Here is a 115,343-nt window from a genome sequence, read left to right as displayed (position 1 = left end):
CAAGCCTACAGCACCACGTACCTGCATATCATCTTCTAACGCCTTAACCATGCGCTGAGGCATAGAACGCTTGATAGCTTGTTGTAAGGTAATTTCTGCACCTTTCAATGCAACAGCCCACAGTTCCATTGGCACCTGTTGCACCAGAAGGTCCATGGTTTCTTCTTTCTGACGCCCCAGCACCATGAAGTCGAACATATTTTGCTCAATCTCTCGAACAACTTCTTCATCATGAAGCTTCAGCATTTCCATCAACGAAGCACGATCTCCTTCGAAGCGGTTTATGATATCGGCAACCTGCTTCACACCCGACATTGGCGCGCTCTGACTGGTCGATACCTGCTCGATACAGCGCTCGATAAGGTCATTAAGATCGGCCGCTACCTGATGGTCGATATCCTGTAATCGAGCAATGCGAAAGAGCAGCTCATCATGATAATCTTCCGGTAGATGTTTCAACACTGCAGAAGAACTGTCTGCGGGTAAGTAAGCAAGAAAAATAGCCTGCATCTGCGGGTGTTCATTAGCAATAAAACGGGCTAAAACTTCTGCATCTACCCATTGCAAACGTTGCATGTTGTTTCGAATCTCATCGCCATACAGGTTATTCAGCAGCCCTTTCGCTAAGTCATTACCAAGTGCTTTACGCAACGTGTTCGAAAGATATTCTTTAGAAGCACCACGAATACCACTATGCTCGCGAAAATCTTCAAAGAAATGCTGGATAATTCCGTGTGCAGAATCACTCTTAATGCCGCTTAACCGAGCCATTGCTCTGGTCACTCGTTGGGTTTCATCACGACTGAAGTGCTGCAATACTTTAGCTGCAGCGTCCTCACCCATACCTAACAAGACAAGAGCCGTCTGCTCTACATGACTAAGCGTCTGCTTTTGCTTCGACTGTGCTGTGTTCATTCACGTTTACCCATTGTTTTAGTACTTCCGCTACACGTTCTGGCTCTTCATTTGCGATGAGCTGTAGATGTTTCAATTGAATTTCAAGCGGCGAACCCGGAGGCGGTAACATATCGCTGTTTACGTCTAAGCCAGACGACACCGCGATACCTTTTTCTGACAAACGTCGGTTGAGTGTTTCTTCACGTTCACGCTCTTCTCGAGTTTGAACATTGTCATAAACCGGCTCTTCTTGTGGCTCCGCAAAATCAAGCTCTTGATCTCTTCTATCGACACCCGTTAGATGCATAATCAGAGGACGCAGCACGAAGAAAATCATCGCCATACCCAGCATGCCACCAATAACATAGCGGATCGGCTGCTGGACTGTCGGATCTTGCCACCACGGTAGTGCCAATGGCGCATCAATATCGATTGGGGTAAAGTTAAAGCTCATTAGGCTTAAGCTGTCCCCTCTATTTTCTGTAATACCGACAGCGTCCATAACCATGGTCGTGATTTGTGCTTTCTCTGCGTCCGACCAAGCAGTGCCATTTGGAGCTGCTTGAGAGTTTAGAAGAACAGAGACACTCAATTTCTCAATTTGACCTTGTTGGTACTGAGTACGACGCACGCTACTGCCCACCGCGTATTGGCGGTTGATCTCGGAGCGAGCATTGGTATTTTGGCTATCTTCTGTATTTGGCTTATCACCTGTCACTGGAGGTTGGTTACTCAGAGACCCAGGAACACCTAGCGCAATCTGATCAATGGAATTATTTTGAATCGTATGTTCATTGCGTACAACTGGCGTGCTATCCAATATCTCTTGAGTTTCCTCTACCTGGCTGAAATTCATATCAGCGGCAACTTGAACTCGGAAGTTACTTGGCCCGACTATCGGTGTAAGCATGTCAGACGCTCGTTGAATGATTTGCTTCTCGACGTTCTTTTGGTATTCCAAGTACTTTGCATTAACTTTACCCGCCTCTAGCGAAGCTACATCAGCACTTAGTAATCGTCCGTATTGGTCAATAACAGAAACAAACTCAGGCTTCATCGCCGTCACACTACCCACGATCAAGTTGATAATGGCTTCAACTTGCTCAGGTTTTAAATCCTCACCTGGTTTCAGTTCTAACATCACGGATGCTGACGGATTCTCAGTATTCTGACGTACAAATAGTGTCTGACGAGGAATAGCCAAATGCACACGAGCATTTGATACTGCATTCAGTGACATGATAGTGCGTACTAACTCACCCTCTAATCCATGTCGGTAGCGCGCCGTTTCCATGAACTGGCTAGTGCCTAAAGAACTGTCTTCTTTTAGAGAGTCCAAACCTGTCGGAAGTTTAGCTTTTACTCCTTTTGCCGCAAGCAACATTCGGATGCGAGCAACATCACCTTCAGGTACGAGTACTTGCCCATTTTGTTCTTGCATACGGTAGCTGATCCCTTCCGTTTCCAGAACAGAAATAATCTCACCGATATCAAAACGCTCTTGCTGGCTGTAAAGAGGCCTAAAGCTCTGTGAAGAACTCCAGAGTGCAACAACAATAATGGCAGCCACGATTGCGGCCAATACCGCAGAAAGCACCAAATTACGTTGGCTACTAGACCATAGTTTTTTGAGCTTAAAAGAGATGTCATCCATCCCTTTTAAAGTGCTAGTTTGAGAGGTTGTACTCACAGAAGGTTGAATGGTGGCGTTGCCTGCCACTTGAGTCGATAGTTCAGACATTCTCTACACCGGCATCTTCATAATATCTTCAAATGACATAACTACTTTGTTACGTACTTGCATTAACGCATTGAACGACAGACTGGCTTTTTGACTTGCAATCATCGCCCCAGTCAAATCATCACTTTGCCCTGTTTCAACTGCTGTCATTTTCTGACTCGCAACGGACTGATGTTGATTCACCGTATCGAGAACACTCGTCATTGCTTGAGAAAAAGACATAGGTGCATTCAATTCTTTAACGTCAAGTGGATTCGCGCTGACAACAAATTCAGGTGACTGAACTTGAGTACGCATAACTTCCATCTTGGAGAGCATGAGTTGCTCCGCTGATACCGCATTGTTTAGTGGTTGACTAGCCATCATCTCTCTCCTTTAGGCTGCTGAGCCAAGTGCCGACTGTAAATCGATTCCGTGCTCACGCATTGCCGCAAGCTTGTACCTTAATGCACGAGTCGAAACTCCTAACGCATCTGCTGTTTTTGTTCGATTGCCGCCGAACTGACGTAACTTATCTAGGATGAATTGGAACTCTGCTTGCTTCTTCGCCTCAACATGGCCAAAGCTAGATGTCGGTTCCACAGGCTGGGCTGAAGTCACTAACTCAATCGGTAACATTAGATCCTGAGCCGTAATGTAGTCACCGTGGCGCATAACCAACGCTCGTTGAATGACATTTTCTAGTTCACGAATATTTCCTGGCCAGTGATATTGGCTTAAGGCAGTCACAGCATCGTGAGACAAATAGCATTGGCTTTTATCTTGATATTTTTCGATGAAAAAGTGACTGATAGGCAAGATATCTTCTTTGCGCTCTCTCAGCGGTGGCCAATGAAGTGGGAGGACATCTAATCGATAGTAAAGGTCTTCACGGAAAGTACCTTTTTGCACTTCTTCTCGCAGGTCTTTGTTCGTTGCAGCGATGACGCGGATATCTAGCTGAATCGCTTTATGACTACCAACTCTCTCGACCTCACGCTCTTGAAGCACGCGCAATAGCTTCGCTTGTACAGCAGGAGACATTTCTCCTATCTCATCAAGAAGGATAGTACCGCCATTGGCCTCTTCAAATTTACCACTCTGTGAAGCACTCGCTCCGGTAAACGCTCCCTTCACATGACCAAAAAGCACTGCTTCCAACATAGATTCAGGGATTGCTGCGCAGTTCACTGCGACAAAAGGCCCATCAGCACATGAACTGTGCTCATGAACATAACGGGCAAGCACTTCTTTACCAGTTCCCGATTCACCAGTAATCAATACACTTGCTGTTGTACACGCCGCACGGTGAGCCAACTGAAGTACCTGCTTACTGCGCCAAGACTCGGCAACAATGTTCGCAAGTGGCTTTTCAAGAGCCTCAACACGAGTAAGTAAACTCAAAAGTTGGTTACTTTCAAACGGGCGCAGCAAATAATCTGTCGCCCCTGCTTTCATTGTCTCTGCTGCAAGAATGCCTTGCTCTTGATCGACAATCGCAATAACAACGCCAGAATTACGCTGCTTTTGATGGCAAGCGACAAATTCACGGACACACATATCCGGAAGATTTGAGCTCACTAAGGTAATTTTTGCTCTTTCTTCCAATAATGCACTTCGTCCTGTACGAGCATGACGAATGAGATACCCCGCCTTCTGCAAGACATGCAAAACTGGTTGAGCAATAACATCATTCGGCTCAACCAACAGAACTTCCATTTTCGCCATCATTGCACTATTACCTTATTCTTGTTGATCTCAGTGTTACGTGAATTACGTGGAACAATTTCTTCGTTATCGCGAACCAATCGCAATGTAACGCGGCGATTCCTATCTCGACCATCAGCAGTACTGTTGCTAGCGACTGGATAGCGGGCCCCGTGTGCTCTTACTTCAATCAGGCCTTTATCAATACCTAGCTGCGTCAGCATATCTGCGACTTTTTCCGCTCTCTTTCGTGATACAGATAGGTTGGCAACCGAGGAACCAACATTGTCGGTATAGCCGTCGACTAATATTTTGGTTATGCGATCATCTCTAATGATGTAACTTTTCAAAGCTCTAAGTTTGTGAGATTGAGAGGCTGATAGTGATAGTTGCCCAAAAGCAAACGGCAATACAACATCTCTAGCCTGAGCAAAGGTCATTTTTGGTAACTCAGACCTACATGCGTCAAGAGAATCTAAAGATGTATTCATCTGTATTGTCGGAATCGTTAGCTTTAAGGAATCATTACTTCCGCTTAGTGACAGCGTAACCCATCGACCTTGGTGAACATTATCTAAAAGCTCTGATATTCCCTGTTGAAAGACTAAGCGCTTCTGGTTATTCACTACTTCAAGAGTATCAATAACAAAGGGTTCACGCCCCTTTTGCCATGGAGCTCGAACACTCTGAAGTGAAGCTCTACTCCAACTTTTGTCATTACTACTTAATTCGGCAACAAAAGAAACATTATCATTTGGTAACAAGCGGAAATAAAACTTCCCCTGCGGAACCTTTGAATGAACCAATTTGCATTCAAATTTTCCTCCTTTAAATGACCAACTGGATAAATCCATTGGCACATTAATATATTCCGAGGCATTAAGGTGAGGCACAGAAAATAGACCGAGAGCCAAAAACGTAGATAAACAGCGACGAAAACGTTTTACATCACTATATTTTTGACATTTCCATGACTGAAGAAAACTAATTAGATATGCCGTACCATTAAAATTATGGGCATACAAAACCATATAAAAGTCCTACTTTGAAACAACATCACTCGCTTTAAGTTGTGTGTTATTTAAGCAACCAAGCCTGCCGTTCAATGATTTAAAACTAACAAAACAATAAGTTAGAAATGTAAACCACATAACTTCCTGACTAATTCTCTATTGGTAATAGAGAGTATAAAAAACGAGCTTTGCTCGTTAAATTTTAATATTTTTTATTATTAACTTATTTATAAATCAAAGTACCCGTTTTCTGATTTTATTTGAAGATGACTTTGTCAACTCCATGTCAACATATGAACCGAAGTCACATTATTAAAATGCCATGCTAATAAATAATAAATAACCCTGTGTAGACTGTCGCTGCGATTGTGGATTAAAGACAATTGTTAACGCAAGGTAAAATATATAAAGAAGCAGAGTTTAAATGGCTAATTCAGACGTGCAGATTTTAAATGTAGAATTGTTAGGAAAGCCTATTCATATCATACGTGAAAAGTTGTTTACCCTAATTTCGGAGTCTTGTAATGGCTTAACTAATGAGCTGCAGAACTGGCTTAAAACCAACAAAGTCGAAGCGAAGATACATTCTGTCGAGCTACATTCGTTTTCACCATCTGAAATGGAAGCGAACACGACATCGACACTAAGGCACCAAAGTGGTGGCCTTATATACATACATACTGAGACAGAAACTCTGATTAAACTTGCAGATCGATTTTATGGTGCAACGGTTGAACGTTCTACAACGTCTTTAACCAGTAGTGATATCCGAATTCAAGAAAAAATCAGTAAACTGATGGGAAACTGGTTAGCACCCTCAGAAATGTGGAAGGCCGAACGCTTTGAACCTACCAGCGGCGTTGGCCTGCATGTGCAGTTAACCATTAAGTTCAAGGATCATGTTGGCACCATCCACATGAAGTTGGACGGTCAACTAGTACAAACCCTAATTGACGAGCTGGAGCTTCAATCAAAGTCCGATCTGAACGAACCGTTTAAGCAGGCGTTAACCTCAGCCCCTGTTCGTTTGAATGCTGTACTAGCTAAAAAGACGATGTCGTTAAGTGATGTTGTGCAGCTTCAACCGGAAGATATTCTTCCAATAGAGTTGTTTGCCAATGTCCCACTAAGCATTGGTAACCAAACACTTTTCTCAGGTCGCGTGGCAGAAAACGACGGCCAACTCGTATTGATTTTTAACCAAAATAAGGAATCGCACTAATGAGCGAATCTTTTGAAAACACTGCTTTCGACAGTGACGACATTAACTTTGATGACTTCCAACTTGAAGACTTGGACAACGAAGTATCTACAGACACTCCAGCTTTCGCTGAGAGAGATCTGAGTTTCTTTAAGAACATTCCTGTTACTGTAACTCTAGAGGTTGCAAGTAAAGAAATTGCCCTAGGAGATTTGATGAAAGCGGGGGAAGGTACGGTATTAGAGTTAGATAAACTCAATGGCGAACCGCTAGACGTGAAAGTCAATGGCGCATTAATGGGTCATGCTGAAGTTGTTGTTATTAATGAAAAATACGGTTTAAGACTTATCGACGTTCTTGATTCTGCTTTATCTGGTGTTGGTCGATAAACAGTGGTACCTAAAAGCATGCGCATTTTTAAAAAGCCTTCACTCCTAGCTGCATTTATCGCACTGTGCACGTTGGGGATGATGTCATTCCCAACATTTGCAACAGAGAGTGGCCTCACATTTTTGTCAGTGACAGATGGTCAAACACAGCAAGAATACAGCGTTAAGCTCCAAATCCTGTTGTTAATGACGGCATTGAGCTTTTTGCCTGCTTTTATTTTAATGGCAACCAGTTTTACTCGTATCATCGTTGTTTTGGCGATACTAAGACAAGCATTAGGCCTACAACAAAGCCCTCCTAACCGCGTTCTTGTCGGTATCGCACTCTCGCTGACTATTTTGATAATGCGACCAGTATGGTCTGACATCTACGACAATGCTTTTCAGCCATACGATAATGGTGAAATAACCTTGATTCAGGCATTCTCTGTCGCGGAAAAGCCCGTTAGGAACTTCATGCTAGCTCAGACCCATCAAAGTGCTTTGGAGCAAATGCTGCGAATCGCTAATGAGCCTATCGATCAAAATATCGAGGAGATTTCCTTCGCAGTTGTACTCCCAGCCTTTGTGATAAGTGAGCTAAAAACGGCATTTCAAATTGGCTTTATGCTATTTATTCCATTTCTCATTATTGACTTGGTCGTTGCCAGTGTTTTGATGGCTATGGGCATGATGATGCTATCACCGCTGATCGTTTCTTTACCATTCAAGTTAATGGTCTTCGTTTTGGTTGATGGCTGGGCCATGACGGTAGGCACCTTGTCTGCAAGCTTTGGGTAACAGGGAGAAATAAATCATGACTCCTGAAATGACGGTCACTTTGTTTTCTGACGCGGTATGGCTCATTATCTTAATGGTGGCCGTTTTAGTCGTACCAGGACTTGTGGTCGGTCTCGGAATAGCAGTATTTCAAGCAGCAACTCAGATCAATGAGCAAACCTTAAGTTTTCTTCCCAAACTATTGGTCACTCTACTTATGGTCATTTTTGCTGGCCATTGGATGCTGCGTAAAATCATGGAACTGTTTGATTATCTGTTCCATAACATTCCGGGAATGATTGGCTAATGGCCATTACGTTTGCCGAGCTTTCCGTCATACTTGGTCAACTTTGGTGGCCATTTTTTCGTATTGGCGCCGTTTTCATTTCCATGCCGTTTTTCGGGGATGCACTTATCCCTGTTTGGGTCAGGAGCCTACTCGCACTTTCAATTGTCGTCATCACGGCACCATTGATGCCCGTAATGCCTGAAGTTGAGCTATTTTCTCTCACCTCACTGTTCCTTGCATTCGAACAGGCAATTTGGGGGATAATGTTTAGCTTAATTCTACATATGCTTTTTACCATTTTTACAATGCTGGGTCAGATCGTCTCATTGCAAATGGGTCTTGGTATGGCGATGATGAATGATCCTGTCAATGGCCTCTCCGTTGCAATCTTAGGTCGTGTCTTCTTACTGTTTTCAACCTTATTGTTTTTGGCTTTAGAAGGGCACTTACTCATCATTGATATTTTGATTCAGAGCTTTGTAATATGGCCTGTAGGATCGGGGATCTCCTTGCTCTCAATACACGGGGTCCTAAATGTATTTGGCTGGATGTTTACATCTGCTCTCGCTCTCGCCCTACCCGCGATCGTTTCTATGCTGCTCGCCAACATCAGTTTTGGTGTAATGAACCGAGCCGCGCCTTCACTGAACGTATACGCACTCGGTTTTCCTATGACCATGATGCTTGGTCTATTTAGTGTTCTGCTTTCAATTTCAGGCGTGCCTAGCCGGTATACCGCTCTAGTACACGATACTTTGCGTTATTTAAACAGCTTCATGATGGGGGGCGCATGAACGATCAATCTTCACAAGACAAAACTGAAAAAGCCTCCCCGCAGAAAGTTAAGAAAGCGAGACAAGAGGGGCAGATCCCAAGAGCAAAAGAGTTTACGACCGCAGTTATTTTTTTGGCTGTCGCTCTCTATTTCTACTCTCAGCTCTCCAATATTTGGCAGAGTATGACGGGTGTCTTCCGTTACAATATGGCATTGACCAAAGACGATCTCGCATCACCGAATCAAATGGTGGAACAAATCGGGCAAAGCCTAGCGATGATCATCGAAATGCTAGTACCTATGTTTGCTGTCATCATCATCGTTACCGTCGCCAGTACACTTGTGCTAGGTGGTTGGATGTTTCGTCCAGCAAACATGTTGCCCAAGTTAAGCAAGCTGAATCCTCTTTCAGGTATAAAACGCATGTTTTCGACTCGATCTCTAGTCGAGTTAATTAAGTCAACGCTCAAAGTCACTGTAGTTTTTGCCGTCCTTTACGGCTATCTAGATAACCACCTTCAGCCATTGTTAGGGATGCAAAGCCTACCTCTTAATCAAGGGGTAACGATGATCATGTCTATCTTGTTTGAAGGGTTGCTCCTGATGGGCGTTGCACTTCTCATTTTTGGTGTCATCGATATTCCTTACCAACGATGGGAGCACTTAAAAGAGCTCAAAATGACAAAGCAAGAGCTTAAAGAAGAATTTAAAAATAACGAGGGACGACCTGAAGTTAAACAACGTATTCGCCAGATTCAACAACAGTTCGCCCGACGTAAAATTGATAAGATGGTGCCAACTGCGGACGTTGTGATCACCAACCCAACCCACTACGCGGTGGCGTTAAAGTACGATATGAGCCTCTCTGAAGCCCCATTTGTAGTAGCTAAAGGCGTCGATGAAACAGCAATGCACATTCAAAGAATCGCAAGAGAAAACCAAGTCGAAATTATCAATTCGCCACCTCTGACGCGTTCAATCTATTACACCACCGCTATTGAGCAAGCGATTCCAAGCCAGCTCTATATTGCAGTGGCGCATATTCTGACTTACGTATTGCAGCTGAAGGCTTTTCGTAAAGGCTCGGGCAAAAAGCCACACCCATTGCCTATTTTTTCTATTCCTAAACATTTGCAGCACTGATTAACCAGCGTTTACCCAAGGATACAAGAGCATGTTTAACCGGTTAAAACAGATCCAAACTTCGACAAAAGGCTACATCGGGATACCCGTTGTACTGTTGATGGTGTTAGCAATGGTCATTTTGCCATTGCCTCCACTACTATTGGATGCCCTATTCACCTTCAATATCGTACTTGCGATACTGGTTTTATTAGTAAGCACAACGGCGAAGAGACCACTCGATTTCTCTATCTTCCCGACAATTCTTCTGGTTGCGACTCTTCTACGCCTAACGCTAAACGTTGCCTCGACCCGTATTGTATTACTTGAAGGTCATAATGGTGGCGACGCTGCTGGTAAAGTTATTCAAGCTTTCGGTGAGGTCGTCATCGGCGGTAACTATGTCGTCGGTATGGTCGTATTCATCATTTTAATGATCATTAACTTTGTTGTGATCACCAAAGGTGGTGAACGTATTTCTGAAGTATCGGCACGATTTACCTTGGATGCCTTACCGGGTAAGCAAATGGCTATTGATGCCGACTTGAATGCCGGCTTGATTGATCAAGAAACTGCTAGACTAAGACGTAAAGAAGTTGCGAATGAAGCAGACTTTCACGGCTCAATGGATGGTGCATCTAAATTTGTTCGTGGTGACGCAGTAGCAGGTCTTTTGATTCTATTTATCAACATCATTGGTGGTATCAGCATTGGTGTGTTTGAACACGGCCTGCCTGCTTCGGAAGCATTCAAAACCTATGCATTGCTGACCATTGGTGATGGCCTAGTCGCGCAAATCCCATCCCTGCTGCTGGCAACCGCTGCCGCTATCATCGTCACTCGCATTAATGATACTGACAATGACATGTCAGAGACCATGCACAAACAGCTATTGGCGACCCCAGCAACCTTGTTTACGGTTGCTGGCATTATGGTCATCATTGGTATTGTTCCTGGCATGCCACATCTTGCTTTCTTTACGTTCGCGGCTGTACTTGGCTTTGCAGGGTGGCGCCAATTAAAAAAACCAGTTCAAGACCATCAACTCGATCAAGTAGAAGCAATTTCACAAGCGATGCAAGAGGAGGAAACCCCACTTACTTGGGATGATATTCCACATGTACATACTCTTGCATTGTCACTTGGTTATCGCTTAGTACACCTTGTAAACAGAGAGCAAGGAGCGCCATTGGCACAACGTATTCGTGGTGTAAGAAGAAACCTCTCTGAGCAAGTTGGCTTTCTGCTTCCTGAGGTACGCATACGTGACAACCTAGCTCTTAAGCCAAATCAATACACTATTTCACTCAATGGTGAAGTAATAGAAGAAGGTTTTATTGAACCAGACAGACTGATGGCTATTGCTGTTGGTGAAACATACGGAGAAGTCGATGGTATTTTGGGCAGTGACCCAGCATACCAGCTACCAGCCGTTTGGATTGAACACAGTGACAAAGCGAAAGCACTCAATATGGGCTACCAAGTTGTCGACGATTCAACCGTTATCGCAACTCATATCAGCAAAGTGATGAAAACCAATCTTGCCGATTTATTCAACCATGATGACGTTGAAGCAATGAACCAACGTTTGATGGCACAAGCTCCAAAACTAGCAGAAGCTCTGGGAGCCGCATTAACGACAGCCCAACAACTCAAGGTGTATCGTCAACTGCTGCTCGATCAGGTGCCACTTAAAGATATCCGTAGTATTGCAAACACTATGCTTGAATCGTCCGAAAATACTAAAGACCCAATTTTGTTGTCTTCCGATGTTCGCTGTACGTTACGAAGAACGTTAGTCAACTTAATCGCAGGGAAGAAAGTAGAGATTAGCGTCTACGCGTTGTCTGATGAACTTGAGCAAATGCTACTGACGTCACTACAGCAAGCACAAGCAAATGGTCCAGTAATGCTTGATAGCTTCCCTATTGAGCCCAACATATTGGGGCAGTTCCAGCAGAACTTGCCTTTGATTAGACAACAATTAAAGCAACAAGGGCTTGCACCGATCTTATTAGTGATGCCTCAATTGCGACCATTACTTTCTCGATACGCGCGCACCTTCACGCAAGGTCTTGCGGTGTTGTCGTATAATGAAATTCCAGAAAATAAACAAATTAATGTGGTAGGAAACCTTGGCTAATCTCACTTCAGCACAAGCAATATATTTACACTTGTGTAAGTTAATGAAGCAAAGCGTCGTCACGGATGACGACCAAATTGTTTATGACGCTTTTACCAAACAAGACATAAAGCACGCTTGCCAAGCTATTAGGCAAGTGCAATCTGGCGATATCGAGTTTCAGCATCTCACGCTGCGTTTTGGCCACTCCGGTGAGCAAAGTATTTATGATTTTGACTTATCTGAAACAATGATTCTGTGTCTAGACCTTTACAGTATCTATCTAGCCATCCGTCAAACTCAGTTTCAAATGGAAACCTTCCACCCGGATTTGATCAGTAACGTTGTTGTTCCAATTCGAATGAGTGCGCTGCTATGGGCAAACGGGAATCGCTATCTTAATCGAGTCATTGAACATCACGGTAAAGCCTTCAAACACATCATCCCGTCAATACAATTTGATGAACCATTTTGCTCCACAGAAGAAAGCTTTGAGCTGGTCGAAAAACTTCGTGAACATGCCTTTTCACTGTGGTTCGAGGTAACAACCTCGCATCTTGACCTTGATACAGTGCATTCATTTAAACCAGATATGATCAAAATGGTGGTCAACTTAGAAGACAAAGAACATAGAGAAGCTTTCTTACCAGTTGCTCGTTTTTTAAGGAAGTACCGCTATAAATGGGTAGCAAGTCGAGTTGCAAACCAAAGTGAACTTAATCGTTATCGCCTGCTTGGAGCAAGCTACTATTTTGGCTATTTCAGCGATTTACCTACCCCTATCTCTTTCAAAGCACCGACTTTGGAATAGACATCACTAAAACAGAGCAAAATACATTTAATTGAAAAATTTTTTATTTTTTTAATTAATCTTCACCAACAACCATCCGCCTCTAGTTAGTGAGCAAGGGAATTTCCCGAAGCCTGAAAAAGATATTGAGAAACCAAGGAGACTTAAGATGGCTTTATCTATGCATACTAACTACGCTTCACTTGTTACGCAAAACACGCTAAACAACACAAGTGGTCTTTTAAACACTGCAATGGAGCGTTTGAGCACAGGCTTCCGAGTTAATTCTGCTGCTGATGATGCTGCTGGCCTGCAAATCGCTAACCGTCTAGAAGCACAAACTCGTGGCATGAACGTTGCGATGCGTAACGCACAAGACGGCATCTCTATGATGCAAACAGCTGAAGGTGCGATGGACGAAATGACTAACATCGTTTACCGCATGAACGACCTAGCTACTCAATCATTGAACGGCTCTAACAGCGCTGCTGACCGTACAGCAATGGATACTGAGTTTAAGCAGCTAACTGCTGAGCTAACTAACATCATGGGCAACACGTCTTTCGGTGGTCAAAAACTACTAGCGACTGCAGGCGCATTCGAAGCTGGTGCAGTTAACTTCCAAATTGGTTCGTCTTCTGCTGAAACTCTAGCTGTTGACGCATCGGTAAGCGTTAAAAAAGTAGCAGCAACTCTAGCTGACGCAGCCATCACTGATGGTATCGGTGATGCAACGAAAGCAAAAGCAGCACTTGATAAAATCAGCGGTGCAGCTGGCCTTATTGAAGATATCGGCGCAAGCCGTGCCCAGTTTGGTGCAAACATCAACCGCCTAGAGCACACAATGACTAACCTAGGTAACATGGTTGAGAACACTACTGCTGCTAAAGGCCGTATCGTGGACGCTGACTTTGCCGTTGAATCTTCTAACATGACGAAGAACCAAATGTTGATGCAAGCTGGTACAACTGTACTATCTCAAACGAATCAACTTCCAGGCATGGCAATGTCTCTACTTCGCTAATTTAGCGAAAGTAACCTTCACCATTAAACCTCCCGCTGGGAGGTTTTTTTTTAGTCTGACTAGCGAAAGGTGATTAATTTTACCCGCCATTAGGTCGCCTATAAATAAGGAAGCGCTATACCTTGGCGCCTAGGAAAAGCGGAATGCCAACAGCGGAAATTCGGCTTCCGCCAGAATGTAAAAACAAATATAAACAACTGTTTTTATTAAAAATTAACTATCGGCACGCATCTTGCGATAACCCTTTATATCATTAGTAAATATTCACTTTACTGTTATCTCTAGATGGTACGAAAACGATGAGAGAGGGAATGACCTCATGAGTTCAATAGATCCAATTTCTATGGCCACTCAATTGGCAACTTACGATGTACAGCCATTTCAACAGCGCTACAAGCTGCAGTCTGACCGCTACCAAGCTCAGCTGACTGCACTAGGAAAAGTTGAAAGCGCGCTTCGTGAATTCCGCACAGCGGTTAATGGAATGAACAGCAGTACGAGCGGCATAGTAAAAAACTCAACGACACTCTCTCAGGAAGGTTTTTTTACCGCTGATGCAAACGCGAATGCACTATCTGGTAGCTATCAAGTTTTCGTAGAGCAAGTAGCAACTGCTCATCAGCTATCTACAGGGATGCCTGCTGACCTAGAAGCAACCACAGAGATCCCGACAACCGGGACTTTGGATTTTACGATAAACGGTAAAAGCATGAGCGTTGACCTCTCTACTGTCGATAATGACGGAGATGGAAAAACAACGATGTCTGAGCTGGTCACCGCGATCAATAACCATGATGACAACCCTGGTGTGAATGCCACTTTAGTTCGTTCCAATGGACAAACTCACTTTATGCTTTCAAGCACCGAAACGGGCGTTGCAAATACGATTAATGTCAGCTCAAGCGGTACAGGACAAGCATGGTTTGACGATGCTTTCACCAACACAAAAGAGATCACGGCACCGCAAGATGCGGTGATTTGGTTGGGCGCTCAAAATACGGGCCTAAAACTCACCAACTCAAGCAACAAATTCGAAGGTGTTATTGACGGTGTAGATCTAACCGTAAGTAAGGCACAAACAGCCGGCGAGGCACCAATCAGTTTAGCTGTCGGTCCTGATAGTGAAGGGACAAAAGAGCAAATCGATAAGTTTGTTGAAACATACAACAACTTGATCTCGACACTTGACGAGTACACTCAAGTCGGAGGAGAAAACAAAGAGCGTGGAGCTTTAGCCAACGACCCTACTCTTCGTTCAATTGAGAGCCAGTTAACCGCAATCACACGTGGCGAATTTAATGGAATGCGACTAAGTGAAATCGGGATCACGCCAGACCGTAATGGGAAACTAACAGTAGACAGTGAGAAATTCCAAGAAGCGCAAAAAACAAATAGCGCAGGTATTGAAGCCATGTTTAATGGTGACGGCGCCCTACTCGATACTCTAGATGAAATGGCTGAGCCGTTCCTGAAGTTCTCATCAGGCCTATTTAACTCTCGTAAAGAGGCTCTCCGTTCTAGTATCGATCGAATTGAAGACAAGCAAGCCACTCTAGAGCGTAAATACGATACCTCGTACAAGCGGTATCTAAAGCAATTTACGCAAATGAACACATTAATGACTCAAATGAACCAAACCATGTCAATGTTTGGTTAAAACGCTTTTAGGAGAAATACTTATGCTAATGGATTCAGGCTACGACTCATACCAGCAAGTCGATCTTGATGCACAAGCAGCCGCCGCTAACCCTCACCAATTAGTAGTGATGCTAATTGATGGTTTACTCGACGAGTTGGAGCGCGTTAGAGGTCATATGACCGCTGGCCGACTAGCTGAAAAAGGTATTGGCATTAATAAATGCATGAACATTCTAATTGGACTAACCAGTGCTTTAGATGAAGAGAACGGCGGCGAAGTTGCACAAAATCTTCAACAACTCTACGACTTTTGCCAGATGGAACTCTACACCGCGAGCGTGAAGAATGACACAGAACGCTTAATTAATGTAGAGCGTGTAATGGGAAACATTCGAGAAGGCTGGGTAAACTTTGGTAAGCAAGCATAAAGTTCCAGCAGGCTATCTAAATCAGTTTGCTCGAAAGATCGAAGCCTCAGCTAAAGCCTCTGATTGGGAGGCTTTGAAAGCTTATGACGCAAAATTAAGGCAGTTATTGTCGGCAAATCCAACACTAGTTAATGATCCATGCCTGCAAGATGAACTGGCACACCTAAAGTCTACCCACCTGAAGGCATTTGTGGCGCTAAAAAACGCAACCGACCAACTAAAAGCAAAAATGGAAATGGTTGATGCCCAGCAAGAGCGAGCAATGGCTTATGAGCTCGCAATGTCTATGGAGATTATGCCATGATCAATGTTCACTCTCTTTTGAGCTCGACCCCTTCTCAATCGTCAGGAGTAACTAAAATTGGCCAAAGTACGGTCAGTCAACCTATTACCGAGCAAAGTCTAGCCTTTGGCCAGTATGTGCAGGTTTCTAATGCCCAACCAAGCTTTAGCCAAACTGATTCGGAAGAGACAATTGAGCCGACTATAGAGCACCAACAAGAATCCTCAGAGGTGGTTGCCCATTCAATTGGCTTGTTCGGACTTCCAGAAGCGCAAGGCGACGGGCATGCGAATGTGCACCCTCTAAACGGGTTCGGCTCTTCACAACCCGAAACACAAAATATGACTGGGTTGACACCAACTTCTGAGGCTCTGCAAAAACTTGCAACTGAAAGAAATATCGATTCGAGTTCTTTACCTAAAGTGGGCACGCTAACACTTGAACCGAAAATGCTCACCCCTCACAATGTGACAGCGTCACATAAATCAGATCAAAACTCGTTAAAAAAAGAAATATTAAATAACAATCAACAAGCTCAAGTAAACAATTTGCAGACTCTATCACAAGCTAGTGCCAAACCAGTTTCGATAGAAAATCCAACTCAGATTGTATCCAACAACAATCCGCAGTCAGCACTTGTAGCTTCGACTTTGATTTCCAATGCTCAACCGGCCGAACTAAACCATGTTTCGAACGTCCCTACTCCTAAACTGCAATCTGGAGGCACTGAGTGGGCATCAATGCAAATTGATACCAAAGCTAGTAAATGGGGTGAACAAATGATGCAAGTTTTACATGACCGAGTGACCTTACAAGCACAACAGAATATGCAAGAAGCGAAGATCCGTCTCGACCCTCCTGAGTTAGGTAAATTAGATCTTTTGGTTCGCGTAGAAGGTGACAGACTTAACGTTCAAATCAATGCGAACGCAACCGCAACACGAGAAGCATTAGTTCAAATATCCGAACGCCTGAGAGCAGAACTTCAACAGCAAAACTTCGTTCATGTGGACGTCAACGTGGGCTCAGACCAAGGAAAAGGCCAACAAAACCAAAATGAATCTCAAGAGGAAGCCAAGGCTACAATTTTTTCTTCAAGAGAATCATCAAATGGCCAACAAACATTTACAGCAATGAGCTCAGAGCACTGGCTCAATACCCAAGCCTAATAAGTTATCGAGGATAAGGTTATGACCAAACCACAAATGATCACCATGATTTTCGCAATGATCATCACTAGTGCTCTAGTTTCTGCTGGCACGGTAGTTGGCGGGATCTGGTACTTAAAACATTCTGGAGAGGAGAAAAGCTTCGAAAACCTAATCGAAAATTCTCCACTTTCATTCTTAACTAAAGAAGAAGAAGTTGTAAAAGGGCCAAGCTTTCACCCTCTTGATAAGGTTGTATTGACAATCAAAGGTAAAAAGCAAACGCACTTTGTCATGCTAGAACTTGCGGTTGAAACCCGCAACCCAGAGCGAATTCAAGATATTGACAATTACATGCCAATGATTCAAAACTCGCTACTCAAACTGTTCAGCGATAAAACGTTTGATGAACTTCAGCAATCAGGTGCAATAGAAGCGCTGCAGAAAGAAGTCAAAGATACCTTATTACTCTCTTTTGCTGAAACAAGCATTGTTCGTGATATCGATGATGTACTGCTGACAAAATACGTCGTTCAATAGCGGAGTTCATTTATGCTAGATATGAACTTCCAAGACGATTATGCGACCGCTGAGCAGCTACAAACGCCAGCCCAAAAGATTGATGAAAACAAGTTACTCCAAAAACATCAAATCATGGTTAAGCGTATCGTGAATCAACTTCGTGTACATGCGACAACACATTGCAGCATAGAAGATATGCAGCAAATTGGTCTCATTGCCTTGATTGAAGCTGGCAGGCGATATGGGGATATTGAAGACCCTAACTTTCCAGCTTTTGCAGTGTGTCGAATACGTGGTTCAATCTTGGATGAACTTCGTCGTTTAGATTGGCGTTCGAGAAAAACCCGTCAAGAAGCTCATGAGCTCAACGATGTAACCAGAGACCTCACTAAGTCACTGGGAAGACCGCCGAGTGACGCGGAAATCATCAAAGCCCTTGGGACTAACGAGCAGGATTATTACGCTCGCCAAAATGCGGCTTTGGCAGGTGAAATGCAAAGTCTCGATCAACTACTCGAAGCAAACAGCCATGCTCAGTTTGGTGGTGATTACGACGGTATGGAGCACGAACACACTCGTCGAAGCCTTGAGTCTGCAGTTCAAAAGCTAACCAAGCGGGACCAACTTTTACTGACATTGTTCTACCAACATGAGCTCAACTTACATGAAATAGCCTTGGTATTGGACCTGACTCCTCCAAGGATATGTCAATTGCATAAACAAGCACTCAAACAACTCAATCATTACCTGGCTTCTTAGGAGTTCAATAATGCAAAAATTCCTCGGTGCACTCATTATCATTATGAGTGTTTTTGGTGGTTACATGTGGGCAGGTGGCAGCCTTCTTGCTATCTGGCAACCCGCTGAAATCTTAATTATTGGCGGTGCTGCCATTGGTGCAACCATTGTCGGCAACCCTCCTCAAGTATTAAAAGAAATGCGTCTTCAACTCCGCTCGGTCATGTCAGCACCTAAAGATGAACGTGAATACTACATGGAGCTGATGGCACTGCTGCAAGTGCTACTAGAGACGATTCGAAGCACAGGTTTCAAATCTCTGGATTCACATATTGAAAACCCAGAGCAAAGCTCAATTTTCGCTAAATACCCATTAGTAGCCCGTGACTTTAGACTTGTTTCTTTCATTACGGACAATTTGCGTTTAATGGCAATGGGACAAATGTCGCCTCATGAATTAGAGGGACTGTTAGAACAGGAAATCGAAGCAATACAGACCGACCTTTTGCTCCCTTCTCGTTCATTACAAAGAACAGCAGAAGCGCTACCAGGGTTCGGTATTTTAGCAGCCGTAGGTGGCATCATTATCACGATGCAAGCAATTGACGGTTCAATTGCCTTGATTGGTTATCACGTTGCAGCGGCCCTCGTTGGTACATTTATTGGTATTTTTGGTTGTTACTGTTTTTTAGATCCAACCAGTAATGCTATGGCACAGCGTGTAAAACGCGATATGTCTGCCTTTGAATGCGTTAGAGCGACGCTTGTTGCTTATATCGCGAAAAAGCCGACACTTCTTGCGATTGACGCTGGGCGTAAACACATTCAGCTCGATATAAAACCAACTTTCAATCAAATGGAAAAATGGTTGGCTGAACAGGAGGGTTAATGCAAAAACAAGAACATGTCGTCTTTAAGCGTTCTAAAAATCACGGCCATGATGAACACCACGGTGGTGCATGGAAGGTGGCGTTTGCTGATTTTATGATCGCGTTAATGGCTCTGTTTCTCGTTTTATGGGTAATGCAGGTTGTTGATAAAGAAGAGCGGAAAGCCATTGTTGCTCATCTACACAGTTCAAGTGTATTTGACCAAAGTTATGGTAACCCGTTTGACACATCACAGAGCATTTCACCTATCGACTTGGCGCAGGATTCATCTGTGCCAAGCAGACATAACTCAAACCATGTTGTGAGCTCATATTTTCAAGGCGATGGAGATGGACCAGAGATTGACTCTCTTATCCCGGGAAACTTTGATACACAAGAGCAGCTGGCTCTACTGGCGAAAGTCATTGAAGAGATGATGGCCCAGATAAGCGCCCAAGGAAACGTAAACGTCACGGTTACGCCACAAGGTCTTCGAGTTGTATTGCAAGATGATTACAAGCAGCACATGTTTAGTCGTGGCGGAGCAGAACTCACACCGTTTTTTGAGGATTTGCTATTGGCATTAGCCCCTATATTTGAGCGCGTTGGAAACCCTCTTATAATTAGTGGCCACACAGATGCTACGCCATTCAAACAGCGCGCGGGCAAGCAATCTAACTGGGCTCTATCTGCAACCCGTGCAGATATGGCGAGAAAGACCTTGGTCTCTGGGGGCATGCCGGATGCTCGAGTTATGCAAGTGACGGGGATGTCAGATCGAGCCTTACTAAATCCAGAAGAACCAGACTCAAGCGAGAACCGTCGCATAGAACTATTTGTTCTAACAACGCCTGCGGCACAAGTCTTAGAGACTTTTTTTGGAAATCAAGACGGCTCTGAACTGCAAAAAGCCAAAGAGAAGGCAGAATTCAACCAACCAGTCATTCGCCAGGAAGTTATTTCTTATTCGTCAGATGGGACTAAATCTAATACCGCCTTGCAAAAGCTATAAAAATGTAGGTCACTAATCCTAGGGTCTGTTCACCTTTTGAGCTTATTTAACCGCGAAAAGTTAACAGACCCTAGTAACCTATAGTTACCATTATTAACTCTCTTTCTGAGCTCCAATATGCATCAACAATCCAATCAGCTTGTAAAAAAGGATAGCCTTAAAAAAGCTTTTCTCTGGTTGATCGTATTTGACTATATTCTGCTAGGTTTCTTTCTCACCCAATTGTGGAGCTTATCTCTTAATAGCGGCACCATGATCAGCATGCTGCTGGTTATTTACAACGTATTGCTAACGTTTCTTTGCTTCCAGCGAACCAACAAGCAAGATTCTTATATCATCTACCCAATTATCTCGGCTACGCTACTCGCGTTCGTCTGCTTCTTATATTTCTTCTTTTTGGTTTGATGGCACACCAAGATCTGTTGATTTATAGAACTGATTATTTCGGCAGTTTGTAGCGGGTTTATACAAAGCGAAGGCTTTGGAATGTCATTCTCCTACCTTATAAACCAACCATGAAAGGCATAAAAAAGGAAGTATAATAAGCTTCCTTTTTGGGGGTAAAAATTAGGAATTGGATTACCGGATCATCAGATAAAAGATAACACCTGCCGTAAACCCCAATAAAGCTAATAAGGTTGAGCTTGGTTTACTTTGTTTCCCTTTCAACCCATTGTTCTTCGCCATGCTGACTCCTTGTCTTTGGCCTTCCATTCTGGCTAATTAACACCTTAACGAATATCTATCCGAGGACGTGCTCACTTATCATTTTATTGAACGATACTAAGTCGAAAGAACCTCTTATCTCAAAGCGCACTCGCCCAACTTCACTCAGGAATAACTCGATCTCGCAGTCCAAATCAAACGTACCCGATGTTTCAATCGAGAAAGCATTGATCTTACTGTAAGGCAGTGAAGTATAGTCGACTTTTGAGCCCGTGATCCCTTGTACATTCGCCGCTATCACACGCTTGTTGGTGAACACCACTTGGTCACGTACCGTTTTGAAGCCAGCGAAAATACTCTCACCCTCAATCAAAAACTTGTGGAAGTCTTCACGTACATTAGAAACTTCAATCGGTTTAAGTTTGAAAACCGACGAGCTGTCGAAATCGATCATGGCATTACCTCAGAACATGAATAAATAAAATCACCCACCAATTAATAGCAGAGCCTCTACCACGAGCCTACTGATTTTGGTGACTTTTCTAACTCCATCTCGTTTTTGGTCATCGCACCGATGCTATTTCCATCCTTGCCGCCATTGTTGTGTGTCTTTCAGATCATGCCAATCCAACTCGCGCTCTCGCTTAGTCATGACAGCTTCAATCACGCATCTCACGACATTGCCTTCCTCATCAAACTCCATTTCTGAAATGATGAAGTGCTTTTCTTTGTTTACCGGTTCTGTCGCTGTCCATTTGCTGCGAAGTAACTTTTTAGGGTGAACTCGATTCATGATGCACCGCCATTCATACAGTAAACAAACTTTATTACGTAGCAACTGACCAAAGTGGTCACCATAAAGCTAAGATACTAAAAAGCTGTATTTGCTATTGTCTCTATCTATTTTTGTTGATTATTAAGGTGCTTCTCAACAACAAAGGGGATAACACTATCCCCCTTTTTCATCGGTTTGATTCACTGAAAGCGATTACATCACGCATTCTTTCGCTGCTTGTGCTTTCTCAATGCCTTCTTCAATCAGAGATTTGGTTTCTTCGCTACCGATAGATGACATCACTTTGTCCATCACCTTATCCACTGTCGATTCAGAAGATGCTTCCACCAAACAAGCGTACGCATTAGCAATGTGTTCTTTCGCTTCAATAAGCGCTTCAGGGTCGCTGAAATCCACATTCATTGCTTCTTCAACCGATGCAGCAAGTTCTTCTGCAGATTCCGCAGCATCACCAAATTGGTCCAGGTTGAACGCTTCCTCTACTGAATCCATCTGCTCTTGAACCGTATCAATCGCTTTGTTTGCAGCTTCTTGTGCTTGGTCGATGGCTTTGCTTGCGTTATCACAGCCGACAAGTGCCATTGCTAAAGCCATTGTTGAGATTTTCTTTTTCATATTTGTTCTTCTAACAAGTAAATCGCTAATCATCACAATACGTGATTAACAAAGAGATTTTAATTCAAGAGTTGTAAGAAGAGGAAACAGAAACGCTTGAAAGCCCCAAAAAACAAAGCCGCTACAACGAGCGGCACTTGTCTTTATTTATGTAAAGTGACTTGTCTAGCTATACGTTAACCTGATTAAGCTATTCTACCGTGTTTAATCGCCATCATTTCATCATACGATCGCTGTAACGCATCAAACGTCCACTCGAAGTAGACGCGACGTTCCATTAACGGAGCAATTTGGTCTGCATCAAACGATTCAATAGTAAGATCCGAGTACTCAACTTGCAGGCTGTCGCCGTCCGTCCCCCAATCTTCATATTCACGGTTACCAATGAGATCGTAAAGGTTGTTGCTTAGGAAGCTGTATATCACTAAGAATGACTTTACTGCATCTTCAGAAACGTTCAGCATGCTTGCAATCTGCGCAACATCATACGACTTTTCTTTATCACCTTGGTTAATATCAAGCCTTACCAATTGGGTTTCCCACGTTGCTAATTCACCGTAAGAGTCCAAGACATGTTGATTCAGGGCTTCGAATACCTGAAAAAAGTCTTGGATCATAGGTAGGTAATTGTCAGACATAAAGTCCCTTATTGTATTTAGTGGAACGGGCGACCTTCACCGCTGTGTTCTGCTCACCCTAGCCAGTGATTGTTAAAAGTTAGACTATAAGTTGCGACTTCGCGTACTGTTCTCGTAATTTTACTGTCATTTTTGGGTAATCAATCAACTAATGCCGTTGGCTCATCGATGCCCATGTAATCACACAACTCACGTTTAATTCGGTGGAACTCTTGTACTGAGACAAAACACTCGGCGTAACCCGTCTTGCCTTCAATGCCAATATGAAGATTAGGTAAAGTATCAATCGATAATATAATTTCAATAGAGTCGCTCGCGAATAAGAACTTCACGACATGATCCATATTTAAATAGTGACCTGATTCAATTTTTAATGCTTTTGCCACGATAAGTTCTCGGTATCAATAAAGGTTTATGATCGAGCCACAATCGGAATGAGACTATCACAAGCTTCCGTATCTAGAATTTGAATTCCCCCTCACTTTTGTTGCGATTAACTTTCAAGTGCCATCGTTTACCCAAAACTGACTGTAAGTTCACATACAAAAGAAGAGCGGAGCCTATTTCACAGTTTCAAGGAACAAAAAGGCCACTGTGATAGCGGCCTTGGTAAGTCATTAATTGGCGTAAGCTTCACGCATTTATCTGGTACATCGCGAAATAGGTATCAGCTTGAATAACGTGTTTTTGGCTAAGCTGCTTCAAAGCCTCAACAGCGTTTGCGAATGGGTCGTCTCCTGCGAATGCCTCAACCAACTTGTTGTAACGCTTTGAAGAAGAAAACAGCACATGCGCCAGCTCTTCAGCGCTAACTTCTAGCTCCACGGTCTCTTTGTAAACCTTCATCGCTTGGAAAGCGTCACAATCATTGAAGTTGATAGCGTGGTCATAGTTGGATTCCGTCAGCTCCATCTCTATGCCTAATAGCTTGAGGGGCTTTTCGAGCAACACTTCAAAATCGTACACCACAACGTGCGCTGCAGATTGGCAAACGCGTTGAAGTTCAGTCACCAAAGCCGCAGACTTTGCATAAGAAAGTGAGCCTGCAAACGTCACGACATCCACACTGTTGTCTGGTAATGGCACATGCTCACCATCGCCGACATGATACTCAATACCTTCTGATGGTTTGGTTTGCTCAATCATTGACGTGCTTGGGTCCACACCATGCAGTTGCTGACAGTATTTAGCCAATGCCAGTGTTGATACGCCCGTTCCACAGCCAATATCTAATCCCAACTGGAACTGGGGTAACGCACCTAAATTAGCTTGTAGGATGACTTGATGCAGCGGCGGGCGATAAGCCGCGTAATGCTTAGAGATGGCTTGGTTGTATTCTTCGCTCACTGATGTTCTCCCAAAATCTGTCGATGTTATTTAACCGTATCCGTATAGTGTCGGATATTACTGCCACTCAAAAGCAAAAAGCCACTCATTTGAGTGGCTCTATCTCACAACTTTAAGTGCTTTCTGATTTGGTACGGCGCTCAGCCTCAAACCCGCTTATAGCTTAGGTTCGGCTTCGAATTGCTTGAGGTCATCAGTAATGTCATTCCAAGGCGCTTTGGATGCGACAAAAATATGGAAGCTTGGCTTATGGGAAGGCACATCATCAAGAATACCCAAGCGCACATTGACGATACCGTTGTTCTTTTTCGAATATAGGCTAGAGCCGCAATGACGGCAGAATGAGAGTTCGGTATTGGCGCTCTTCTGATAGGTTTGGATGTGTTCCGCACCCTCAATCACAATCAGTTTATCCAGTGCAACGCCACCTGCTGACGAGTAATCGGATCCGGTAAATTTGCGGCATTCAGAGCAATGACAATTGCCCATGTATTTGAATTCATCCGCGACTTCGAGTTTCACCTTGCCACACAGACATGAGCCTTTGAGTACTTCCATTGTTAAGTCCTTCTCTTTATTGGAATGTCAGTTACCGAATCACCATGCCAGTCCAACACGACGAAATAAAGACAAGTAAGTCAGGTTTGCAAAAATGGAACGAAGAAAACCACCGCACTCTTCCATAAGCGCAGTGGAAAACAACTAGGACAAGTCGTTGCTTTTTTTTAGAAGCGGAACTCTGCACTTAGTGCGTAGCTGTTCTCAACAACTTTTGCTTCGTACATGGTGTACTCAAGTGCAACGCGAGCTGGGCCCAATGTCACACCTGCACCTACGCCGTAGTAGATGTCGTTCGTGTCACCAAGGTTAGTTTGGAAGTGACCCATACCGACACGACCGTAAACGTCGAAAATAGTGATTGGTAGTGTTAGTTTCGCACTTGCTAGCCAAGCATCAGAGTAGATGTGCTCGAAGTCTTTGTGCGTATCGATGAAATCTGCATATCCACCTTCAATCGATAGTAGGTCATTAAACTGGTAACCGATGTAAAGGTTGTAACCGCTGTTTTGATCACTAAAGTCTGTGTTCTCGTTCTTTACTTGGTATTCAGAATATAGGTAGCTAGCACCAATGTATGGGTTAGCAGCAGCTTGTGTAGCAAAGAAGATAGCAGCGATTGGAAGAATAAATTTGTTCAGTTTCATTTCTTAATAACTCTCAATATAAAAGGTTGACTAACATTCCCTAATCCTTCAGTACGTGATGCTCATGCATCGATTTTTTATTTCCTTATTGCAAGTGACTCCAGGGAACGTTGCGCCTTTTCTCTTTTAAGAAGCTCGCCCCTCACTTGCGGTATGGGATGCATCATCCTGTGTTTTCGCCGCTGTGGCATAACGTAAAGCTCAGCAGTTAATAAAACTTCATCACTGGCATATAAACAAAATATAAAACCAATAAATACATAACCTTAAACATCAAAACAGAGGATAAAACAAACAAATTAATTGGAACTTTTCTTCCATTCAGTGTTGATTTCCTAGGTAAAAAGGAAAGCACTAGAGGTTGAGAGCGGAAATCCGCATTCCGATAACGAAATGTGTAGAAAATCACGTTACTCGCGCTTTAAATTGTCAGCAAAATCATTCAATTGAGACTACATTTACTCAATGAGATGAATAAAAAATAGAAGAGCGAGCATGAATGCCTGACAAAAACATCAGTTTTATCGTAGATGAGTGGCGTTTTGTGCCCAATGAGGGGCAAATACAGTTTGCTGACTCATGCATTACGATTGATAACCGTCTCTCAAAGTTGCTTGAGTTCTTGTGTCTGAACCCAGGACTGACTCACACGCGTGATGAACTTATCGAGCAAGTGTGGGGCGGCAGTGTATTGACCGATCAAGTGGTCACTCAAGCGGTATTTGAACTCAGAAAAGTACTGAAAAAGCACAGCCAACAGGAATGCAGCTACATCGTCACCGTACCAAAGCGTGGGTATCGATTTGATGGCGAAGTAAAACTGGAAAAAATCGCGATACAGAAACCTGAAGATCAGGTGATTGAAGAGGAAGAGTCGCAAACTGAAGCCTCGAAACCCGCGATAGAGGCCGTTGAGCACCGTCCTACAAAGAGCAAACAACCCATCTTAATTGGTGCACTTTCTTTGATTGTTCTTATTCAGGCGGCATTTTTAGTGTTTAGCGCAAACGACTCAAAACCGAACCCTGATTCTCACACCGGGCACTTAAGCCATTACGAATTTCGTTATGCAGTATTGAATGTCAGTGAGGATGTGAAAGCACGACCAGAATTGTACGGTATCGTCATTAAGTTCATGGAACACATTGGGTTTTACAGCAATATTCGCGTGGTCAAATCTAAAGAACACAGAAAACTCGCCGCCGTAGAGTTCAACATCTCCACCAGCAAGAGCAGCGATGGTAAAAAGTTGCGTTTGTTGTTCCAGTATCACAATCGCGTTTCAGGGCAGACTCATTTGAATCGTCGTTACTCGACCAACTTTGAACGGTTTCATCAAACTTTCCCATCCATGATCGATGACATGCTACGCGCGATGTACATTGAGGTGCCGGAAGAAGAGTTGGAACACAATGTGTCAATCTTCCCTAAAGATCCAGAAGCTGTAAAAGCCTTGATGTCTGGGACGGGCGCTTTGTACAACAACGCTGGCTATGAAAATGCGATGGCGTATTTTCGTCAAGCAAAAGCTCTAGCACCAGATAATGCCTACACCATTTCGGTAAGCTACATTGGTGAAGTCATGAGAGTATTTGCAAAAGATGAAGCGAATAAGAAGCAAGTAATTGAAACACTGAACAAAGAGTACTCTTCTTCTTTGTCCGAGGTATTGAAGCGAGGGAATAACCCAAGAGTGTGTGAAGCCAACGCAATCTTGGCGCTGTCGGAAGATAACCCAGATAAGGCATCACAAATACTGTTGTCGATTCCGTACAATCAGCAAACGTCCTTAACTTATCTATTACTAGCGAAAGCGGAAGAAGCTCGCGGTCATACAAGTGGGGCAAAAGAACTGTATTTGCAAGCGACACAAAACACGTCGTCGCCAATTGCACTGAAACTTGCGGGTCCATTGTTCTTTGACAGCAACTTGGACACCATGATTAAAGAATTGCAAAGCGTAAAAAGCGAAGCTAATCCATAGTGGTTAGCTTCGCATTAAAGTTTAGAAATATTGTCCTGCCATGCGTCGAGAAGAAGGTTGGCGGCTGATTAAGATATGGCATAGCTCAAGCAGCAAACCAAACGCGAGCGCACTGTAAACGTAGTGCTTATCGATATTCAGCCCCAACCCTTCAACAATCAGCAGCGCACCTAATACAATCAGGAATAGCAGCGCGAGCACTTTCAATCCGGGATGGCGAGTAATCACAGCCTGTACTTTATTCGCCATCAACATCAGAATCACACTCGAAGAGATGATCACACCAGCAAGAATGGTAATGTCCTGCGTAAGGCTTGCCGCGATAATCAATGAATCGAGAGAAAACACCGCGTCCACCGCAATAATCTGCAATATGACCGTGCCAACTTGCCCAGCAAAGAATTGATGTGGTGGCGTTTCAATAGGCACGACCCACGCCCAAAGCTCTTTGATGCCTTTAAACAACAGAAATGCACCACCGACAATAAAGATAAGATCATTACAAGAGAGGGATACCCCTTGGTATTCGACAAACGGTTCCTTCCAAGACAGCAACCAAGATACCGAAAATACCAGCGCAATGCGGTTTAACACCGCTAAACCGATACCGAGATTACGTACGCGTTGGCGCAAATGAGCAGGAAGACGCTCAGTCATGATGGTAATAAAAACGATGTTATCGACACCCAGAATGAGTTCTAACATGAGTAACGTGCCGAAGGCGATAAAGTAGTCGAGATTCATTATTTAAGTTCTCTGTGCAAAGTACGAAAGAATAGTTATTCAATATCCACTCTCTCCTAAGCAGGCACTACCTTGCGCTCAAATCCCCTCTCTAACATGGGGAAATCTGTATTCCGTTCTTAGGTGCTTTGGGTGAGTTGTTCCCTAATGACGCGATTATGAGTAGCGTCTTTTCATTGCTTTGTAGAACACGTAAAGCAATTTGATCGCGATAAGTGTCATCACTTTCTCCAAGGTTGTGGTTAATCAGAGGAAGGCTATTGTATTCACCCGTTTCATAACCACATCACAAAGCACTTAGAAAAAGATAAAGAAAATATAAAACAAATAAACACTTCAATTTCATTACTTTAAATAAACCAAAAACCACCAAAGGTGAGAAATTCGTACCAAAAGAAACGGTTTCTTTGGCTTATAAAATGACATGAGAGAGATATGATTTTTTGCTGAGAGAGACTTGACGCTTTTTCCGATGGTTGACCGTACACTCGCCCTATAAAGAGGAGAACGTAATGCTGTCATCGATTGAACAATTTCTACAAATCCTGAGTGACTACGACATACTGCTCGGTCTGATTTTCATTTTGGCTTATCAAATCTTCAGTAAGATCGCGACGAAAGCACTCACTACGTTAGCGCGGAATAAAAAAGTCAAACCACCAAGAATATTATTCATTACCAGAACGGTGAACATTTTGTTGTTCGTCTTCTTATTTGCCACATTCTTGCTCGTGAGTGGTATTGGCTACGGGAATTTTTCTATCTTCCTTTCTTCTGTGTTTACCGTGTTGGGCGTGAGCTTTATTGCTCAGTGGTCAATTCTGAGCAACATCACTGCTAGCTTTCTTATCTTCTTCGTTTTCCCTTACCGTGTAGGCGATAACATTCGTATTGATGATGGCGCAGGTATTGAAGGGATGATCATAGACATTCGTTTGTTTCACACCTTGATAAAGCATGAAGACGGCGACTTTTCGACTTACCCAAACAACCTCTTGCTACAGAAGAACGTCACCAAGAGAACCTATAAGAATGCCGTCGAGCCGACTCTACAAAAGGTCACCGACGTAGATATCGATGTTAGTGTCGGTGTTGATGACCTTCAGATACAAGAAAGCCGAGCATAGTGCTCGGCTTTCTCATTTTTGTTCGGTCAATTTAGAACACGCAGTGCTTAGCAAAGTCTGTCGCTTCGTTTGCCGTCCACTCACCTTTCGGCTTGTCTTTTAGGTTCTTACACCACTGCTCGCTACCGATGCCATCTTGCAGAACACAGTGCTTCGCGAAATCAACCGCGTTGTCTGTTGTCCATTCTGTCTTTGGCTTTTCGCGCATGTCTTTACACCAAGCTTCTGTACCCACTTCGTCAGAACATGCCGTTAGCGCTGTTGCCGCTAGCAGTAGCATTACCAGTTTTTTCATAAATTTAGGTTCCACTTTCAATTGATGAATGAACTATACCCAAAATATCAGCGCTCGTGTTAAGCCAACGACAATTTATCGACTCACGCTCCGTAAAAGAGACGAAATTCCTTTAAATCAGCCTAACTGCACCGAAGTTGCCATTCGACGTTTCATCATAAACGCTCGAACATGATCATAGATGTAATTGAAGACAAACGCATACAGGGTAATGAAAATCGTCACGCCCACGTCCATGATAAACGCTTCCCACATGCTGACTTCTAGCATCCACGCCATCGCCGGAATGGTGGCAAACAACAGACCCGCTTCAAACAACACCACGTGTACGATTCGAAGTCGGATTGTGCGTTTCTCTTTTGCTCCTGTCGCAAAGCGATCAAATATCCAATTGAAGATGAAATTCCAAATCATCGCGATGGTAGCAACGACTATCATGGTTCCTGATAATGCACTGACTTCATGATCCGTAAACAATGCCAAACCAATAATGGATAAGCTGATTGCCAATACTTCAAATAATACGGCGTGAAACACACGCTCTAACGCTCCCATAAAAACCTCACAACTTTGCATGGAACAAGTTAAGTTGCGGCGATTATGACAGCGTGATAACGAAGGGAAAGTTAACAACCATCACGAATAGTGATAGCTTACGACTATGCTTTCTGGATGAGTCTCATCCAAATTCTCTCTAGGTATTGAAATGTACAGCTTCGAACAACTCAAAATCTTTGTCACCGTGTGCGAAACAGGTTCTTTCTCCGCAGCCGCAAGAAAACTAAAGCGAGCGCAATCAGGTGTAAGCCAGTCTGTCGCTAACCTTGAGATCGCAATTAACCAAGAGTTGTTCAATCGAGAGAAAAACACACCGACACTGACAGATAGCGGTAAAGCCTTATTGCCTATCGCTCAGTCCATTCTGCATCAACAGAAATTCTTCGATCAAAAAGTCGAGTCCTTAGAGCAAGCCTACGAACACGAGCTAGTGATTGCGGTGGATGAATCTCTCATCAACCAATCGCTACTGGCGCAATTTGCCAGCTTGGCGGATCAATTCCCTATTACGCAGTTCGATATCATTACCGCACCAACATTCGATGTTGAAGAGTTGATTCGAAAAGGAAAAGCGCAAGTCGGTATCGTGTTAGCTGATGGCGAATTAAAAATGGACATGGATTTCTTTACCCTTGGGCACACTCGTTTTCTCACCGTGGCTTCGCCTTCTCACCCATTGGCACAACTATCGGTGGTTCATGATGCGGAGCTCAAAGCCCATCGCCAACTGGTACTGCGCAGCGCACAAAGGAAAGAACTTTGGTTCAGTTACGCCATCAGCACTCAGTTATGGTTTGCTAACTCGCATCAAACATTGACCGATTTAGCGTGTCAAAACGTTGGTTGGGGATTATTGCCAGAAAGAGTGGTCAGCAATGAGATTGAGAGCGGTAAGCTCGTTGCCCTGCCCGTTGCGCACGAATTTGATGGCTGGCTCACGACAGTTGGATGCTTAGTTTCTCGAACCCGAGGTATGGGCCCGGTTTTGCAAGCACTGGTAAAAACCTTGCAGAGCTATCGCTATCAGGACGAGTAGCCCAAAACTGTTTTGTAGGTTCAAGCTTTAGAATTTGTCCGAGACCTAGAAGATCTCTAGGTCTGATTGAAGCTAAAGACGACGAGCTTGGGTCAATGCTTGGAGATTGGCAGAACCTGTACCAAAGCACGCCAAACGTAACTCTAATGCCATTTGTTCAAAGTGGTCGACAACAGATTGCGTGCTGATCGTCGCGGCTTTTAATACCGCACCAGCTTGCCCAACAAGGCTAGCACCTAAATGAATCGCTTTTGCCGCTTCTAAGCCGTTATGCGTGCCACCAGAAGCAATTAAAGGTAAGTTAGGGTATTGAGCGTGGATTTGCTCTAAACACTTAGCCGTAGGAATGCCCCAGTCACGAAATAGCTCCGCAGCGCGCTGCATCTTGTTATCTGTCTGGCAGTAACCTTCAACCGCAGACCAACTCGTGCCACCAGCACCCGCCACATCAATCGCATCCACACCCGCTTCAACAAGTTGTTTGGCTACCGCGCCACTGATACCAAAGCCGACCTCTTTGATGATCATCGGGACATCAATGCGCTGTTTTAACTGTTCAATCGATTTAAGTACACCAATCCAATCATGGTCACCATTCTGCTGAAAGGCTTCTTGCATAGGGTTGAGATGTACAAATAAAGCGTCCGCTTGGATAAAGTCGACTGCACGTTGGGCGTTGTCGAGGCGTTGTTTGTCTCTCAGTTGAGCGGCCCCTAAGTTGGAATACAAAGGCACGCCTTTAGCGAGATCACGAATGGTTTTGCCCAAACCTGAATGTAGGCTGTCTTCTAGGCTCACGCGCTGCGAGCCAACTCCCATCGCAATGCCCATTTCACTGGCCGCTTCTGCCAAACGACAGTTGATGATCTCTGCATCTTTTGCGCCGCCCGTCATAGAACTGATCAAAAACGGCAGCGTCAATGAATGGCCAAGAAACTCGCTCGAAAGGTCGATGGCGTTAAAGTCACATTCAGGCAATGCGCAATGCTCAAATTCGACAGACTCAAAGCCCGCCGTTTTGCTTTTCATGTTCATGTCATGATGTAAAACAGCGTCTAAATGTAAGTCTTTTCGATTAGATTGCGGAGCCATAATGTCACCCTAAAGTAAAACAGTCGCGCAGTATTGCGATCCTTGTCATTGCCGTCAATGCGAAAATTCGGAAATTGAACAATTTATTTACCGAATCGAGCCTTGTGGGCTCTGATCTTATGACTAAGGAATCATATTAAGGGGCAGCGTTTAAAACACTGCGCCTCACTGCTCTATTAAGCTTGGGTAACGATTAACAATGTTGCCACTCCGATGTGCCAAGAGTGGCAGTTCTAGATGTCATTTAGGCTATTGCGTCTCGACGGATTGAATAAGCGCCACCACCGTGCTGGTTGTAGGTGGTGTGAATTGGTCCGGATCATCACAGAATTGAATTTTGCCTTTCTCTTCAACATGAAAAAGCGGAATCACCAAATTGTCTTTGTGGTGCTCAAGGTAATCTTGGTAGGTGAAGCTCTCACTCAACTTAGTGTGTTTGATTTCTGCACCTTGGCTCAGCAAACTCGCCATTTGGGTATAACTGACGTTGCCGCCCATCAATAATTTGCCGTGATACTCTTCTGCAACCGAGTGTTTTTCATTGCCGTTAGATTTGGTTTTCTGCAGGCAATGTACTTTATCTTCGCCGAACTCGCCGACAAATTGCATACAAGCCATAATGTTGAAGTGTTGGTCTGGCGTCAGTGCCACCACTTGCCCAATGCCAATTAGATTCAGGTTGTCATCAGCATGGCTAGAGATCGGGTTACCGTAGTAATGGTCTAGGCCCAGCATGCGAACTTGGCTAATGTAGTCCCAGTTTGAATCGGTGAGCAGAACTTTGCGATCGTATCTCGCCAGCGCTTTACCTATCTCTTGCGCTACTCGGTTTGCACCAATCAATAAAAAACCTCTTGGCGCCGGCTCAGCCACACCCAAAGCTTTAGCCATAGGACGCGCCGTGGCACTTTGTAGTACCACCGTACCGATGATCACCATGAAGGTCATTGGCACCAACAGCATGGCTTCTGAAATACCATATTCCGTCAGCTTGATAGCAAACAGGGATGAGATGGACGCCGCCACAATACCGCGCGGCGCAACCCACGAGAGGAACAGCTTATCTTTGAAGGTTAAGTTACTGCGAATGGTTGAAGCGAAAATCGAAAGTGGACGCGACACCAGCTGCATGAAAACAAACAGCAACACTGCACCGCTACCAAGCGCAGCGAAATCATCAAGACTGATGCGTGCCGCTAGGAAGATGAACAACCCAGTGATCAACAAGATGGTTAAGTGCTCTTTAAAATGCAGGATTTGCTGAATATTGATGCCCTTGGCGTTCGCCAGCCACATGCCCATCACAGTAACCGTCAGTAGACCTGCTTCCGATTCCATTTGGTTAGAAATCGAGAACACACCGAGCACGACCATCAATACCGCAAAGGGCTGAAGGTATTCCGGCAGCCAAGCTCTGCGCAAAACAGTAGACACCGCAGCGCCAGAAGCGACACCGAGGATCAAGCCCACCGCAATGATGGTGCCAAACACTTCAACGCTGTTAACGGCATTGTGCGAGACAATAAACTCGTACACCATCACCACAAACAGCGCGCCCAATGGGTCGATCAAGATACCTTCCCAGCGCAGAATATTGGCGAGTTTGGAACTTGGGCGCACGGTTCTCAGCAACGGCACAATCACCGTTGGACCAGTCACGACGGTTAAACTGGCGAACAAAATCGCAAGCTCCCAAGTAAAATCTAGGAAATAGTGCGTCGCCACACTGGTGGCTACCCAAGAGATGATCGCGCCAACAGACACAATGCTCCACACCGAACCGCTCACGCCACGAATCTCTTTAAAGTTAAGGGTTAAACTGCCCTCAAACAGAATCACCGCCACCGCGAGAGAGACTAAGGGGAAGAGTAAATCCCCGAGAATGTCGTCTGGACTAAGCCATTGCAGGATCGGCCCGACAATGATCCCCGCCAACAGTAAGAACAGAATGGCTGGTAAGCGCATTCGCCACGCTAACCACTGACAACCTAAACCTATTACTCCAACCGCCGACAGCACCAGCGCTTCGTTGCCCACTTGCATTTATCATCACCTAATTTGTTATTGTTCTGGTGAGCTTTCGCCCAAAACCGATTAACTCTATAAAAAAGATTAGTTTAGAGTGAACGCTCCGCCAGTTTTCGTTCAAATATGCGACTCTCTCTCAAAATTATCGGTCTGTGTTGTATATCCCGTTAGCTTGTCACACAGTGAACTAAGCTTAGCTAAGTTGCTCAAAGTTAAGGATTCTGAAACAAGGACAGGGAGTGCAGCAGTTGTTTATCTCATTGGCGGTTATCTTGGCGGTTTGCGCCTTACTCATCACATTGAAAGCAGTCGGTCGAATATCGAGGCTCGAAGACGAAGTGTCTCAGCTTCATAAAGAACTGGCAGAACTGCGCGCACGTTGGTTTGAGAGACACACGCCGCCGACTCCAGACTCCGAGCAACACGCTTCTCAACCACACCAAGCGCCGCCGGAGCAGCCCCCACAACCTAATGCTCCGTCGCTCAAATCAGATCCAAAGCCAACACTGGTCTCAGAGCCAATCTCAGCGCCTCTAGCTGCCAAAGAAGCACCACCACCAATTGTCGAGCCGAGCCTCCCTTCACTCGATGAAGTGCACATCGGTGGTCTGGCGCAAAGCAGTGAATCCGTATTTGAGAAACAAGCCAATAAGCTGCTTACCAACATCCAAGAAAACTGGTTGGTTTGGGTTGGCGCGCTCGCCATGTTGATTGGTGGTGGTTACCTTGTACAAGTGATTGGCAGTCACATTGAGTTCTCACCAATCATGCGCGTGACCATCGCATTCTCCATCTCTCTCGCTACCGTGATAGCAGGTGAATGGTTCCATCGCCGCGAGCAGAAATCCCCAGACCGAGCAGAACGAGCGAAAGGCTTTACTTACGTTCCTGCCGCCATTACCGGAACAGGGTTAACTGGCATCTACTGCACGGTAATCTTTGCGTTTGTCTTCTATCAACTCTTATCGCCGAGTGCATCGCTGGTAATTTTGGCAGGCGCGGCATTTTCGAGCTTAGCGCTTTCTCTACGCCAAGGTCCTTTGATGGCCGTACTCGGCTTAATCGGTGGTTATTCAGCACCACTTTGGATTGGCGGTGCAGAGCCCAACTATTACCTACTCGCTGGTTACATAACTGCAATTTCAGTTGCCGCAACGCTACTGATGCAAAAGATCCGACACGCTTGGATTTCACCATCGATTACCGTGCCGCATGTTTTGTGGATGTTGTTGCTGATTGAGAGCATGCCGATAGAGCAACTTTTCTCGTGGCTTGCGATCTTCCTTTCTCTGAGTTTGTACCTGCTGTTTGCGATACCAAGAATGGGTTGGATGCTCAAACCGCGTTATCGTCATTGCCAAGGCAGATGGATGCATCCACCGACAGGTATTGCTCTCGCGATGACATTATTAGTGCTGTCGGCATTAGCTCGCATGTCTAGCGTTGATACCGCTGAGATGATTTACTTCTATGCCTTCTTTACTGCCATGATTTGGCTACCCGCCATTCGTAAAACTTGGTCATTAAGAGTCTATCTACCATCGATATTGGTGCCTTCTACCGCGATCATGCTGCTTTCTATTGCGCTTGAATCTATCTACATGGCTGAAGGACAAACGCCAGTACTGCTCGCGCTCGGCATCAGTATTGTGTTGATTGCATTGCGAACATTATTCCAGACACTCGCAGGTGACCGCTCTCAACTGACAGGTATCCTCTTCCTTGTGCTCGCCCCTGCGATGACCTTGATTACCCTGCTCTACACTTACGAGTTCATGAGCGGTCATGTTCTAGGTTGGACGCTCTTCACCGCCGTGATTGCGGTTTACTACGCCTTACTTGGACAAAGGTTCAAAGCGCTGGCACTGGAATGCTCAGCCATCATGCATGCCATTATTGCCGGAACGGCTTTTGTCTGGCTGAATGATACGTGGCTCACGACTGCTATTTCGATTCAAGTGGCGGTTATGGCGTTGCAGACTCAAGCCAATGTTTTCCGCCCAGCGAATTGGGCAGTGAAAGTCGCCATGGGCATCTTAGTCGTACGTCTTACGCTGTTACCGTTTATTCCAGAGTGGCAACCTGTCAATGCGGGACACTGGGCTTGGGTGTTGATCAGTTACCTGCCGTCGTTGGCAATTCTTGCTTACGCTCACACTGTGTTACATCGCTCAGATACAGAACTCGCCAATTGGTTTGAAGGGGCGTTTTTACACGTGTTCTTGATGGCGGTCTTCACCCAAACCAACTACTGGCTCACAGGGCAATACGGTTACCTGGGCTACATCGATTTCACTTCGGCGATTGTGTTTGCTAACCAAGCATTAGTGATGGGGTTGGTTTACAGCTATCGCAGCCAGTTTGCGCAGCAACTAGAGCGCGTTTATCAAGCTTACAGCTATCTACTTTGGGGCGCTTTTGTTGTGCTGATGATGTTGCTCAATAGCCTTGAATCACCGTTGATGGTCAATAATGTTTCCGCGGAATCCATGCCTGTGTTCAACATGCTGTCTCTTGGCTGGTTACTGCCTGCGATTGTTTTGCTAGTAACCACTTACAAGCGTTGGAACACGTTGCAGATCCCTCGCCCTGTGGTCGCCAGCTTTGGCCTAATCTTGGCAGCCATTTGGTTAGGTATGTCGATTCGCCAGTTCTGGCAACCTATCTCGATGACGCTCGCTCAGCCGACTGGCATGGCAGAGCTGTTTACTTACTCAATTGCTGGTTTGATTGTCGGAGGCTTGCTGACTTGGGTTGGCGCAACCCGCAAAGCAATGACGATTCAACGCATTGGTTTAGCCGTGTTGGCGTGCGTCGCGCTTAAGGTGTTCCTGTGGGATGTTCGCTCATTGGATGGCTTCTGGCGTGCGATCAGCTTCTTGGGCCTAGGTGCATCACTGATTGGATTAGGATGGTTATTCCAAAAACTCCATCGCTCGGTCGCAGAACCTGCCGAGCACACGGAATAGAGTTCAAGATAAGAAAGAGATTCCCGACTCCGCTCCTTTGTCGATGTCGGGAATGACCCACAAGAACATTGAGCGGATGAAAAATATAAAACAAAATACACACCACAACCGTCATTCCAGAACAGATGAACGAAAGGGCTATAATCTCTTTTAATAACGATCTAGAAAGGTGATACCCAACTCTTTTCTAATTTTTGAAATCACACATAAAACCGAGAAGGGAATCTTGCTGTACTCTTGATAGGTTATTTCAACAGTGCCACTACAGTATGCCGACGCACATTTGCTTGTGCATTAAGTGCTTGGAAAGTCGATGTAAATTGATCAGATGATGCTAAAAAGCTATCTAATGTACTGTTTACTTTGTCCACTGGCAGTACTTTTGCCTGGCTTTGGATCGACTGCATCTGGGTTTGAAGCTCGCCATGAAATGACTTAGCTTGATCCAAACTGCTATGTACGTGTTGCAGGTGCTTATTAACCTTAGCAATAGACTGTTTGATGCCATCGCGTGAACCCAAATCAAAACCGAGCTCTGTTATACCATCGGGCTCAGCTTTTAAACTCAACGTATTTGCCTGTCCTGCAGGGAAACGGTGCCCCTCACCAGTAACAAACACACGCTGTTGCATTTGGCTATATGCTCCCTCTCTAGCCTCGAATAAGATCGTTCCGTCTTCGGCAAGCGATGCGCGCATGCCCATAGCAATTAAACTGCGATCGAGCATTTTTACTGTGCGATTCCCATCGGCTTGCCCATCGAATTGAATCATTACTGACTGACCTTGCGGAAAATCTAAACGAATCTGCTCTGGCTTTTCACTCAACCTATGAACATTTAACCCTGGAATTGAAAAACGGCGAATATCAGCTCTATCAAGTTTTAGATTAAGTTCGTTGTCTACTACTTTTTTACCGTCAAACCTAGCTTGTTCGAGAGCGATATGTAAGTTCTGTTTTGAACGACTTAAGTTGTCCTGTAAACCCGATACATTTTGAGCTCCCACATTCAAGGCTTGCGACAGATGTCGCTTGATCGAGGTAAGCTCTTTGCCAATAACTTGCAAAGACTTAGACGCAATTTGCACCGACGTCGCTTGTTGCTGCCCTTGGGTCAGTAGTACCCCAGAAACAGAATAGGCTGACGTCGTGCCAGCCTGAGAGGGTTGTGGTCGCGGTGTTATCTTACTGCTAGAGTCCGCTGACCGAGTTGGCATGATAGAGGTCTGTTCTTGACCACCTAGTCGAATACTATGCGGCCTAACCTCTACTGTGCTCATTACCATAAAAAAACTTCCTAACCTTATAGACGGTCAAACAAATTAAGATCGTTGATCTTCACGTAACTCGCTTGGGTCGCTTGTAAAGCTGCAAGATAGTTACTCAAACGCACAGAAGCCTCACCATAATCTAACGCGGAAAGGTCACTGCTCACTTTATCGACAAACAGTTTATTCTCTCCGTGAGCGCTATCAAGGAGGTCTAAATTGTTGTGACGACCACCAATCTCTGTCATTGCTCCTAGAACATTGGCAGATGTATCATCTATGACTTGAAGTGTTGCGTCTACTGCTGCTCTAAAATTAGGACTCGGAGTCTCAAATTCCGCAATTAGTGCATCAATTTGGTTGAGTACATTATTACCACCACCCAGCTCTAGTATGTCCTTGGCGGTCATATTCGATTCCATTGTAACGCCCTTGGCAACTGTCACGACACGCTTATCACCGTTACCATCGACAACATAAGTACCACCAGCACTGTTAATTGCTGGAGTATCTGTCTTCGTCCCTGAGAACAGATAATGACCTTCTTCATCTTGAGCGTTAAATGATGACTCAACGGAATCTCGTAAACTCTTAAGCTCCGTAATCATGCCATCACGGTCAGCATCCGTTAGTGAACCGTTCGCTCCCCACAATACAAGATCACGAATACTTTTTAAGCTCTCATTCACCGAGTCTAAGTGCGTTTCTTGACTAGAAAGAGTGGTTTTGACGTTAGCAATATTGGATTGATATTGGTTAATAGCGCTACCTTCTCGCTCAAGATTAAGCAATTTAATCGAAGCCATCGGGTCATCTGATATTTTTGTCAAACGCTCGCTTGTCGACATTTGTTGCAGCACTTTGCCGAGGCCCGCATTATTACCTTGCAGGCTTTGTAACATCATTTGACTAAACTGATTGTCACTAATTCGCATCATTATTTCCTTTCTAGAATAACTGCAACACGGAATCGAAAAGCTCATTTGCAGTGCTAATCACTTTCATATTCGCGTTATGAGCATTGGCAAATGTCATTAGGTTTGCGGCTTCTTCATCACTGTTTACTGCGCTCACATTATCTCGTGCAGCATGAGCCTGTTTGTTTACCGTTAGTTTGGCATCAAAGTCTGCACTTGCTTGGCGAGCTTTAATAGCAGTCTCACCAACCATAGCTGTAAACGCATCATTTAAACTTAAAGAACCGTAGCCAGTGATAGCAACGGGCTTGTTACTCAGCTCTATGACGCTACTCAACACATCTGAATTACCTGGTGTTCCATCACTAGAGAACGCCAACTCATCTGGCTGAATATCTGTAACAGTTAGACTAGCGGAAGGGTTGGCGGGGTCATAACTAAAGAGGGGCTTACCCGCGTTGCCATTCAAGTCCTTTCCTGTAGCCAAGATCGTATTAAATTCATCGGCCAGAGATTTCGCCATATCATCGAGAGCCACTAAATTTGGCTTTAATACATCATTTTGGTAATCCGTAATGGCACCTAGCTTGCCGCCTACGGCTCCTGATACAGCAAAGTCTTGCTTCCCAAATTCAACATTCAAAGTCGCCATATAAGGATCTGCTGGATCTGGCGTGGATTTGATCTTCCCTGCTTCAGACCCCATGACTAGGGGCTGTCCGGAGGCTAAGGTAACTTGGATTGTGCCATCAGGTTGATTCGTGGTCTTTACTTCGATCACTTGTGATAGTTCACCAATCAGAGAATCCCTAGCATCCATAAGATGTGCAGGATTCCCTCCGGTTCCCTGCATTTCAGTGATCTGCTTGTTAACTTGTGCGATGTTACTAAGTAGGCTATTCGCATGTGACGTCGCCGCGGTTCGCTGATCACTCATATCTTTATGTTGATTATGCAGTGACTCAGTTAAGGTATTAAAACGACGCGAAAGCGCTTCCGATTCATTAATGATCTGCTGGCGGTATGGGATAGACTCAGGTTTTACTGTCGCATCATTCAATGAAGCAAATAATGTATCTAAGCCTGCTGAAACGCTAAAGCCATCTGCAGATAACGTATTCTCTAACAAACTCATACTAACCGTATAGTTTGAAGCGTAGCCTGCCAAACTATTGGTGGACCAAGTCTGTTTCACTAAAAACTGATCCGCAACACGTCGGATGCTCGTTACTTCAACACCAGCTCCCGGGCTGAGACGATCATAGGCTCCCGCGCCGACTGACGCATTAACCGCTTGCTGACGACTGTAGCCAGGAGTATTAATATTGGCAACGTTTTGAGCAGTCACATCCAGTGCAACTCTGTTTGCATTTAAGCCTGATAGTGCAATATTAACCAGGTTCATCTACAGCTCCACTTTTCGATTAAGTGGCTGAGAAAACGCCGTTGTCATCCCAGCCTCACTTAGTACTTGTCTTACTGAGGCGACCGCTTCAGTTGAAGAATTAAGAGCATCATCCATTTTTAGGGCACCATCTTGATAAAGTTGTGATGTAGATTCCGCTTCTTTCAATCCCATCGTTTGGAACTTAATATCATTTGCAGAGCCAACCGCTAACGCCCCTCTGAGTTCAACTTCGCGCATTGAAGGGCTCAATTGTTGCACTAACATATTTGCGATGCCTGAGTTTTGTTTTTTCGCTAGTTCAATGGCGAGTTGGCCATCGTACATGTCTCGAAAAACCCCTTGCTGCTGACTTGAAAAAGGACTGTCTTTATCTGCTATAACATCGCTACTGCTGCGCATTTGACGCAGTACCATTTGCAGGAACATGGCTTCAAACTGGCCTGCTACCGCTTCAAGCGTCGCTTCATCATCATGACTATTTTTGATTTTATTTAGCGCACTATTGTCGTGATACAGTACATTCGATAGTTGATTTTGGTCATTATCTAACTTCATTTTGATTCCCCTTAGATGACGACTAGCTCGGCATTGAGTGCACCCGCTTCATTTAGGGCCTGTAAAATTGACATCAAATCAGTTGGCGTAGCACCTAGGCTATTTACAGCGTTAACAATCGTGTTCAATTCAGTGCCCGGAGGCCAAATCACCATTTGAGCTTGCTCTTCATCAATGTCGATTTGAGTTTGATCAACCACTTTAGTTTCACCATCAGCAAACGCATTTGGTTGGCTCACTTGCTGTGATTCTGAAATACGTACTGTGAGATTGCCATGACTGACAGCAGCTTCACCCACCTTGACGTTCTTACCAATCACAACAGTACCAGTACGTGAATTGAAGACGATTCGAGCTGGCTTTCTTCCCTCTACAACACTCATTTCTTCCAACATGGACATCATGACTACACGTTGCTGAGTATCCATAGGCGCACGCATTTCCACTCGCGCCTTACTAATAGCTTTCGCGACATTAGGACCAAAAGTACTATTGATTTCGCGAGCTATGTTTTTCGCTGTAGTAAAACTTGGTTTGCGTAGATTGAGGGTAATCTCTTCACGTTCATTGAAATCAGTAGCAATCTCTCGTTCCAGCGTTGCACCGTTAGGAATACGACCCGCCGTTGGAATATTAATGTTGATTTTGGAGCCACTTTTTCCCTCAGCTGACAACCCGCCTACCACAACATTCCCCTGCGCGACCGCGTAAACCTCACCATCAATGCCGCGTAGTGGCGTCAATAGTAGGGTGCCACCACGTAGGCTTTTAGCATCGCCTATAGACGAGATAACTACATCTAAGGTTTGACCTGGGCCAGCCATTGGGTCTACTGATGCCGTCACACTCACTGATGCGACGTTTTTTAGCTTGGGGTTCATGCTGTCATCAATTTGTACTCCAAATTGGCGCAACATATTTGTGATTGATTGGGAGGTAAATTTAACTTGGTTACGGTCACCTTGCCCATTGAGGCCAACCACTAGGCCATAACCCACCAATTGGTTTTGACGTATGCCTTGCACATCCACCAAATCCATCAAATTAATTTCTGTTTCCGCTTGAGTCGTAGTCACAACTCCTAAAGACAACACCATTAGGAGTGAAGATAAAAAGGCTCTGTGTTGTTTCATTAGAATGGTACCCAAGGGCTATTAAAGAACTGAGTCAACCAACCCGCAGCATTGCTATCAGCCAATGCGCCACGGCCTGAGTATGTGATTCGCGCGTCACCGATTCTCTGAGATGACACTTGGTTATTTCGGCTGATATCATCAACCCGGATAATACCGCTCAAACGAATAAACTCGTCACCTTGATTGAGTCGTAACCACTTTTCACCGCTAATTCGAAGCACACCATTTGGTAATACTTCATGAACTGTAACGGTAATTGCCCCTTGCAGTTTATTACCTTGAGAGCTAGAAGCGCTGCCATCAAAACTTCGGCTTCCATCAATGCTGACACCCAACTCATCAATAGTTTTAGTGCCTATGGTCGGGGCAGCAAAATTAACGCCAGACTTCTTACCAAATTGAGTGCCAGCCTTTTTGCTCGACTCCGTTTCTTCAGACAAAAGAACCGTAAGAATATCCCCGACACGATAAGCACGACGATCTTGGAAAAGCGTCATCGTATATTGGTGACGATAAAGACTACCGGACTTGGCTTCTGGTAACGTGTAGTCTAATTTTGGCGGCGCATACTCTTCACTGTCTGGAGAGGGAGGTACAAATTCCTGCCTTCCAGCACAGCCAACTAACAACACCGCGATTAAGACCCAAGCTTGGGAAAGCGTTTTTATTGCTTTGTCTTTCATCATCACCACATTACTTACATTGATTGTGCGACAAACTTCAGCATGTCATCAGCAGCAGATACAACTTTAGCGTTCATTTCGTAAGCACGTTGTGTAGTGATCATATCAACCATTTCTTCAACCACTTGTACGTTAGAGCCTTCTAATGCACCTTGCTTAATGCTACCAACACCATCTTCACCGGCAACGAGTTCATCAGCAGCACCACTTGCTTCTGTTTCTTTGAACAGGTTTCCGCCTACCGCTTCTAGACCAGCAGGGTTAATAAACTTCGCCAGTGTAATTTGACCAAGTTGCTGAGGCGTTGGATCATCAGCGCTTACAGAGGTCACTGTGCCATCAACACCGACCGAAATAGCCGCGGCATTGTCTGGAATCTGAATTTGTGGCTCTAACGGCAAACCTTGGCTATTCACCATCAAACCTTCAGAGTTGATATGGAATTGACCATTTCTGGTGTACATGATTTGGCCATCAGAGTTTTCGATCTGGAAAAAGCCTTGTCCCATAACCGCTAGATCAAACTGCTGGTTAGTATTCTGCGTGTTGCCCTGAGTAAACACTTTTTGTGTGCCCACAACACGAACACCAGAACCCAATTGAACACCACTTGGTAGCTCGTTAACTTGGTCAACTTGTGCACCTGGCTGGCGTTGAATACTGTAGAACAAGTCTTCAAACACAACTCGGTCACGCTTAAAGCCGACTGTGTTGACGTTTGCAAGGTTGTTCGAGATGGCAGTCATTTTGGTATCTTGGGCTGCCATGCCTGTTTTACTTACCCATAATGCAGAGTGCATTGCTTATCTCCTTGGGAGGCGAATTTATCTCGCCGCCATTAATTTGTTGCCGGCCTGAGCTAGAGTTTCAGCGGTTTTCATCATGCGAACTTGCATTTCAAAGTTTCGCGTCAATGACATGACATTAAGTAATTCATCAATCGCAGACACGTTGCTACCTTCTAGATGTTCAGGGGCGATTTGTACCGTTTCATCGACTGGGAATGGGCCACCGTCAACATTGTGCAAAAGGCTGTCACTCTCTTTCTGTAACTGCCCTTGCGGTGGATTTACCATTTTCAGAGTGCCAACTTCTAGTTCAGCACCACCACCTGGTGGTGTAACTGACACTCTTCCTCGTTCACTGATTTCTACTTTTTGATAGTCAGGCAACACGAGAGGACCGTTTTCGCCGAGCAAAGGAAAGCCATTGATACTCATAGCACCAAAAGTGTCGACTTTGATATTACCCGCTCGGGTATAAGCTTCTTCACCGCCAGGAGTTTCAACAGCAAAAAAGCCATCTCCTCGAACTGCGATATCAAGTGGACGACCTGTTTTAATCAAGTCTCCGGCATCAAAACGAGTTGAAGCAGAGTTAGTGACGACCATTGTTCGACCGTCAAAACCAGCGCCTTGCACTGGAACACTCTGCACTCTTTCCATATCTGCACGAAAACCTGCAGTATCAGCATTTGATAAGTTGTTGGAGCGTACATGCTGAGCTTTTAGTACTCGGCTAGCTCCCGATGTCGCAGTAAATAACAAGCTATCCATATCAGACCTCGTTAAACAGCGTTAAATAAGGCTTGAGTCAGCTTGTCACTGGTCGAAATGGTCTTTGCATTTGCTTGATAGTTGCGTTGAGCCGTCATTAAGCTCACTAACTCGTTAGTCAAATCGACATTTGAACCCTCCAAGGCACCAGGAGTTAAACTACCAAGAACACCTGTACCAGGAACACCAATCGCAGGAGAGCCTGACCCAAAGCTTTGAGTCCAAGCAGTGCCACTAACCTTGTTTAGATCTTGAGGGCTTGCAAAATCAGCCAGAACCACTTGGCCTTGTAGAAGAGACTGTCCATTCGTGTAAGTTGCGTAAACCTCACCATTATCTTCAACACGAACACCTGTTAATTCACCTGATGCATACCCATTAGGGTTGTTTGTGCTTACGCCAAAAGCCGCACCAAACTGAGTTGTACCTGCTAAGTCAACATCGATGCTCATATCCTGTGCACCAGGAGCTTTGAATGCAATATTGAAAGGAGCGGTAGGTGTTGCTAATTTACCTTCAGTGTCAAAAGTAACCGTCTGCGCCGTGGTGGGAGCAGTCAAAGCTGTCGAGCCACCATCAACTTGAATGTTCACTTGCCACGTATTATCCGCGGTTTTAGTAAAGTACTGAGTTACTGTGTGGGAGTTACCCAACGAGTCATGTACTTTTGTTGTGTACGAAGAACTGAAAGTCTTGGGATCTTTTGAATCGAAGGCCGCGGTAATAACTGGAGAAGTCGCATCAAAGTTAGCAACAAAATCCATTTTATCAGTCGCTTTTGCGCCCAAAGAAGCGTTAGAAATTTTGATGTCACCAACAGTACCTGACATAAGCTGGTTATTACTATCGACACTGTAACCTTGCAGCTTTGCACCGTTGTTAGCGACAACATAATTGTTTTTATCGGGAGCAAAAATACCAGCGCGAGTGTACAGCGTTTGCCCAGAAAGGTCTTTAGTCACAAAGAAACCATTACCATTTATAGCAAGATCCATTGCACGGCCTGTACTGGTCACTGTGCCGTTCTTATCAAAGTTCTGCGAAATTGATGCCACTTCAACGCCACTAGCTTGCATACCACTGTATACTGATGAGAACTCGGTTCGAGCCCCCTTAAAACCGAATGTCGATGCATTCGCAATGTTGTTACTGATCGTATTCAATTCCGAGTTAGTAGCATTTAAGCCACTTAGTGCAATATTAAAGCTCATAACTGACCTATATTTTCCTTATTGGGTTAAGCACCAAACTGAGAGATTTGATAAAACGGGACGCTACCGACACCGTCAACTTTAACTAGAGCTGCGCCACCAGTACTTGGGATGCGCACCTGTTCGACTTTTCCTGCTAGCAAAACATTTGGGCTAGCCTGACCTTCTTCTACTTCAACTGAGACCGAATATTTGCCTGGCTTTAAACCGAGCTTTTCTGGATCTATAGAAAAGTCCACGTCCCCAGCAGCATGTGCACCAAGTGGCACTTTTGTTTTTTGACCATACTCATCTTTAACGACAAGCGTGACTTGATTCGATGCATGACCTAACTCAATCCGTCCGCTTTGCACGCCATCATTAAGCTCAAACTCGTTTGAAGAGACATAAACTGTTTGGCCTACCAAACCAGCGGTAGATAGCACCTGCATGTTATCGAGCAATACCATGCTGTTTTGCATCAGGCCGGACATGTTCTCCATACTCTGAACTTGCGAGAATTGTGCTAGCTGGCCCACATATTCGGTTCCGTCCAATGGATTAAGAGGGTCTTGGTTTTGAATTTGCGCGACCATCAGAGTAATAAACTCATTCTCTAATGAAGCAGGATTGCTTGTGTCCCTAGGGTTGTTAGCAACAGCAGGAGTGTCATTTGAAGCCAATGACACGGGTGTGTCTGCGGATAGTGCAGTATATTGTGCAAGACTCATTAACTACCCTGCCCTAGCTTAAGCAAACCTTGTTGCATGCTTTTCACATTGGCAAGAACTTCAACGTTAGTTTCAAAACTACGCGTTGCAGACATCATATCTGCCATTTCTGCCACAACATCAATATCAGGGTAGTAGACGTAACCTTCGTCATTTGCTAGAGGGTTATGAGGTTCAAATCGCTTTTCTGCCTGGCCAGCACTTTGAACGACGTCAACAACACGCACTTCTGCATTCGGGTACGCACCGTTTTCTGTTGCCATTTGAGTTTTGTTGTAAACCGTGGCAAAAACAGGTTTTAGTGCTTTATAAGCATCATTTGGGTTAGCGGACACCGCATCCGCATTCGCCAAGTTACTCGCAACGGTATTCAATCGCACGGTCTGTGCATTCATCGCCGAGCCAGTGATTGAGTAAATATCAGTAAATGACATATTTAACGTCCTTCAATTGCTTTCGCCAGTCCGTTAAATTTCATATTCAGAAACGTCAAACTGGTTTGAAAGTCCATATTGTTTTGGGTGAACTTTGCCTGCTCTACACCAAGTTCCACCGTATTCCCATCTTTACTATTTTGGTACGGCACCGTGTACTGTGTTTGAACCTGAAACTTTGGAATCGGCTTGTTTACACCCCCAGCGCTCATTTGGCTCATAACAGTGGTAAAACTTAAATCTTTTGCCAGGTATCCCGGGGTATCAACATTTGCTAGGTTACTGGCGAGTACTTTGGTACGCTGAACACGGAAGTTAAGTGCGTCTGGGTGAACGCCTAGAGCACTATCAAATGTGATCGCCATTCAAGTTTCCTTTAAGTCGTTGTAATTCTGACAAATAAGAAACAAAATACATGCCAACAAAATAAAGCTTATTAATCAATGCATTATACAGATGAACGGAAATCAAACTTCCGCATTACGGAAGAAAACAATAGGACTAGGAAGCGAAAGACGAGGATGTTTCCTAATATAATGGCTCTGACAGTTTTGGGGCTTTCTTTCACCCCAAATATAGCCATAGGATCATCTAATGAAGGCATCGTTAGACAGCATGTTTCTGCTCAGTTTGAACAAGAAGTAACGCGATATGCCAATAATGCGGGATGGGGTAACTATCAGCTGAATTACGATTTATGGGTACCAAAATCAGTAAATCATTTACCTGAGTGTAGCCAACCACTCGTCATTTCAGCGCGAGATCACCAATCACAACCTGTTGGTAACCTAAAGCGCTCAGTTAGTTGTGATGACTTAACAAGTAGCTGGCGTATAAACGTAACTATAAAGTCTCGCGTGTCTTTAGATGTCGTTGTAGCGAACAACACCGTTGACCGTGGCTCCCTGATATCTGCTGCCGACCTAAAAATCGAACGTAGAACACTCTCAAAACAAGACAGCTTTTTTACCAAAATCTCAAAAGTCAGCGGCAACGAAGCAGCAAGACGAATTCGCAGTGGTCAGTTGCTAAGTCAGAGCAACGTTGAAACACCAGCATTGATTGAAAAAGGAAATGAGATTGTCTTGATAGCCACTAAAGATGGGTTTAAGGCAACAACAAAAGGCATCGCGCTAGAAACTGGCTACCGAGGAGAGCAAATCGAGGTTCAAAATAAAACTTCAGGTAAAGTCGTACACGCCATTGTTACTGGGCTAAACCAAGCACACACACAATTTTGATTTTGGACTCCAGTTATCAATTTTAAGCAAGATTGCTCGTAAATACTTAAAATACGTTTCAAGATGCAAAGGTTTTGAGCACAAAAAATCATAAATTTGATTTAACCATCGTCAATCTATGGTCGCCTAAGTTCAATAGAAGACGATGATTGAGGATTACAAAATGAAAATCGATAAAGTTGCCGGCGGACATGTACCGCATACAAGCTTACAACAGACAACAAAAAAGCCTCTTGAAGCACCAGTAAGAGCTCAGGTTCAAGAGCACAGTTTCCAAGCCGACACCTCTGCTATCGATAAAGCTCAAAAAGAGATGGCCTCTCTTCCTAATGTTGATATGGAAAAGGTGGAACAGATTCGTAGCGCCTTAACCAAAGGCGAGTTGAGCCTAGATACCAAGGCTTTATCGAAAGCACTAATGCAGTTCCACACTGGTCACGAATAAACCGACTAATGAGGAAATTTGCATGGCTTCACCGACGTCTCAGTTAATTCAAACATTTGTGAAAAGCATCGCAGTTGACATAAAACTCTACCAAGAGTTATTAGTGCTTCTTCAAGAGCAAGCTTCAATCTATTTAACGTTTGACAGTGAAGCATTAAATAACAATATCGCGAAACAAATGCCAATCCTCAATCAGCTCGGTGCCAATGCTACAGAAAGAAGTCTGTGCATGAGAAAGCTACACCTCCCAACGAATGAACAAAGTGTGCAACGTATATTTAATGCGCTTCCTGCAAAACTGAACGTCAAAGCCAGAGCTCAATGGAATACTCTTGAGGGTTTAATTAAGCAGTGCCAAACGTTTAATCAACGCAATGGACAAAGCTCCGCGGCGTTTCATGAGCTAATGAATCAACTCAAACATCCTGTTCAACATACCTATGAAGAACACACCTTCTAACGTCAGTTTGATTCGCCCGCTCTCATTGCAACCATTCCTACACCGAAGGGCGGGCACTTTTTTATTCATAGCAAGTTTGCTTATCTCTCAAGTCGTCTACGGCCAACCTCGCGCTCAAGCGATCCAGCAGCAATTAGCCCTCCTTCAACCCTATCAAGAGCAAATAAACAATCGCCTTACACACTCTCAAATGCTTGTTGGGCACATTGCCGATCGTTTAACGAAGAAATCATTACCTAAATCTTTGATTCTCATTCCTATGCTTGAATCATCTTATAACACCCAAGCAGTATCTCACGCTGGTGCAGCTGGTTTATGGCAGTTAGTACCATCTACCGCTAAACGTTTTGGATTGAGAATAGACGCAACGAAAGACGAAAGATTTAACCCTCATGAAAGTACAGATGCAGCACTCGATTATTTAGCCTTTTTGTACAACAAGTTTGGTGAAGACCTTGCCCTTACCTTAGCGGCATATAACGCAGGGGAAGGGCGTGTTGACAGAGCAATACGGCAAGCTAAAACTAATCAATATTCATCATTAACATTACCAACGGAAACCACTCAATATGTTGCGCGATTTTATGCATTGAACCAGATCGTCAATTTAGGAGAAGTGATCCCCCAACGACTGAAGTCGTTTGCTTTGTTCGGCTCCAACTTTACAGCCAATAATCAACCATTAGTCGACTTAAAACCTCTTCCGCCGTTAATCAACCTATAGTGCTATATACCCAAGTAATCTCGAGATGCTAGGTTCAGCGAGAATGACTGGGTTTGTAGACGAGACGGCGATTTAAAGGTCTAGTGGGTCTAAATCAAGAGTCGACAACAAAGTATACAAGCCAAGACCCTTACTATTTGCAAAGAGTGCCCTTTGGGAGCGTGTCATTGACTCGACTTCTGCGTCAAACAACTTGGAAAGAGCTGGCTATTACGCTGCGTTGTTTTCCTTGACCTCGAATCAATGACAACGCTCTGAATCCTGCATCTTGAAGTCACTTGGGTATACATCTTGTAATTTTATATTTTGTACATGCGTATATTCCAACTCGTGATCTTGGTACAAACATGTTCAAAAAAGTTACGGTATCTTATCTCGAAAGTAAGAATTAGCAGTAGTTAGACTCAAAGTACACAGGTTCTAGCAGTTGGCTTTATGATATCTGTCACTATAGCGATGTAATTGGTGTGTAATCCATCAGGTTAGACCTAATAATTATTTACATAATGAATATAAAACAGCTATTGTTTTTAGAAGTAGATAACTCAAGATGACGCTTCGCTTGCGCGTCTGGAATGAGTCCGGGTTCCGGGGGGGAGCTCGGACTTTTTTATTGGGCGGGGTTTATAGCGTTAGTCGGTGTAATTTACAGCAGCTCTTTTGCGATCAACTGAAGTAAATACGTTTCGCGCTCGATACTCATTCCCTTTTTAGGGCTTTCTGCCATCGTCTTTTCATTATGCGCAATCGCATCATGTACATTCATCCAAACTGGACGCATGCCGTTTTTCACTTCGTAATCTTCATAAGACGTTTCACCTAGCTCACGGTCAATCTTGCACGTGTAGCAGTAAGACGTCATGTGCATCACATCCGCATCGTCTTTGAACCAAGGACGAAACTCTTCAAAGATGCCAAATGGCTTAATATTGTGAATGTTCTTCGCACCAGTCTCTTCTTCGAGTTCACGAACCAAACCTGCAATCACGTCTTCACCTTCATCAATACCACCACCCGGCAGAGTGTAGTCGTGGTAACGCTCAGTGTAGAGGAGAAGAACATCTTCACCATCAAGCACAATGGCACGTGCTGCAGTACGCTGAAAGATGATTTTGTCATCCAAATGTTCGATGTCTGGGTGCGTAGTTGTTTTTAAGTGTCTCATCGCAGGATCCGCTGTGAATGTTTTGCGCGCATACTACCGAAATTCATAACTATTCCCAAGTTTCAATTTGAGCAAGACTACAACAATGCCAGCCAAGATAACCTCGAGATACATGGGTATCCAGACGAACAGTGAGCAAATTCCAAAATTACACAGAATTCCCTTTCAAGCGTCGTGTTTTTAACAAACATAAGACAGTATTTTTCTTAAACTCTCCTATAATCAATACACTACTCGTAATTCCCACGCGGAGATCAAGAATGAAAAAGGCGGCTTTAGTAACGGCAGTGGCGGCAGCAACGGTGCTGGCAGGTTGTTCTACTTATGAAGGTGCAACTCGCTCAAACGAATACACATCAGCAGCAAACCCAGCAGCAGTGTACTGCGTGCAGCAAGGTGGTGAACTAGATACAGTGACAGAAAACGGTGAACGCGTAACTTACTGTCTATTGTCTGAAAATGAGCGTGTTGAGCAGTGGGAATATTACCGTAAAAACCATAAAGAAAATGCTGAGTCGTAATGGTTAACATTTACGCAATCTAAGATTACACAATTCACAATAAAGGAGCTTCATGCTCCTTTTTATTTTCTCTAAATATTCAAGATTTCTGACACTTAGCTCTTTATTTATCAGCCTTACCGCATAGCGACACCATATCGAACAGCGTTTTATTTCTGACATTCCCCTGACATTACTTTCCACTTGGGCAATAAAATCTCTCGCGAAAATCACGAAATTTCACGTTTTTTCCACATTTTTATTGGAGCGGGTGGCCAGGATGAAAACAGATACTGTCAAACAAACTAAATCGGCACAATCCAACATTGTAAACGCACACTCAAAAATTACTGAAGAATCAAAACGCGTTATCTACAAATCGATGTTGAGTGCATTGACCATCATTGCGATTAGTATTCTAGTGAACCTGAGTATTCGCGTAGATTATGTTTTACTGGGCTCTGGGCTCGGTGAAGCTTCTATAACTCAAACGTTACAGCTAATTATGCTCGCTTGTGCTTCTTGGTCGTTTTACCATGTTTCCAAGCAAGACGCTCACTTATCACACGCCGCGATCCTTATCTCTGGCTTTTTCGCGGTATTGATGATTCGCGAAATGGATTACTGGTTCGACATGATTCACCACGGTTCTTGGGTCTTCCCTGCTCTTGCACTAACTGCACTGGCTTGTGCGAAAGCGTACCAAGGCGGTAAAGGCACCGTGAACGAAATGGCTACCATTCTACAATCACCTTACATGAAGCTGCTTATCGGTTCGGTGATCTTGTTGTTGGTGTTCTCCCGCCTATACGGCATGGGCAGCTTCTGGCAACACGTAATGGGCGAGCACTACGTACGCGATGTGAAAAACATCTCAGAAGAAGGTATGGAGCTGTTGTGTTACAGCCTAATCGCGCTAAGTGCCGTACGCACACGTCGCGAACTTAAACGTCAATAAGTTGAAGTGGCTTAACTAGCCATTCGCTTCGGGGTCAAGTTGCAGGTTCAACGCCGTTAATATCGGATGAAACACTGCCAACGCTTGCTCTGCTGCAACCACTGAATCATCAAAGGCCGTCATTTCGATGGCCTTTTTCATATCTGCAATTTGCCCTCGAACTTGAGGCTCTAAATCGAGCGCTTGAAGCTTTTCTATCGCTCCAAGAGCAATGGCTAAAGGCTTTGCTCGTACCTCAGTGAGATCACGTTCAAAGGCACCACGCTTAACTCCCTCAAGATACACGCGGTAAGTCGTGAGTTCATCAAACAACAAAAACGCTTCCGCTAAAACGCCGGTATTTGGGTAAGGCACACTCACATGATGCGAGAGATCGAGTGGAATATTGAGCTTTACCCCCATGTCCGCACAACGCGACTTCAACACGCGCAATAAGCCTTGTTCATCCATTAAGGTTTGAATCTCGATGATGCGCTCTAGGTGATAGTCATTGGAGAGTAATGTGACTTCAATGGTTTGCCCAGTTTCGCAAAGGCCACTTATCAATAATTCCGCAGCGGCATTTTGCATGTTCTGCACCGTATTGAGTGAACGATTCTCGATGATGACCTGCAGCTCTGGAAAGTCGATTTCCCTAGCCTTGGCTAACTGGCAAAAATAACGGTACATCGCATCCGCTTCTGAGACGGTTTGTCCTTGAGTCACACCGCCACAAAAAACCAAAGCAGCCGTCTCAAAACAAAATTCGTTTAAAACATTCAACAGCGCTTCCACGCGTGAGCGACCTTCAGCACTTAACTGATCGTGCACTAAGCGCTTACCTAGAATGATCACTACCTTGTTTAACTTCATTACCCAGATCTCAATTACTCATACTTTAGCGAACAATTTGTATACAAAAATTTGCTTTGCCAATACTCTTTCAGGCATTAACATCTAATTAACAATGTCGTTCTAGAGACCTGAACAAAGGTCCGCAGAGAAAGGAAGTCAATTATGCTGTCGATTTTCGATATTTTTAAGGTCGGTGTCGGTCCATCCAGTTCCCACACCAATGGCCCAATGCTCGCAGGTTACCATTTCACTCAACTACTTAGCGACTCTATGGCGAAAGTGCACAAGGTGCAAGTTGACCTTTACGGTTCTTTATCGCTGACTGGCAAAGGCCACCATACAGACCGTGCCACCGTCCTTGGTTTGATGGGCAATAAGCCCGATACCATTAAAATGACCAGCGCCAAGAGTGCACTGCAACATACTATTGAACATGGCACACTCTCAGTCGCAGGTGTTCATGAAATCGTGTTTAGCTATGATCACGATATTGTCTTCCACAGTGATAACCTCCCTCTTCATGAAAATGGCATGACCATCACGGCTCATGATGCTGCTGGTGATCAGGTGGCGTTTGAAACTTACTACTCCATCGGTGGTGGCTTTATTGCAACCGCAGCCGAGTTGGAAAATGACAGTTCCGAAGCGGAAGTACAGGTACCCTACCCATTCAAATCCGCCGATGAAATGTTAGAAAAAGCGGAGCAAAACGGATTCAGCCTAGGTGGAATGATTCTGCAAAATGAGCGTGCCTTCCGTGAACAGGAAGAGATCGATCAAAAAGCCGAACAGATCTGGAAAGTGATGTCGCTGTGTATGCAACGAGGCTTTGATACCGAAGGTATTCTCGAAGGCGGGTTGAACGTCACGCGCCGAGCACCAAACCTGCTCAAAAAGCTTGAAGCTAACGCAGCAGTAGAAAACGATCCAATGGAGATCATGGATTGGATAAACCTATTTGCTTTCGCAGTAAGTGAAGAAAATGCGGCTGGCGGTCAGGTGGTCACATCACCAACCAACGGCGCAGCTGGCGTCATCCCTGCGGTACTCATGTACTACCATCGTTTCATCAAAGAGCTCGACAACAAACAGCTGAAAGACTTCTTAGCTGTGGCTGGGGCGATTGGTATCTTGTACAAAACCAACGCTTCTATTTCCGGTGCAGAAGTCGGATGTCAGGGCGAAGTAGGCGTTTCTTCCTCTATGGCAGCAGCAGGCTTAACCGCACTGCGCGGAGGCAGCAATGAGCAGATATGTATTGCCGCAGAGATCGCTATGGAGCACTCACTAGGCATGACTTGTGACCCAATTGGCGGTTTGGTTCAGGTGCCGTGTATTGAGCGAAATGCGATGGGCGCGATGAAGGCCATTAACGCATCACGTATGGCACTGAAACGCACCAGCAAATGCCTTATTTCATTAGATAAAGTTATCGAAACCATGTACCAAACAGGCAAAGACATGAATAAGAAATATCGTGAGACATCACTTGGTGGACTCGCGGTGATTCATATGGCTCCACCATGCGAATAGCATACTTTATATCAGTTTTTGCTAATTAATATTTTTCATTGTTGGCGGACAAAATTCCGCCAACGCCTTTGTCCGTGTATAAAAATCAGCCTGCCTCTCGCTTCTCTTCATTCTGCTTATTAATTCAGCGACTTTTCAAAACCTTAAAAAACACAAAAGAATAATAGTCTTATAAATTGTTATTTTTTAGTCATTTATTCACATAATTTTCAGTTGATCTAGAACAACACATTAGCGAGGCAAACGTTTCGCATTAGAAATTTTAGTGCATTAATTTCGTTTTATGCGACAATTGTTTCAATATGTAACATAGCGTTTAAGTAACATTTAACAGAAATAATAACTACCTTTCTCGCAATAGTGAGTATTTAATTATGTGGAATAAACTAAATAAATCTATGATGTTCTGCCAAATGATGTTTGGCTTATCATTTTACGGCGTGTTAGTCAGTCTGACGCGTTTCTTCTTAGAGGATCTGAATTACAACGAAGCTGATACCATGATGATCGTCGGTGCATTTTCGGCGATTGGCCCCCTATTTGCGATTGCTGGCGGGTTCATCGCTGACAAATTTTTAGGTGCTTACCGCTCTCTATCGATTGCCTTCTTAGCATTCGCATCTGGTTACGCGCTGCTTGTTCTTGGTGCTTCGGCTACCAACGTACCACTCTCTATGTGTGGTATCGCACTAGCAAGCTACGGCCGTGGTTTGATGTCACCTTCCTACCCTAGCTTGTACAAGCGTACCTTCAAGTCTCAAGAAGACTTCGAGAAAGGCTACCCAATCAACTACTCAGTGAACAACATTGGTGCCTTCCTAGGCCAATACTTGTTCCCTATGATTGTGCTGATCATCGGCTTTAATGGTGGTTTCACTATTTCTGCAGTGATGGCTGGCGCCGCATTGGTGATGCTAATTGTGTTCCGCAAAGGCTTGGTTGGCGTGGCTTCTGATCTAGATCGTCAAAGCGTAAGCATGAAGAACTGGATTTTCTTCGCGATCATCTCAGCGGCGATGATTGCACTGGTATTCTTCATGTTCTCTAACATGGATATCGGTCAAAACATCGTTTACGCCATCGGCGGTGCAGCGATTCTTTACTTTGTTTCTTTGATGTTGAAAGCAAGCAAAGCGGAATCATTGAAGATGGGTACCATCCTGATCGTGACTTTCCTTACCACGTGTTTCTTCGTTTATTACGGTCAAATGATGACTTCAATGAACATGGTAGCGATCAACACTCTGAAAGGTTCTCTATTTGGCTTCATCCCTCTAGAGCCTGAAGCAGCAATGGCAATGAACCCACTATGGTGTATGGTTGGTGGCCCTATCGTTGCTGGCTTCTTTGGCATGCTAGAAAAACGCGACATTCACCTATCAACAGCGACTAAGATTGCATTGGCATTCGTGCTAACCGCTATCGCATTCGGCATCCTTACGTTCGCAGTAACAACTGTTGGCGAAGACGTCATCATCATGCCTGAAATCTTCCTTGCGATTCACTTCTTCCAAGCAATTGCTGAAGTTATCGTTGGTTCAATGGTTGTTGCGTTCATTCTATCTGTGGCACCTAAGCACATCGAAAACTTCTCAGTAAGCTTGTTCTCTGTAGCAATCGCGCTAAGTGGTATCGTAGGTGCTGCATTCTCTACGTCTATCGCACTAGAGAAAGGCCAAGAGATCACGCAAGAAATCGTACAACACGTTTACGGTGACTACTTCCAACTGCTGACTATCCTAGCGGTGGTAATGGTGGCTATCGCACTTGGTGCATCGTTCATCATTCGTAAGATGCTTGAAGTAGCAAAACAAAGTGAAGCTGAATTGGAAGTGGTTGAGCAAAACTAATTCTCTCAGCATCAAACAAAAAACGGAAGCCAAGTGGCTTCCGTTTTTTTATCAACAGAGAAAGGGAGGGAGAAATCATTAAGCGGTTAAGGTAACCATCAGATAACCGTTGAGTGCCAGTACTAAAGTAACGATAACCATACCTGCGTAAGAGACCCATTTGTTGTTTTTGAACTCACCCATCAAGCGTTCGCTGTTGGTAAAGATAAGCAATGGGATAATCGCCAGCGCAATACCAAAGCTCAATACCACTTGGCTCATCACCAAGATATCGGTGGTGTTCATGCCCAAACCAATCACCACAAACGAAGGTGCCATAGTAATAAAGCGTCGTACCCACATTGGAATAGAGAAGCGTACAAAACCTTGCATCACCACCTGACCTGCCATTGTGCCAACGACGGTAGAAGACAAGCCTGAAGCAATCAACGAGACACCAAACAACACAGATGCGGCTTTACCTACCAGTGGTGTTAGCGTCATGTATGCCGTTTCAATTTCCGCCACATGTTGGTTGCCCGAGTAATGGAACACGGCAGCGGCCATCGCCACAATCGCGATATTCACAAAGCCTGCAATCACCATCGCAATCAACACATCAAAGCGAGTGGTGCGAAGGCGAGTTTTAATGCTTTCGCCATAGCTGTTTTTGAACAAAGCAGAATGAAGATAGATCACGTGAGGCATTACAGTCGCGCCTAGAATACCCGCAGCAAGGTAGATTTGATGGGAATCCGTAAAGGTTGGGGTTAGCAGACCTTTCACCATTTCACCGCCCGCAGGATGCGCAAAAAACAGTTCAGCAATGTAGATAACCGCCACCAACATCAAAAGTGAACCAATCACGACTTCTAGCGGTTTTTGACCTTTCTGGTTAAGCATCAAAATCATCACGGTTGCTACCGCAGTGATCATCGCACCTTCCATTAAGCTAATTCCAAACACCAACTGAAAGCCGACTGCTGCACCGATAAACTCGGCAAGGTCTGTCGCTATCGCGATGATTTCAGCTTGGATCCAGTAGAAGCCCACCGCCCATTTATTCGGTAAGTGGTCACGTAGATGCTCTGCTAGGTTTTTGCCTGTGACGATACCTAGCTTGGCGGATAAATACTGAATCAACATCGCCATTAGGTTTGCCCATAGCACTACCCAAAGTAGCTGGTAACCAAATGAAGATCCTGATTCAATATTTGTCGCAAAGTTGCCTGGGTCGATGTAACCAATCGCCGCAATGAACACCGGGCCTAACATCAGCATTTTGCGTTTGATTTTATTGAATGCCGAAACTTTTGATGTTGTGGCGGCATCTAAATGTATGGATGCACTATTTATCGATGCATTGCTCATGACGATATTCCTCTCTAGTCGATGAGAAGAATCATACGCCCACCCAAATGAGAATCAATATCATTTAGGTGCGCAAAAACGGTAATTAAGATTTCAACAATTAATTTTTAACTATCGATAAACAAAAGCTATCAAAGATTTCTGTTGAATTTGGCTTGCCATCGACCAAAAACAACAATGCCGCGTTGGACGCGGCATTGAAAGCGGGGGGATGGTTTCGATTACTTAGTCGCGACGGCCGCGCAATTGAATCGGTTGGTTGGAAGCGTCTGTTTGAATCATCACGCCACCGTAAGTAGCGTCATTACGACCTTTAAGAGTCAGGTTAGAATCCGCGCGCTCCACATTAACTTGGTTTGTTTGGCTAGTTGCCATATCAATGGTACCCGTGTATGAGCCATCGCCAGCGAATGCTACATTCATAGAACAAGCCATTAAGCCTACTAGTGCGATTAGTTTTTTCATACGTCACCTCGATTATTTGTGGTACATCGTTTCGATGAAGAAACTGTAGCAACAGTTCCAAAGTAGCACGAGGAAAACCCGAATTTACCAAATGGAAATCCTCGGTCAAAAAATGCTTTTCTGCCATAAACTTAGAATTGACCATCCCCTGTCTTTTTTTATAAGAGGCGGAGTTATGATGCCGTGGCAACGTTGGCTGGAGTAAAAGAATGACAATGAATCTAGATATGCAAAACGTCTTGGTATTAAAACGCATGTATGAACTGCGTAACGTTCGTTTAGTGGCAGAGTCGATGGGGAAAACCTCAGGTGCCATCAGTAAGAACTTAACCAAGATGAAAGCGCAACTGGACGATCCTTTGTTCATTCAAACCAAAAATGGCTTTGAGCCGACCTCGTTTGTTGAAGCCAACATGCCTCACTTTGAACAGATCCTCGCCAGTGTAGACGCCATTAAGCCACAGCAGTTCTCACCAGATTTATTTACGGGAGAAGTCGCCATCTATGCCAACACACTGTTTTGGGATCGATTCGGTGACAAGCTTTATCTCGAACTACTCAAGCAAGCACCGCACGCCAGCTATGCCTTTTTAAGATGGGGGGCGGATGCGCTCAATCGCATCATTGAAGGTGAGAATGCCATTGCTATTCACTACTTTGATGAAGACCTGCCTCAATCCATCGCTCAAAAAGAACTGGGTCGAGGGAAAGCCGTCTTCTTTGTTAAAGAAGATCACCCTGCACAAGATTTTCAATCTTTGAGCGATTACACGTTTGTTCTGTTCAAAACACCGGGGTGGAACGATCACAAATACCCGCTTTTGGATCGATTGAGAAACATCGGTTTTCACGTTGAGCCCAAAGTTGAGATTGAGCACCCTGCGATGATTCACAGCATTATCATGAACACCGACCATTTCGGTATTACCATGAGTGGTAACGTTCCTGAATCATGTCGCAGTATCGAGCTACCAAACGGGCTGGAACTTGGCGTGAGCTTTGTGATGAGCTGCCGACGTTCTCAGCAGCATGACCCACAAAATCAATGGTTGTTTGATGTGATTCAATCCATCATTAAGCAGCATTCAAAGCCAGATTAAAATTTGATTTCACCGAGTACCCCGAGCGTAATAGCTTGGTGATGCTTATTAATGTACTCAATATCTTGCAAGTAAGCGGTGTGGTGACAGTCCTCCATATTGGCTTGGAACTGAGCATCGCCCTTCGCAGCCATTGACCGCATGTGGTCTACCAACGCCGTCAAACGCAACGTCATTACCTCGACCAACTCTTCACGCTCTAATCGAGTACAACCATAAGCATCACAGAAAATCTTGGCTCTGCGAATTTGCTCCTCAAGCGTACCCATTTTGTCATTTTCATCGGTCTTAAATGGTGCCCAGCCATAAACAGACATCGCAATATCCCAGATGCGAGGAGCTGGATGAGCCGTATCAAAATCGAATACTCCCACCACAACATCGCCCTCTAACGCGACGTTATAAGGCATAAAATCACCATGGCAAATCACCTCTTTTGGAGAGCGTGAAGGCAGCATCCAGTGATGGACATCTTGTGTATTAAGCTTAAGGAAACTTTCAGAGGCATCATGAAAACGACGTAGTAGTTTAGCGGCGGATTTCAGCGCCATTAACGAGCTAATTGGCTCTTCTAACGGGTAGTTGTAAGTCTCGCCTTCAACGAAAGTCAGCAGCTCTTTTCCTCCCTCGATGGAGACGGCTTTTGGGCAAGCAGCAAAGCCGTGGCTGTGGAGATGTTGAAGTAGTTGATGAACCGTCATCGTCCAATGACTGGCAGGCCGGCTAACGAGCTCTCCCTTACGATAAATGGCATTCTCTCTGCCACCTTCTAACGCTTCCATTACAGCTCCTTGATGCTCAGAGCGTGCGCTCTGTGAGTGATGACGACATGAAACGTACTCCCATCATATTAGCACTCAAATTTTAATATAAGAGTTTGAAAATGTTTCAGATTGTTAGATTGTCAGCAATCATTGCTTGTATTGTGATTGAGCCCTAAGATTGTGCGTGTAGACTTTGCCTTAACCACTCGATAAATGCCTTCACTTGCGGCCTTTCTTCACCACGAACAATCATGTGATGCGCACCTCGGCTTGGCATCGACCAATCTCCAATTTGCACCAACGAGCCTTGCTGAAGATGATCCTCGACCAATAAGTCTCTTACAAGCAAAATGCCCAGTTGATTCACTGCAGCTTCAATCGCTAACAGAGAGTGCTCAAACTCTCCTGTGAGCTTCACCCCTTTACATTCAACACCTTGATACGCTAACCAACCCTGCCACGTTTCTTGGTAGCCTCCCGTAGCTAACTTAGGCAAGCGAGCAAGATCAGATAAGTGAGAAATGGGATTAAGATGCAAAAAGCCAGGGCTTGCCACTACAATCCAATTTTCTTGTGTCAGTTGAATGGCTTGCTGTGACTGCCAATCGCCATAACCGTTAATGATCTCCACATCAGCGATATCACTGTTGCTCGGCATTGCGTTGGCCGTGGTAGAGACTTTAAAACTCACTTTAGGATGTTGGCGATGAAAATCCGCCAGTCGTGGCATTAGCCATTGAGAGCAAAAGCTGTGTGCCACGTGTAACGTTAACTGCGCCTGCTTTTGTCGGGAGAAAAGATGTTGGGTTGCAGCAGAAAGACTCTGAAAGACGTGACTTACCACAGGTAAATAATTATGAGCAGCTTGAGTGAGATTGAGCTGAGCACCATTGCGTTCAAACAAGGTGGCGTCTAAGTACACTTCGAGAGATTTAACCTGCTGACTGACCGCCGCACGGGTGACATTGAGCTCTTCTGCCGCCTTGGTAAAGCTTTGCAATCGAGCGGTTGCTTCAAACGCTTTGAGAGATTTGAGTGGCGGTAGGTTTTGCATATCAGGCTCCAGACGAAAAAATAAGAAAATACTATGACGGAGCTGTGACAGATAAATGAAGGGGAAACAAAAAAGCCAGCGTCAGACGCTGGCTTTTAAAGTTACTGATTCAATAATGAATTATTGAGCAGCTTCTTCAGTTTGGTATTGGAACGCAGGAACAACAACTTCTACACGACGGTTCTCCTCACGACCTTCGCGAGTTTCGTTGCTAGCTACTGAGTTAGCTTCGCCCATACCTTTAACAGTCATACGGTCTGCAGCGATACCTTCAGCTTGGAAGTGATCAGCAACTGCTTGTGCACGCTTCTCAGTTAGCTGTTGGTTGTAAGCTTCAGAACCCGTTGTATCACTGTAGCCAGAGATTTCAACTTGAGCTTGTGGGTAAGTGTTCATTAGCTCTACAGTACCGTTGAACGCAGAAGCGTCTTGTAGTTCAGCGCTTTCTAGGCCGAATTGTACTGTTGCTGTTTGAGCTGGGTATTCGTTCTCAACGATGCGAGTCGCTGGACGAGTTTCAACTACTTCTTTAGCAACTTCTTCTTGAGCAACTGGCTCAGAACCAAACTTGTAGTTGAAGCCAATACCGAAGAAGTCTGCATCCATATCGTTGATAATGTCATCAGACATATCTTGGTAACGTTGGTACTCAGCGCGTAGGCTCCAGTTGTAGTTGATTTGGTATTCAGCACCTAGAGAGCCAGTTGGTACGAAATCTTTCTCGTCGCCAGCTATCATGTATGCTGCACCTACTTTAGCAAATAGGTTCCAAGAATCAGTTAGAGGAAGGTTGAACTTAGGAGCTAGAGTTAGCGCCCATAGGTCACCGTCAACTGTGTTTTTGCCAGCTTTGTTGAAGTTAGCTGTGAAGTTACCTAGGTAATCAACACCGTATTCAGCTGCAACGTATTCGTTGAAGTTGTAACCAATGTGCATACCAGCAGCGAAGCTGTCGTCATCGCATGGAGCGTCTAGGTGACATGCGTCGTTTAGAGCGTTGTAACCAAGTTTACCGCCGATGTATGTATCAGCAAGAGCAACATTTGACATTGCGCCACCAGCAAGAACGGTAGCCACTGCAAGAGCAATCTTTTTCATTATTTTTTCCTTTATGCGAAGGTGACCCGATTACTTTCCGCAGCATACGCTGCCATCAAGAAAGTCAGAACCTGCACTGTTTTTAGTAATTAAAACTACGCCAACAACCTCTATTAACGCATCATCGCACGACGCTCTAACTGGTATGTTTCCATTAGGAGCGCTGGTTGGAATTTTGATACACCTATCTGCCACGTCTTATCTCAAGCGTTTAAACCTGAACGATTGGGGTGATAGATAACGATGAGTAAACCTCTGTAGGTACAAGATTCCGCGAGAAAAATCATCCGGATTCTATCTTGTATTGACATAGCAAACTTAAAACTAATTTAACTGGCTGTGCCTACTTTCAACCTTACACCAAGGCTGTTATCCCTATGAGAAGTTATAATTTTTGTGACGAAAATCTCGTAATGGACTTTAACAGAATAAGCATCGCTAAATTAAATTAGATTTTTTATCGACACGATAAGCCCAACTTATCAAAACTCACATAACCATCAGAAATTGCAGCTTTTTTGTTTAAAGCGCTTAGAAAGTAGTTCGTCAATAGAGAACATGGAAAGAATAGTGGCAGAAAAGACAGCCCGTAAAGTACGGGCTGTGAACGGATTGCGTTAAATTTTGTCAGAGACCGCCAATGTTGCAGCCAAAACATCCTGTCCAAACAAGACACTACGCTCAGGAGACCAACCGTATAGAGGGTCTGGATGGTTGTTATTGTCTTTGAATGGCATCTCAATCGTGTAAGACAAACACTTGAATTGCTCTGCCACCCAGTTAGAGCCAACGGTTAGGTTCGCTTTACCCGGTTCATCTTTGTCGTAACCGATCTCGTCTTGGAACTCTGGTGTAATCGTCAGAAGTGCTTGTTTAAACGCGTTTTCCAACTCAGCCATGCCTTCGCCATAAGAAGGAATACCTTCAGAGCCCGCCACAAAGTTGTACGGGATAGCTTCATCACCATGAATATCTAGGAACATATCCACGCCAGTTTCTAGCATGCGCTCACGAACCAAGAAGACTTCTGGACTCTTTTCCATTGATGGCGTTTGCCACTCACGGTTTAGGTTTACGCCAACCGCGTTGGTACGTAGGTGGCCACGCACACCGCCGTCTGGGTTCATGTTTGGTACAACATAAAGTACTGCTTTTTCAAGCAATGCACGCGCAACCGTATCGTTCTCATCAAGCAGACGTTGGATCATGCCTTCCATGAACCATTCTGCCATCGTCTCACCTGGATGCTGACGTGCAATCATCCAGATTTTCTTTTTGCCTTCTTCTGGCTCACCGAAAGTAAGCAAGCTCATGTCATTGCCATCTAGCGTATGACCAAGCGTCTCTAGTTGGCAGTGGTGCGCGCTTTGTGCCATGTGTAACAGGTCTAGGTGACGGTCGTACGTGTAAGGTGCAAAGTACGCGAAGTAAATTGAGCTGCGCTCAGGGATAACAGTGAAAGTCAGCGTGTCGCCATCGAACTCTGCCGGTACTCGGAACCACTCTTCACGATCGTAAGACGCAGCCACGTCGTAACCTTGCCAACCTTCTGGGTAAGCCGATTTCGCAAGATCAAGAAGTTTGATGGTGTGTGATTGCTCGGCTTCTGTCTCTAGACGGAAGTGGAACCACTGGTAGAATTCCGACATGTTGTCGTTAGGAATTTTGAGTTGGATGTCGTTTTTATGGTCCGCTTTCACTACGTGAATGCTGCCGCTGTCAAAGTTGCTGAATACTTTCATTTTATTACTCACCTTTTGCATCTGAGCTTGAAAGACTGAGGCTAACACAAAGGGAAGAGGTGCCTCTAACACTTTCACTTCTTCCCTATTCGTTTGCGATCAAAATATTCAGTTTAGTCGAGCTTATCCGCTTTGCCTGCTGGTCCCGCGAGTTTCGCTAGCCACTTATCCCAGATGAATGGCTTCTGCTCGTTATCTTCTGCTTCCTCTTTTCGACGTACTGCGTTGCGTACCATCATCGCTCCCGTCCATCTGAACGGCTCTGGCGGGAAATGCCCCAACGGCCCTTTGGCTAAACCGCTTTTCGTCCATTCATTCTCGATTCCCAATACCAATGAAGATAAGATCTTTCCGCCCATTCGAGTCTGCGCTACCCCATTACCCGAATAACCAAAGCCATAAAAGATATTGCTTTGGTTATCTAACTCACCGAAGAATGGAAAACCAGTTGCGGAGCGATCTGAACCGCCCGTCCATGAATAAGCGAACTCAGCCCCTTTCAAACGCGGGAACAACTTATCGAACGACTTACGCAGTAGCTCTTGATAGCGTGTCGGCTTGTTGAACATCGCGTTGACTTGGTTGTTGAAAGAGAACTGATTGCCGCCTTTCCCCAACATCAAACGCCCATCTGGCGTATCTCGGTAATAGTGGACGAAGATACGTGAATCCAACACGCTAGAACCGGCCTGCCAACCAGATTGAGTCAGCGCGTCACCAAGCGGTTTGGTGATCACCATGTCGGAAGAGACCACCACAATACTGCTTTTGAATTGCTTAAACTGCTCCACCATCCATGCGTTTAATGCCAACACAACCTGCTGCGCTTGAACATTTCCTGTAGGTGTACAGACAGTGGCAGGTTTTCCATAATCTAAACGCGTCATCGGCGTATTCTCATAGATCTCAACACCCAACTCCATTGCGACGCGTCTTAATCCTCTCGCCAATAAAGCAGGCTGAACGCTGGCAGCAACTGGAGAATGATAGCCTTCTATATTACGCGGCGACCCCGCATTGGCACGCAGCTCCTCAGTTTGGCAATGGCGCCAACTGTTCACTTCCAAACGCTTTAACTCGTCCACAACTGGCTGCATTCCCCCAGTTTGAGCGTGGTTGGTTGCCGTGTAATAAACCCCTTTCAATGATAATTGCGCATCGATGTGGTGCTGCTGACAAAAGTCGTCAATCTCTAGCACGGCTTGTTCCGACTCTTTTACCAACCAAGCGGCATGTTCTTCACCGAATAAGCGCTTCAAGGTCGGAAATTTTGTAGACCAAGTCAGCATACAGCCGCCGTTTGCGCCTGATGCACCACTGCCGCACAAGCCTTTTTCAATCACGACTACCTGTTTTTCCGGCGATTGCTGCTTGATCATGATCGCAGTCCAAAGACCGGTGTAACCACCGCCGACAATAGCGACATCTGCTTGGATATTTTGTTGAAGTGGTTTAGCGGTTTCTGGCTGCTCAATTTCAAGCGCTTGCTTAAACCAATATGAAGGGTGAGTCATTCGATATCCTTTGTAAAAGTGACGCACACAACCGTGCTTTGTCACCACTTTACAAACCTACCGAATATTCAACGAGCTAGAAAAACTTACGCTGAGCGTTAGAAAATATTTATGAGATATTATATTCAAGAAACACATTCACCAAGAATATACATTTCTTAATAAAAAAGGGGAGCAAATGCTCCCCAAAAATAATAGAACGAATATACAACAAGGATTAAACAGGCAATAGAGTTATAAATGCTAGCGAATAAATTAACTAACGATTACCAGGTTCACGCATGCGGTATTCGTATTTCACATTCAATATTGGTTGGTATGCGATTTGACCGTTATCTTGCAAGAATTCATCTACTGTTACTTTCGCATTAGTAATAGAGAAAGACTGGCGGTCTACGATATCAAATGAGCTTTTGAACTCGTCTCTTAGCTGCGCTGACGACTTGCTTTGATAGTTCTTAATCATTTCAAAGCCCATGTCGTAAGCGGCTTGTTTACTATCTACAACATTACCATGAATGGTTCTGCTGTTATTAGTCCATTGGTAACCACCAGCAATAGCAGCGATTGGAGTAGCGGTTAATGCGATAAGACTTGCTAGAGTGATTAAACGTTTCATAATGTGCTCCTTACTTACCTTTTAAATATCGAGTTCCAAATACTCGATTAATGTAGGGTACGTATAGAGACCGATGAGATTATATTTTAATTTCAAAATAGGGAAAAAGTTCGAAATACTAAATATCACCAAAGAGCATGTGGCTACATAGTTACGCTACTAGTCATTTACTTACTTATAGTTACCTAATCTTAGTATATTAATGCCCCAAAAATCCCCGCCACGATCGAAGTAACGCCAAGCCCTCGGGTGAGATACCATTTCTCAGACAGAAACCAAATCCCCATAAACAATCCAAACACAATGCTGATTTGCCTTAGCGCCACGACCAAGCTGACGTTGTCTGTCATGGTCATCGCAAACAGCACCAAGCCGTAGGTGGATGCCATCATTACCCCTGACATGCTGGCTGTTTTGCGGATCTGCCACGCTGTCTTAATCTCATCTGGCTTGCCCGTAACTAAGCACCACACAAGTGCAGGAATACCAATTGCCCAAAACTGCACACCCAAGTAGAAGATTGCACTGTACTGATCATTCAAGATCTCTGATGCTTGTCCTGTGAGTAAACTCAGCGCTTCTTTGTCGACCACCGAGTAACCCGTTGTGCCTATTGCGGCAATCAATGCCCAGAACACACCAACGTTCAAATAAGAGCTCAACGTCATTTGACGAAAATTTGTCAGTGGTACCAGCATACAACCAAGAGTAATTAGTAAGAATCCAAACCACTGCTGACTGGATAATTCATGTCCCAATGCAACACTGATTGCGCCGACCATCATCACAGGCAGTGCCCGAGCAATCGGATAAACCACCCCCACATCAGCGTGCTTATAAGCGACAATCAAACCAACCAGATAAACCATTTGTGAAATGCCGCTAATGAACAGCAATCCCCAAAACTCACTCGGCAATGATGTCCAGCCAATGGTTGCCAAATACCAAATCAAATAAGGGGTAAGAATGAAACATGCAGAAAAGCTGGCGGCCATGGTAAACGCGAGCCCTGACCCAGAGTTGCTTTTGCCAAGGATATTCCAGCCCGCATGAAGAACAGCAGAGAAAACGACGAGACCAATCGCCAACAAATCCATTTCAATGTTCCTGTCTGAATAAAATAAAGGCCCCGAGATGGAGCCTTAGATGATGGGAAAATCCACTTAGCGATTGAGTTCCGCCAGAGATTCAATGCTGATGGCATCGTGTCGCCAATACTCGATATCGCAATCAATCAATTCACCGTGCTGGTTGTAGTTGATGCGCTCCACTACCATCGCTGGCGTACCGGCTGTCGCACGCAGTGCCTGAGCCATTTCACCCAACAAAGTGCTGGTTGAAATGCGGTAGCGAATCTTTTGATACGTCACGCCATAATGATCGCGGTAAATATCCGTCAGTGAGTTTGACAAATCATAGTCCAGCAGATTCGGAAACAGCTCTGGGCGAATATAGTTTGTTACGAATACTACAGGTCTATCTTCAAGGTATCGCACACGGTCGACTCGATACACGTCCGAGAAAGGTTGCAAGTCCAGCAAGCGTGCCGCTTGTTTGTTTGCCAACGTTCCTTTTGCTGCGACCAACTCCGTTTTTGGCACGCGATTTTGCGCTTTCGCCATGTTCGGGAAGTTCAGAGTTTGGGTTGGGTCGTAACGCAATGGCTCGGGTGAGATAAACCAACCTCGGCGATCTTCGCGATAGATTCGACCTTCTGCTTCCAGCAGTGATAAAGCTTCACGCAGAGTGACGCGTGTAGTATCGAACGACTCCGCCAACTTACGCTCTGCTGGCAGTTTTTGACGCGGCGATAGCATGCCCGCTTCAATCTGTTCAACAATCGAATCTTTAATTTTTACGTATTGCACGAAGTGTCCTTATCTTTTGCGCCAAGCTTGTGTGCGATTCTCTAACAATTTACCCAAAGTCATCTGAACAATCTTCGCAATTGCGGCAGCCATCATGATCATCACAGCCATCGCTGCTGCAGCGCCAGTTTGACCTGCATCGTCCATATTCAGAATCGAGACCGAAGCCGGAATCGTATCGGTTGAGTAAAGGAATACTACCGCAGAAGTGGTGGTCAATGCATTAACAAACAAATAAGTCGCAATGTCCAAAATCGCCGGTAAACACACAGGTAATGTCACTTTAAAGAACAACTTGTATTGAGGAAGCTTCACCGATGCCGCCGTGGCTTCAATCTCCGATGGCAACTGCTTTAGCGCTGTCAGGGCTGTCATGTGACCCACGGTGTAGTAATGCACTACCGTGTTAATCACCAAGAATGCCATGGTGCCATAAAGCACATTCAGAGGATTGTTCGCGTCATTGAAGTAAAAGATGTAACCCAAGCCAAGCACCATACCAGGAACCGCCATTGGCACCACGCTGAGCATTTGCATCACCTGACGAATTGGACCAAACGCACGCCCTTTCTCAATGCAGTAAGCACCGACAAAGATGATGGCTGTACCGATCACTGCCGTCCAACCAGCCAGTGTTAGTGAGTTGAAGAATGGGCTCCAACCGTAAGTGCTCATTTCGGCAAAGTTGTAGTTGTTTAACGTTAGAGCTTTGTTCCAAGGCCAGAACGTAACTAACGAGCCATACACTGCCATGCCTAGCACTGCCAACACTGCGATAGAAATGATGCTGCAGTAAACCAAACAAATGCTGTCGCGCGCTTTGTTGGGTTCAGGCTGATAAGGCACTGAACGTGTGTCGAATAAGCTCTTTTGCTTTTTCTGAACCCAGCGGTCTGCGCCGAACGCCATTACCGCAGGGAATAGAAGCATAATGCTGGTCACCGCCCCCATGGCAAAGTTTTGTTGTCCCACAACTTGCTTGAAGATATCAGTCGCCAGAACGTTGTAGCTTCCACCAATCACTTTCGGCACACCAAAGTCCGTGATAACCAGCGTAAAGACCACGATAAGCGTACTGATCAAACCGTATTTCGCCGCAGGTAACGTCACCATAAAGAAGGTTTTGATGGGTGAAGTTTTCAGTGCGCGGGCTGCTTCATACAAGCGAGCATCAGAAGTGCGCAGCGAAGTGGTTAAGATCATCAATGCATGAGGAAAGGTCCAGAAGATCAAACCCATCGAGATACCAATCACGCCGTAAATCGAGTTTCCTAACAGCATCTCTTTAGCAATGCCTTGATTCCCGAAAAGGAAGATCAAACTGATCGCTGGTAGCAACGAAGGCGCAAGGATCGGCGCAGTACCTAGGATTTGAAACAAACCTTTAAACGGCATGCATGAACGAGTCAGCGCGTAGGCATAACCGAACGCAAGCACACCCACTACCGAGGTCACAATCACGCCCAAAGTGAAGGTGTTTCCCACCGACACCCACAAGCTTGAAGAAGAAAAGTACGTCGCAAAGTTTGCCAGACCGACAAATTCGCCATTGGCATTTTGCACACTCTTGGTCAACATTGCCCAAAGCGGCATTGAGATGAACAGCACCATCATGGTCGACAAACCAGCGAGCAAACCGAACAACACAAGGTTATCGCGGCTAACACGTCCGAGTAAGGATTTTGTTTTGTCTTGTGTAGTCAGGCTATTCATCGTCATTGTCTTCGCATCCATGTTTACACCTACGCCGCTAGTGCTTTATCAACCGAGGGCACGGCGTAACCATGCAGCCCTTCTTCAGCAAACTGGATGTAACGTACATCGCCCGCCTTGATATTGAGTTTTTGAACCGTTTCCACAGGAACATCCACGACGATGGTTTTCGTTGAGCTGTCGTTTTGCAATACGCAATCAATGCGGAAAAACGCCCCCAGAAACTCGGTTGCGGTAACTCGCACAGGTAAAGAGTTGGTGTAGTTTTCAACGAACTTGATGCTTTCAGGGCGCACCGCAAGGTCGAAGCGGTCACCACGTTGAATCTTACGATTGGTCAAGCTTGGCGCTGACATCAGGGTTTCGGCAATCCGTACTTGGGAGTCCGTTGCGACTGAGGTTTCAATAAAGTTCATGCTGCCGACAAATTCAGCAACAAAGCGCGTTGCTGGTTGTTGGTAGATTTCTTGAGGTGTGCCAACTTGCTCAATCACACCATGGTTCATTACCACGATCCGATCCGCCATCGATAACGCTTCATCCTGATCGTGCGTAACCATGATGGTGGTGATGCCCAGTTTACGTTGCAGCTTACAAATCTCATCACGTAAGTGAACACGTACTTTTGCATCCAGCGCTGACAGCGGCTCATCAAGTAGCAGTAGACCCGGAGACAACGCTAATGCACGAGCCAAAGCAACACGCTGCTGCTGACCACCAGAAAGTTGGTTAGGGAATTTCTCGCCAGAGGTTGGAAGACCAATGGTTTCTAGCCAGTAATCCACCTTCTCTAACGCTTCTTTGGTCGACATACCTTGGTTTTTCAAACCCACCGCAATGTTCTCTTGCACAGTTAGGTTCGGAAACAGTGCGTAAGATTGGAATACGATGCCGAAATCGCGCTTTTCTGGTGGCAAGAATGTGGTCTCTTGACCGTTTTGAAAAATCGCACCAGACGTTGGCAAGTCTAAACCTGCAATGGCACGTAGCAGAGTGGTTTTACCGCAGCCAGAAGGACCAAGAAAACAAACGAACTCGCCCTTTTCAATCGCTAGCGAGATTTTCTTTAATGCAGTGAACTGTCCGAATTGCTTCACTACATTTTCGATATTTAGGTAATGTTGGTTAGTTGACATAACACACGCTCCAAATGGTATATACCAACCTTAGTTTTGGAGTGTTACGTTCCAATGACAAATTTATAGCCAGAAGATGACAAATAGATGAAGGGTGATGAGGTTTGTTTCTACGCTTGCAACCCCCTCCAACTCCCCCTTTTCTCGATATGCTTTGCCACGCATTTGAATGTTGTTATCAAGGAGGAGAGCTGTTCTTTTCTGCGGTAAGCTCTGTTCTTTCCCAACGTAATTCTGAAGGAGTCTAGGCGAGTATTCCGAATCTACTTGAAGCGCGTTGGATGTTGCATTGTGAATTAAATTATCCGTGAATACAGAACCAGTCTCTCCCCTTTACCAGCATGACTATTGTAGTCCCACGAAGTTAAAGCCAAGGGGAGGTTAGGTGGGGTTGCTTAACGTCGAGGTAGGTGCTTGCAACCCCCTCCAACTCCCCCTTTTCTCGACATGCTTTGCCAAGCATTTAAATGTGGTTATCAAGGGGGAGAGTTTTTCTTTGCTGCGGTGCGCTCCGTGCTTTCCCAACGTCATTCTGAAAGAGCCTAGGCGAGTATTCAGAATCTACTTGAAGCGCGTTAGATGTTGCATTGTGAATTAAACTATCTGTGAACGCAGAACCAGTCCCTCCCCTTTTCCAGCGTGACTGTTGTAGTCCCCAGAAGTTAAAGCCAAGGGGAGGTTAGGTGGGGTTGCTGCTTTTAAGCTTTTGACTTTCGCCTCTTACAGAAACAAAAAATCCACCTCAACCGAGGTGGATTTCAGTATTCAACTCAAAGCAAATTCAATTAAGACTTTGGCTCTGATTTCGCGTCGAACTTCTCAGACCATGCTGCTAGAATCTCTGCACGCTTGCTGCCCATTTGCGCGAAGTCCATCTTCGCCATGTTCTCTTGAACGTTCGGGAAGTTAGACACGGTCGCTTTCACTTCTTTATGTGCAACCACTGGGTACATTTCTACGTAAAGCTCGTTTGCCGCTTTAGAGATTGACCAGTCGACAACACGTTTCGCTGCATCAGACTCTTTTACTAGACCAACGGCTTCTGATTCCCAGCCGATGCCTTTTGGTGTGATCACCGCTAGTGGCGCACCTTGTGTTTTCAGCTTCGCGCCGCGGCTCGCCATCGAAATACCGATAGCCACTTCCCCCATACCCGCTTGAACACATGGCTTAGAACCAGAGTGCGTGTAGTGCGCAATGTTTTTGTCTAAGTCACGCATGTAGTTCCATGCCTGATCTTCACCCATGTTTTGTAGCCAAGCAGAAACCTGCATGTAGCCAGTACCTGAAGACGCTGGGTTCGGCATTGCAATGTGACCTTTGTAAACCGGCTTTGTTAGGTCTTCCCAAGACGTTGGTTTCGGTAGGTTAAGTTGTTTCGCTACCGCTTCGTTGAAACAAACTGCGTTAAAGAACGCATCGTTACCGAACCAAGCTTGGTTTGATTGAGGGTCGTTTAGGTTCGCGTGCAGCTCTTCCAAACCTTTTGGTGTGTAAGGCTTAAGAAGACCCTCATCTTTAAGCAGTGCCATTGACGAGCCAGCAAGACCCCAAACCACTTCCGCTTGAGGGTTGTTCTTTTCTGCCAGCAATTTCGCCGTCATGATACCGGTGGAATCGCGAACCCACTTAATCTTGATATCTGGGTTATCTTTCTCAAACGCAGACTTGTATTTCGCAAGAATGTCAGTTTCGAAAGCGGTGTAAACCGTGACTTCCTGTGCTGCCATTGCATTCGTAGCTAGCAGAGAGACAAGTGCAGCCAGCGATCCTTTCATCAAACGGTTTTTCATCATTTTCTCCAGTTAATTTGGCTAAGTTTTCATTTGGTCTGTACCAGTTGACGATATACACCCTACTGAGCCTTTGTGACGAATTCATGACCATTAAATGGCAGTTTTACGAAAATTATCGATGAATAATCGTTCAATTGATCCGCCATTTTCTGGATATTAAAGTTTTATGAAATTGGAGATTCGCCTATTTACTGCCCTTTTCTTCCTCGCTAGAGTGAACTTGAAATTTGGTGTAGACCAATTGGCCTATTCTGATGGAAATCGAGATGAAAAACGAATACCTACTACTGACTCCAGGTCCTCTATCTACTTCTGAAACAGTACGTGAAGCCATGCTAAAAGACTGGTGTACTTGGGATGATGAATACAACAAAGACATTGTAGAAGTGATCCGCACTAAGCTTGTAAAACTGGCGACGGAGCAAGACGGCTACACCAGCGTACTAATGCAAGGTAGCGGCACCGCATCAGTCGAAGCAACGATTGGCAGTGCCATTGGTAAAGATGGAAAATTGTTGGTTGTCGACAACGGTGCTTACGGTGCGCGTATCGCTCAGATCGCTGATTACCTAAATATTCCATGCCATGTAGTTTCCCCAGGCGAAACATCACAGCCACACTTGAACGAGGTGGAAACTGCATTGGCATCGGATCCTGCGATCACACACGTGGCGATTGTTCACTGTGAGACAACCACTGGCATGCTGAATCCAATTGAGGCATTTGCTTCTGCGGCAAAAGCACACGGTAAAGTCGTGATTCTCGATGCCATGTCGAGCTTTGGTGGCATTCCTATCGATATCGCAGAGCTAGGCATCGATTTTATGATCAGCTCTGCAAACAAATGTATTCAAGGCGTACCGGGTTTTGGCTTTGTGATTGCGAAACAAACTGAGCTAGAAAAGTGCCAAGGTCAGGCGCGTTCTTTGAGCCTTGATCTTTACGACCAGTGGCACTGTATGGAAGTGAACCACGGCAAATGGCGTTTCACGTCTCCAACGCACACAGTTCGCGCTTTCTATCAAGCATTGCTAGAACTGGAACAAGAAGGCGGCATTGAGGCTCGTCATCACCGTTACCAAACTAACCAGAAAACACTGGTTGCAGGAATGCGTTCTCTGGGGTTCGAACCACTACTGAGTGATGACCTTCATTCGCCAATCATCACTTCTTTCTACTCTCCGACGCACAGTGATTACCAGTTCAAAGCGTTCTACACACGTTTGAAAGAGCAGGGCTTCGTGATTTATCCGGGTAAAGTATCGAACGCAGATTGCTTCCGCATCGGCAACATTGGCGAAGTTTACCCAGCAGATATCGAGCGCTTAATCGGTGCGATTGAAAAAGCAATGTACTGGCAAGTTGCTTAAAGCAGCCTTCTGATTGAGAGAGCGTTATGACTCAGAATATCAAACCGACCCATTTCCGCAGCGAAGGTGATGTCAACACGACACCAGCGCGCCAAGCTTGGAATGCATCGATGGACGACGAACGCACGCAAGCTTTGTTGAAGCGTGATTCGGAGGTCTTTCTTCATCAAGCCATGTCAACGCCTTGCTTAGATACCTTGGAAGCAGCAGAAGGCATCTACATCCAAGACGCCACCGGCAAAAAGTACATGGACTTCCATGGCAATAACGTCCATCAGTTGGGCTACGGTCATCCGCATGTGATTAAACGTGTGCAAGAGCAAATTGCCAAACTGCCGTTTTCACCACGTCGTTTTACCAACGAGACCGCGATTGAGTGTGCCGAAAAACTTACCCAAATATGTGGCGGCGAATTGAATCGCGTGCTGTTTGCGCCGGGTGGCACATCTGCAGTGGGCATGGCACTTAAACTAGCGCGCCATATCACGGGCAACTACAAGGTGGTGTCTCTGTGGGATTCCTTCCACGGCGCATCATTGGATGCCATCTCAGTGGGCGGCGAAGCGTGTTTTCGTCAAGGAATGGGACCATTAATGGCAGGTGTTGAACGCATTCCACCAGCAGTGTCTTACCGAGGCGCTTTTCCAGTCGCGGACGGCAGCGACGTACATTACGCCGACTACCTTGAGTACGTGATTGAGAAAGAAGGTGGCGTGGGCGCGTTTATCGCAGAAGCGGTTCGCAACACGGATGTACAAGTGCCGAGCAAAGCCTACTGGAAACGCATCCGTGAAATCTGTGACAAACACAATGTCATGTTGATCATCGACGACATCCCTAACGGCATGGGTCGCAGCGGTGAATGGTTTACCTACCAAGCCTATGACATCGAGCCAGATATGCTGTGCATCGGTAAAGGTTTGGGCGGAGGCTTAGTGCCTATCGCAGCCATGGTGACCAAAGACAAATACAACACTGCTGAGCAAATCTCCATGGGTCATTACACTCATGAGAAAAGCCCTATCGGTTGTGCTGCAGCATTGGCAACCATGGAAGCCATTGAGCAAGACGGCTTGCTAGATAAAGCCAAAGCCGACAGCCAGTTCATGCGTGAAAAGCTGCTAGAGATGAAAGCCAAGTACCCAGTGATTGGCGATGTGCGTGGCATCGGCATGTTGTGGGGTATTGAGTTGGTCACTGACCAAGAGAGCAAATCGCGCGCGTATGACGAAGCGGAAGCTGTGCTATACCAGTGCCTCAACAATGGCGTGAGCTTCAAGGTATCGCAAGGCAATGTGATTCAACTCAGCCCACCGCTGATCATCACCCGCGAACAACTGACAGAAGCGTTGGCGATCTTCGAAGAAGCGATCGCCAAAGTGTGTAAAGACTTTAACTACTTCTAACCTCAACAAAAACCAATTTACCCAGAGCGCGGTTCCAACGTGTAGGCAAGCGCTCTGGCAAGCAAGAAAAAGGATTGAACATGAGCAACTCACCAATTCAAGCAGTTATCTTTGACTGGGCTGGCACTATCGTCGATTTCGGCTCTTTCGCGCCAACCAGCATCTTTGTGGAAGCGTTCAAGCAGGGATTTGATTTCGAAATCGACCTTGAAGAAGCACGTGAACCAATGGGGCTTGGTAAGTGGGATCACATCCAAGCCGTGGGTCGTATTCCTGCAGTTGATAAGCGTTGGAATGAGAAGTTTGGTCGCTCAATGAACAGCGAAGACATCGATGCAATCTACGCAGCATTTATGCCTTTGCAAAAAGCAAAAGTGGCTGACCATGCAGACCCAATCCTTAATGCGATTGAAGTTGTGAACGGTCTGAAAGACAAAGGCATCAAGATCGGTTCTTGTTCTGGTTACCCTCGCGAAGTGATGGACGTGCTGATTCCAGTGGCAGCGGATTACGGCTACAAACCGGATTACGTAGTAGCAACGGATGACCTGCCGCAAGGTGGTCGCCCAGCACCATTTATGGCACTGAAAAACGTGATTGAGCTGAATGTTACCGACGTTAATGCGTGTATCAAAGTGGATGACGCAGCCCCAGGCATCGATGAAGGTCATAACGCCGGTATGTGGACTGTTGGTTTGCTGCTTTCTGGTAATGAAGCTGGTCTGACGTTTGAAGAATACCAAGCTGCGGACGAAGCAACGCTTAATGCTGCTCGTGAAAAGGCGCGAGCAAAGCTGATTAAAAGCTCTCCTCACTACCTAATCGATACGATCGCTGACTTCCCAGAAGTGGTTGCTGATATCGAACGTCGCCTAGCAGCAGGTGAGCGTCCGTAATCTTCATCTTCCACCAATAAGTGAAAACAAACGCCCCTCACGTAAGGGGCGTTTTTCTTTTTGGCACTATCTTAAGCAAGTTTGGCTTATTGATGCGTACTTCCGTTAGATAGCAGCTTTCTTGTCGGCTCTTGCTCGGTGTATTCGACCGCATCGTGATCCGCGAGCTTATCGACTTCCGCCTGTTCACCCACCACAACCAACACGTGTTGTTTCACCAGAGCGTCGACCACTTCAATGTTGTGCTGACGAAGAAGCGCTCTCACTTCGCTCTCTTTTCCTTCATGATACTTAACAAAGTAACGTGCAGGTTGCTGCTCGGCTTGATCTTGGCGTTCATCCACGAGAGGAAATCCTTGATTGTTTGCCAAGCTGCTTGAGCTCAGTCCGATTGCCAATAGTGCGGTAGCGCCTACCGCAGGCAAAGAAAGTAAGGTCAACTTCTTCATAGTCACTCCTTATTGAAAGGTCAGAGTCCAACTGTTGATGGTGCCTGTGTCTCTTCTGGCATTGTCCACCGCTTTAAGTTCCCATGTGCCTTGTGATTCAAAACCAGAGAAGTCCGCTTGGAAACTGGTTTTAATGTCGTTCGCACCACCACCCGCATTGTCGTGCAGTACTACTTGACCACCGTCAGGTGACGTTAGCGTGACACGAAGATCGCCAATGTAGGTGTGAGTGATATCCAAGTCGATAGTCACTGAGCCTGCATCGCCAGAGCGAGCTACATCTAATGGGCTTACAATACCTGCAGAGCTGTTGTCAGGAATTGCTACTGCATTCGAGTTGGTGTAGCTAGAAGGTGCAGAACCGCCACCTGATGAATCGCCCGAGCCGTTATGCGTTGCAACAAGAGAAACACCAGAGTACGCGCTGTAGCCGTAAACTAATACTTCATATTGCCCTGCGCCAGATACGTTCAAGCTACAGCTTTCGCCATTACCGCCCGCCCATGAACGACAGTCGTAAGTGCTGGTGCTTGGTGTGCCGTTAAAGCGCACGTAAAGGTCAGCATCACCAGAACCACCACTCATGTTGAATGTCGCTTGCGTTGCATCCGCTGGGACGTCAAACACGAATACTGTGCTTGATTTGCTGCCGCCAGAAAGCTGCGTTTTCGCCACGCCATTTTCTAGAACGTTGTCGCTGCCAGAGCCGCCGCCATCCGGACCATTACAGCCAGCGTCTAGGTATTGTTTCGCGGCTTCAGCATTCACAAGACCATGACCAGTACGATTATCACGACCTGTTACATCGATATCCGTTGCTGTCTTGATCAGTGCGTTACGTACTTGTGCTGCGGTACAGGTTGGATGGTAACTCCAAACCAAACCTGCAACACCGGTTACGTGCGGCGTCGCCATCGAAGTACCGTTGTAGTACTCGTAGTCTTCACCCTTGGTGGTCGATACCGTGATGTCTTGACCAACGTAGCCCAACAGCTCCTGACCGAAGGCACGATCAACGGTTACTGACACAATACGCGCCGCGTTGTTTTGATCGACAAGGAAAGGATTCTGCAAACCCGGAAGCTCAGAGTTACTGTACACAATCGCCGCACTTGCGCCTGCGTTGTAACACGCTTGAACAGCATCGATTTCTGGGTAGCTGCCTGATGATTGGTTGCCCACACGCTCGGTCAAACAGATCTTGCCCGACATATCACCACAGCTGAAGCTGCTACCAGATACGTCACAACTTGCCAGTGTCGCCGTGATAGAACCTGCTACTGGATCAGGACCGTAACTGCCACCCGATTGGATCAAGCGGTTGTGAGGAACGATGCCACGATCGAACTGGCTAACACCGTTCAAGCGAATGTCTGAAAGCTTACCCTCGCCCACGGTCACCGTAGACAGAATCGCGACACCCGGACCTGCAATTTCAACTTGGTCTGTCGCTTGAGAGAACGCCGCGTGATCACGCTTATCATCCACCGCCGCAACGGACATAACTGAGTCGTAAGACGCTGGGTAGCTGTGCGCAGTATTACCATCGTTACCCGCAGCAGCAATCAGCAGTACGCCTTGGTCGTAAATGGTTTGCAACGCGTTTTTCTCCGTCACACTCGATTGGCTACCACCAAGACTCATGTTGACCACGTTCGCGCCGTTGTCAGCACAAGTTTGTACCGCTTTCACCAAGCTAGATGAGTAACCCCAACCCGCTTCATTGAACACCTTAACGATATGCAAATTCACATTTTGGTTTGGCATAACGCCTTTGATGCCTTCCGTGTTGGCAATCGCAGCAATCGTACCCGCTACGTGTGTACCGTGGGCGTTGTTATTTCCCGGAACACTCCAAGAGCCTGTACCGCTATCGTTTGTACCCGACACTCGGTTACCACTCAGATCGTTGTGCGCCAAATCGTAACCCGAGTCGATGATACACACGGTGCGATTACCTGCATTTGAGTCATCCAGAAGCTGAGCGTTAACCGCCTCGTAGCCCCATGGGATAGTCTCGCTTAACAGATAACGCGGAGGGTCAATTTCAACGTATTCCACATCACTTCGGTTACGTAATTGCCCCAGCTCTGAGTCTTCCATCTCCACACTATAGATCGCGCGGTTTCCTAGCTTTTCCACTTTACGCGCTTTGAGCTGATCTAAAACCGACTCTTGCGCGATGCGTGGACCCCAGAATGAGTTCCCACCCAATGCTGAAGGACTGGACGTATCTTCTTTAAATTTGACGATGTATTTGGTCGGCAAGTTAGATTCGTCGAACCCCGTTAAAGGAGCCGCATGCGCTGACATCGAAAATGTCAGTGCTACTGCAACGGCAGACAATGAAAACAAGCCATTTAATTTAGTTGTTGTGTGATGCATTTGCTCTATTCCTTTTTGAGCTGATTTTTATTCACTTTATGCTCATGAAAAATCATTCACCTATCATTAACATGAGCTACTCAGCTATAGAATATCGCTTAAAAATGCCAAACAATTTGTTTCATGAACATACAACAATGAACAAAAGATCATCTAAACAACAGATTTAGTTAACATCAAAAAATGCCACTAAAACCTTATAAAGCAATTGCTTATTAACACCAAAAATGCATGTTAAGGTAATGTTAGTGAGTAATTATTCTAGATTTTATAAATTGCCACTATTTACCAAATATATTGAAATTCGATTACGGTACCAAAATTGACAAAATGAATAATTAGATGTTTGACTAATTAGTTCTTTTACTCAAAATGGGGTAGTAGATGAGATATATTCTCACTTAAATCATGACGATAATCATTACAGAAGAGTCAATCATGAAAAAAACAATCACCTTATTAAGTGCATTACTTCCTTTCGCTACTGCCCATGCTGCAGAACCTTCTTTGTCCCCAGAAATGGTCACCGCTGCGCAAGTGGCTAGTGCTCAAGGCCACCAAACGTATACTTATGTTCGTTGTTGGTACCGAACAAGTTATTCACTTGACGAGCCCGCGACCGATTGGGAGTGGGCAGAAAATCCAGACGGCAGTTACTTCACGCTTGATGGCTACTGGTGGAGTTCGGTTTCTTTCAAGAACATGTTCTACACAGACACACCGCAAAGTGTCATCAAGCAACGTTGTGAGCAAACTCTTGACCTAGCAAATGAAAATGCTGACATCACCTTCTTTGCAGCAGATAACCGGTTCTCATACAACCACACTATCTGGAGCAACGATCCTGTAATGCAACCAGATCAAATCAACAAAGTGGTTGCGTTGGGTGACAGTTTGTCGGATACAGGCAATATCTTTAATGCTTCACAATGGCGCTTCCCAAACCCGAATAGCTGGTTCTTGGGACACTTCTCAAACGGTTTCGTGTGGACGGAATACATTGCTAAAGCGAAGAACTTACCGCTATACAACTGGGCGGTTGGTGGTGCTGCTGGTGAAAACCAATACATCGCACTGACTGGTGTGGGTGAGCAGGTTTCCTCTTATTTGGCGTATGCGAAACTGGCAAAAAACTACAAGCCAGCCAATACCCTGTTTACGCTTGAGTTTGGTTTGAATGACTTCATGAACTACAACCGCAGCGTACCAGAAGTGAAATCAGACTACGCGGAAGCCTTAATCAAACTGACCGATGCTGGTGCGAAGAACTTATTGTTGATGACACTACCAGACGCCACTCGTGCGCCACAGTTTACGTACTCAACTCAAGAAGAAATCGACAAGATCCGTGCGAAGATCGTGGAAATGAACGAGTTCATCAAAGCGCAAGCGGCGTACTACACAGCGCAAGGCTACAACATCACTCTGTATGATACCCATGCCCTGTTTGAAAGCTTAACAGCGAACCCAGAGCAACACGGCTTCGTTAATGCGAGCCAAGCTTGCCAAGACATCAACCGCTCTTCATCGGTGGATTACCTATACCATCATGCATTGCGTTCTGAGTGTGCGTCTTCTGGCTCTGATAAGTTTGTGTTCTGGGACGTAACACACCCGACCACAGCAACACACCACTACGTGGCAGAAAAAATGCTAGAAAGTACGAATCAATTGTCAAACCATCCTTTCTAAGCTAACGAAACTCATAGAACCTCTCTGTAGTCGAGAGGTTCTAATTGCCTTATTCCCATTCATAAGCCAGAGATTGTATTCGTCGTTCGAACTCGATAAGTTGAAAGAAAACTCTGAGGTCAACGTCATGCTCGAACAGCCTTTAACTCAACGCGCTCTTGAAATCATTCGCTCGAAATCTGTTGGAGCACCTCAATCACATCCATTTTCGGTCACAATTAACTTCCATCCCGATCGTTTGACCTCTCAAGGCATACCTCTTCTCAAAGCAATTGCGCAAGACGGAAAGCTCAAATCTCAGTTTGAAACCGGTACAAGCAATGGCGGATTAACAGCTTATAAAGGCGGAGAGCGTTGGCGTTGGGAGCAACGCGTGTTTGATGGTGTGTACGACAATAGCCAACCAAATCAACGCCCAAAGTATGGCGCGTTAAACTTCTCAGGTTCAGAAGTTGGCGCTTCACCAAGATTTGGGGCGAGCTACTTCTTATTGAAACCAGAGATCACTAAGCGAGCGACATTTTGTTATCCAGATAGCTTCTTCGAGCCAGAGCACTTCGCCACCATTGAACGTGTTCAACCCTTGTTGGATGAGTTAAACGCACAAGCGCCAGACAGATTGGATGCCTATATCGAAACTCAAATCCACGGCGATTTGCGCTTGGAGGAAGATATTCGAGCCTTGGTGCTCGATCCTTCATTTAAAGGCACAGAGGTAGAAGATTACGCTCGCGAGTTACCAGTTGAAATTCGTTGGCACAGTGGCTTTTGTGTCTCAATAGAAGACATCAATCTTTATCCAGACTACCGAGGACAAACCATTTTAGACATCGCAAATCTGGTTGCAGAAAATGGCATGCTAACACCACGCATTATTGGTGAAGCGGTAAAAGCAAAAGCGTTTGACGAGCAAGATTTGAAGAAAGTGTGGCACTACTTAGCGCGATTTGGGTTTGATTATCGATAAGCTAACGATTAAAAGCCACCAGCCCAGCTATCGAATTCATCAATCACATCTAGCTCTTTTTGAGTTCGAGGGCGAGGATAATAAGGTAGAGCAAGTAGCTTTTCTGACGGCATTAGCAGCCAATCTGGTGACATCTTCATACGCACCAATTCTTGCTCCCCTTCACGACGCACAAACATATAATAACCATCAACGTGAGTATTGGCATAACTTGCGATTTGAACGATTTCTCCACTTGGCAGCTTTACTTTGCGTCCCAAAGGATAGAGACGATGCAACGCAAAACTCACGTGCGCATCTTCAAGATAGCCCTTTTTGAATCGAGAGATGCCAATCGCAGTCGAGGTTGTTCGATGAGACCAACCCGCCAACATCAACCCTTTGAGAGAATCTTTGAATGGCTGCCCTTTTGGCTCACCTTCATTGGAGATGAATTGCACCGTTAACGTGTCACCTTGCTCATCTAAAATTTGCAAAAATTGTTCACCAGTTTTATCTGCCAATAATTTCACGCTACTGCTCCGCCAAAAGGTTTGTGAATGGAATACTATAAAGCCACCATCGCAAAGTTCAAGCTCATCGTTTCGATCCACTTTCTGATGACTTGTACCCTCTTAACTAGAATGTAAATCGACAGCTTTTATAAATTATGTCAATGTATTGGTCTACTTAGACAATGCTAGCAAGGATTCAGTTTGTTTAGACTTTTGCAAATTGTGGCGCTGATTAACATCATCGCTGTTGCAGTTGTTTTTGGGCTATCTCACTACATACCTCAATTTCAATCCACCCATTTAAGTGATTTTCTATTCTTCGTCCTTGTAGTTATTTGGGCACTAGCGAAGTTTACTTGGGAAGGAGGCATGTACTCCCGCCATTCGGAATTCGATGATGAGTTCACTGATAAAGTACATTCAATGGTCGATAAACAGCATTTAACGACAGACTTAAACAAAAACTATCAGCTTGGATTTATCTTTTTTATCGCAGGTTTACCGTCCCTTTTCATTAACCTTGCAATGATGATTTGGTAGCTTTATCAAAGTAGAACCTAAATCAGCAGCATTTAAGATAACGGTGTATTCAGCAAACGGCTCCTTCTTACACTAAACCTTTTAGTTTAGCTAACCCATATGCTGCGATGGTGACGCAGTCTTTGATTTCACCATCTATCATCATTTGCTCGAACGCTTCAACTGAGAACGAGCGAGTGATCAAGTCTTCTTCTTCACTGTCTAGCTGATTGCCCACTTCAGACAGCTCACTAGCGAAATAAACATGGCAAGTCTGGTTTAAGAATCCATAAGCGATGAACTGCGCACCAACGTACTCCATCTTATTGGCCTGCATACCCGTCTCTTCTCGAAGCTCACCTTTTGCTAAATCAAGATGATCAGCATCTGGATTTGATTCCCAAGCACCTTGTGGGATTTCCCAACAACGTTGCCCTACGGTGTAACGAAACTGCTGTACTAAGTGAATCACGCCGTTATCGATAGCCAGAATCGCTGCACAGTCTGGCTTGTCGACCACACCGTAAATGCCTTCGGCCCCGCTAGGACGTTGGATCTTATCTTCACGTACCGTCATCCATTTGTTTTGATACACCACTTTGCTATCGAGCTGCTTGATGTCTGCCATGAGAGTCCTTACTGCTTGATTCTTCGAAATTAGTTATTGGATTAGAAGCCATTCTAACGCTGTTTGCGTGTCAGTTTGTAGACGGTTTTCAAATTCAACGCGCTTATTGGCATTCAATATATCCCATCAAAACAATCATTCATCGCAATGATTACGATGGCGCGAAATGGCAAGTTTTCAGTTCGAGGAACTCATATAGTTAACCCATCGACGCAAGGCATGGCTTTGCAAACTTGTTCATTATTGATTGAGGGTTCTTATGAGCGCATCGGATAAAGTCTACGGTTTCAACACTCCACAACGTCTGTTTGTTGGTTATACCTTGGCGGTATTGGTAGACCTTACGGTACTGAACTTCTATGACGAATATTGGGATTTCGTAACTATTGATTCATTTACGATTTCTTTCGCCGCGGCATTGCTACTTCAGTTGCTCTTGAAGTTGTCTATCAAAGCGGAACACAAAATCGCAGAGTACTTTAAATCGAAGCCGGGTACGGCACCTAAGATTTACCGTGGTATCTCGACTTACGTTATCTTGGTCGGTTCGAAGTTCGTGATGCTAGAAGCCATTAACATTCTGTTTGGTGACAAGGTTGACTTTAGTGGTCCTTGGAACGGTGTCGTCGCCTTCTTTGCGGTGGTGTTTACTATCCTGATTTCAGAAGTCATCGTCGGTAAGATTTACTTCAAACTTGGCGAGAAAGAACAACAAGCCCAACGTGAATTGGCGGAAAACAACGCTAGATAATAAGCAAGACCGATGAATACAAAACAGCATCGATAAAAACAAAAAGCGCTGAGAAATCAGCGCTTTTTTCGTTTATTTGTTTACTTAAGCTTAAGCGATGAGGATGTTCTTAAGCTCGTTCAATGATTCCACCGTGTAACTTGGTGCAATACGCTCATCCACACTCGCACCTGTGGTGTTCAACCAACACGTTTCAATACCGAAGTTGTTGCCGCCCAAGATATCAGAGTGCAGGTTATCGCCCACCATCAATACGCGCGTCTTACATGGGTTGCCCATTTGCGTCATCGCGTACTCAAAAATGCCTAGATCCGGCTTGGCAATACCGACTTGTTCAGAAATCACCACGTGCTCGAAGTAATCGCTCATACCTGTGCGTTCTAGACGAATCGCTTGCAGCTCGGTAAAGCCATTGGTGATGATGCCCATTTTGGCTTTACCTTGCAGCGCTTCCATCAGTTCTTTCGCACCCGGCAACAAAGTACAGATGTCTGCCATCGCTTCTAAGAATGCTGTGTTGAGATCCGCCGTTGTGGTATTGAGCTTTTCTGCCCACTCAGTAAAGCGTTTGTGCTTGAGCTCATCTGCTGTCACTTTACCATCTTGGTAATCTACCCAAAGTGGCTTGTTGACCGTTTGGTAGTGGGCAAAATCTTGCTCGGTGAAGTCTACGCCTTTGCGAGAAAACATCAGCTGCAAACCTTTGAAGGCATCAAAGTGAAACAAGGTTTCGTCAGCATCAAACAAGATCCAATCGTATTTCATTTTCTTCTTTCCAATATCCAGGTCGTTTTCTGCCACATAGTCTAATTGTTTTCTTCTTTAAGATAATCTCTATAATTGGAAAATGATTGTATCGTTTTTCTCAACAATATGACTAATAATAGATAACCCCAATAACCTAGGAGCACACCGTGAATGCCATTGCGTCACTGCCAGTATTTGTCGCCGTCGTAGAATGCGGCAGCTTTTCCCTTGCAGCCAAGCAGTTGAACCTCACCAAATCGGCGATCAGCAAACGCATTAATCAACTCGAAGATGACCTCGGTATTCGCTTGCTTAATCGCACTACAAGAAAGCTCAGCTTAACCGAAGCAGGACGTCGATACTTCGAGTACGCTTCACAAGCAGTGAACCTTGCTCAGCAAGGTGTGGATGCCGTTTCTGAGTTGCAAGGCTCACCCCAAGGTCGGCTCAAAATCACTGCACCGATGTCTTTCGGCGTGTTGCACGTTGCACCACTTATCAGCGAATTTCTTGCACGGTACCCGAAAATTGAAGTCGATTTACAACTTGAAGACGCCATGGTGGATTTGGTCGAACAAGGATTTGATTTGGGGATTCGCATTGGTGAACTTGCGACTTCTAACCTTGTCGCTAAGCGCCTTGCTCCGTGTAAAAGCGTACTGTGCGCTTCTCCCGAATACCTAAAAGAATTTGGCGTGCCAACCAAACCAAGCGATTTGGTCACACACAACTGTTTGCGTTATTCGTATTTCCGAGGCGGTGTCGAGTGGATGTTCATCAACAGCGGTAACGAATACAAAGTTCTGCCGAAGGGTAACTTTGTGGTCAACAACAGTGAAGCGATTCGCCAATTGCTATTAAGAGGCTCAGGTATTGCGCAGTTACCGACCTTTATTGCAGCCAAAGACTTTGCAGCAGGCAACTTAAAACCACTTATGGAAGAGTTCTCTCTTCCTGAGCATGCCATCTATGCGGTGTTTCCAGAGCGTAAGCACATGCCATTGAAAGTACGTGTGTTCATCGACTTCATCAGCGAAAAGCTTGGCACTGATACACCGTACTGGGATCGCTACTAATAGGTGCTGGTACTTGATCTCGTTTAACGCAATCATATTTAGTTAATCTAATGTTTCATTTTTAACAAGTGCGTAACCATCACTAGAGCGCTAACTTAAGTAGCACGTTAACCACACCGGAGTGTGAAGCTATGAAAGTACTGATTCAATATACCCAAGCGGGTAAATATCGTGACCAAGCGTGGGAATCACTGACGCTAAAAGCAAAAGGCGATATGCAAGCCGTGACGCCTTCTTATGCCGCTCAGCTTATAGAGCAAAACAAAGCGACGCTTGTAATGAACGAAGAGGAACAAGTGATCTTCCATTCTTGAATAAAAAGAGCCCTTTCTCTAGGGCTCGCTGATAGATTGATTTACTCTCGGGGAAATGGGTGAACATCGTGAACTGAAGTTAGCGTTATTTTTTGACTACTAAGTATAGGCTCCAGGCTAGCATCGCAATAATGCCTGTTGGGTACGTAATGAAAAGTAGCCAAGGTAAAGCTTCTGAGCCTCCCCTTACAAACGGCAAAACCTTTTTTACAACACCATCAATAAACAGAGGAACTAGAATTGGTGCTTGCATCAAGAAGTAAATTTGTAGGTAAACCAGATAGCTCTTGAACCAGTTAGTCTGATTAAAATGCCCATAACCGGCCATCACCAACAAACTTATCCAGACCAAAATGTTAACCCTCGGGCTAAGAAGCATCTCGAACATAATATCTAGCGGTGTTTTCATTCCCTTCTTCCAACGCGGTTAGGTCATCTTTAACTTATGCATGCATTTGAGTAGTGAAATTCTGACATTTCTGCAAGATATTATCTGCGCTTGGCGTTCAAGTTTTAAGCCTAAAAGCACCACATGGCAAATAGAAAGGCCTGCTATGACGCAGGCCTTCGATTTAGCTACATTTTTTCAAATTACTCAAAATCACTCGCAGATGGCAAACGATCTAATTTTTCGTAGTACTCACCTGCCACCGAGCCGATGTCGCCATTTAGGTAAGCTTGAATAAGGGTTAGGTCTTTAATCCATAACTCTTTATCTGAATCTGATGCGCTAGCGTAGCCTGCGTAAACATTATCTACCGCAAACATCATGCTACTTGTGTAGTCGTTGAAGATAAGGATCATCGCATCCGAATACGCGGCATAAACTTTAGCTTCATCGTGCGCTTTACCACCTTTAAAGCTCATCGTCGATGCGGCTTCATCGTACACCAAATCACCTGATGCCATATTCGTCGCTACAAAGTTGGCGAATGATTCGTTAATTTGACCAACATTAGCAGCAATATCCTTGTCAATGGTCGCTTTCATGGCATTGACCATAGGGGCGTCTAGAAGCAATACCGCATCATGATAAGCAGACTTAATATCGGTTCGGAACGTTCCCCAAGCAGTATCAATGCTTGTAGCAATACTACTCAACTGACTCGCATCGTAGTTATCAAGGTAAGTTTTTAGATCGTAACCTTCTGATGTTACTAACTGGTTCGCATAATCGTAAGCCAGTTTGTTTGCTTTGGTCGCAACAAACTTCTTCCCGTCAATTACAAATTCAACTTTATCACCAGCAATGATCCCGTAGCGATCTTGCTGCTTGGTAAAGGTGTCAAATTGAGCTTTACCACGAGACTTCACTTTGTAGTCATTAGATTGCATTTGACGCACACCCATATTTAGGAGCACGTCTCCAATACGCTCACGACTACGGCTATCAATGCCTAAGAAGCCTGCAATACCTCTCGGCATTGGCGGTAACGATTCCATCTGCTCGGTAAGATGAAGATTGACTTTAACACCATTCAGTTGAGTGTATGCGTTACCATTTTTGTCCACCAATTCAATTGGAGTATTCAACGCATCACCAGCTACAATGTTGTTCATGATGTCTTCGTACTCAGCTTGTACTCCTGGGATATCAAGCAATGATGCAAAGCTAACCTCATCGGTGTAACGGTTAGAGAAGCGACGAGCAAGGAAGTAACTCGCAAGTGCTTTGTCAGGCCAATTACCCAATACAGAGACAGCGTTTGACCATGGGTAATCAGGGTCAAAACTACCAATTGAGTTTAGGAAGCGACCATTTTTCGTTTCAGCTACTGCTGCATAACCAGCTTCTGCGTCTGCAAAAAATCTTGCAGATAACTCATCAAAACAAGACGCGCTTTGCAGATCATAATCAGCCGGAATTAGGTGCGAATTGTTATCTAACAATTGACCAAACGAAATAACTTTTTGACTACCAGCTTCGTTCTCAATCACGCACTGGTGTTCAGGAGTGCGTAATACATCCAAGAAGAATGCCGCTGATTTTTTCGCGCCGTATGTATAGTCACAGAACCATGAATTGTCTGCTTTGCCTTCGCTACAGTATTGTGGGTTTGATGCTATACGTAGTAAGAAATCACCTGGTTTATCCGTGTTAGCGGCATAACCTAGGTTGGTGTACAGATTGTCAATACGCTCAAGATCTTCCATCTTGTCACGAATTGAGCTCATCTCCATATAGCGACGAACTAGGTAGCTCGGATAATCTGCAGAATAAAGGCCATTTGTTCCGTACAACGCTAGATTGCGACGGTCATAGCTATCGATGTAGTTCTGCCATTCATAAGAAACAATTTCTTCTAGATTCGTACCTTCATCAAAACGGTTACAGTCACTGTTTAATGACACGTTACCATCAGTACAGAAGTCGTAAGATTTACGTTCGATTTCGTTAACCTTATCTAGATAGTACAGTACGCCATAACGAGTTTTCTCACTCTGTACTGCATTATCTGAAAGCGCAGCAGTATCAAAGCGACTAAAATCACAGTTATATAGCGACTTGCCAGCCTGATCTCCTGACAGTTGTTTCACTTCCGAACAAACCATCAAAGATTCATTTGATGCATTGCTGCCAAACTTGTACGCAAAGCTATCTTCGTATGCTTGCTTGTCTGCTAGGTAGCGATTGTAGGCAGCTTTCTCTTCATCTGTTGCGTTGTCTGCAGGCTTCACAACTGGTGCAGGAGCCGCACCTGAAGAATCTTGAATAGTCTCAACCTTTCGACCGTACGCAAACTTAAACGCCGCGATATCATATAGACCCCATGTTGGTGTTTCATCCAACATGCTTGGCGCGTAGTCCATGGTTGAGCTATACGCCGGAATATTGTTTAAGCCCAGTTGATGCGCCTGCTCTAGCGTGTAGTAATTCGCCTTGTCATTTGACCCTTTGAAGTTATGACGCAAACCCATGTTGTGCCCAAGTTCATGCACTAGCGTGTTACTGTAGGTCGCTACGGTAATTGCATTGGCAGCTTCGACTTGCAAATCTTTTGGCAGGTACTTCCATCGTTTCAGATCACGAGAAACTTCGTTACCTGCATCGTCGCGTTTGATATCAAAGTAGCGTTCATCATCCAGCTTCAGGTTATCCAACATAGCCTTGTTGGTAGAAGAGACCCAAGACGCTTCAATTGGATAAACATTGTTTTCAGCCCAGAAAGATAAGCGATTCTCCTCAGCCTTAACAACATCTTCAAAATCCATGTTGTCATCAAAGCTTTCCAGAAGTTGTGTTGGGTTCTTAGTTGTTGCAGATGCCGCTACCACTTCGTCTTTAGATACCAAAGGCACATTGATATTTTCATTGGCTTTCAGCTTAGCCATCGCTGCCATGGTCGAAAGCGCTTCAATTCTTTTTGTTACTTCAGTTGTTACGCCTTGATCTTCAGTTGGCAGTGGAGCTAAGCCATCCAGATTAAGTTGGTTGCGGTTATAGAAGCGCGCTAAGTTATCCCAGTAGAAAGGTACACCAGTTCGAGCAACACCAGCGTATTGGTTTACGTGCGCCTTAATGATTTCACCCGTCATCGGATTAGAAACTGAAGGACCATAACCTAACAAACCATTTGCTAAAGGCTCATCAATCAGATTGATAACGTTGTAGCGTAAGTCACCAGGATGAACTCCTTCAGGTTTTGTTTTATTAACAATCTCTATTTCTGGTTTTCCTGCGTCAGCACCAAACACATTCAGCGCTTTGTTCATCTTGTCTATTGATTGAAGTGTCGCATCCAAAAATAGTTTGTTTTTCTCTTCGAAAAAGTTATCGGTCAAATAGTACTTGATCGAGTCTTGATCTGGGTTGAATCGATTTAGGTAAACGACATCACGATCATACTTGTTGGTTACTGGATTTAACTGCTTAGTCGACGTAGTGAAAAAGCCAATATCATTCTCATCACCTACAGGGTACAAGATAGGTTGGTAACCCTCTGTAGCAACCTCACTCTCATGAACTAGCGAGTAATAGAAGCGAGATTTAAACGCTCCGTCAACCAGTGCTTCCTCTAGGCTCGCTTTAGTAGCAAAGTTGATGTACTGGGAGATTTTATCCAGGTCAATACGGAACGTACGCTCCAACTCAAAGTTGAGCACACCGTTTTTAGGATCAAAATCCCATGAGATTAGTCTTGGTGTACCTTGTTCAGAGATGCCATCGGTAACGCCGTATAGATCTTCCATGTTGAACTCTGAAATCTCTAGATCTTCAGGCTTTGGCGTAAAGTGGGTTTTCTGCTTGTAGTTTAAGCTAGCATCATCATTCGTTTCTTCTTTGTTAGTACAATCACCGTAAGAATCTTCCTGACAACGATAAGCAGCAAAGTCACCTGGAATGGTTAACACCTGCGCAAAGTTAACATCATCATCATCTGCGACGAATTTCTCTTCACCACAATAGTTATTCTCATCTTTTGTTAGATGAGCATCTGGGTAGTTTTTGTCATAGCTGCGAACTTCCAAGCCTTCTTTTGTGAAACACAGCTCAACATAGCGCGGTGAACCTTGAAGAAAAGGGAACTGATTTAACGCAAACCGAGGCGCTGCACCTGTAGTAGGCACATAGAACCATCGACCGTCCTTCAAGTCTTTAACCGCAACCTCTTTTGCATCTCTTTCAACATAATCATAAGCCTGATCGTCTGCACCACAGCCTGCAAGTGCTGCCGTAATTGCTGACACCAGTGTCAACTTCTTAAACATTATTCTGATATCCTTAATTTTATTTATTTTCCTAGAAGGAGTAATTCACTGTCGCGATGTACGAAGCTCTTTCTTGGTCGAGCAAGTCGATATTGCCAAGCGTCCCTCGTTCTGCATCTTGGTAGAAGCCAGTAGAAGACGCTGCCAACAGTAGTGACCAGTTTTCATCGAATTGGTAGGTTCCGTATAGAGCACCTTCATAGTGCCAACTGCTTCGTCGAGTTCCTTGATAACTGATGGTGTTCCCGCCTAAAGCTGTAATGCCTAGCGCAAACGAGTCCCAAGACTTTTCAGCGACCGAAAACAGTGAGTAAGTCCACTCTGTCAGCGAACGCCCGCCCATCGTTTTGTATTTATGAAAGTTCTTTTTAACTCGTGGTGAGATAGAGAAGTCGACGCTCCACAGAGAAAAAGAGACCGGGATCGCTATACGGAATGCGGTTTGAAGTTCATCCTTCCGCGAAGATTCTGAAGTTGGAATCGTAAATTGACCAGAAGCACCAATACTTCCCGTCTCATCAAATTCATATAGGTTTGAATATCTCATCCCTAAAACGGTATCAGTGGCGTAAGTACCCACTTCATCTTCAAGTGCACGATAGCCACCAGCGGATAAGTAAGCTTTGGTATCGTCAGATAAGGCATAGACCAAACTACCACCCCATGAGAAATTGCGGACAGAACGGTGATCGTCCTTGTCATAGATGTTTGTATCGTAAGAGAGGTAAACGGACCCACTCAGATTACAAACAACGCAGGATGACTCTCCTTCATTTTGTGTAGATTCAATCCCACTGCTATCGTCTACGCTGGCTTCCTCTGCAAGTGACGGCATTGAAAATAGCGTACTTAACAACATAGCAAGTGGGGTCATCGTCCACTTAGTTGTGTGCTGCATGTTATAAAACTTCCATGAAAATTAAGTTCATTAGAATAAACTTAAAGACAAACAGATTATTGGCATAGCATTCCAAATAAGAATTAGACCAATAAACCTATCAACCATAAGAGTTTTCTTATGGTTAAATCCTTATTCTATTTTTGATAGATTTGATTTTAGCGATTCGCGTTATTTACAGTTATATCGAGTAAAAAATCACTGCTATTACAATAAAACCATTATTCTTTTTAAATTGTATAGCTCATATAAAGCAATCGATACCGTCACCAGAAAGAAAAACAAAGAACCATAACAATCAACAACTTGAATAATATTGAGTTATAAAAAACAGAGATGGTAAAATACACGACACTTTAGAAATCTCAGTTATGAGAACATCATTCTGTTATAACAATCCTTGTTATGTCATTTAGGTAGGTTAGCTATTAAGCCTTATAACTGGAAAATACAAATTAAAGACATCATCAAAACCATCCGTTGCTAATAATGAATTTCGCATTTAAAACAAAAGATGGAAATAAGATCAAATTCGAACCTTCTAATATATTGAATTGATGCCAGAGTGGTTTGAATAGAAAATCACACATAAATGTCGATAAAATTTAATCAAACATTCATACGATGAATAATTAAGGGCGTGACAATTTAATAGCAGCACAGATGGGCTGCATATTTGTGAATTTCTATTCAAAAAATATTTTTTTATAAATTTCAATTTTATGTGATACCAATCACATTTAATCATAATGAGACGCACTGCAGACTGTTGGTTAAGCGTTATCTATCTCATGAAATCTTAGAATTTGAAGGGATTTAACGTTACTTACCTTCCCTACTCTTGCCGACAAACTTGACTTATTTATCAATAATAGCAGCAACTTAGTAGTTGACTCTTATCCCTTCCAAACTAAGTTACAGACGATTGAAGACCTTGAGAGCAAAAACACTAACTCGATAAAGGTCTGGTTTGAATAGTCAGCGAATCAAAACGCACAGTTATGCTCACCGTCTTGCATCATGGTCATGAGTTAATCTTGTATGGTTTTATGACCGCAGTTCTCGCAAATCAAGTGACGAGAAAAATCATCCATGGAAGCGAGAAAAGCACCAAAAACGGTACTTTTTAGAAAGCCTGTGATGAACTCCTTTTTACTGCGATTCTTATCTCCCTCAAACGCGCTTTTCTTTCTGACTAACACCACGACATGATGCGTTTCCACACCACATGAAGGACACATTAGAACTTCTGTCTTATTAGACATCTTAATCTCCTTAAGTTTTTGACACCCTCTTCACCAAGGTCTTGCATCAACCTTGTCTCGTAATACTCGAGCATACTCCGTCAACAACCTTGCATTATCTGCGCTTTTTCGATTGCCACATACCTCCCCTTGGTAGGTAATATTTGGACTGGAGTAAATAGGTAATACTTTTTCCTCGTAGCTCATAACGCTCCCGGCATCACCACAAAGCGCGCCATAGGCATAACTCTTAAGTTTGGGAAGATCCCACATGGCAATGCTTTCCCTAACTGGGAAGAGTTCTTCTTTCTCTTGTCTATCAAATGTTTTGATATCGTGTTGTGCCCAAGCTAAGTGGCCTAACTCGTGTTCCAAAACGTTATCCGAGAATCGAAGATCCATGACGACAAACTGGGGCTTGATATCCACCCAGGCACTACCAAGCGTAACCATTCCTTCTTCACCCGACTCATTGGTCACGAGTGGAGGGGTTACCAAAATATAAAACTGATCAGGAGATTCTTCGTAGGAAGCCATAATGTACTCACCCAGTACTTGTTCTAGCGCATAGTTGGCCGTTGAAAAGTCTAAGATGGTGTAGCCAGACAAATCTACAAACTCAATAGACGCTTTCTTTCGCTCCATTGGGATACAAGAGTTTTGTAGTGTTTTGTTAGAAAATTGGATGCTGCGATCTACGTACGCTTCTATTTCTTCTACGTAAAGGTAGTCAAGTGTTCGTTCGTCAAAATAGAAGTTCAACCAAGTTGTAACGGTTTCCTCTTCTGAACATTTTGGGGTGATGAGTTTTCCATCAATAAGAGGTTGGAGATAAAAAACAGTAGCAACTGAAACAACAGCCATCAGCAGGCAAGCCATTACAACATTCAATTTCATACATTCTTCTTATGAATTTCATAGACAGCAAAAATAAATACATGAAATTTATAAATTAATTTGAATAATATGTAAATAAGCGCTTATTGATTATGAGAATAAGCGCCTTGGGTATGTGTGCTTACTCGTCCTCGTTTAGGCGACGAATCAATTTAGCTGGCGTACCGCCATATAAACAATCCGGTGGTACATCGCTGTTTACCACTGAGTTAGCAGCAATCACAGAGCGAGCACCAATGGTCACGCCTTGGTTGATGACCGAATTGCCACCAATCCAGACGCTATCTTCAACTGTGATTGGCTTACAAAAGGTTTCCCACTTGAGTCGGCTGCGATAATCGAGAGAATGCGAAGCAGTGTAGAACTGAACGCTAGGGCCGATAAGAACGTGGTTACCAATGGTGATTTTAGCGCCATCCAACATCACGACATTCATATTGATGAAGGTCTCTTCACCGATTTCAATCGTCTTACCAAATTCACAATGCAGCGGAGCTTGGACGATGCTTCGCCCAACTTTACCAAATAGATTCTTTTGCAACGCATCGCGTTGAGATTCATCGGTATTGTTATTAAACGCCATTAACGCATGAGTTGCGTGAGTGCGGATCGCATCGATTTCTTTATCTGCACCATCAAACACTTGGCCAGACATCATTTTTTCTAGTTCGGTCACTGGTTCATTCCTACAACTTTTGACCAAGCCAGATTAGCGTAAAAGGGGAATAAAAAAAGAGAAAAGCACGGGCTTTTCTCTTTCCTATTTTGTTGTTGTGTCACGTCGGGGTTATACGATTTCCCAGCTGTGAGTCATCTCAACGCCTTCGCCCAACATTAGACATACTGAGCAGTATTTTTCTAATGAGTCCGCAGCCACTTTAGCTACGATTTCTGGGTCTAGCGCTTCACCAGAGACTTCAAAGTGAATGTTCACCTGAGTAAAGATACGTGGCGCGGTTTCACGTCGTTCTGTGGTGAGTTTTGCGTTGACAGAAGCCACTTTCTGGCCCGCTGATTTTAGACCATCAACAACGTCCACAGAGCTACAACCACCAGCAGCCATCAACACCATTTCCATTGGGCTTGGTGCCGTTGCACCGCCATTGCCATCCATCACGATTGAGTGACCAGATTGAGACTGACCGAGGAATTTAAAGTCTTCGACCCATTTTACTTCTGCTTGCATGGTTTCCCTCATTATTGCTTTTGCCTCATCGGAAACCTTCTACCAATGAGCGCTTGTTTCGTGCCGTTACTGTAGCCCTGTTGTGAGAAAGGGCAAAGAATTTTTCGTAATCACTGTAATTTTTTCGCTCTTACTTCTGTCTTCTTACGTAACATTCATTGAGAAAATGACGTTTGAGGAAGTTATGAAGAAAGTATCTAAGTTGTTGGTGGGATTCTCATTCACACTGCCTGTACTGTTCATCTTGCTAAGTAAAACAGGTACTGCCGATACCATGGATAAGATGAATGCATCAGAAAAAGCTGACATCGCAACATTAGCAGGTGGTTGTTTCTGGTGTACCGAATCGGATTTAGAGCAATTACCGGGTGTGTTAGACGTGGTTTCTGGTTATTCGGGTGGTGATTTAGAAAACCCAACTTACCGACAAGTCTCTTCTGGCAAGTCTGGCCATATTGAAGTGATTGAGGTGAAGTACGATCCTGCTGTTGTGAGCTACGAGCAAGTATTGGATTACTTCTTCCGCCATATCGACCCAACTGACGACAAAGGCTCATTCGTCGACCGTGGTCCCCAATACCGCCCAGCGATCTTCTATCATAACGCCGAGCAAAAACAGATTGCTAAGCAGTTTATGATGGAAATCGACAAGGCGATGATCTATCCAAAACCGTTGAAAACAGAACTGATCGAGTTTGAAAAGTTCTACCCTGCGGAGTCGTACCATCAGGATTACTACAAGAAGAGTAGCCTGAAGTACAAATACTACCGCTACGCATCAGGTCGCGATAAGTACCTCGACGAAGTGTTTGGTGAAGATCGTAAAGACAACCCAAAAACACTCCGTGAACTTATCAACGAAAAAGAGTTGGTAACGAAAGTGAAGGTATACGAGAAACCTTCAGACAAAGAAATCAAAGCTAAATTGACTGAGCTTCAATACTACGTGACACAAGAAGAAGGTACAGAGCGTCCTTTTAACAACAAGTATTGGGACAACAAAGAAGCGGGTATTTACGTTGATATCGTCACTGGTGAGCCTTTGTTCTCATCAACGGATAAGTACAAATCTGGCACAGGTTGGCCAAGCTTTACCAGACCAATTAACCCAGGCTACATCGTAGAGAAAACCGACTTCAAACTGGTTTATCCGCGCACAGAAATCCGCAGTAAGTTTGGTGATTCGCATATTGGTCATGTATTTAAAGATGGCCCTAAGCCAACGGGATTACGCTACTGCATGAACTCAGCCGCAATGGAGTTTGTACCAGTGAACAAGATGGCAAGTTTAGGCTACGGCGATTACCTGTACCTATTTGATAAGTAACTAGGTCACTGTTTTAACCAAATTAGGAGTGAACATTCAGCGCGATGAAAGGTTTTAAATCCAACCTTCCCATGAAAGTCTGTCCGGTCTGTCAGCGCCCATTTTCTTGGAGAAAGAAGTGGGCGCGAAATTGGGAGGAAATCGTTTATTGTTCTGAGCGTTGCCGAAGAAATAAATCAACGAAAACGTAGGTCACTCCGACCCTCTCTGAAGAGCGCTATTTCCTTTGTATTAACGTTTGTACGCGTTCTCTTACCAAGGCAATAACGTCCCATCATAAGCCCAAAACGCCCCGCTATCTTGCGGGGTCGCTTTTTCTATCAAGCCTAATAGATCCTTAGCAACTCGCTCTGGCGTGAACAACTTTCCTTCTGGCACATTGGTTTGAAAAGGTGCCGACAAAGCGGTGTCCGTAGTACCTGGGTGAAGTGACAGCACCGTGCCATGTTTGACCATTCTTTGCCATTCGATCGACATGGTTTTAAGGAACATGTTTAATGCGGCTTTCGATGCACGATAGCTGTACCAACCACCTAACTGATTATCGCTAATGCTGCCAACTTTGGCCGAAATGGTCGCAAACTTAGGTGCAGTACTGCGCTTTAACTTGGGCGTGAAGTATTTCGCCAACAGTAAACTTGGCAAAGTATTAACCGTAATGGTTTGCTGAAAAAAGTCAGCGTCTAGCGAGCTAAGGTTCTTCTCAGGGCCTTTCTCTTGGGTGTGCAACATACCAACGCAGTTCACCAACCAATCGACGTGTTCAATCTGCTCACTGAACGCTTTTACCTCCCCTTCTTGCGATACATCCACTTGATGCCAAACGACATTTGGGTGTTGCCAATCTGGTTGCTGCTTACGATAAGTGGCATGCACGCGAGCTTGAGGGAACCGAACTGCGGCTTCTTGTACCATCGCCAAACCAATTCCACCGTTACCACCGACGATGAGTATTTCCATCACAAGTTCTCCACGTTTTCTATGTAATGCTCTGCGGTATCGAGTATCGCTTGGCGTTGCTGTTCTTCCATGTTGTCCCAAGAGCGGAAAATCATCCCGATTCGTGGGTTGGTTGCGAGACGCTTGTCGTGCTTGTTCATAAAGCGCCAATAAAGACTGTTAAACGGACACGATCCTTCTCCACTGCGCGATTTATTATCGTAATGGCAGCCCTTGCAGTAGTCGCTCATCTTGTTGATGTAAGAGCCACTCGCTGCGTAAGGTTTGGTGCCAACAATGCCGCCATCCGCAAACAATGCCATGCCACGAGTGTTTGGCATTTCTACCCACTCAATTGCATCAACATAGATACCGAGATACCACTCATCCACTTGGTCTGGATCTATCTCGGTTAGCAAACAAAAGTTACCTGTGACCATCAAACGTTGAATGTGGTGTGCGTAGGCATAATCGAGAGACTGCTCAATCGCATTGCGCATACAGGCCATTTTAGTTTCGCCATTCCAGAAGAAATCTGGCAGCTTTCTGTCTGCGCCCAACTCGTTCTTTTTCGGGTAATGAGGCATGTTCGCCCAGTAGACACCTCGGATGTATTCTCGCCATCCCAAGATTTGGCGAATAAACCCTTCGACTTGAGAAATGTCGATGTCCGCGTTGGAATGAAATGCCTTGAGTGAAGCATCAATGACTTCTCTCGGGTGCAGCAATTTGCTGTTGAGCGAGAATGAAATACGGCTGTGATACAAGCTCCACTTAGCATCGTGCTGGCCTGTCATGGCGTCTTGAAAACGGCCGAACAACGGCAAGCAGACTTGGCAGAAATGCGCGAGTAAAGACAGGCTTTGCGCGCGATTAATTGGCCACAACAAATCCCCTTCGAGATTTCCGATGGTTTTGATGCCATGTTTTGCCAACCGCTCAACAATGCCATGCACGTCGGTACTGAACATCAAAGGTTGTGGCAGTTGTTCAATGTCTTTGGCTTTGAGCTTGTTACGGTTGTTGGCATCGTAATTCCATTTCCCGCCTACAGGCTTTCCGTCTTGCATCAAGATGTCGAAGCGCTTTCGCATCCGGCGGTAGAAGTGCTCCATCATGATGTGTTTGCCTTGAGGACACTGCGATTCTATTTCCTCAAACGGCAACAAAAAGTGTTCCGAATCGACACAACGCGTCACGACCCCATCAAGCTTTAGTTTGGCTAACTGCTCTAGTAAACGGTATTCATCCGGGCGTTGATATTCAAACTTACTTGCACCAACTTCACTCAAGTAGTGTTGCAAGACTTGCTCAAGATCGTCGAAGGATTGTGTGTCATCCAACGTGAGGTGCAGAACTTGATGACCTTCGCTCTGACGCTCTTTCGCAAACTGTTCCATTGCAAAAAAGAACGCACACACTTTCTGAATATGGTGCGTGACGTATGTATTCTCTTGCTTGAGCTCTGCAATCAGGTAAAGCACTTTCTCATCCGGTTGCTGAAACCAAGAGTGCTCACTGTTAAGTTGATCGCCCAAGATCAATCGTACGGTTTCAAATTGCATTACGGTTTCTCCGGTGACGAAGCTTTGTCACTGCTGCCCATCACAATCGGCCAATCGACCATGTCTACACTATCCAAATGCGCACCAGCACAACGACCTTGCCACCTATCGATGAACTCCATGTGCGGATCGTACATTTCGGTTTGCTTTTCGAGGTTGAATTGTCGTGAACCACGCGGATCAGCACCAACGCCTGCTAAGTATTGCCAGTTTCCCCAGTTTGATGCCACATCGTAATCAACCAGTTGCGACTCAAAGTACGCCGCACCATAACGCCAATCGAGGCCAAGCTCATGCACTAAACAACTGGCGACCAACTGCCTGCCACGATTTGACATATAGCCGGTTTCATTAAGTTGGTGCATACACGCGTTCACGATAGGAAATGGCGTTTCACCTTTCTTCCATTGTTGGAAACGGTGCGCATAAAAGCTGGTGAGTGGTGCTTGATTTTGGATACCACCAAATCGGAAGAGCTGCCGCTTGTATCGACGGGCATACCAATAAAAGTATTCACGCCAAAGCAGTTCGAAGTAAATCCAATAGGTTGAATCATTTGCGCCATTCGCGGCTTCATAACGTTTCAACATGGCATAAATGGTTTTCGGAGAAAGACACCCATGAGCTAACCAAGGAGAGAACTTGGTGGAGTAATCCATGCCATCTAAACCGTTGCGCGTTTGTTTGTATTCACTTGCTAGTGTTGAAGCAAAATACTGACGACAATGTTCAAGCCCTGCTCGCTCACCGCCGGTAAACAGGCTTGGCTGGATCTCACGGGTCAAACTCAACGTCGGCAGTGCGAGTCCGTCTGGCAGCGGAGGCAATGTCGTTACTGCTTCTACAGATTCAGTTAGAGCAAGTTTCTCAACCTTTTTTCGAAACTTGGTGAAGGTGTCAGGAAGCGCTCCAAGCTCAAACGGTAAATCTTCAACAGAGAACAAGCTACGTACTTCGCTTTGAATAATCGCCAAATGGGGCGCTTCTGCCTGAATCTTATCGACCACATCTTGCTCGTCTGATCCAGCAATTGCATCCACATAGAGGTGCGTCACGCCAAGTTTGTCAGCAGCGTGCTTGATCGCTTGGTATGGATGTAAGTCAACAACTTGCAAACGCTGATTAAGTGCATTCAAAGACAAATTCAGGCAATGCAGCGACTCATCTAAAAATTGTTGTTTGGCAAACCCGAACCCCGGCTCTTGTGCGTATTGCTTTAGATAGGAGGACACCTTTGGATAGCAGTATATGCAGATCAGCAAATCAACTTCTGCAGAAGCTCTTAGTAGGAGCGGATTGTCGTGCAATCTTAAATCGTTGGTAAACCAATATAAGCCAATATTCATGTTTTTCTCTGATTTACTTGAACGCCTTCAAAAAGTTACGAGCTAAATGGAAGTTCGATCACTCTGTTACTCGTTTGTTGGCAAGAGGTGGTCATAAATGTAGATACAAATAGCAATGACAAATAGAACCAACCTGACCATTCAAGAGATAATTTTATTTTCGCACATTATTTTTTTAATTTTTGAACCAAAAATGACAAAAATTAAAGCGATGTTAAGCAAAATTCGATAACCTATGCGCAATACAGTTTGCTAGTGCTTTCGCGACAATGAGTGACGAATTTAAAAAATCGACTGCAAACTTAAAAAAAGCAGTCCCATTGATGATAAAAAACCACGTAGCTGCCACTCCAGCTAACTATGCGCTTTGGTATACCTACGTGGACAAAACCATTCCTGAGTTAAACCAGGAGTTGGATATGGTGCTTGAAAACTACGAAGTTTGCCCACCAGCAACCAACAAACAGTTATACAACAGTTATGTAGCCAGTAAGTCTGAAACCAGTTTAGAAGAGCTAAAAACAAATGTTGAGGTTCTGCTTGGTGAGGTTGCAAGCTCTATGACGGATACGTTGACCGACACTTCTTCTTTCTCCGATATGGTGGATAAAAGCTTTGGCCGCCTGGAAAAAGTGGAAGATGACGGTTTGAGCATTGAAGAAGTCATGGGTGTAATTCGTCAATTAGTTTCAGAATCAAGAGAAATTCGTCATTCCACCCGTTTTTTGAACAACCAGCTTAGCAATGCAAGCGAAGAAATCTCACGCTTGAAGCAACAACTGTCAGAGGTGCAAAAAGACGCACTGTTTGATGGACTGAGTCAGTTGTACAATCGCCGTGCGTTTGATAACGATTTAAGTATGCTTACTAGTAGCAATCAAGCACTGAGCTTGATTATGCTGGACATCGATCACTTCAAAACTTTCAACGATAACTATGGCCATTTATTTGGTGACACCGTTATCAAAGCCATTTCCAAAAAGCTCCAGCAAAGTTGCCGAGAAGGCATTAGTGCTTATCGATTTGGCGGTGAAGAGTTCGCATTGATCGTACCGAACAAGTCTTTACGAATTGCACGCCAATATGCCGATACATTGCGACGCGTCATAGAAAAACTTCGAGTTAAAGATAAGCGTTCAGGGCAGCAGATCGAAAGTATCACTGCATCTTTTGGTGTGGCAGAGTATCATGTAGGTGATAGTGCGGAAGCGTTAGTCGAACGTGCGGACAAGCAACTTTACGAAGCCAAGCAGTTAGGCAGAAACCGAGTGATGCCGTTGTAAAACTGAGCTTAAATAAAAACGCTTTGTTCAACAGAACTAAAAACCCCAAGCGCGTGCTTGGGGTTTTACTTTTCTTGGGCTGCTTAGTTAGTCGGCTAAGCTATCGATGATTTAATCAATGCTGTAGCAGTAGCTTAGGAAATAATCATCGCCGTTTTTCGCGGTGTACTCTTTGTCTTCACTGCATGCCATTGGTTTACCTTTCTTGTCGCCTTTGATTAGGCTGATCCAATGACGCATTGCAGTTGGAGCATTACCAGTAAGTTCAGGGCTAAAAGTTGTTCTCGTTTCCAGTTGGATATCATCAATATCCATCAACTCCACACAGCCAGTACCCTTGTGACAACCAAACATCACTTCAGCGTGACTGCCAGATTCGTCTTTAAATAGAATTGATTTTGGATCTTCTTTTTCACCTGTATATGCCACGAAATGTTTTGGGCTTTTCAAACCACTGTGCGTTCCGTCTTTGAAGTAAGCCATAACATGGCGGTAGTCGATAACGTAGCTTGATACATCTTGATGTGAGCCGCTCTCTAATGGGAACATGCGGTCTAGTAGCTGCTTCGCCTTAACTTGTTTCTCGCTCTGCTGCTCAGCACATACCGCCTCGACGGCAAATACTGCTTCAGCGATAAATGGGCGTTCTTGTTGTTGGATGTCATTTTTATCGAAATTTAGCATATTCATCGTCGTTTCCTCGCACTTAAACACTCTTCCTAGAGTAAAAACTTAAAACCTTTGTTTAAGTTTCAGACAATTCTGTGAAGTAGATGGTTAATTTCCTTGCCTGCTCATTATGTAGACTAGCGAATTATTGACTACAATTTCACAACAAAAATTTTACAATGTGAATTTTACAAAATGTCTGTGTCAAAAAGTCTTATACGCCAATCTCACTTCTTAGGGACGAAAATTCGCAACCTAAGAAAAAACAACCATTTAACGATGGAGGATTTGTCCGCGCGCTGCGTACGAATTAATCCAGAGTATGCTCCTTCTGTATCTTACTTATCTATGATTGAGCGGGGAAAACGCGTTCCAAGTATTGATATGTTGGAAGTCATTGCTGAAGTTTTCCAAAAACAACCTGCTTGGTTTCTGGATGATGAGCCTGAACTCGAAGCCATTACACCAAACAAGGGGAATCGAGGAGGCATCAGTGGCATGGCTTTAGAGCCAAGCTTCTTATTCTCTAATGAAATCCTACAAATCGCGATACCTGAAATGCTCTCACAGACTGGTATCACCGGGCGTCAGTTCGCGCATCTCTTAATTCGGGCGCACCAAGAAAATCACCAAAACCACTTCCCCGACCTAGAACGAGCTGCCGAAGAAGTTGGTTTGAAGCGTTTAAACCTGTCGGTAGAGGATTTAATCGATATTGCTAAATCGATGGGGCTAGACATTCGTTGGATAGATCGATCTCCACAAGATGTGATCGACGAACTCGGTGTGAGTGCGAAGCAGTTGATTACTTCCTTTATGGAAGCACCTGGAACCATCTATTTAAACAAACGTATGCGCGACTACCCTACTCGTTTGAAGTACGATTTAGCCGTGTATATCGGCCATCGAGTCCTGCACAGCAGTGATGGCATGAGTAACGTGTTGTCTATTGGTCACCAGAACAACTGGGAGCAAAGTGGCGCACAGGTCTCTAATTCTGAGCTCAACTCACAAGATATTCTACAAGCGTGGCGTGACTTTGAGTCGAGTTTCTTTGCCGGTGCCTTATTGTGTCCGAAAGTTCCGTTTCGCCAATTGCTAGACCGCTCTGGCTATGAAATCGATGTGCACAAAAAAGCAGGGGTTTCACCTTCGGTAGCCATGCGCCGTATGACGGTAGTGTCTCCTTATCCGCACTGGCATTACTTTGATGCCTATGGCCCAGGTAAACTCAAAGCCGTATATCGAGGTAATGGTATCCCACTCCCATGGGGCAACATGCGTAAAGTGAACGATCCTTGTCAGCACTGGGCGGTATTCCGCCGCTTATCACAACCACTAGATACGAGCTCAGCTCAAATTTCCATCCTAAACGTAGGAGATGAACCAAGAATCTACTGCTGTGAGTCTGTCAACGTCTTCGATCCTGCAGGTAACAACCGTGTACTCTGTGCTGGTATTGATCTTAACCCTGCCATCTCAGCGCAAGGCGGTGATGCCATTGCCATTGCAGACGAGTTGAAATCGCTGTGTGTCTCTTCAGGGGGGAGTACTGTCATACCTCAGCACATCAAGAAAGATCTCACAACGATAGCCAAGATTCTCAACATCAATTGGATAGAAAGGGGAATTCAAACCCAAGCAAGATTGATTTGTTCACGAGGTGCAGTGTGTCCACGACAGCCAAGTTGTTACAGCAAATGTGGAGAATCAGGTGAATCTGGAGAAGAAGCACAACTTATTGACCTGTAGAAAGAAAAAACGCCAATCACAATGGTGTGATTGGCGGTATATACTTGTGAACAATGTGTATTCACTAACAACGTCAGTTGGCTAGGTGACCCTCGGCTTAATAAGGGTCACTCTGTATAAAGCATGATGCGTGCCAACTTTATATTAGCGTATTTTCCTTGTTCTTAGTGCATATTGATGAGTATTTGAACAAGCCTTTCGCAAAATGCATTTGCATATTGCAAATAAAATTAGATTCTGCCACTCGAATTGTTGATATTTATCACTTCATCAACAAAAAGAACGGATGTCATCGCGAATAGTCAACAGTTCCCATAATGGCTCTCCTATACTTTGATTAATAGAGAAAAAGTAACTTCATATCAACATGATCAAAGACAAGCTGGAGGCAAAAATGACAAGTTTACTTCGTCGATTTCCACTATATATCGTCGTATGCATAGCAGCCGGAGTTCCTCTGGTTATTGCAATCATATTGTCTACGCAAAATGTCTTGGAATTAGAACAACGAGCCCAAATCGCGATAAGGGATACACAACTCGTTAATCTGGCCACAAATTACGATAATTTGGCGCATAATTTGGCAGTAGAAAGAGGGCTAACCGCAGGTGTGCTGGGCAGCAAAGGAAACCCAGAGATTATCAACAAACTGCGTCAGCAAAGAGTAAAGGTAGACAGTGCCATCTTAGCTCTGTCGCAGTCTGAAACAGACACGCTAAATAGCAATCTCACCACATCGCTTGCACAAGATGTGAAGCAACAACTCTCAAAACTGAATAAAGTAAGGGAGGGGGTTGACAAACTGGCCCCTCATATTTCGCCTTTTAATTACTATTCCAATCTCAATCAGCTCATCATCGACAACATCAAGATAGTGATCGCAGAAACACAGAGTAACGAACTCGCCCAAATAGGAGACTCTCTTGTTGCGGTAGTCACAATGAAGGAGCGCGCTGGACAAGTACGCGGAGCACTTAATGGTGTCTTTGCGAGCAAAACTGCCACCCCAGTTCTGTTCTCAAGGGTCAAAAATTACATCCAATCAGGGAACTACGCCCTGCGAATGGCTCATATTGCGATGTTACCGATATACCAACAACAACTAAGGCAGATACAACAGGATTCGGCGTGGAAAAACGTAGAAGAAACTCAACTGCGCTTTTTAGCACAAGAAAACAATCTCGGACAAATAGAAGGGCCTTCGGCTACCGAATGGTTTCCTGCTGCCACGCAGAGAATTAGCTTATTGAATCAGCTCCGGAATGACATGCAATCAGACATGTTAGCTCATGCTGAAGCTTTACTAAAAGACTCGGTATTCAACCGCAATGTCCTTATTGGCGTCACCCTAATCACCTCAATATTGCTGCTGGGTCTAGTATCGACGCTAGTACGTAGTTTGAGATATCGAGTTGGCTCCATGAAACAGAAACTCGGCCATATGACTGAACAACATGATCTTACTGTTGAGCTCACCCACAATGGACGTGATGAAATATCTGCTATTGCGAACAGTATCAACCAGTTAACCAAGAATATTAAAGACTTATTGTTCAATGTAACGGATACAAATACTCACAACACCGAGCGTTTGAATAGTATTGTCGACTCAACTCAGGAGTTAGACAATAGTAGCCGTTCAACCATTGCTAAATGTGACAATATCGCCACTGCAATGACAGAACTTGCTCAGTCAAGTATTGAGATCGCTCAATCCACGGAGAGAGCGTTGAGTGACACTAGTGAAATGAATAATAAAGTCCAAGAGTGTCAGCAGCAGAGTGAGCGTTCATTCGTCTCCGTAAAAAGCTTACTTGAGCAAATCCAAGCGACTGAACAGTGTATGGCTGAGCTGGAATCCGACACACAAAGCATTGGCCAAATTGTTGAAGCGATTAATGGTATTTCAGAGCAGACAAATTTGTTAGCGCTCAATGCAGCAATTGAAGCCGCGAGGGCAGGAGATCATGGTAGAGGTTTTGCCGTTGTCTCTTCTGAGGTTCGAGACTTAGCTCAACGTAGCCAAGAAGCAACAGAAAATATCAGCAAGTTATTAGATCAGATCACTGAAAAAACGCGATTTTCTGTGGAAAACATGGCCAAAAGTAAGAATGCCAGTGATATTACTTTTGAGGCAGTTAAGCGCGTTGACGATAGCGTGTCATTGTTAGAAACCAGCATTGAAAATGTCAATAATCACATCAACACTATCGCCCACTCGACAGTAGAGCAGTCTAAAGCTTGCGAAGCCGTCGACAAAGATGTCGACATATTAGCAGAGATAGCCAAAACAACAGGCCAACAAGCTGACACACTCAGCGAAGTGGTTTTGGGGTATCAAAAAGATACTCAGGAGCTGAATACGCAGCTCAGCAAGTTTAAGTTAGTTCATTAGCAAATCTAAAAGCCAAAAGCCTTGATTATCAAGGCTTTTACAATCCAAAGTGTTTCTGCTTGTACATTCGCTCATCAGCAATTTTCATCATTTGTTCCGCTGACATCAAAGAGGGTTGGAAAATTGCGTATCCCATACTTACTCGAATATAGATCAACTCATCTTCATAAATCACAGGCGTAGAAGAAAGAATATACCTAAGTTTTTGTAGCAAATTTTGGATATTGTCTTCTGACTTAGGGTTATGCATCATCACCAAGAATTCATCCCCTCCCATTCTTGCAACAATATCAGAACGTCGAAGACTATTTTTGATTCTATCAGCACATGCAACGAGTACTTTGTCACCCGCATCATGACCATAGGTATCATTGATGTGTTTAAATCGGTCTAAATCAATATTGATAAGCGCAAAGTCGTAATGCTTGTCGTAACGCTTCGCAATTTCAAATTGCTGACGATAGGACTTCATGAAGTAACGTCGATTCGGTAATTTCGTCAGCTCATCGTGGAAAGCCCGACTTTCAGCAATCAAATACAATCGATAAATAGTAATAAGGAAAAAGCCCAGAAAAAACAGCACCGGATAACCGATTAACCTTGCTACATTCAACTCATACCAAGGAAGCTTATGATATAAATCACGGCTCTCATATACTTCTAATGCCCAGCTACCATATGGAAAACGAACGGTCTCAGCAGCAATCACCTCTTTTGAGTTGGATTTGTCACCAAAGAAGATATCTCCCTGAGATCCCATGCTGTTGTAACCCCGAATGACAAGATCACTCAACATAGAGTAATCAAGAACTCCAGAAGTTCTTAGCAAGCTTTCCATGTTAATCACCGTGCTAATAGAGCCCCAATACTCATTGTTTTTTGGAGGGTCGACAAACACAGGAACACGAACAATAAGGCCTCGTCCACCTTGAACTAAATTTACTGGCCCAGAAATAAAGATCTCTTCAATATCTCTTGCTTTTTGGATCTGAGTCCATTGTTCAGGCACTTTTCTATAATCTAACCCGATAATGCGCTCATTACCTTCAGTTGGATAAACATGTTGGATTACATCATTTTGAGCGATCCCGATGATTTCTATATGATTGCTTTTTAATAGGATTCGATTAGAAGCATCCTCCAACTCTGAAGCATCTGGACTAGATGAAAGTGTTACTAATGTGGCCAATGTGCTAGTGGCATAAATATCTGCCATCATTTCTGCTTCTAGGTTAGAGCGAATGACGGACAACTTTTCCCTCGCTTTTACTTGAAGTCGCTCTTGTAAGAGCAGATGCTGATTGTGCTGAAAAAGCTCAATTCCACCAATGCAACAAGCAATAAAAGTGAGGAAAAACAACGCAAAACCATAGCGTTTCTTCGACGAATATCGCATCGGGTCCTCACTGTCTCGTGACAGTCACGAAATTATTATTGTTAAAATAGTTATTAAATTAAAGAATAACCAAGGCAAATAGTAAAAGTAATACCTAGTTGGTAGTTTTATCACTTTCACAAAAAAAATGAGAGACAGATGCGGGAAAATTTATTTAAAAGCTCACTTTATCAACAGATTCCAAATGGGAAGCTCTACTTTCAACAGGACTTTCTCTCCACAAGAGAAGCGGACCTTTATTTTAATATCCTACGAACCACCTTACCTTGGCAACAGCAGTCAATTAAGTTGTTCGGCAAGTCTGTCTTACAGCCTAGGTTGCAATCTTGGCATGGCGATCGCTCTTACACCTATTCTGGTTTAACTATGGCTCCTCATCCTTGGACGCCTGAACTACAGAAACTGCGTGAGCGTACCTCCTGCCTATGTGGCTCTCCGTTCAATTCTGTTCTCGCAAATTTATATAGAAATGGTCAGGACTCGATGGGATGGCATCAAGACAATGAATCCGAGCTCGGTCCGAATCCAATCATAGCCTCTGTTAATCTTGGTGAATCAAGACGTTTTTTACTTAAGCATATACACGATAATTCCATCATTGAACTTGAGCTAACTCACGGCTCGCTGCTTGTTATGGCAGGTGAAATACAACACTATTGGAAACACAGTGTACCCAAAACAAAGTTAAACAAGGGAGAGCGCATCAACCTTACCTATAGAATGATTAAGTAAGCGATAGAAACCGTGATATAAAACAAAACATTCGCCTGACCAATAGCTTACATTTCACTAGATTATCAGTGGTACAGTGAACCACTCTTCTTGTTATGGAATGTTGTTATGCGTTGCAAGCATCTTGGCATCGTTATTTTTCTCTCTGGCTCTCTGGTGGCCAACGCTCTCGCTGTCGAGGAGACGCCCCCTCTTACTTACTCTCAATCAGCTCAGGTCATTAAGACCACTTACGAAAGCCAACTTTTTTCTCTTAGCGCGTTCAAAGAAGGGCACTTTGGTCTTCGCATGTACCGTCAAACACTCGATGAAAAGTATATTCCGGCAATCTGGACTGATATGGCACAAGTGGCAAGTCGCTTAAATCGCATTGCTGCCCGAGTACACTCTCCTGAACAGATCATTCTATATTCTGAAAAGCGCTTAGCTGGATACCATAAGAAGCAAGATGAGCGAAGCCAAAGACGATATACAGTGACAAAACACCACCCTGAGTACATTTTCCTTGGCGTTGATCTCCTAGGGGCTTTAGCAAGAGCAGATGAATATGGATTAAGACATATAGAAGATCAAAAACTGAGAGAAATCATCAAGCGCTATGACTTTTCAATCTATGCAAACGACCCTGAAATGATTGAGGCTTGGGCTGCACAACTAGCCAATCAAGTATATTGGTTACGTCAGTTAGGAGAGCAAGACGTAGTCGATGAGTTTACACGTACATTTCGCGCAACTTACCCAGATGAGAATGACAAAAAGCTTTCTCCACAGCAGTACATGAACAAGCTCTATGGCATGACCCACATTATCTTTGCCGACTCTCGTTACTACCAAAACCAAGTAGATGAAGCGAAACACCAATGGATTTACGACTATTTCCGTGAGAATGTAGACACAATCTTGCTGAGAGCAAAGGAAGACGTGATTGCTGAAGTTGGTATCACCTTTCTACTTGCAGGACTTGAGGACGATCGTGTCGTGGCAAAAACAAGAGAAGCAATCCAGAGTTCCATTAACTTAGATCAAGGGATGATCCCATCCGTTGATGGCGAGTTTGATCTTCAATATGGAGAACACAGAAATGTTCTCGCAATCATGTTGTTAGATTGGCAAAAAGTAAATCAAGCTCCCTACTTCAATCGCCATTCAGCTGCATTTAAAGATATTCCTTACGGATTGGAGCCTAAGTCTGTTGCTTTGTAACTTGCTCAAACCTAACTAATCGAAAGTCATACAAGCCTTTAAAGAGGTTTATAATCATAGGGTTTTCAAAAAAGCTTTCACTTGCACCAACATAAAAATCGACATTGTGTTTAAAGCAACACTTTTCCAAGAAGCAATCTGATATGAATTGACTCAAGCTCTGGTCTCGTATCGGAAGATAAAGCTTCATACCTTTACTTTTTTCTTCAATAAACTCTAGCTGCTCTTGACGGATCTCTTTGTTGAGAAATACCACACTCACTACAAAATACTCATTCTTGCGCTGTTGATAAACAACGTGGCCAACGAGCACATCATTGCAATAAAAGCACGCCACTTTGGGCTCAACTAAACCTAAAAAACTTAAGGTATCTAGGAGATGAACGGTGTTTTGCCGATAATGCGCATCTTTGATCATCTCAAGCTCTTCTGATATGCATTTTTCTAATAGGGTATCTTTGATAGACGTTACCTGATGGGAATATATCGTCTTTAAGTTTTGAAAGTTAACCGGATGCTGCAGTGCTTTTTTAACCGTCTTTAACTCCCTTTCATCATAAAGGTATTGTAAACCAAAGAAGTGAGCGATCCCTATGCGGCGCAGTAAAGTTGGTACGATCTTTCCCCGCTCCCACTGGCTCAGTGTCGCTTGGTTCAAACTCTCAAAGGCTCGGTGAGTAGAGGAGAGCATTGCCGCAAGTCGATCTTGTGATAGTTTATGTTTGTTTCTCTGATACTTAAGCGCATCAGAAAAGTCGACCCGTTTAAAGTCCATGCTCCCCTCCCTCTAGCCAACAGCACATAATTAAATTGAGTGTAGTTCTAATACTTTGTCTGGATAGAAGCCTATTCTACTTCCTTTTGGAATAATTATTATACCATTTGGGGTAATATTATATTTCATTTGATCTTGTTCAATATTTTCCCCAATCACAGTATATGGTGCAATATGAGCTCCCTCCTCAATTATTGCATTGCTAATTCTGCATCCTTTTCCAATAATATTGTCCCCCATCAATACGGATTTATAAATTATGGCGTTATTTTCTAATATTGAATTAATACCAACAACTGAACTTAATACTCTTGAACCATAAATTTTACTTCCTGAAGAAATAATACTATTTTTTAGTCGTACAGAATCACGACCTATATCTTTGAATTCGATATTATTTTTTGCTCTGACACCAAAACACTTCAACTGGTTATCTCTACCGGAACCTTCCGAGGGTTCTGACAACCTATGAATCTGTGTAAACCAGTACTCCTCAATCGACTTAATTGGGCTCCAGTGAATAGGTTGATTCTTTTCACCACCCAGATTAAACAGTGACACTTTTGTTTTGGTTAAAAAAGGAACAATAATATCCATAACAAAGTCCCGCCCTGTACGTTGCTCTTTTGCTGCCGAGAATACGGCTTTTACAAGCCTCTCCTTGTTGAGCAACATACTTCCTGCTAACACCAAGGCTTTATTTGGCTTAGAGGGCAAAGAGGGCGCCTCTTCCGGATGACAATGAATCGCAACCACTTCACCACTATCGGACAGCTCAACAACATGATATAGACTAGCGTTGTCAATATCGACTTCACTCACGACAAGCGTCATATCTGCCCGAGTCAGCGTATGATATTGTTGTAACTGTCTGAAGTAGTCTCCATGAATTTGTTCACCGCTAAGTAGAAGAACTTGCTTAATTGAGGGCTGGTTGAATTGAGCTATGTTCTGAAGGAAAACATCTAGCCAGTCTTGATGTGTTATTTCTTCTTGAGAGCTTTTGACATTATAGATAGAGTCTAGATATGCAACATCACCTTTATGATTTTGCCAAGCATCATTAATATGCTCCTTTAAAGATTTGCAAATTACCCGGCTCATTATAATATTATTCTTTATATTCGCTCTCAATAAGCTATCTATAGTGAAATCTATTATTTTATAACCACCAAGGAAAGGTAATGTTGCTTTACAGCAATCATGTGTAAGCTCACCTAATTCAACTCGTTCCTTATCCACCAAAACTAATGACATTACTTTTGCCATTGTGCTCGTCCTTTATTTTAGTTATAGAACTAAAATAAAGGTGATGTGTAGCAAACCACCATTCAATTTTGTTAAAAAAATCTGAATATCAAATAAATATCGAAATAACTTCTCGTTTTATATCGATACTCAATTAACTTTACTTAAAACGTGTATGCAATCGTGAGCATTGGACCATAAAACCGATAAGTCACATCCAGCGCCGAGCTATCACTCTCATAGTCCACTCCTACTTCATAGTAATTGAACGCGCCGGTTACGCTGAACTGGTCAGTAAAGAAGTATTTCGCGCCAATGTCCACTTCTAACAAGTAACCCTCTATATCGTCTACGGCTAGATAAAATACCTGCGCATGGCTTTTTAAAATCCAATCTTCTGTCAGATCGTATTCTGCTCGAAGGCCTAAATCTGGTAATGGTGCGGTGACATCATTCAAAACCGTCTCATCAACAAACATCACCGGGATTTCATCCACCCCACTCACTTTAGCTCCAAGCTTACCGTCCAAGCCCAAAGACAGCCACATAACGTGTAATCCAGCTAATACATCCACCGCCCATTTATCGCTAGTGTAAAACTGATAACCGTACCCTACACGCGCAATATCTATGTTCAATTCAGTTGTAAGCTTGGAGCCAGCTTGAACCGCATAGGTCGTACCATCAACGGTAATTTCAAAAGGTTTGGTCACTGCGGTGCGGGTTGCCTCTCGATGTAGGCTACGCCAATCCGCATACACACTGTGCTTTTTGTTGAAGTAATACTCCACTTCAACATAAGGCAGCACGGTAAACTCTTTCAAATCAAGGTCGGATTCGAAATCAATGGTGCGTATTTGGTCGAGGTAAGGGTCGTAAGCGTTAAGTTTGGTGTCAGTGCGAGAGAAAAATCCGCCCGCTTCAATCTCCCACTCACCAGCGATAGTGGCAAAGGGAGTAAGCGTGGCAAGGCACACTGTCCAACCAGCTTTGTTCATCATCCTTGAATCCTAAGCTATTGAATTTATTTCTTAAGACAATTTTAGTCATAGGAACAGAAATATGGAAAGACGATTCGATCGCAAGTTTAGATGAAACGATAGGTTCAATACCAAACCTGCGAATGACTTAATTATTTGATTGGTTTGTAGCCGTACTCAGCAGCTACCAATATCTTTCATATATAATATTGCCACCCGTTCGGGCTCGATACTTTTCCAAACCGATATCTTGCAGTACTGGAGAGGTGTCTTTGATCATCTCCGGATTACCACACATCATCACAAAACTGCTTTCCTTAGAAAACGGTAAGTCAGCGCGATTAACAAGCTCTCCCGACGCAATCAGATCTGGAATACGGCCTTGAAGCTTACCCGGAATACTCTCACGGCTGACAATCGGCACATAACGAAGACGACCTTCATACCTCTGTTGAAGTTGCTCTATCAAGTATTTGTAAACTAAATCTCTTTCGTAACGCACACCATGTACCAGCACAATATGATCGCTGTGTGGGAGTAAATTAATGTCGTCTAACAAGGAGAGAAATGGACCAATGCCTGTGCCGGTGGAAAGCAGCCATAGATCGTTTGCGTGTTTGGGAATGGTATCGTGGATAAGATCGCCATGAGCCGTTTCACCAACATAAATGCTATCGCCGGTTTGAAGCTGCTGCAGCCTTGGCGTCAATTGCCCTTCTGGGTTCGCGACGACTAAGAATTCGAGCCACTCGAACTGCTCACTGGGCGCATTCACCACCGAGTATGCGCGGCTAATGGGATTGCCCTGTTCGTCGAGCAAGGCGAGTTTGGTAAATTGTCCGGCTTTGAAGGAGAGAGGCGCACCGGAAACTCGTAAACTGAACAGCTCACCTGTCCAGTCGATTCGTTTTTCTACTTTGGCAAGATTGAAACCTTTCAGTTCTGTCATTGGACATCTCCTTTTGGTTACGCTTACTTAAACCTACGCCTCACAACTGACTATGTAAAGTTTTTAGTTTACAAAAATAAGCATCTAATTCATTTCACATTTTACATACAATTTTATTACATTTTAATCAGTTCCATCTAGAATAAATACTCAAAGTGATAAGTCGCTTTGCAAATTGCGGCAACGTCGATGAAAAAGGAACATGAGTAATGGATACGTTATTAAAAGAATTCCCAGTGATTACGGAAATCAAAGTCGCTTGGGGAGAGATGGATGCCCTGCAACACGTCAACAATGCGGTGTATTTTCGTTACTTCGAAACTGCGCGTTTGGACTACTTCAACAAGATTAATCTGTTGGTAGATTTGCAGACGTCTCACATCGGTCCGGTTCTAAGTGAAACCCAATGCCGCTATAAGCTACCCATTACGTTTCCAGATACGCTTTTAATTGGCTCACGCGTAATCGACATGCAAGAAGATCGCATCACGATGGAATACCAAGTGCTGAGTAAGAAGTGGGGCAAGATTGCGACCATTGCGACCGCTACTGGTGTGATGTTTGATTTTAAGAACAATGTGAAAGCCGCGATTCCAGACCACGTCCGCCAGTCGATTTTAGACTTGGAAGGTACCGTGGGCAGTACGCATCATTTGGAGTAATAAAGAGGCGAGATGCGAGATGCGAGATGCGAGATGCGAGATGCGAGATGCGAGATGCGAGATGCGAGATGCGAGAGATTAAGGTCTAAATAACCGACAACGCAACAAGAAATCAGCGTCATTCCGGACGAGCCTCAGCG

114 protein-coding genes (1 of these 114 running past the window's edge) are annotated in these 115,343 nt (G+C 44.5%); 48 read left to right on the top strand and 66 right to left on the bottom strand.

Features of this window, described 5'->3' with window-relative positions; translation table 11 throughout:
• The 5 genes in view from KIV41_RS19945 to KIV41_RS19925 are tightly spaced (at most 12 nt apart) and all read right to left on the bottom strand, a layout consistent with a single transcriptional unit that may run on beyond the window.
• A protein-coding gene (locus tag KIV41_RS19945; protein ID WP_010450918.1) for a flagellar motor switch protein FliG crosses the window boundary here: on the bottom strand, window positions 1-915 show its 5' portion. It extends 105 nt beyond the left edge of the window; the window shows 915 of its 1,020 coding nt (coding positions 1-915); it begins with the start codon at window positions 913-915; its stop codon lies off the left edge, out of view.
• Window positions 878-2,638: a flagellar basal-body MS-ring/collar protein FliF gene (gene fliF / locus KIV41_RS19940; RefSeq protein WP_285337549.1), complete on the bottom strand. Its 1,761-nt coding sequence runs from the start codon at window positions 2,636-2,638 to the stop codon at window positions 878-880. The genes KIV41_RS19945 and fliF overlap by 38 nt, the downstream gene beginning before the upstream one ends.
• Window positions 2,639-2,641: 3 nt before the next feature.
• Window positions 2,642-3,001 (bottom strand): flagellar hook-basal body complex protein FliE, encoded by a 360-nt coding sequence (gene fliE / locus KIV41_RS19935; protein WP_010450913.1) that lies wholly within the window; start codon window positions 2,999-3,001, stop codon window positions 2,642-2,644.
• A 12-nt stretch (window positions 3,002-3,013) separates the two neighbouring features.
• On the bottom strand, window positions 3,014-4,345 hold the full coding sequence (locus KIV41_RS19930; protein ID WP_038882919.1) for a sigma-54 dependent transcriptional regulator: 1,332 nt from the start codon (window positions 4,343-4,345) through the stop codon (window positions 3,014-3,016).
• On the bottom strand, window positions 4,345-5,355 hold the full coding sequence (locus KIV41_RS19925) for an OmpA family protein (RefSeq protein WP_171357501.1): 1,011 nt from the start codon (window positions 5,353-5,355) through the stop codon (window positions 4,345-4,347). Before KIV41_RS19925 ends, KIV41_RS19930 begins: the two co-directional genes overlap by 1 nt.
• 406 nt (window positions 5,356-5,761) lie before the next feature.
• On the opposite strand from KIV41_RS19925, the gene KIV41_RS19920 reads away from it, so the two are divergent.
• The 18 genes from KIV41_RS19920 to KIV41_RS19835 all read left to right on the top strand — a co-directional run bounded on the left by KIV41_RS19920 (window position 5,762) and on the right by KIV41_RS19835 (window position 20,851).
• The gene (locus tag KIV41_RS19920; RefSeq protein WP_171357500.1) at window positions 5,762-6,559 is read left to right on the top strand and encodes a FliM/FliN family flagellar motor switch protein; all 798 of its coding nucleotides are present in this window, start codon (window positions 5,762-5,764) and stop codon (window positions 6,557-6,559) included.
• A complete protein-coding gene (gene fliN, locus KIV41_RS19915) occupies window positions 6,559-6,927 on the top strand; it encodes a flagellar motor switch protein FliN (RefSeq protein ID WP_010450905.1) in 369 nt (122 codons plus the stop codon). Before KIV41_RS19920 ends, fliN begins: the two co-directional genes overlap by 1 nt.
• A 78-nt stretch (window positions 6,928-7,005) precedes the next feature.
• On the top strand, window positions 7,006-7,707 hold the full coding sequence (gene fliP / locus KIV41_RS19910) for a flagellar type III secretion system pore protein FliP (protein WP_086026586.1): 702 nt from the start codon (window positions 7,006-7,008) through the stop codon (window positions 7,705-7,707).
• 16 nt (window positions 7,708-7,723) lie between these two features.
• A complete protein-coding gene (gene fliQ, locus KIV41_RS19905; protein ID WP_010450901.1) occupies window positions 7,724-7,993 on the top strand; it encodes a flagellar biosynthesis protein FliQ in 270 nt (89 codons plus the stop codon).
• Window positions 7,993-8,769 (top strand): flagellar biosynthetic protein FliR, encoded by a 777-nt coding sequence (fliR, locus tag KIV41_RS19900; protein WP_285337548.1) that lies wholly within the window; start codon window positions 7,993-7,995, stop codon window positions 8,767-8,769. Before fliQ ends, fliR begins: the two co-directional genes overlap by 1 nt.
• The gene (gene flhB, locus KIV41_RS19895) at window positions 8,766-9,893 is read left to right on the top strand and encodes a flagellar biosynthesis protein FlhB (protein WP_285337547.1); all 1,128 of its coding nucleotides are present in this window, start codon (window positions 8,766-8,768) and stop codon (window positions 9,891-9,893) included. Before fliR ends, flhB begins: the two co-directional genes overlap by 4 nt.
• 31 nt (window positions 9,894-9,924) lie before the next feature.
• Window positions 9,925-12,015 (top strand): flagellar biosynthesis protein FlhA, encoded by a 2,091-nt coding sequence (flhA, locus tag KIV41_RS19890; protein WP_285337546.1) that lies wholly within the window; start codon window positions 9,925-9,927, stop codon window positions 12,013-12,015.
• Window positions 12,008-12,805, top strand: coding sequence for an EAL domain-containing protein (locus tag KIV41_RS19885; protein ID WP_010450892.1), 798 nt, complete (start codon window positions 12,008-12,010; stop codon window positions 12,803-12,805). Before flhA ends, KIV41_RS19885 begins: the two co-directional genes overlap by 8 nt.
• A gap of 148 nt (window positions 12,806-12,953) precedes the next feature.
• Complete coding sequence (gene lafA / locus KIV41_RS19880) at window positions 12,954-13,808, top strand: lateral flagellin LafA (RefSeq protein WP_285337545.1); 855 nt, start codon at window positions 12,954-12,956, stop codon at window positions 13,806-13,808.
• A 319-nt stretch (window positions 13,809-14,127) separates the two neighbouring features.
• Window positions 14,128-15,465 carry a flagellar filament capping protein FliD gene (fliD, locus tag KIV41_RS19875; RefSeq protein ID WP_038883759.1) on the top strand — a complete coding sequence of 446 codons (1,338 nt, stop codon included), beginning with the start codon at window positions 14,128-14,130 and terminating at the stop codon, window positions 15,463-15,465.
• A gap of 22 nt (window positions 15,466-15,487) precedes the next feature.
• A complete protein-coding gene (gene fliS / locus KIV41_RS19870) occupies window positions 15,488-15,874 on the top strand; it encodes a flagellar export chaperone FliS (protein ID WP_038883760.1) in 387 nt (128 codons plus the stop codon).
• Window positions 15,858-16,178, top strand: a complete 321-nt coding sequence (locus KIV41_RS19865; RefSeq protein WP_038883762.1) for a hypothetical protein — start codon at window positions 15,858-15,860, stop codon at window positions 16,176-16,178. The genes fliS and KIV41_RS19865 overlap by 17 nt, the downstream gene beginning before the upstream one ends.
• Complete coding sequence (locus KIV41_RS19860) at window positions 16,175-17,326, top strand: flagellar hook-length control protein FliK (protein WP_285337544.1); 1,152 nt, start codon at window positions 16,175-16,177, stop codon at window positions 17,324-17,326. Before KIV41_RS19865 ends, KIV41_RS19860 begins: the two co-directional genes overlap by 4 nt.
• A gap of 21 nt (window positions 17,327-17,347) precedes the next feature.
• The gene (fliL, locus tag KIV41_RS19855) at window positions 17,348-17,845 is read left to right on the top strand and encodes a flagellar basal body-associated protein FliL (protein ID WP_010450878.1); all 498 of its coding nucleotides are present in this window, start codon (window positions 17,348-17,350) and stop codon (window positions 17,843-17,845) included.
• Between the two features lie 12 nt (window positions 17,846-17,857).
• The gene (locus tag KIV41_RS19850; RefSeq protein ID WP_010450876.1) at window positions 17,858-18,586 is read left to right on the top strand and encodes a FliA/WhiG family RNA polymerase sigma factor; all 729 of its coding nucleotides are present in this window, start codon (window positions 17,858-17,860) and stop codon (window positions 18,584-18,586) included.
• Window positions 18,587-18,596: 10 nt separating this feature from the next.
• The gene (gene motA / locus KIV41_RS19845) at window positions 18,597-19,454 is read left to right on the top strand and encodes a flagellar motor stator protein MotA (RefSeq protein ID WP_010450875.1); all 858 of its coding nucleotides are present in this window, start codon (window positions 18,597-18,599) and stop codon (window positions 19,452-19,454) included.
• Complete coding sequence (locus KIV41_RS19840) at window positions 19,454-20,446, top strand: flagellar motor protein MotB (RefSeq protein ID WP_088879446.1); 993 nt, start codon at window positions 19,454-19,456, stop codon at window positions 20,444-20,446. Before motA ends, KIV41_RS19840 begins: the two co-directional genes overlap by 1 nt.
• Before the next feature lie 117 nt (window positions 20,447-20,563).
• Window positions 20,564-20,851, top strand: coding sequence for a hypothetical protein (locus tag KIV41_RS19835; protein ID WP_010450871.1), 288 nt, complete (start codon window positions 20,564-20,566; stop codon window positions 20,849-20,851).
• Between the two features lie 337 nt (window positions 20,852-21,188).
• Here the strand turns inward: KIV41_RS19835 and KIV41_RS19830 are convergent, their stop codons facing one another.
• From KIV41_RS19830 to KIV41_RS19795, 8 genes are all read right to left on the bottom strand, one after another.
• Window positions 21,189-21,566: a PH domain-containing protein gene (locus tag KIV41_RS19830; RefSeq protein WP_010450867.1), complete on the bottom strand. Its 378-nt coding sequence runs from the start codon at window positions 21,564-21,566 to the stop codon at window positions 21,189-21,191.
• Window positions 21,567-21,689: 123 nt separating this feature from the next.
• Window positions 21,690-21,905, bottom strand: a complete 216-nt coding sequence (locus KIV41_RS19825; RefSeq protein ID WP_005435943.1) for a TIGR02450 family Trp-rich protein — start codon at window positions 21,903-21,905, stop codon at window positions 21,690-21,692.
• A 195-nt stretch (window positions 21,906-22,100) separates the two neighbouring features.
• A complete protein-coding gene (locus KIV41_RS19820) occupies window positions 22,101-22,523 on the bottom strand; it encodes a hypothetical protein (RefSeq protein WP_285337543.1) in 423 nt (140 codons plus the stop codon).
• A 185-nt stretch (window positions 22,524-22,708) separates the two neighbouring features.
• Window positions 22,709-23,161 (bottom strand): hypothetical protein, encoded by a 453-nt coding sequence (locus KIV41_RS19815; RefSeq protein ID WP_010450860.1) that lies wholly within the window; start codon window positions 23,159-23,161, stop codon window positions 22,709-22,711.
• 140 nt (window positions 23,162-23,301) lie between these two features.
• Entirely contained in the window at window positions 23,302-23,547 is a 246-nt protein-coding gene (locus KIV41_RS19810; RefSeq protein WP_045390928.1) for a hypothetical protein, read from the bottom strand.
• 247 nt (window positions 23,548-23,794) lie between these two features.
• Entirely contained in the window at window positions 23,795-24,508 is a 714-nt protein-coding gene (locus KIV41_RS19805) for a class I SAM-dependent methyltransferase (protein ID WP_045390925.1), read from the bottom strand.
• A gap of 156 nt (window positions 24,509-24,664) precedes the next feature.
• The gene (locus KIV41_RS19800; protein WP_005435931.1) at window positions 24,665-25,066 is read right to left on the bottom strand and encodes a GFA family protein; all 402 of its coding nucleotides are present in this window, start codon (window positions 25,064-25,066) and stop codon (window positions 24,665-24,667) included.
• Window positions 25,067-25,233: 167 nt separating this feature from the next.
• Window positions 25,234-25,713, bottom strand: coding sequence for a porin (locus tag KIV41_RS19795; RefSeq protein ID WP_009705020.1), 480 nt, complete (start codon window positions 25,711-25,713; stop codon window positions 25,234-25,236).
• Window positions 25,714-26,212: 499 nt separating this feature from the next.
• Between KIV41_RS19795 and KIV41_RS19790 the strand changes: the two genes are divergently transcribed.
• Complete coding sequence (locus KIV41_RS19790) at window positions 26,213-27,697, top strand: winged helix-turn-helix domain-containing protein (protein ID WP_285337542.1); 1,485 nt, start codon at window positions 26,213-26,215, stop codon at window positions 27,695-27,697.
• A gap of 21 nt (window positions 27,698-27,718) precedes the next feature.
• Here KIV41_RS19790 and KIV41_RS19785 read toward each other — a convergent pair whose 3' ends face one another.
• The gene (locus KIV41_RS19785) at window positions 27,719-28,441 is read right to left on the bottom strand and encodes a TerC family protein (protein ID WP_101905595.1); all 723 of its coding nucleotides are present in this window, start codon (window positions 28,439-28,441) and stop codon (window positions 27,719-27,721) included.
• Window positions 28,442-28,953: 512 nt separating this feature from the next.
• On the opposite strand from KIV41_RS19785, the gene KIV41_RS19780 reads away from it, so the two are divergent.
• Window positions 28,954-29,568 (top strand): mechanosensitive ion channel family protein, encoded by a 615-nt coding sequence (locus KIV41_RS19780; protein WP_104033942.1) that lies wholly within the window; start codon window positions 28,954-28,956, stop codon window positions 29,566-29,568.
• A 31-nt stretch (window positions 29,569-29,599) separates the two neighbouring features.
• Here KIV41_RS19780 and KIV41_RS19775 read toward each other — a convergent pair whose 3' ends face one another.
• Together KIV41_RS19775 and KIV41_RS19770 are read right to left on the bottom strand one after the other, a co-directional pair.
• Window positions 29,600-29,863: a DUF3012 domain-containing protein gene (locus KIV41_RS19775; RefSeq protein ID WP_005435930.1), complete on the bottom strand. Its 264-nt coding sequence runs from the start codon at window positions 29,861-29,863 to the stop codon at window positions 29,600-29,602.
• Window positions 29,864-29,980: 117 nt separating this feature from the next.
• Entirely contained in the window at window positions 29,981-30,418 is a 438-nt protein-coding gene (locus KIV41_RS19770; RefSeq protein ID WP_005435929.1) for a PACE efflux transporter, read from the bottom strand.
• Between the two features lie 151 nt (window positions 30,419-30,569).
• Here KIV41_RS19770 and KIV41_RS19765 point away from each other — a divergent pair, with 151 nt between their 5' ends.
• A complete protein-coding gene (locus KIV41_RS19765; protein ID WP_009705025.1) occupies window positions 30,570-31,457 on the top strand; it encodes a LysR family transcriptional regulator in 888 nt (295 codons plus the stop codon).
• 72 nt (window positions 31,458-31,529) lie between these two features.
• On the opposite strand, the gene fni is transcribed toward KIV41_RS19765, so the two are convergent.
• Both fni and KIV41_RS19755 read right to left on the bottom strand, forming a co-directional pair.
• Window positions 31,530-32,549 carry a type 2 isopentenyl-diphosphate Delta-isomerase gene (gene fni, locus KIV41_RS19760; protein WP_285337541.1) on the bottom strand — a complete coding sequence of 340 codons (1,020 nt, stop codon included), beginning with the start codon at window positions 32,547-32,549 and terminating at the stop codon, window positions 31,530-31,532.
• 249 nt (window positions 32,550-32,798) lie between these two features.
• The gene (locus KIV41_RS19755; RefSeq protein ID WP_285337540.1) at window positions 32,799-34,592 is read right to left on the bottom strand and encodes a sodium:proton antiporter; all 1,794 of its coding nucleotides are present in this window, start codon (window positions 34,590-34,592) and stop codon (window positions 32,799-32,801) included.
• A 224-nt stretch (window positions 34,593-34,816) separates the two neighbouring features.
• On the opposite strand from KIV41_RS19755, the gene KIV41_RS19750 reads away from it, so the two are divergent.
• On the top strand, window positions 34,817-37,546 hold the full coding sequence (locus tag KIV41_RS19750; protein WP_285337539.1) for a DUF2339 domain-containing protein: 2,730 nt from the start codon (window positions 34,817-34,819) through the stop codon (window positions 37,544-37,546).
• Window positions 37,547-37,791: 245 nt separating this feature from the next.
• On the opposite strand, the gene KIV41_RS19745 is transcribed toward KIV41_RS19750, so the two are convergent.
• From KIV41_RS19745 to flgB, 12 genes are read right to left on the bottom strand one after another with little or no spacing between them, the layout of a single operon-like run.
• On the bottom strand, window positions 37,792-38,832 hold the full coding sequence (locus KIV41_RS19745) for a hypothetical protein (protein WP_010450844.1): 1,041 nt from the start codon (window positions 38,830-38,832) through the stop codon (window positions 37,792-37,794).
• A gap of 17 nt (window positions 38,833-38,849) precedes the next feature.
• Entirely contained in the window at window positions 38,850-39,749 is a 900-nt protein-coding gene (gene flgL / locus KIV41_RS19740; RefSeq protein WP_285337574.1) for a flagellar hook-associated protein FlgL, read from the bottom strand.
• Window positions 39,750-39,762: 13 nt separating this feature from the next.
• Window positions 39,763-41,136, bottom strand: a complete 1,374-nt coding sequence (flgK, locus tag KIV41_RS19735; protein ID WP_010450840.1) for a flagellar hook-associated protein FlgK — start codon at window positions 41,134-41,136, stop codon at window positions 39,763-39,765.
• On the bottom strand, window positions 41,137-41,694 hold the full coding sequence (locus KIV41_RS19730; protein ID WP_010450838.1) for a rod-binding protein: 558 nt from the start codon (window positions 41,692-41,694) through the stop codon (window positions 41,137-41,139).
• Between the two features lie 11 nt (window positions 41,695-41,705).
• On the bottom strand, window positions 41,706-42,827 hold the full coding sequence (locus KIV41_RS19725; RefSeq protein WP_010450836.1) for a flagellar basal body P-ring protein FlgI: 1,122 nt from the start codon (window positions 42,825-42,827) through the stop codon (window positions 41,706-41,708).
• Window positions 42,827-43,516, bottom strand: coding sequence for a flagellar basal body L-ring protein FlgH (gene flgH / locus KIV41_RS19720; RefSeq protein ID WP_171357472.1), 690 nt, complete (start codon window positions 43,514-43,516; stop codon window positions 42,827-42,829). The genes KIV41_RS19725 and flgH overlap by 1 nt, the downstream gene beginning before the upstream one ends.
• 11 nt (window positions 43,517-43,527) lie before the next feature.
• The gene (flgG, locus tag KIV41_RS19715) at window positions 43,528-44,313 is read right to left on the bottom strand and encodes a flagellar basal-body rod protein FlgG (protein ID WP_010450831.1); all 786 of its coding nucleotides are present in this window, start codon (window positions 44,311-44,313) and stop codon (window positions 43,528-43,530) included.
• A gap of 24 nt (window positions 44,314-44,337) precedes the next feature.
• Window positions 44,338-45,069 (bottom strand): flagellar basal-body rod protein FlgF, encoded by a 732-nt coding sequence (flgF, locus tag KIV41_RS19710; RefSeq protein ID WP_010450828.1) that lies wholly within the window; start codon window positions 45,067-45,069, stop codon window positions 44,338-44,340.
• Between the two features lie 11 nt (window positions 45,070-45,080).
• Window positions 45,081-46,280, bottom strand: a complete 1,200-nt coding sequence (flgE, locus tag KIV41_RS19705) for a flagellar hook protein FlgE (RefSeq protein WP_010450827.1) — start codon at window positions 46,278-46,280, stop codon at window positions 45,081-45,083.
• A gap of 26 nt (window positions 46,281-46,306) precedes the next feature.
• Window positions 46,307-46,990, bottom strand: coding sequence for a flagellar hook assembly protein FlgD (flgD, locus tag KIV41_RS19700; protein ID WP_010450824.1), 684 nt, complete (start codon window positions 46,988-46,990; stop codon window positions 46,307-46,309).
• On the bottom strand, window positions 46,990-47,424 hold the full coding sequence (gene flgC, locus KIV41_RS19695) for a flagellar basal body rod protein FlgC (RefSeq protein ID WP_010450822.1): 435 nt from the start codon (window positions 47,422-47,424) through the stop codon (window positions 46,990-46,992). The genes flgD and flgC overlap by 1 nt, the downstream gene beginning before the upstream one ends.
• Before the next feature lie 2 nt (window positions 47,425-47,426).
• On the bottom strand, window positions 47,427-47,789 hold the full coding sequence (gene flgB / locus KIV41_RS19690; protein ID WP_010450820.1) for a flagellar basal body rod protein FlgB: 363 nt from the start codon (window positions 47,787-47,789) through the stop codon (window positions 47,427-47,429).
• A gap of 171 nt (window positions 47,790-47,960) precedes the next feature.
• Here flgB and flgA point away from each other — a divergent pair, with 171 nt between their 5' ends.
• The 4 genes from flgA to KIV41_RS19670 all read left to right on the top strand — a co-directional run bounded on the left by flgA (window position 47,961) and on the right by KIV41_RS19670 (window position 50,294).
• Complete coding sequence (flgA, locus tag KIV41_RS19685; RefSeq protein WP_010450818.1) at window positions 47,961-48,665, top strand: flagellar basal body P-ring formation chaperone FlgA; 705 nt, start codon at window positions 47,961-47,963, stop codon at window positions 48,663-48,665.
• 163 nt (window positions 48,666-48,828) lie between these two features.
• Complete coding sequence (gene flgM / locus KIV41_RS19680; protein WP_010450816.1) at window positions 48,829-49,110, top strand: flagellar biosynthesis anti-sigma factor FlgM; 282 nt, start codon at window positions 48,829-48,831, stop codon at window positions 49,108-49,110.
• 22 nt (window positions 49,111-49,132) lie between these two features.
• Entirely contained in the window at window positions 49,133-49,570 is a 438-nt protein-coding gene (flgN, locus tag KIV41_RS19675; protein ID WP_010450813.1) for a flagellar export chaperone FlgN, read from the top strand.
• Window positions 49,551-50,294 carry a lytic transglycosylase domain-containing protein gene (locus KIV41_RS19670; RefSeq protein ID WP_285337538.1) on the top strand — a complete coding sequence of 248 codons (744 nt, stop codon included), beginning with the start codon at window positions 49,551-49,553 and terminating at the stop codon, window positions 50,292-50,294. Before flgN ends, KIV41_RS19670 begins: the two co-directional genes overlap by 20 nt.
• A gap of 646 nt (window positions 50,295-50,940) precedes the next feature.
• Here KIV41_RS19670 and KIV41_RS19665 read toward each other — a convergent pair.
• On the bottom strand, window positions 50,941-51,459 hold the full coding sequence (locus tag KIV41_RS19665) for an NUDIX hydrolase (protein WP_010450809.1): 519 nt from the start codon (window positions 51,457-51,459) through the stop codon (window positions 50,941-50,943).
• 260 nt (window positions 51,460-51,719) lie between these two features.
• Here KIV41_RS19665 and KIV41_RS19660 point away from each other — a divergent pair, with 260 nt between their 5' ends.
• Window positions 51,720-51,980 (top strand): DUF333 domain-containing protein, encoded by a 261-nt coding sequence (locus KIV41_RS19660; RefSeq protein ID WP_010450807.1) that lies wholly within the window; start codon window positions 51,720-51,722, stop codon window positions 51,978-51,980.
• Between the two features lie 259 nt (window positions 51,981-52,239).
• Window positions 52,240-52,917, top strand: a complete 678-nt coding sequence (locus KIV41_RS19655; protein ID WP_010450804.1) for a hypothetical protein — start codon at window positions 52,240-52,242, stop codon at window positions 52,915-52,917.
• Window positions 52,918-52,932: 15 nt separating this feature from the next.
• On the opposite strand, the gene KIV41_RS19650 is transcribed toward KIV41_RS19655, so the two are convergent.
• Window positions 52,933-53,769: a YdcF family protein gene (locus tag KIV41_RS19650; RefSeq protein ID WP_285337537.1), complete on the bottom strand. Its 837-nt coding sequence runs from the start codon at window positions 53,767-53,769 to the stop codon at window positions 52,933-52,935.
• 144 nt (window positions 53,770-53,913) lie between these two features.
• Here KIV41_RS19650 and KIV41_RS19645 point away from each other — a divergent pair, with 144 nt between their 5' ends.
• Together KIV41_RS19645 and KIV41_RS19640 are read left to right on the top strand one after the other, a co-directional pair.
• A complete protein-coding gene (locus KIV41_RS19645) occupies window positions 53,914-55,284 on the top strand; it encodes an L-serine ammonia-lyase (RefSeq protein ID WP_285337536.1) in 1,371 nt (456 codons plus the stop codon).
• A 374-nt stretch (window positions 55,285-55,658) separates the two neighbouring features.
• Entirely contained in the window at window positions 55,659-57,134 is a 1,476-nt protein-coding gene (locus KIV41_RS19640; protein WP_045390889.1) for a peptide MFS transporter, read from the top strand.
• Between the two features lie 78 nt (window positions 57,135-57,212).
• Here the strand turns inward: KIV41_RS19640 and KIV41_RS19635 are convergent, their stop codons facing one another.
• Together KIV41_RS19635 and KIV41_RS19630 are read right to left on the bottom strand one after the other, a co-directional pair.
• Window positions 57,213-58,484 (bottom strand): Nramp family divalent metal transporter, encoded by a 1,272-nt coding sequence (locus KIV41_RS19635; protein ID WP_285337535.1) that lies wholly within the window; start codon window positions 58,482-58,484, stop codon window positions 57,213-57,215.
• Between the two features lie 225 nt (window positions 58,485-58,709).
• Window positions 58,710-58,949 carry a hypothetical protein gene (locus KIV41_RS19630; RefSeq protein ID WP_009705043.1) on the bottom strand — a complete coding sequence of 80 codons (240 nt, stop codon included), beginning with the start codon at window positions 58,947-58,949 and terminating at the stop codon, window positions 58,710-58,712.
• 209 nt (window positions 58,950-59,158) lie between these two features.
• Here KIV41_RS19630 and KIV41_RS19625 point away from each other — a divergent pair, with 209 nt between their 5' ends.
• Entirely contained in the window at window positions 59,159-60,049 is an 891-nt protein-coding gene (locus KIV41_RS19625) for a LysR family transcriptional regulator (RefSeq protein WP_285337534.1), read from the top strand.
• Here the strand turns inward: KIV41_RS19625 and KIV41_RS19620 are convergent.
• The 11 genes from KIV41_RS19620 to KIV41_RS19570 all read right to left on the bottom strand — a co-directional run bounded on the left by KIV41_RS19620 (window position 60,046) and on the right by KIV41_RS19570 (window position 73,353).
• A complete protein-coding gene (locus tag KIV41_RS19620) occupies window positions 60,046-60,831 on the bottom strand; it encodes a phosphotransferase enzyme family protein (RefSeq protein ID WP_171357466.1) in 786 nt (261 codons plus the stop codon). The genes KIV41_RS19625 and KIV41_RS19620 overlap by 4 nt on opposite strands.
• 154 nt (window positions 60,832-60,985) lie before the next feature.
• Window positions 60,986-61,867 carry a LysR substrate-binding domain-containing protein gene (locus KIV41_RS19615; RefSeq protein ID WP_285337533.1) on the bottom strand — a complete coding sequence of 294 codons (882 nt, stop codon included), beginning with the start codon at window positions 61,865-61,867 and terminating at the stop codon, window positions 60,986-60,988.
• 120 nt (window positions 61,868-61,987) lie between these two features.
• On the bottom strand, window positions 61,988-62,965 hold the full coding sequence (locus KIV41_RS19610; RefSeq protein WP_285337532.1) for an outer membrane beta-barrel protein: 978 nt from the start codon (window positions 62,963-62,965) through the stop codon (window positions 61,988-61,990).
• Window positions 62,966-63,582: 617 nt separating this feature from the next.
• Window positions 63,583-64,707 carry a M14-type cytosolic carboxypeptidase gene (locus KIV41_RS19605; protein ID WP_285337531.1) on the bottom strand — a complete coding sequence of 375 codons (1,125 nt, stop codon included), beginning with the start codon at window positions 64,705-64,707 and terminating at the stop codon, window positions 63,583-63,585.
• A 113-nt stretch (window positions 64,708-64,820) separates the two neighbouring features.
• The gene (locus KIV41_RS19600; RefSeq protein ID WP_285337530.1) at window positions 64,821-66,221 is read right to left on the bottom strand and encodes an FAD-dependent oxidoreductase; all 1,401 of its coding nucleotides are present in this window, start codon (window positions 66,219-66,221) and stop codon (window positions 64,821-64,823) included.
• A gap of 259 nt (window positions 66,222-66,480) precedes the next feature.
• On the bottom strand, window positions 66,481-66,840 hold the full coding sequence (locus KIV41_RS19595) for a DUF3316 domain-containing protein (protein ID WP_005442378.1): 360 nt from the start codon (window positions 66,838-66,840) through the stop codon (window positions 66,481-66,483).
• A 191-nt stretch (window positions 66,841-67,031) separates the two neighbouring features.
• Window positions 67,032-67,937: an EamA family transporter gene (locus KIV41_RS19590; protein WP_285337529.1), complete on the bottom strand. Its 906-nt coding sequence runs from the start codon at window positions 67,935-67,937 to the stop codon at window positions 67,032-67,034.
• Between the two features lie 66 nt (window positions 67,938-68,003).
• Entirely contained in the window at window positions 68,004-68,708 is a 705-nt protein-coding gene (gene phnR / locus KIV41_RS19585) for a phosphonate utilization transcriptional regulator PhnR (protein ID WP_005442366.1), read from the bottom strand.
• A 9-nt stretch (window positions 68,709-68,717) separates the two neighbouring features.
• On the bottom strand, window positions 68,718-70,442 hold the full coding sequence (locus KIV41_RS19580; RefSeq protein ID WP_285337528.1) for a putative 2-aminoethylphosphonate ABC transporter permease subunit: 1,725 nt from the start codon (window positions 70,440-70,442) through the stop codon (window positions 68,718-68,720).
• Window positions 70,443-70,450: 8 nt separating this feature from the next.
• Window positions 70,451-71,557, bottom strand: coding sequence for a putative 2-aminoethylphosphonate ABC transporter ATP-binding protein (locus KIV41_RS19575; RefSeq protein ID WP_005535044.1), 1,107 nt, complete (start codon window positions 71,555-71,557; stop codon window positions 70,451-70,453).
• 785 nt (window positions 71,558-72,342) lie between these two features.
• Entirely contained in the window at window positions 72,343-73,353 is a 1,011-nt protein-coding gene (locus KIV41_RS19570) for a putative 2-aminoethylphosphonate ABC transporter substrate-binding protein (RefSeq protein ID WP_005384363.1), read from the bottom strand.
• A 266-nt stretch (window positions 73,354-73,619) separates the two neighbouring features.
• On the opposite strand from KIV41_RS19570, the gene phnW reads away from it, so the two are divergent.
• From phnW to phnX, 3 genes are all read left to right on the top strand, one after another.
• Window positions 73,620-74,723: a 2-aminoethylphosphonate--pyruvate transaminase gene (gene phnW, locus KIV41_RS19565; protein WP_045457715.1), complete on the top strand. Its 1,104-nt coding sequence runs from the start codon at window positions 73,620-73,622 to the stop codon at window positions 74,721-74,723.
• Between the two features lie 26 nt (window positions 74,724-74,749).
• A complete protein-coding gene (locus KIV41_RS19560; RefSeq protein ID WP_285337527.1) occupies window positions 74,750-76,129 on the top strand; it encodes an aspartate aminotransferase family protein in 1,380 nt (459 codons plus the stop codon).
• A gap of 80 nt (window positions 76,130-76,209) precedes the next feature.
• Window positions 76,210-77,025 (top strand): phosphonoacetaldehyde hydrolase, encoded by an 816-nt coding sequence (gene phnX / locus KIV41_RS19555; protein WP_285337526.1) that lies wholly within the window; start codon window positions 76,210-76,212, stop codon window positions 77,023-77,025.
• An 86-nt stretch (window positions 77,026-77,111) separates the two neighbouring features.
• Here phnX and KIV41_RS19550 read toward each other — a convergent pair whose 3' ends face one another.
• Together KIV41_RS19550 and KIV41_RS19545 are read right to left on the bottom strand one after the other, a co-directional pair.
• The gene (locus KIV41_RS19550) at window positions 77,112-77,474 is read right to left on the bottom strand and encodes an ATPase (protein WP_252043155.1); all 363 of its coding nucleotides are present in this window, start codon (window positions 77,472-77,474) and stop codon (window positions 77,112-77,114) included.
• A 9-nt stretch (window positions 77,475-77,483) separates the two neighbouring features.
• Window positions 77,484-79,859: a S8 family serine peptidase gene (locus tag KIV41_RS19545; protein WP_285337525.1), complete on the bottom strand. Its 2,376-nt coding sequence runs from the start codon at window positions 79,857-79,859 to the stop codon at window positions 77,484-77,486.
• A 435-nt stretch (window positions 79,860-80,294) separates the two neighbouring features.
• Between KIV41_RS19545 and KIV41_RS19540 the strand changes: the two genes are divergently transcribed.
• Window positions 80,295-81,551 (top strand): SGNH/GDSL hydrolase family protein, encoded by a 1,257-nt coding sequence (locus KIV41_RS19540; RefSeq protein ID WP_285337573.1) that lies wholly within the window; start codon window positions 80,295-80,297, stop codon window positions 81,549-81,551.
• Between the two features lie 127 nt (window positions 81,552-81,678).
• Window positions 81,679-82,518, top strand: a complete 840-nt coding sequence (locus KIV41_RS19535) for a DUF3626 domain-containing protein (RefSeq protein ID WP_285337524.1) — start codon at window positions 81,679-81,681, stop codon at window positions 82,516-82,518.
• An 8-nt stretch (window positions 82,519-82,526) separates the two neighbouring features.
• Here KIV41_RS19535 and KIV41_RS19530 read toward each other — a convergent pair whose 3' ends face one another.
• Window positions 82,527-83,030 (bottom strand): hypothetical protein, encoded by a 504-nt coding sequence (locus KIV41_RS19530; RefSeq protein WP_017188559.1) that lies wholly within the window; start codon window positions 83,028-83,030, stop codon window positions 82,527-82,529.
• A 183-nt stretch (window positions 83,031-83,213) separates the two neighbouring features.
• Here KIV41_RS19530 and KIV41_RS19525 point away from each other — a divergent pair, with 183 nt between their 5' ends.
• On the top strand, window positions 83,214-83,552 hold the full coding sequence (locus tag KIV41_RS19525) for a hypothetical protein (protein WP_045390831.1): 339 nt from the start codon (window positions 83,214-83,216) through the stop codon (window positions 83,550-83,552).
• Between the two features lie 67 nt (window positions 83,553-83,619).
• On the opposite strand, the gene KIV41_RS19520 is transcribed toward KIV41_RS19525, so the two are convergent.
• Window positions 83,620-84,159 carry an NUDIX hydrolase gene (locus tag KIV41_RS19520; protein ID WP_045390829.1) on the bottom strand — a complete coding sequence of 180 codons (540 nt, stop codon included), beginning with the start codon at window positions 84,157-84,159 and terminating at the stop codon, window positions 83,620-83,622.
• A gap of 259 nt (window positions 84,160-84,418) precedes the next feature.
• Between KIV41_RS19520 and KIV41_RS19515 the strand changes: the two genes are divergently transcribed.
• Window positions 84,419-84,910, top strand: coding sequence for a hypothetical protein (locus tag KIV41_RS19515; RefSeq protein ID WP_045390826.1), 492 nt, complete (start codon window positions 84,419-84,421; stop codon window positions 84,908-84,910).
• A 90-nt stretch (window positions 84,911-85,000) separates the two neighbouring features.
• On the opposite strand, the gene yjjG is transcribed toward KIV41_RS19515, so the two are convergent.
• On the bottom strand, window positions 85,001-85,675 hold the full coding sequence (gene yjjG / locus KIV41_RS19510; protein ID WP_045390823.1) for a pyrimidine 5'-nucleotidase: 675 nt from the start codon (window positions 85,673-85,675) through the stop codon (window positions 85,001-85,003).
• Between the two features lie 149 nt (window positions 85,676-85,824).
• Here yjjG and KIV41_RS19505 point away from each other — a divergent pair, with 149 nt between their 5' ends.
• Both KIV41_RS19505 and KIV41_RS19500 read left to right on the top strand, forming a co-directional pair.
• A complete protein-coding gene (locus KIV41_RS19505) occupies window positions 85,825-86,733 on the top strand; it encodes a LysR family transcriptional regulator (protein WP_009696888.1) in 909 nt (302 codons plus the stop codon).
• 131 nt (window positions 86,734-86,864) lie between these two features.
• On the top strand, window positions 86,865-87,047 hold the full coding sequence (locus KIV41_RS19500; RefSeq protein ID WP_010450732.1) for a hypothetical protein: 183 nt from the start codon (window positions 86,865-86,867) through the stop codon (window positions 87,045-87,047).
• Window positions 87,048-87,132: 85 nt separating this feature from the next.
• Here KIV41_RS19500 and KIV41_RS19495 read toward each other — a convergent pair whose 3' ends face one another.
• The 7 genes from KIV41_RS19495 to KIV41_RS19465 form a co-directional block, all read right to left on the bottom strand.
• Window positions 87,133-87,456 carry a hypothetical protein gene (locus tag KIV41_RS19495; RefSeq protein ID WP_252043163.1) on the bottom strand — a complete coding sequence of 108 codons (324 nt, stop codon included), beginning with the start codon at window positions 87,454-87,456 and terminating at the stop codon, window positions 87,133-87,135.
• Between the two features lie 182 nt (window positions 87,457-87,638).
• Window positions 87,639-91,757 carry a M66 family metalloprotease gene (locus KIV41_RS19490; protein WP_285337523.1) on the bottom strand — a complete coding sequence of 1,373 codons (4,119 nt, stop codon included), beginning with the start codon at window positions 91,755-91,757 and terminating at the stop codon, window positions 87,639-87,641.
• A gap of 31 nt (window positions 91,758-91,788) precedes the next feature.
• The gene (locus KIV41_RS19485; protein ID WP_285337522.1) at window positions 91,789-92,655 is read right to left on the bottom strand and encodes a hypothetical protein; all 867 of its coding nucleotides are present in this window, start codon (window positions 92,653-92,655) and stop codon (window positions 91,789-91,791) included.
• 1,031 nt (window positions 92,656-93,686) lie between these two features.
• Window positions 93,687-93,920: a hypothetical protein gene (locus KIV41_RS19480; RefSeq protein ID WP_038886275.1), complete on the bottom strand. Its 234-nt coding sequence runs from the start codon at window positions 93,918-93,920 to the stop codon at window positions 93,687-93,689.
• Window positions 93,921-93,950: 30 nt separating this feature from the next.
• A complete protein-coding gene (locus KIV41_RS19475; protein ID WP_045390817.1) occupies window positions 93,951-94,796 on the bottom strand; it encodes a hypothetical protein in 846 nt (281 codons plus the stop codon).
• 121 nt (window positions 94,797-94,917) lie between these two features.
• Complete coding sequence (locus KIV41_RS19470) at window positions 94,918-95,472, bottom strand: sugar O-acetyltransferase (RefSeq protein WP_285337521.1); 555 nt, start codon at window positions 95,470-95,472, stop codon at window positions 94,918-94,920.
• 111 nt (window positions 95,473-95,583) lie between these two features.
• Window positions 95,584-95,982: an OsmC family protein gene (locus tag KIV41_RS19465; protein WP_252043167.1), complete on the bottom strand. Its 399-nt coding sequence runs from the start codon at window positions 95,980-95,982 to the stop codon at window positions 95,584-95,586.
• Between the two features lie 184 nt (window positions 95,983-96,166).
• Here KIV41_RS19465 and msrB point away from each other — a divergent pair, with 184 nt between their 5' ends.
• Together msrB and KIV41_RS19455 are read left to right on the top strand one after the other, a co-directional pair.
• Complete coding sequence (msrB, locus tag KIV41_RS19460) at window positions 96,167-97,309, top strand: peptide-methionine (R)-S-oxide reductase MsrB (RefSeq protein ID WP_252043169.1); 1,143 nt, start codon at window positions 96,167-96,169, stop codon at window positions 97,307-97,309.
• A gap of 44 nt (window positions 97,310-97,353) precedes the next feature.
• Complete coding sequence (locus KIV41_RS19455; protein ID WP_005374142.1) at window positions 97,354-97,500, top strand: DUF2256 domain-containing protein; 147 nt, start codon at window positions 97,354-97,356, stop codon at window positions 97,498-97,500.
• Window positions 97,501-97,561: 61 nt separating this feature from the next.
• Here the strand turns inward: KIV41_RS19455 and KIV41_RS19450 are convergent, their stop codons facing one another.
• From KIV41_RS19450 to KIV41_RS19440, 3 genes are read right to left on the bottom strand one after another with little or no spacing between them, the layout of a single operon-like run.
• Window positions 97,562-98,269 (bottom strand): SDR family oxidoreductase, encoded by a 708-nt coding sequence (locus KIV41_RS19450; RefSeq protein ID WP_285337520.1) that lies wholly within the window; start codon window positions 98,267-98,269, stop codon window positions 97,562-97,564.
• Entirely contained in the window at window positions 98,269-99,813 is a 1,545-nt protein-coding gene (locus tag KIV41_RS19445) for a cryptochrome/photolyase family protein (protein WP_285337519.1), read from the bottom strand. The genes KIV41_RS19450 and KIV41_RS19445 overlap by 1 nt, the downstream gene beginning before the upstream one ends.
• Complete coding sequence (locus KIV41_RS19440; protein WP_252043172.1) at window positions 99,813-101,159, bottom strand: DASH family cryptochrome; 1,347 nt, start codon at window positions 101,157-101,159, stop codon at window positions 99,813-99,815. The genes KIV41_RS19445 and KIV41_RS19440 overlap by 1 nt, the downstream gene beginning before the upstream one ends.
• Before the next feature lie 269 nt (window positions 101,160-101,428).
• On the opposite strand from KIV41_RS19440, the gene KIV41_RS19435 reads away from it, so the two are divergent.
• Window positions 101,429-102,442: a GGDEF domain-containing protein gene (locus KIV41_RS19435; RefSeq protein WP_045390799.1), complete on the top strand. Its 1,014-nt coding sequence runs from the start codon at window positions 101,429-101,431 to the stop codon at window positions 102,440-102,442.
• 111 nt (window positions 102,443-102,553) lie between these two features.
• On the opposite strand, the gene KIV41_RS19430 is transcribed toward KIV41_RS19435, so the two are convergent.
• Window positions 102,554-103,132 (bottom strand): malate synthase, encoded by a 579-nt coding sequence (locus tag KIV41_RS19430; RefSeq protein ID WP_010450715.1) that lies wholly within the window; start codon window positions 103,130-103,132, stop codon window positions 102,554-102,556.
• Between the two features lie 174 nt (window positions 103,133-103,306).
• Between KIV41_RS19430 and KIV41_RS19425 the strand changes: the two genes are divergently transcribed.
• Window positions 103,307-104,863 (top strand): DUF3612 domain-containing protein, encoded by a 1,557-nt coding sequence (locus KIV41_RS19425; protein WP_082038775.1) that lies wholly within the window; start codon window positions 103,307-103,309, stop codon window positions 104,861-104,863.
• A 394-nt stretch (window positions 104,864-105,257) separates the two neighbouring features.
• A complete protein-coding gene (locus KIV41_RS19420; RefSeq protein ID WP_285337518.1) occupies window positions 105,258-107,258 on the top strand; it encodes a methyl-accepting chemotaxis protein in 2,001 nt (666 codons plus the stop codon).
• Between the two features lie 37 nt (window positions 107,259-107,295).
• On the opposite strand, the gene KIV41_RS19415 is transcribed toward KIV41_RS19420, so the two are convergent.
• Window positions 107,296-108,654 (bottom strand): diguanylate cyclase, encoded by a 1,359-nt coding sequence (locus KIV41_RS19415; protein ID WP_045390792.1) that lies wholly within the window; start codon window positions 108,652-108,654, stop codon window positions 107,296-107,298.
• Window positions 108,655-108,792: 138 nt separating this feature from the next.
• Here KIV41_RS19415 and KIV41_RS19410 point away from each other — a divergent pair, with 138 nt between their 5' ends.
• Together KIV41_RS19410 and KIV41_RS19405 are read left to right on the top strand one after the other, a co-directional pair.
• Window positions 108,793-109,386 carry an alpha-ketoglutarate-dependent dioxygenase AlkB gene (locus KIV41_RS19410; RefSeq protein WP_285337517.1) on the top strand — a complete coding sequence of 198 codons (594 nt, stop codon included), beginning with the start codon at window positions 108,793-108,795 and terminating at the stop codon, window positions 109,384-109,386.
• A 108-nt stretch (window positions 109,387-109,494) separates the two neighbouring features.
• The gene (locus KIV41_RS19405) at window positions 109,495-110,589 is read left to right on the top strand and encodes a DUF3541 domain-containing protein (RefSeq protein WP_285337516.1); all 1,095 of its coding nucleotides are present in this window, start codon (window positions 109,495-109,497) and stop codon (window positions 110,587-110,589) included.
• Here the strand turns inward: KIV41_RS19405 and KIV41_RS19400 are convergent.
• The 4 genes from KIV41_RS19400 to KIV41_RS19385 form a co-directional block, all read right to left on the bottom strand.
• Window positions 110,570-111,364, bottom strand: coding sequence for a helix-turn-helix domain-containing protein (locus KIV41_RS19400; RefSeq protein ID WP_010450707.1), 795 nt, complete (start codon window positions 111,362-111,364; stop codon window positions 110,570-110,572). The genes KIV41_RS19405 and KIV41_RS19400 overlap by 20 nt on opposite strands.
• A gap of 30 nt (window positions 111,365-111,394) precedes the next feature.
• Window positions 111,395-112,633, bottom strand: coding sequence for a sugar phosphate nucleotidyltransferase (locus tag KIV41_RS19395; protein ID WP_285337515.1), 1,239 nt, complete (start codon window positions 112,631-112,633; stop codon window positions 111,395-111,397).
• 143 nt (window positions 112,634-112,776) lie between these two features.
• Window positions 112,777-113,613, bottom strand: a complete 837-nt coding sequence (locus KIV41_RS19390; protein ID WP_285337514.1) for a DUF481 domain-containing protein — start codon at window positions 113,611-113,613, stop codon at window positions 112,777-112,779.
• Window positions 113,614-113,776: 163 nt separating this feature from the next.
• Window positions 113,777-114,541 carry a ferredoxin--NADP reductase gene (locus KIV41_RS19385; protein WP_009706466.1) on the bottom strand — a complete coding sequence of 255 codons (765 nt, stop codon included), beginning with the start codon at window positions 114,539-114,541 and terminating at the stop codon, window positions 113,777-113,779.
• A 209-nt stretch (window positions 114,542-114,750) separates the two neighbouring features.
• On the opposite strand from KIV41_RS19385, the gene KIV41_RS19380 reads away from it, so the two are divergent.
• A complete protein-coding gene (locus KIV41_RS19380) occupies window positions 114,751-115,203 on the top strand; it encodes a thioesterase family protein (protein WP_045390771.1) in 453 nt (150 codons plus the stop codon).
• The last annotated feature ends 140 nt before the right edge of the window (window positions 115,204-115,343 follow it).

The organism is Vibrio sp. D401a, assembly GCF_030248515.1.
GTDB classification, from domain to species: domain Bacteria; phylum Pseudomonadota; class Gammaproteobacteria; order Enterobacterales; family Vibrionaceae; genus Vibrio; species Vibrio rotiferianus.
The sequence above is the reverse complement of the archived record's forward strand: the minus strand, read 5'-3'. Positions and strand labels throughout refer to the sequence as shown.

Bases quoted from the DNA above. Each gene is read 5' to 3' on its own strand.
- KIV41_RS19495 (WP_252043163.1), bottom strand. From the start codon at position 87,456: ATGAAAACACCGCTAGATATTATGTTCGAGATGCTTCTTAGCCCGAGG.
- KIV41_RS19630 (WP_009705043.1), bottom strand. From the start codon at position 58,949: ATGAAAAAACTAATCGCACTAGTAGGCTTAATGGCTTGTTCTATGAAT.
- KIV41_RS19405 (WP_285337516.1), top strand. From the start codon at position 109,495: ATGCGTTGCAAGCATCTTGGCATCGTTATTTTTCTCTCTGGCTCTCTG.
- KIV41_RS19465 (WP_252043167.1), bottom strand. From the start codon at position 95,982: ATGCAAGCAGAAGTAAAATGGGTCGAAGACTTTAAATTCCTCGGTCAG.
- KIV41_RS19820 (WP_285337543.1), bottom strand. From the start codon at position 22,523: ATGAAAAAGAAAATCTCAACAATGGCTTTAGCAATGGCACTTGTCGGC.
- KIV41_RS19515 (WP_045390826.1), top strand. From the start codon at position 84,419: ATGAGCGCATCGGATAAAGTCTACGGTTTCAACACTCCACAACGTCTG.
- KIV41_RS19925 (WP_171357501.1), bottom strand. From the start codon at position 5,355: ATGGTTTTGTATGCCCATAATTTTAATGGTACGGCATATCTAATTAGT.
- KIV41_RS19395 (WP_285337515.1), bottom strand. From the start codon at position 112,633: ATGGCAAAAGTAATGTCATTAGTTTTGGTGGATAAGGAACGAGTTGAA.
- KIV41_RS19610 (WP_285337532.1), bottom strand. From the start codon at position 62,965: ATGAAAAAGATTGCTCTTGCAGTGGCTACCGTTCTTGCTGGTGGCGCA.
- KIV41_RS19785 (WP_101905595.1), bottom strand. From the start codon at position 28,441: ATGAATCTCGACTACTTTATCGCCTTCGGCACGTTACTCATGTTAGAA.
- KIV41_RS19445 (WP_285337519.1), bottom strand. From the start codon at position 99,813: ATGCAATTTGAAACCGTACGATTGATCTTGGGCGATCAACTTAACAGT.
- KIV41_RS19455 (WP_005374142.1), top strand. From the start codon at position 97,354: ATGAAAGGTTTTAAATCCAACCTTCCCATGAAAGTCTGTCCGGTCTGT.
- KIV41_RS19520 (WP_045390829.1), bottom strand. From the start codon at position 84,159: ATGGCAGACATCAAGCAGCTCGATAGCAAAGTGGTGTATCAAAACAAA.
- KIV41_RS19410 (WP_285337517.1), top strand. From the start codon at position 108,793: ATGCGGGAAAATTTATTTAAAAGCTCACTTTATCAACAGATTCCAAAT.
- KIV41_RS19500 (WP_010450732.1), top strand. From the start codon at position 86,865: ATGAAAGTACTGATTCAATATACCCAAGCGGGTAAATATCGTGACCAA.
- KIV41_RS19815 (WP_010450860.1), bottom strand. From the start codon at position 23,161: ATGTCTGACAATTACCTACCTATGATCCAAGACTTTTTTCAGGTATTC.
- flgB (WP_010450820.1), bottom strand. From the start codon at position 47,789: ATGGCGATCACATTTGATAGTGCTCTAGGCGTTCACCCAGACGCACTT.
- KIV41_RS19420 (WP_285337518.1), top strand. From the start codon at position 105,258: ATGACAAGTTTACTTCGTCGATTTCCACTATATATCGTCGTATGCATA.
- KIV41_RS19550 (WP_252043155.1), bottom strand. From the start codon at position 77,474: ATGAAGAAGTTGACCTTACTTTCTTTGCCTGCGGTAGGCGCTACCGCA.
- KIV41_RS19575 (WP_005535044.1), bottom strand. From the start codon at position 71,557: ATGTCAACTAACCAACATTACCTAAATATCGAAAATGTAGTGAAGCAA.
- KIV41_RS19650 (WP_285337537.1), bottom strand. From the start codon at position 53,769: ATGAAGTTAAACAAGGTAGTGATCATTCTAGGTAAGCGCTTAGTGCAC.
- msrB (WP_252043169.1), top strand. From the start codon at position 96,167: ATGAAGAAAGTATCTAAGTTGTTGGTGGGATTCTCATTCACACTGCCT.
- KIV41_RS19435 (WP_045390799.1), top strand. From the start codon at position 101,429: ATGAGTGACGAATTTAAAAAATCGACTGCAAACTTAAAAAAAGCAGTC.
- flgA (WP_010450818.1), top strand. From the start codon at position 47,961: ATGGCTCTGACAGTTTTGGGGCTTTCTTTCACCCCAAATATAGCCATA.
- KIV41_RS19570 (WP_005384363.1), bottom strand. From the start codon at position 73,353: ATGATGAAAAACCGTTTGATGAAAGGATCGCTGGCTGCACTTGTCTCT.
- KIV41_RS19620 (WP_171357466.1), bottom strand. From the start codon at position 60,831: ATGGAAGCGTTAGAAGGTGGCAGAGAGAATGCCATTTATCGTAAGGGA.
- KIV41_RS19840 (WP_088879446.1), top strand. From the start codon at position 19,454: ATGCAAAAACAAGAACATGTCGTCTTTAAGCGTTCTAAAAATCACGGC.
- KIV41_RS19645 (WP_285337536.1), top strand. From the start codon at position 53,914: ATGCTGTCGATTTTCGATATTTTTAAGGTCGGTGTCGGTCCATCCAGT.
- fliE (WP_010450913.1), bottom strand. From the start codon at position 3,001: ATGGCTAGTCAACCACTAAACAATGCGGTATCAGCGGAGCAACTCATG.
- flgH (WP_171357472.1), bottom strand. From the start codon at position 43,516: ATGATGAAAGACAAAGCAATAAAAACGCTTTCCCAAGCTTGGGTCTTA.
- fliN (WP_010450905.1), top strand. From the start codon at position 6,559: ATGAGCGAATCTTTTGAAAACACTGCTTTCGACAGTGACGACATTAAC.
- KIV41_RS19795 (WP_009705020.1), bottom strand. From the start codon at position 25,713: ATGAAACTGAACAAATTTATTCTTCCAATCGCTGCTATCTTCTTTGCT.
- KIV41_RS19640 (WP_045390889.1), top strand. From the start codon at position 55,659: ATGTGGAATAAACTAAATAAATCTATGATGTTCTGCCAAATGATGTTT.
- KIV41_RS19830 (WP_010450867.1), bottom strand. From the start codon at position 21,566: ATGATCGATTTCGACAGCTCGTCGGTTTTCAAACTTAAACCGATTGAA.
- KIV41_RS19450 (WP_285337520.1), bottom strand. From the start codon at position 98,269: ATGGAAATACTCATCGTCGGTGGTAACGGTGGAATTGGTTTGGCGATG.
- KIV41_RS19430 (WP_010450715.1), bottom strand. From the start codon at position 103,132: ATGAATATGCTAAATTTCGATAAAAATGACATCCAACAACAAGAACGC.
- fliP (WP_086026586.1), top strand. From the start codon at position 7,006: ATGATGTCATTCCCAACATTTGCAACAGAGAGTGGCCTCACATTTTTG.
- KIV41_RS19485 (WP_285337522.1), bottom strand. From the start codon at position 92,655: ATGCAGCACACAACTAAGTGGACGATGACCCCACTTGCTATGTTGTTA.
- KIV41_RS19600 (WP_285337530.1), bottom strand. From the start codon at position 66,221: ATGACTCACCCTTCATATTGGTTTAAGCAAGCGCTTGAAATTGAGCAG.
- flhB (WP_285337547.1), top strand. From the start codon at position 8,766: ATGAACGATCAATCTTCACAAGACAAAACTGAAAAAGCCTCCCCGCAG.
- flgN (WP_010450813.1), top strand. From the start codon at position 49,133: ATGGCTTCACCGACGTCTCAGTTAATTCAAACATTTGTGAAAAGCATC.
- flhA (WP_285337546.1), top strand. From the start codon at position 9,925: ATGTTTAACCGGTTAAAACAGATCCAAACTTCGACAAAAGGCTACATC.
- KIV41_RS19745 (WP_010450844.1), bottom strand. From the start codon at position 38,832: ATGGTAATGAGCACAGTAGAGGTTAGGCCGCATAGTATTCGACTAGGT.
- KIV41_RS19425 (WP_082038775.1), top strand. From the start codon at position 103,307: ATGTCTGTGTCAAAAAGTCTTATACGCCAATCTCACTTCTTAGGGACG.
- fliR (WP_285337548.1), top strand. From the start codon at position 7,993: ATGGCCATTACGTTTGCCGAGCTTTCCGTCATACTTGGTCAACTTTGG.
- KIV41_RS19730 (WP_010450838.1), bottom strand. From the start codon at position 41,694: ATGAAGTTAGATAATGACCAAAATCAACTATCGAATGTACTGTATCAC.
- phnX (WP_285337526.1), top strand. From the start codon at position 76,210: ATGAGCAACTCACCAATTCAAGCAGTTATCTTTGACTGGGCTGGCACT.
- flgC (WP_010450822.1), bottom strand. From the start codon at position 47,424: ATGTCATTTACTGATATTTACTCAATCACTGGCTCGGCGATGAATGCA.
- KIV41_RS19380 (WP_045390771.1), top strand. From the start codon at position 114,751: ATGGATACGTTATTAAAAGAATTCCCAGTGATTACGGAAATCAAAGTC.
- KIV41_RS19605 (WP_285337531.1), bottom strand. From the start codon at position 64,707: ATGAAAGTATTCAGCAACTTTGACAGCGGCAGCATTCACGTAGTGAAA.
- KIV41_RS19930 (WP_038882919.1), bottom strand. From the start codon at position 4,345: ATGGCGAAAATGGAAGTTCTGTTGGTTGAGCCGAATGATGTTATTGCT.
- KIV41_RS19400 (WP_010450707.1), bottom strand. From the start codon at position 111,364: ATGGACTTTAAACGGGTCGACTTTTCTGATGCGCTTAAGTATCAGAGA.
- KIV41_RS19655 (WP_010450804.1), top strand. From the start codon at position 52,240: ATGAAAACAGATACTGTCAAACAAACTAAATCGGCACAATCCAACATT.
- flgK (WP_010450840.1), bottom strand. From the start codon at position 41,136: ATGAACCTGGTTAATATTGCACTATCAGGCTTAAATGCAAACAGAGTT.
- KIV41_RS19440 (WP_252043172.1), bottom strand. From the start codon at position 101,159: ATGAATATTGGCTTATATTGGTTTACCAACGATTTAAGATTGCACGAC.
- KIV41_RS19615 (WP_285337533.1), bottom strand. From the start codon at position 61,867: ATGCAAAACCTACCGCCACTCAAATCTCTCAAAGCGTTTGAAGCAACC.
- KIV41_RS19920 (WP_171357500.1), top strand. From the start codon at position 5,762: ATGGCTAATTCAGACGTGCAGATTTTAAATGTAGAATTGTTAGGAAAG.
- phnW (WP_045457715.1), top strand. From the start codon at position 73,620: ATGAAAAACGAATACCTACTACTGACTCCAGGTCCTCTATCTACTTCT.
- fliQ (WP_010450901.1), top strand. From the start codon at position 7,724: ATGACTCCTGAAATGACGGTCACTTTGTTTTCTGACGCGGTATGGCTC.
- KIV41_RS19670 (WP_285337538.1), top strand. From the start codon at position 49,551: ATGAAGAACACACCTTCTAACGTCAGTTTGATTCGCCCGCTCTCATTG.
- fliS (WP_038883760.1), top strand. From the start codon at position 15,488: ATGCTAATGGATTCAGGCTACGACTCATACCAGCAAGTCGATCTTGAT.
- flgL (WP_285337574.1), bottom strand. From the start codon at position 39,749: ATGCGAATTAGTGACAATCAGTTTAGTCAAATGATGTTACAAAGCCTG.
- KIV41_RS19480 (WP_038886275.1), bottom strand. From the start codon at position 93,920: ATGTCTAATAAGACAGAAGTTCTAATGTGTCCTTCATGTGGTGTGGAA.
- lafA (WP_285337545.1), top strand. From the start codon at position 12,954: ATGGCTTTATCTATGCATACTAACTACGCTTCACTTGTTACGCAAAAC.
- fliL (WP_010450878.1), top strand. From the start codon at position 17,348: ATGACCAAACCACAAATGATCACCATGATTTTCGCAATGATCATCACT.
- KIV41_RS19660 (WP_010450807.1), top strand. From the start codon at position 51,720: ATGAAAAAGGCGGCTTTAGTAACGGCAGTGGCGGCAGCAACGGTGCTG.
- KIV41_RS19545 (WP_285337525.1), bottom strand. From the start codon at position 79,859: ATGCATCACACAACAACTAAATTAAATGGCTTGTTTTCATTGTCTGCC.
- KIV41_RS19775 (WP_005435930.1), bottom strand. From the start codon at position 29,863: ATGAAAAAACTGGTAATGCTACTGCTAGCGGCAACAGCGCTAACGGCA.
- flgG (WP_010450831.1), bottom strand. From the start codon at position 44,313: ATGCACTCTGCATTATGGGTAAGTAAAACAGGCATGGCAGCCCAAGAT.
- KIV41_RS19475 (WP_045390817.1), bottom strand. From the start codon at position 94,796: ATGAAATTGAATGTTGTAATGGCTTGCCTGCTGATGGCTGTTGTTTCA.
- flgE (WP_010450827.1), bottom strand. From the start codon at position 46,280: ATGAGCTTTAATATTGCACTAAGTGGCTTAAATGCTACTAACTCGGAA.
- KIV41_RS19800 (WP_005435931.1), bottom strand. From the start codon at position 25,066: ATGGAAGTACTCAAAGGCTCATGTCTGTGTGGCAAGGTGAAACTCGAA.
- KIV41_RS19390 (WP_285337514.1), bottom strand. From the start codon at position 113,613: ATGATGAACAAAGCTGGTTGGACAGTGTGCCTTGCCACGCTTACTCCC.
- yjjG (WP_045390823.1), bottom strand. From the start codon at position 85,675: ATGAAATACGATTGGATCTTGTTTGATGCTGACGAAACCTTGTTTCAC.
- KIV41_RS19625 (WP_285337534.1), top strand. From the start codon at position 59,159: ATGACAATGAATCTAGATATGCAAAACGTCTTGGTATTAAAACGCATG.
- KIV41_RS19780 (WP_104033942.1), top strand. From the start codon at position 28,954: ATGCTGTCATCGATTGAACAATTTCTACAAATCCTGAGTGACTACGAC.
- motA (WP_010450875.1), top strand. From the start codon at position 18,597: ATGCAAAAATTCCTCGGTGCACTCATTATCATTATGAGTGTTTTTGGT.
- fliF (WP_285337549.1), bottom strand. From the start codon at position 2,638: ATGTCTGAACTATCGACTCAAGTGGCAGGCAACGCCACCATTCAACCT.
- KIV41_RS19590 (WP_285337529.1), bottom strand. From the start codon at position 67,937: ATGGATTTGTTGGCGATTGGTCTCGTCGTTTTCTCTGCTGTTCTTCAT.
- KIV41_RS19635 (WP_285337535.1), bottom strand. From the start codon at position 58,484: ATGAGCAATGCATCGATAAATAGTGCATCCATACATTTAGATGCCGCC.
- KIV41_RS19415 (WP_045390792.1), bottom strand. From the start codon at position 108,654: ATGCGATATTCGTCGAAGAAACGCTATGGTTTTGCGTTGTTTTTCCTC.
- flgD (WP_010450824.1), bottom strand. From the start codon at position 46,990: ATGAGTCTTGCACAATATACTGCACTATCCGCAGACACACCCGTGTCA.
- KIV41_RS19825 (WP_005435943.1), bottom strand. From the start codon at position 21,905: ATGAATCGAGTTCACCCTAAAAAGTTACTTCGCAGCAAATGGACAGCG.
- KIV41_RS19580 (WP_285337528.1), bottom strand. From the start codon at position 70,442: ATGGATGCGAAGACAATGACGATGAATAGCCTGACTACACAAGACAAA.
- fliD (WP_038883759.1), top strand. From the start codon at position 14,128: ATGAGTTCAATAGATCCAATTTCTATGGCCACTCAATTGGCAACTTAC.
- KIV41_RS19560 (WP_285337527.1), top strand. From the start codon at position 74,750: ATGACTCAGAATATCAAACCGACCCATTTCCGCAGCGAAGGTGATGTC.
- KIV41_RS19835 (WP_010450871.1), top strand. From the start codon at position 20,564: ATGCATCAACAATCCAATCAGCTTGTAAAAAAGGATAGCCTTAAAAAA.
- KIV41_RS19665 (WP_010450809.1), bottom strand. From the start codon at position 51,459: ATGAGACACTTAAAAACAACTACGCACCCAGACATCGAACATTTGGAT.
- KIV41_RS19490 (WP_285337523.1), bottom strand. From the start codon at position 91,757: ATGTTTAAGAAGTTGACACTGGTGTCAGCAATTACGGCAGCACTTGCA.
- KIV41_RS19725 (WP_010450836.1), bottom strand. From the start codon at position 42,827: ATGAAACAACACAGAGCCTTTTTATCTTCACTCCTAATGGTGTTGTCT.
- KIV41_RS19535 (WP_285337524.1), top strand. From the start codon at position 81,679: ATGCTCGAACAGCCTTTAACTCAACGCGCTCTTGAAATCATTCGCTCG.
- KIV41_RS19385 (WP_009706466.1), bottom strand. From the start codon at position 114,541: ATGACAGAACTGAAAGGTTTCAATCTTGCCAAAGTAGAAAAACGAATC.
- flgM (WP_010450816.1), top strand. From the start codon at position 48,829: ATGAAAATCGATAAAGTTGCCGGCGGACATGTACCGCATACAAGCTTA.
- KIV41_RS19860 (WP_285337544.1), top strand. From the start codon at position 16,175: ATGATCAATGTTCACTCTCTTTTGAGCTCGACCCCTTCTCAATCGTCA.
- flgF (WP_010450828.1), bottom strand. From the start codon at position 45,069: ATGGATAGCTTGTTATTTACTGCGACATCGGGAGCTAGCCGAGTACTA.
- fni (WP_285337541.1), bottom strand. From the start codon at position 32,549: ATGGCTCCGCAATCTAATCGAAAAGACTTACATTTAGACGCTGTTTTA.
- KIV41_RS19850 (WP_010450876.1), top strand. From the start codon at position 17,858: ATGCTAGATATGAACTTCCAAGACGATTATGCGACCGCTGAGCAGCTA.
- KIV41_RS19595 (WP_005442378.1), bottom strand. From the start codon at position 66,840: ATGAAACGTTTAATCACTCTAGCAAGTCTTATCGCATTAACCGCTACT.
- KIV41_RS19765 (WP_009705025.1), top strand. From the start codon at position 30,570: ATGTACAGCTTCGAACAACTCAAAATCTTTGTCACCGTGTGCGAAACA.
- KIV41_RS19755 (WP_285337540.1), bottom strand. From the start codon at position 34,592: ATGCAAGTGGGCAACGAAGCGCTGGTGCTGTCGGCGGTTGGAGTAATA.
- KIV41_RS19770 (WP_005435929.1), bottom strand. From the start codon at position 30,418: ATGGGAGCGTTAGAGCGTGTGTTTCACGCCGTATTATTTGAAGTATTG.
- KIV41_RS19790 (WP_285337542.1), top strand. From the start codon at position 26,213: ATGCCTGACAAAAACATCAGTTTTATCGTAGATGAGTGGCGTTTTGTG.